The organism is Chromobacterium sp. FG22, assembly GCF_057809415.1.
On the sequence record NZ_JBMDJX010000008.1, the window covers coordinates 1 to 113,666 of the forward strand.

Below are 113,666 nucleotides of genomic sequence, written 5' to 3' on the forward strand. Positions count from 1 at the left end.
AGTTGGTTAGAATACCGGCCTGTCACGCCGGGGGTCGCGGGTTCGAGTCCCGTCCACTCCGCCAAGCATTGCAAAAAAGCAGCCTTTAGGCTGCTTTTTTGCATTTTGCGTCGCATATTTCAAGCAAGCATTCGCATATCGCCCAACTTAGGACAAACAACTACCATTCTATTGCTTATCAGCTTGCAATGCGTCTGGGCTGCGGTGATACTTTTGGTTGACTTTCTGCATTCCATATAAAGAGATTCAACTATGCGCAATTTAATCCTGGCGGCTGGCTGCTTCGCCAGCACACTGGCCCTGGCGGGCGATCCCGCCGACAAGGCCATCTGGGAATATACGGTCAAAAACGGCGACAATCTGTGGTCGCTGGCGGCCGAGCATCTGTCGTCTCCCGCTTATGTGCCGAAGCTGCAAGCCAGAAATCGCATCGCCAACCCCTATCGGCTGATCCCCGGCAGCATCCTGCGGGTCCCCTACCCCTGGATCCGACAGGCGCAATCCGACGCCACTCTGGAGGACATGGCCGGCGAATCCGCCGCGGCCGACGCCAAGGGCAAGCCGCTGGATCTGGCGGTGGGCAAGAAATACCCCAAAGGCACCCGCTTCACGACCGGCAACGACGCCATGATCAAATTGCGCTTCGTCGACGGCTCCTCGCTGGTGATCAACGCCAATACCGATCTGAGCCTGCAAACCCAGGTCTATTACCCCAGCACCGGGGCGATCCAGTCCCAGATCAAGCTGAACAACGGCAGCACCGGCAATTCGGTGATTCCCAACATCCTGATGCCCAGCCGCTACGAGATCCGCACCCCGTCGGCGGTCACCACCGTGCGCGGCACGGAGTTCCGCGTCAACGCCGCCGGCGGCGAAGACACCTTGGCGGAAGTGCTCAAAGGCAGCGTGGAGGTCAAGGGCCGTCGCAGCAAGGTGGACGTGCCCGCCGGTTTCGGCACCTTGTCCAGCCGTAAAAGCGGGCCAAGCAAGCCGGAAGAACTGCCGCCGCCGCCGGACCTGTCCACCGTGGCGGACAATAGCCAGTTCAACCCGCCGCCGCTGGAGTGGCAGCGCGACGAACGCGCCGCTTCCTACCGCGTGACCTTGAGCGGCAAGAAACGCCTGGCCGAGCGCCAGTTGCAGGCGCCGCGTTACTATCCGCGACTGCCGGGCAACGGCGACTACGTGCTGCACGTCCGCGCCAAGAACCGCTCCGGCCTGGAAGGTTACGACAGCACGCGCAGCTTCAAGCTGCAAGCCTACCCGCTGCCGCCGCTGTTGTTCACCCATGCGGACGGCGTCCAGCTGCGCGGCAAATCCCTGACCTTGCGGGTGGACGCCAGCGCGGAACGCCCGCTGCGGCTGCAGATTTCGCGCCAGCCGGATTTCGCCCAGCCGCTGCTGGAACAGAGCGTGGCCGAGACCGAGTTCAAAACCGAGTTGCCGGAATCCGGCATCTGGTACTGGAGGCTGGCGCGGCTGGACGCGCAAGGCCGGCCGGGCCCTTTCTCCGCCGCGCAAAAAGTGGAGACCAAGGGCTGGCTCAGCCGCCTGGACAAAACCACCCCGGTGCTGGCGGCCCGCCCCTATCCCGTCGCCCGCGCGCGCTACACCCTGACGCTGACCGCGGCCCAGGCCGCCAACGCGCAGCCGTTCTCGCTGAGCAGCGATAAGCCGCAATGGGAGCTGAAGGCGCTGGAAGCCTTGCCGGCCGGGCAATACAAGGCAAGCGTCAAGATCGAGGGAGAACACGGCTACTTGGCGACGGAAGAGCAAGAAATGCTCACTCTTCCCGGAAAACTTCCCTAGAATGGCAACATGCTAACTTACTATCGCGACAAGATTCTGCGCTTGTTGCCTTTTTTGCTGGCCTTGCTGGCGGCTCTGCTGACCCTCTCCGGCCTGTTGCTGCGGCTGGACTTCTGGCTGTACGACGGGCTGATCCGGATCAAGTCCAACCATAACCAGACCAGCGACATCGTCGTCGTCGCGGTGGACGAGCGCAGCCTGTCGGAGCTGGGCCGCTGGCCCTGGCCGCGCGAATTCCACGCCCAGCTGGTGGACAAGCTGGCGCAGGCCAAGGCCGTGGGCCTGGACATCGTGTTGGCCGAGCCCTCGCACAATATGCCGGAGTCGGATCAGGCGCTGGCGGACGCCATCCGCCGCAACGGCAAAGTCATTAGCCCGGTGTTTCCGGAAATGCAGGACAACCGCCTGACCGAGACCCGGCCCCTGCCCGCCATCGCCGCCGCCAGCGCCGGCCTGGGGCACACCGACTACGAATTGGACAGCGACGGCGTGATCCGCCGCGTCTATCTGAAAGCGGGCCTGGGCTCGCCCCACCACCCCAATTTCGCGCAGGCGGTGCTGGATCTGGCCAATGGCCAGCGCCAGTCCGAGCAGCAGAAAATGGCGATGCCGCACGGCAAGCCGGGCAGCTGGCTGCGCGAAGACCCGGTGATGGTGCCCTATCTGTCCGGCCCGCCGCCGTTCCAGCAAGTGTCCTATATCGACGCTCTCAATCAACTGCCTCCCGCCTTCTTCGCCGGCAAGATCGTGCTGGTGGGCGCCACCGCCACCGGCCTGGGCGATATCCACGCCACGCCGCTGTCGGCCAACAACCGCGGCATGCCCGGCGTGGAAATCAACGCCTTCCTGCTTCATGGGCTGCAACAGGACAACACGCCGGTGCCGCTGCCGCTGGGATGGAAAGCCGTCATCAACGCGCTGGCCATCTTGCTGCTGGACCTGCTGCTCAGCCGCTACAAGCACCGCCAGGGCATTCTGCCGGCCTATCTGCTGGCCTCCTGTGGCGTGCTGGTGCTCAGCGTCCTGCTGCTGACGCTGGCCTCGGTGTTCTGGAGCGGCGTCACCACCGCCATCCTGCTGTGGCTGGCCGGCAGCGTCCGCTTCGTGTCGCGGCAATCCAAGCTTTTGCTGCAGGCCAATACCGACGGCCTCACCGGGCTTTACAACCGCCGGCACTTCGACGAAATCCTGGCGCCGACGCTGGACAAGCACCGCGCCGCCGGCAAGACGCTGGCGCTGCTGATCCTGGACGTGGACAACTTCAAAGGCTACAACGACCACTACGGCCATTACGCCGGCGATCTGATCCTGCAAAGGCTGGCGCAAGAGCTGAACGCCTACTTCAGCCCCCGTCGCCACATCGTGGCGCGGCTGGGCGGCGAAGAGTTCGGCGTGCTGCTGGAAGAATGCGGGCAGGACCAGGCGGTGGCCGCGGCGGAAGGCTTCCGCGCCCGGCTGGAAGAACTGGAGCTGGCGCATTTGAAGAGCCCCTTGCGCAAAGTCACCTGCAGCATAGGCGTCGCCGCCAGGGTGCCGGAAACGGACGACAACGGCCGCACCTTCTACGAAGACGCCGACAGCGCGCTCTACATCGCCAAGCGCTCCGGCCGCAACGCGGTCAGCCCCGCCCCCGCCACCTTTACGCCTCAACACCAGCGCTGATCCCGCTCCGACGGCCTCGCCTCGCAATGCCTGGGCCTACCCGCCTTCCTAGAACGCGTAACGGCCGGACAGGTACAACATCCTTCCCCATAAGTCGGTGGCGGGACCGGAATAAGCGGCCGCCCCGCCGCTGAAGCCGGCCCCGGTGGCGTAGCTGGGCATCCGGTTGCCCAGATTGCGGATGCCGCCGCTGACGCTGAAGCCCTTGCTCGGCTTCAGGCCGACACTGAGATCCAGCGCGGTGTAGGATCCCACCCTCTCCTTCACGTCCCCGGCATTGCGGTACAGCTGGGAGTACAGGTTCTTGAAAGACGCGTAACTGCGCGCCGTCAGCCCCACAGAATAGCCGCCACGGCTGTAACTCACTTCAAAGACGTTTTTCCAGCGCGGCTGCGCGCCGTAGTCGGCGTACTCCAGCATCGGATCGGTCTCGGTCTGCGATTCCCGGTAGCTGAAGATGCGGCTTTGCGCGTTGCGGAACTTGAGCTTGCCGTAAGCGCCCAGCGACCAGTCGTACTGCACATCGATGTCGACGCCGGAAGTCCGGGTCTTGCCGATATTCATGTACGGCGCGGAAATGTAGTCGATATCCCCCCTTACGCCGGGAAGATCGGCGGGCTTGCGCACCACGAAGCCGGGAAAACGGTCCGGATTGTCCAGCACGTATTGCGGGTCCAGCGACTGCACGGTGTTGGACACCTCGATCCGGTACCAGTCCACGGTGGCCGACAGCGCCGGAGTCGGCTGCAGCACCAGGCCCAGCGCGTAGTTCCGCGACTCCTCCGGATTCAGCCCCGCGTTGCCGCCGCTGCGCAGCTGATTGCTGGCCAGGCCGCAGCGTTCGCGGGCGATGCCGCGGTCGGCGCACTGCGCGTAGTCGTACACCGAAGTGTAGGCCTGGCGCGACGCGTACAGCTGAGGCAGCGTCGGCGCCTTGAAACCGGTGGTGACGGAGCCGCGCAGCATCGCCGGCTCCCAGGGGCGGAAGGAAAAAGCCAGCTTGGGGTTGAAGGTGTCGCCGAAATCGTTGTAGCGGTCGGCGCGCACCGCCAGCTGGACCTCCAGATTCTTCAACACCGGCAAATTGACTTCGCTGAAAGCGGACAGCACCGAGCGGCTGGCCCGCAGACTTTGCTGGACGGCGAAATTCATGATCTTGCCGGTTTGCAGCAGCGGGTCCGGCTGCGCGTCTATCGATTCATGCGACCACTGCAGACCGGCGGCGAAGCCGGCGGGGCCGGCCGGCAGCCTGAACCACTCATCATTGCTGGCCTTGAATTCAAACGCCGACAAACGCGACGAGGACGTGTTGGCGATGGTGGCCAGATACGGCCGCAGCGCGGCGGCGTCGTTCTGCTGCGAAAACGGGTTATAGAGCGGCCCGCCGTCGGCGCCGTTCCGCAACATGGCGAGGAAAGCGTCGTTCAACACCACATTGTTCTGCCTCGCCTCCACTTTGTTCAAACCCAGGTTCAGCGAGCTCTCCAGATCCCAGTCGCGCCACAAGGCGCGTCCGCCCAGCACCGCGCGATACGTGTCGCTGGTGATCTCGTTGAGCCGCCGGCCGTTCTCCGACAGATTGCGGGTGATTTGCAGATTGTCGGTGGGTTTGAAGTCCGGATACACCGACGCCAGGCCGCCGTCCCGCGGATAAATCGCCCAATTGGGCGACACAATGGTCTGCACAAAGGAATAAGCGCCGTCCAGCGGCGTCTCGGTGCGGTTCAGCCCCAGTTCGGCGAAGAACTCCGCGTCGCCGCTCAAACGCCGGGTGTAATGGGCCATCAAGCCGTAGCGGCTGGTGCGCGGCGCCAACTGAGCGCCCATCTCATCCACGTCGGACACGCACAGCGCGGCTCCGCTGGGCCGGGTGGTCAGCCGCCACGGCGGGCAGCCGGGCAAGGGCTTGGCCAGCGCGTTGCTTCTGTCGGCGTTGGGCGTGCGGTCGTTCCAATAGCCCCATTGCGCGCCGCTGCGCAGATCCGGCCCGCCCTGAAAACGGTAATCGTTGCTGCGGGTGGCGTCGTGGTTGCGGCTAAACACCGGCTCGCGGTGGTAAACGTCGAAAGACAGCAGCAGGTTCTGGCCGTCCTGTTCCAGATCCCCGAAGCCGCCGCTCAGATTCAGCCCCTGCTCGATGCCGTCTCCATCCAGATTGCCGCCGCCGCGCAGCGCCGCCTCGGCGCCCCGGAAGTTGCGCCGGGTCTTGAAGTTGATCACGCCGGCCACCGCGTCGGAACCGTAAATGGCCGATGCGCCGTCCCGCAGAATCTCCACCGACTCAATCACCGACAGCGGCAAGGTGTTCAGATCGACAAAGGCGTCGGTGCCGCTGATGAACATCGCGTAATTGGGCAAGCGACGGCCGTTCAGCAAGACCAGCACGTACTTGGAGCTCATGCCGCGCAGGCCGGCGGTGGCCGCACCGGCGGCAAAGCTGTTGGAGTTGGTGCCGGCCAGCAGGCTGCCCACCGACGGCAGCCGGTCCAGCAACTGGATCACGGTGGACGCGCCGGTCTTGTCGATATCCTCTTTCTTGATCACCTCCACCGCCAAAGCCTTTTCCTTGCCGATGCGCTTGATATTGGAGCCGGTCACCGTCACCCGCTCCAGCGGGACGGCCTCCTCCGCCCAAGCGCCTATGCCCAAGCCCATGCCCGCCGCGGCAACCGCCAGATAGCTGCGTTTCATCTCCTTACCCCCTTGTAGTGCGCTCGCCGGTCGCGGCGCGCGCCCCTAAGCTGCCGCAGCGGGCGCTACAAAGAGATTGGCGGTAGTCGCCGGCCCCCTTCCCAAGGCCGGAAGACCACACATCCATTTAAAATCAACATCTTAAATAAATTTCAGCTGTGGCGATAAAAGCACAGGCGCGCCGGCCCGCCGCGCGGTTTCCGATGCCGGCATTATTATTTACATCTTAAGCATGCAATAAGATCATGGCCCAAAGAAAAAGGCCGCCCAAGGCGGCCTTCGCTGCGCGGCAATCCGGCGTCAGGCGGACTTGCGCGCCATCAACCAGCCGGCGAAGCCGATCACGCCGACGAAGAAGACCGCCACCCAGAACGGCATCGCCATTCCCAGGAAGGTCCACTCCACGGTGGCGCACTCGCCGCTGCCTTTGAACACCTTGGAAATCACCTCCGTCAACGGCGAGGACTCCATCAAGAACTCCAGGCCGGGACCGCAGGCCGGAACCTGGTCCGCCGGCAGATGTTGCAGCCACAATTGGCGCAGCGACACCGACAGGCCCGCCAAGGCGGCCAGAATCGTCAAACCGCCCCAGGCCCTGGCGCCGCAACGGCCTGGATTGACCAGCGCCGCCAGCAAGGCGATCACGCCCGCGGCGATCACGCCGATGCGCTGGAAAATGCACAGCGGGCACGGCTCCAGGCCCAGCTGGTATTGCGCGAACAATGCAAAACCCATCGCGCCGGCGCAGGCGGCGGCGATCAGCAGAAAACCTTGTCGGTTGCTCAAGCCCATATCTTCCTCAATGTTTGGCGGTATTACGTCATGGCGCATGATTGTGCCATACAACATGGAGGAGTCAGAACCGCCCCGCGGCTTAAAGTTCCAGAAAGCGGCGTATCGCCTCTTTCTGATGCAAGGCGTCCTTATAGCCCAGCGTGATCAGCTCGCGGGTGTAGCCCGGCTCGAACAATAGATAAGTGGCCAGGGCGGTGCCGCGGTGACGGGTGGCGCCGGTGCCCTTCAGCAGGAAGCGCAGCAAGGGCGGAAACAACCGGGTGTGCTTGTAGGCGATGCCCTCCAGCGATTTGCTGGGGTTGAGCATGAAGATGTCCACCTTGCGCAACTGGGTCTGCCGCGCCAGATCCTCATGGCTTTGCAGCAGCGACACGGTGTGATTGACCCGGGTCAGCCGTTCCATGTCCACCGACATGCTGTCTATGAACACGCTATTGAGCAGATGGCCGAAAATCTGCGCCGGCGACGGATAGAAACCGCTGTGGCGGCGTTCTATGGTGTCCGGCCGCTTGCTGGCCAGGCCGACGACAAACAGCTTTTCCGCGCCCAGGTGCAAGGCCGGCGACAAGGGGGACAGCTGCCGCACCGCGCCGTCGCAGTAAAACTTCTCGCCCAGGCAGACCGAGGGGAAAATCAGCGGAATGGCCGAGGTGGCCATCATGTGTTCGATATTGATGCGTTCGCGCAGCCCCAGCCGCTGATAGCGCTCCCACTCCTCCAGGCTGTCCGCCCCCTGGAAAAAAGTGACCGACATCCCGGTGGTGTAGCAAGAAGCCGTCAGCGCCAGCGCCTTGAGCGCGCCGTGACGCACGGAATGGTCTATGCCCTCGAACACCATCACCTTGGTCAGCAGCTCGCGCAGCGGGGCGTTGTCCAGAAAGCTCTTGGGATTGCGCCACAGACGGCCGCCGGACAGGATGGACAGGCCGAAGTGCAGAAAAGTCTTCAGAAAATAGCCGGAACTGGCGTCGTAGACATCCTGGATGTGCAATTGCTTCCACATCTGCGCCAGCGTGGATACCGCCAGATGGAAATTACCGGCGCCGGAGGCCAGCGCCACCGCATTGATCGCCCCGGCGGACGTGCCGCAAATAATGGGAAAGGGATTGACGCGCGCGTCCGGCAGCAGCCGGGCAATTCCCAGCAACACCCCCACCTGGTACGCCGCGCGCGCGCCGCCGCCCGACAAAACCAGCCCGATATCGGATTGCCTCCCCATCCCGCACCTCGCGTGGCTATATTGGCGGCGGATCGGCATGCCCGACGCCGCACGGCTTCTTGTTCTATTTAGACATAGTCAAACGCCGCGGCCAGCGCCAACTTCGCGCGGAGGAAATCGGCCGTACAGGCTCAATAAGCAGCCGCCGTCTGCATGGCCCATAAATGCGCGCCCACCAGCGCGCGCCACGGCGCGAAGCCTTGCAGCCATTGCTCGGTTTCGCGCGGCGACACCGCCTCGGCCCGCTCCAGCAAGCGCTGCAGGCCGCGCCGAACCGCCACGTCCCCGTGCAAGGAGCCGTCCAGCCAGCCATAGCCGCGCAACAGCGCGTAGCTGACCGTCCACGGGCCGATGCCGGGCAAGGCCAGCAAGCGCGCGGCGATCTCCTCCGGCGCGCAGCCGTCCAGCCAGCCCTGCAAGGGCAAGCCGCCGTCGGCCGTCTGCCGGCTCAGTTCCAGCAAGGTCCGGGTCTTGGCGCGGGAGAAACCGGCCTGGCCCAGTTGGTCCGCCTCCAGCTCCGCCAATTGCTCCGGCGACGGATGGCACAGCAGACCGCCGCTGTGGCGCTTGCCGACCAACTGCATCAGCCGACGCCGCAGCGAGATGGCGGCGTGCACGCTGATCTGCTGACCGGTGACGGCCCAGACCAGCGCCTCGAACGGCGTGGTGGTCTGCGGCACGCGCAAGCCGGGACGCGCGGCGATCAGGCCGGCCAGCTGCGGATGGCCGCGATGCGCGCGCTCGAAATCCGCCACCGGCTGCGCCAAGCCCAGCATGCGGCGCGCCATGGCGGTCAAGGCCGCCGCGTCGCCGGCCTGCGGCGAAACGTCCGCGCCCAGCCCCACCCGCACCGCGTCCGCGGCGAACGTCATGCTCAGACAGGCCGGCTCGCCGCGCCACAGCAAGCCCTTGCTCAGGCTCAGCGCCGTCACCCGCTCGGACAGCTCCTGAGCGTCGCGGCGGTGGAAGGCCATGAAGTCGTCCCGGCGAAAATCCGCGGGCAAAGACAGGGATAAAGACAGCGAAACGGAATCGGCCGGTTCAGCCATGGATCAGCGCGCCTTGCGAAAAGTCAGATTGATGCGGCGCCGCCCCAGCAAAGGATGTTCGCCCTCCGCCACCGGCAGCACCCCGTGGAAACGCATGCGGTCCGGCCCGCCCCACACCAGCACGTCGCCGTGGCGCAACTCGATGCGACCGGGACGCTCGGCGCGGCTAAGACCGCCGAACAGGAAGATCGCCGGCAAACCCAGCGACACGGACACGATGGGCGCGCCGAAATCGCGCTCGTCCTTGTCCTGGTGCAAGGACATCTTGGCGCCCGGCGCATAGCAATTGATCAGGCAGGCGTCCGGCGCAAAGCCGGGGAAGCCGGCCTCGGCGGCGGCCTGTTCGGCCAAGACGCGCAACAAGGCCGGCATCGCCGGCCACGGCTGGCCGCTGACGGGATCGCGCTCGGCGTAACGGTAGCCGCGCGCGTCGGACACCCAGCCGCAAGCGCCGCAGCTGGAAGTGGCCACCGACATCGCCCGCCCTCCCGGCGTCTGCATGCCGCGCGGCGGCGCTTGCCGCAGCACGGCTTCCACTTCCGCCAGCAGCGCCGCGTCTATATCGCTGGCGCGGCGGTGCAATAAGGCGGCGCCGGGCGACAGGCGCTCCAGCCAGCCGCCCTCTTCCGGCGCGAACAGATCCGCCATCGCCGGCCTCTGGCCTCAGGCTTCGCCTGCCACCATCATGCTACGCAACAGCACCGAGCCCATCTGCCGGCCGCCGCGCTCCAGCACGTCATTGCCCACCGCGTCGATCTGCATGAACATCTCGCGCAGATTGCCGGCGATGGTGATTTCCTCCACCGGGTGCACGATCACGCCGCGCTCCACCCAGAAGCCGGCCGCGCCGCGCGAATAATCGCCGGTGACGGTGTTGACGCCCTGGCCCAGCAGCTCGGTCACCAGCAGGCCGGTGCCCATGGCCTGCAGCAACTCCTCCAGGCTTTCGCCGGTGGAATGCACGACCAGGTTATGCGCGCCGCCGGCGTTGCCGGTGGTCTGCATGCCCAGCTTGCGCGCCGAATAGCTGCCCAGCATATAACCCTGCAGCACGCCCTTGTCCACCAGACGGCGCGCCACCGTGGCCACGCCCTCGTTGTCGAAGGCGCCGCTGGCCATGCCGCGCAGCAAGAAGGGATCTTCGTCCACGGTGATGTTGGCCGACATCACCGGCTTGCCCAGAGAATCCAGCAGGAAGGACGATTTGCGGTACAGGCTGCCGCCGCTGATGGCGGCCACCAGATGGCTGAGCAGCGAGGCGGCGATCGGCGCTTCGAACACCACCGGATACTGGCCGGTCTTCACCTTGCGCGCGCCCAGCCGCCGCGCCGCGCGCTGGCCGGCCTTGGCGCCGATGGCCTCCGGCGCGTCCAAGTCCTCGCGCCGCCGCGCCGACGAATACCAGTAATCGCGCTGCATCGCGCCGCCGTCCTCGGCCACCACCGCCGCGGAAATGCTGTGGCGGCTGCTGGCGTAGCCGCCGATGAAGCCGTGGCTGTTGGCGTAGGCGAAATGGCTGGACTGCGAGGACGCGGTGCCGCCCTCGGAATTGCGGATGCGCGGATCGGCCGCCAACGCGGCGGCCTCGCAGGCTTTGGCCAGCTCGATGGCCTCCTCCACCGGCAGCGCCCACGGGTGGTACAAGCTGAGATCGGGAAACTCGGTGGCCATCAATTGGGAATCGGCCAGGCCGGCGCAAGGGTCCTCGGCGGTGTAGCGCGCGATGTCCCGCGCCGCGCGCACGGTGTCCGCCAAAGCCTCTTCGGAAAAATCGGAGGTGCTGGCGTGGCCCTTCTTCTGCCCCAGGTAGACGGTCACGCCCACGCCCTTGTCCTGGTTGTACTCGATGGTTTCCACCTCGGACAGGCGCACGCTCACCGTCTGGCCCAGGCCTTCGGAAACGTCGGCCTCGGCGGCGCTGGCGCCCTCGGCCTTGGCCAGTTCGATCACGCGGGAGGCGATGTCCTCCAGCGCGGCTTGGCTGAAACTGAATGTTTTGTCTGCCATAGTGTCTTTCGCAATGGTCGAAACGGCCGGAGGCCTTTTCCGGTATCATACCAGCCTTGAGAAAACCGATTGAGAATTGCCAACGATGACCCATTACCAGAACGACAGCCCGGACGACGGCTACGTCAGCAAATCCCAGCGCAAGCGCGATATGGATGCGCTGCAGGACCTGGGCCGCGAACTGGTGGAGCTGTCCAAGGACACGCTGAAAAAAATGCAGCTGCCGGAAGACTTGCTCACCGCTATTCTGGACTATAAACGCTTTACCGCGCACGGCGCGCTTCGCCGCCAGCTGCAATACATCGGCAAGCTGATGCGCGACGTGGACCCGGAACCGATCCAGCAATACCTGCAAATTCTCAAGGGCGAATCGTCCGAGCACATCGCCTGGCAGCACCTGCTGGAGCGCTGGCGCGAACGGCTGATGGAAGACGACAAGATGCTGGCCAACTTCGTCACCGACTTCCCGGCCGCCGATCCGCAACAACTGCGCACGCTGATCCGCAACGCGCGCAAGGAAAAACAGGACAACAAACCGCCCAAGTCCTTCCGCCTGCTCTATCAGGCCGTCAAGGACGTGATCCCCGAACCGGGCAAGCCGCGCCTGCACCAGCAGGACCAAGAGGACGACGAGTGATGCTGAAAGTAGGCCTGGTCTCGATCTCCGACCGCGCCAGCAGCGGCGTGTACGAGGACAAGGGCATCCCGGCGCTGCGGGACTGGCTGGCCGCCGCGCTGGCCAGCCCCTTCGCCGTCGTCTCCCGGCTGATCCCGGACGAGCAGCCGCAAATCGAAGCCGCGCTCAAGGCGCTGGTGGACGAGGAAGGCTGCCAGCTGGTGCTGACCACCGGCGGCACCGGCCCGGCGGCGCGCGACGTCACCCCGGAAGCCACGCTGGCGGTGGCGGACCGCGAGATGCCCGGCTTCGGCGAGCAGATGCGCCAGATCAGCCTGCGCTTCGTGCCCACCGCCATCCTGTCCCGCCAGGTGGGCGCGATCCGCAAGCAGGCGCTGATCCTCAACCTGCCCGGCCAGCCCAAGGCGATCAAGGAAACGCTGGAAGGCCTGCGCGGCACCGACGGCCAGGTGGAAGTGCCCGGCATTTTCGCCGCCGTGCCCTATTGCATAGACTTGCTGGACGGCCCCTATATCGAAACCCATGAGACGGTGGTCAAGGCCTTCCGCCCCAAATCGGCGCAGAAAAAGCCAGACTGAGCCATGGCTTACCAGTCTCCCGCCTGGCTGCGCGGCGGCCACGCCCAAACCATCTGGCCGGCGCTGGCGATCAAGACCCGCCGCCCCGACTACCGCCGCGAACTGTGGGACACGCCGGACGGCGCGCGCATCGCGCTGGACTTCGTGCCCGGACGGCCCGGCGCGCCGCTGGTGGTGCTGTTTCACGGCCTGGAAGGCAGCAGCGACAGCCACTACGCGCGCGCGCTGATGCAAGCGGTGCAGCGGCGCGGCTGGAACGGCGTGGTGCCGCATTTTCGCGGCTGCGGCGGCGTGGACAATCCCTTGCCGCGCGCCTATCACGCCGGCGACGGTGCCGAGGTGCGCTGGATTCTGAGCCGGCTGGCGCAACGCTTCCCCGTTTTGGCCGCCGCCGCGGTGTCCCTGGGCGGCAGCATGCTGCTCAACTATCTGGCGGACGAAGGCGCGCAGGCGCTGCCGCGCGCGGCGGCGGCGGTGTCCGCGCCGCTGGACCTGGTGGCGGCCAGCACCCGGCTGGACCGCGGCCTGGGCAAACTGCTGTACACCCGCATGTTCATGGGCACGCTCAAACCCAAGGCCTTGGAATCGCTGCAGCGCCATCCCGGCCTGTTCGACGGCGGCAAGCTCAGCCGCGCGCGCACCTTCATCGAGTTCGACGACCTGGTCACCGCGCCCATCCACGGCTTCGGCACCGCGCTCAATTACTGGCGCAGCGCCAGCGCCAAACCGCGGCTGGGCCAGATCGCCCGCCCCACCCTGGTGCTGAACGCGCGCAACGACCCCTTCCTGCCGGAACAGGCGCTGCCGCGCCAGACCGACGTGGCCGCCAGCGTCACCTTGGAGTTCCCCCGCCACGGCGGCCACGTAGGCTTCGCCTCCGGCGCCTTCCCCGGCACGCTGGACTGGCTGCCGTCACGCTTGCTGGAATTCTTCGAACCGCATCTGGATTGACTGCGCGGCGCTTTCTGCGCATCTTGACGGCATCCCACCCTCAAGCGAAAGCGCCGCATGGCTTCCGACACCGTCAAGACTTCCGTCCTGCGCAAGGCTTATCTGCGCATTCTCGCTCCGCTGTTCATCGCCTCGGTTCTGGCCTTTCTTGACCGGGTCAACGTCAGTTACGCCGCCCTGACCATGAATGCCGACCTCGGCTTCAACGCCAAGGTCTACGGCCTGGCCGCCGGCATCTTCTTCGCCGGCTACGTCCTGTTCGAAGTGCCCGGCGCCATCCTGGCCGAGCGTTGGAGCCCCAGCCGCTGGATCGCCCGCATCCTGTTCTCCTGGGGCGCGGTCAGCATGCTGCTGGGCCTGGTGCAGAACGAGTGGCAGTTCTATGTCCTGCGCTTCTTGCTGGGCGTGTGCGAGGCCAGCTTCTACCCGGTGATCTACGCCTCGGTGATCCCGCGCTGGTTCGTCGCGGACACCCGCGCCCGCGCCATTTCCATCACCCTGTGTTCGCTGCTGGTCTCCGCCATCGTCGGCGCGCCGCTGGCCGGCTGGATGGTGGGCCTGCAGCCCTTCGGCCTCAAGGGCTGGCAAAGCCTGTTCCTGCTGGAAGGCGGCGTCACCGTGCTTTACGGCTTCGCCATACTGCTGTGGCTGCGGGACGACCCGGCCCAGGCCCGCTGGCTGAGCGCGGAGGAAAAGCGCTATCTGATCGATACGCTGAAGGCGGAAGCGGCCGCCACGCGTGAACAACAGCCGGCCACGCTGCGCCAGGCGCTGGCGCAGCCGGCGGTGTTGCGGCTGTGCCTGATCTATTTTCTATGGATTACCGGTTTCTGGGGCTTCAGTTTCTGGATGCCCACGGTGATCAAGAACGCCTCCGGCTGGTCGCCGCTGGCCATCGGCCTCGCCTCCGCCGTGCCCATGCTGGCGGCGCTGGCCGCCATGCTGTGGCTGGGCCATTCCTCGTCCCGCCGCGGGGAAAAGCGCTGGCATGTGGCGCTGCCGCTCTTGCTCGCCGCCGCCGGCTTCCTGATCGGCGCTTTGAGCGACAGTATCGCCGTGGCGCTGCTCTCGGTCACCGTCGTCGCCATCGGCGTCTACAGCCCGATGGGCGTGTGGTGGTCCATCCCCACCACGTTTCTGACCGGCACGCTGGCGGCGGGCGCCATCGGCCTGATCAACTCCGTGGGCAATGTCGGCGGCTTCATCGGCCCTTACGCGCTGGGCTTGATCGAGGCCGCCACCGGCAGCCACACCCTGGCTTACTTCTGGCTCAGCGGCTCGCTGCTGCTCAGCGCGCTCTTGGTGCTGGGCTTGAAGCCGCAAGCGCAAACAGCGGACAATTCCAGCCAAGCCGCCGCTTCCGGCGGACGATAGGAAGAACCATGCCGACACGAATCTTCGTCCTCGCTCTCTGCGCTTTTCTGCTCTCCGCTTGCGCCGGCATGGCCGAGCGCCTGCGCGGCTCCCTGGAACCGCCGGCCGAGCGCGGCTACGCCATCCTGTCGCTGACCGGCAAATCCGCCAATCCGGACAGCGCGACGCTGGGGCTGAACATCGCCAACGCCGCCGGCCGCGTCGTGGCGGCCGACAGCGCCAGCCTGCTGACCGACACCGTGTTCGGCGAGCAGGGCAAGTCCATGGCCGAGGGCAAACTGATGCTGTTCACGCTGGAGCCGGGCCAGTATCGGGTGGAGCAAGTCTGGGCCAACTGGCTGGAGGACGGGGCCTGGGGCGTCAGCCGCAAGATGCGCAGCTTCCGCCTGGCCGCGCCGTTTGAGCTGAAACGCGGCGAGACGGTTTATCTGGGCAATGTGGACGTGGAAATGAGCTTCTTGCCGGAAGCGCGGTTGCGCGACGAATCCGAGCGCGATCTCGCCCACATCCGCCGCATCTGGAAGATCAAGGACGTGTCCGGCGTTCAGCTGCGGCCGCTGGGGCAAGCACGGCTCTGAGCTTCCGTTCAAACCCTCGAAGCCAGCTCAAAACCCGGCATGGCCGCCGAGAAAGCGAAAAGCTCATACTATGTATGAGCCTTTCTTAAGCCACACTCTCCGTATTATGCCCGTCCGCGCACCGTAGATCGCGAGCCGATTCCGAACCCGCTCACTTCTGCCACAGCTTGGCCAGATAGGCCGGCTTCACCGTCGCCGCCGCGAGCGGTACGGCTTCCAGCACCCGGTAGGCGTTCTGTCGGGTGTCGCGCAGCAGCGCGTCCGCGTACGGCGCGCCGTCCAGCTTGCGCAAGGCCGCCACGCGCGGCGCATTGGCCTTGTCGCTGCGATGGGTGACCACGCCTATCTCGTTGCTGGCCAGTTTGACGAAGCTGCCGGGCGGATACACGCCCAGCTCCTTGATCAGCAAGGCCGCGTGCTGCGGATCGAAGTCGCCCAGCTCGCCGCGGTACAAACTGCCTATCACCAGCGCCGGCAAGGCCGGCTGAGGCTGATGGATGCAGGAACACAACACGTCCACCATGTGCAGTAGGGCCGCGTCCGGGTGGATGTCCTCGCCGCGCAGCCCCTGCGGGTAGCCGTCGCCGCCGCGCTGCTCCTGATGGGTCTGCACCAGAAGATGCCAGTGCTCGTCCACCACCCCGGCCTCGCGCAAAATGGCGGAGCCTACGATGGGATGGGCGTAGAGATCGTCGCGCTGCGCGGCGTCCGGCGGGGTCGGCTGCCGCGACAATTGATTGAGCAGGCCGGTGATCGCCAGATTCATGCTCAGCGCCGCGCCCACCACCGCCTGCAAGCGCGCCTCCTCCATGCCCAGCCGCCGGCCCAGCACCGCCATGATGGCCGCCACGTGCACGCTGTGGGCGCTGCCGATATCGCGATAGGGCGTCAGCAACACGCTGGCCAGCACCCCGTCCGGCTGTTTGCTGGCCAGCCGGATCAACGCGTCCGCCATGTCCGCCAGCCGCCCGGCCAGGCCCGGCACCGCCAAGCCGTGCAATAGCAGGCCCTCGGCGCGGCGGGTCTGGAAGCCCAGCTCCATGATGGGGTTGGGCTGCACCTGGGCCGCGGCCTCTTTTTCGCGCTGCGCCGCGCGCTCCAGCTGTTCGCGCTCCAAGCGCGCCGCCACCTCCTCGCTGTCGCCGTGCGCCAGCGTCACCAGCCGCTCGCGCTGCTCCGGCGTCAGCACGTAATGGCCTTTTTTCAGCAGCAGCAGGCCGTTCTTGGCGTACACGTCGACCGGCAATTGCTGGCCGATGCGCAAGAAGCTGGTGGGCAACTTCACTTTGGAGGAGTCCGGCATAATCTATTTACGTTTCGTTAAGTCATGCTTCAATGGCTGTGAATAATGCCGCATTCCATCGGCCTAAGGAAGCCCCCGCGGTCCCGCTCTCGCGCCGGCTTGCCATGCAATGCCGATGACATTAATCTAGTCGCTTCAATCCTCTTGCCTCGTTGGAGAATGCCGTTATGACAAGCAATCGACGCGTCGACGCTTCGCGCAGGGACTTCTTGAACAGCGCGGTGGGCGTGGGCTTCGCGCTGGCGGTGCAGCCCATCGCCGCCAGCGCCATTCTCACCGACGGCGACGGCCTCAGCGCCGGCGCGGTGGAAATCCCGACCGGGCCGGCCGTCATGCCGGGCTACATGGCCAAGCCCGCCGCAGCCGGCGGGCCCTTGCCGGTGGTGCTGGTGGTGCAGGAAATCTTCGGCGTGCACGAGCATATCCGCGATCTGTGCCGGCGGCTGGCCAAGGCCGGCTATCTGGCGGTGGCGCCGGAGCTCTATTTCCGCCAGGGCGATCCGAGCAAGGTCGCCAGCATCGGCGAACTGCTCAGCGGCCTGGTCAGCAAGGTGCCCGACAGCCAGGTGCTGGCCGATCTGGACGCCACGCTGGCCTGGGCCGGCGGCCACGGCGGCGACGTCAAGCGCGCGGCCGTCACCGGCTTTTGCTGGGGCGGACGCCAGGCGTGGCTGTACGCGGCGCACAATCCGGCGCTCAAGGCCGGCGCCGCCTGGTACGGCCGGCTGCAGGGCGAGGCCGGCGCCAACACCCCGCGCCAGCCGCTGGACGTCGTCGCCCAGCTGCATGCGCCGGTGCTCGGGCTTTACGGCGGCCTGGACAAGGGCATTCCGCTGGAATCGGTGGACAAGATGAAGGCCGCGCTGCGCGCCGCCGGCAAACCCTCCGAAATCGTGGTCTACCCGGAGGCCGACCACGGCTTCAACGCCGACTACCGCCCGACTTACAACGCCGCCGCCGCCGCCGACGCCTGGCGGCGCATGCTGCAATGGTTCAAACAACACGGCGTCTGACACCGGCTACTCTCCCGGCGGCCGTCTGGCGCAGGCCGCCAGCCGCATGCGGATCACCTGATTGAAGCGCGCCAGCCAGTAGGGATCGAACTGGCGCTCCGAGGCGTTGATCTCGGCGATGGCGCGCATCATCGAATGCCGCAAGCCCCGATGCGCGTGCTTCAAGGTCACCGCCTCGAACGCGTCCACCAGGGCCAGGATGCGCGCGCCGCTGCAAATTTCGTCGCCGCGCAAGCCCTGCGGATAACCGCGGCCGTCCGGCATCTCGTGATGCTGGGCCACCATGCGCGCCGCGTCGGCCCAGGCCGGCATCCTCTCCAAGAGGCCCGCCGCCCAACCCGGATGCTCCGCCATCTGGAGGCGCTCGGCCTCGCTCATCCGCCCCACTTTCAACCAGAACGACTCCGGCAACAGCATCATGCCGATATCGTGCATATACACCGCCGCTTCCAGCTGCCTGTCGTCCACCATCCCCGGCGCCTGACGGCTGGCCTCCAGCGCCAATTCCAGATTGCGCTCGGTGCGGCCCTGGAACTGCGGCAGACGCTGCTCGAACTGCAGCGCCAATAGCCGGAAAAAAGCCAGATCGCCCTGGCTCAGCTGCGCGGCGGCGTCCGCCGGCGCATCCGACTCGATCACGTGCAAGGGAATGCCGGTGATCTGCTCCACCAATTGCTGACAACGCTGCAGCAGCTCGCCTACCGGGCACTCCGCCACCTGGTTCAAGGCCCGCATCAGCAAAGGCAGCTGCAGATCGTCCAGCAGTTCGTGGTTATCCAGCGCCTCCAGCGCCAGACCCAAGCGGTCCATCACCAACAGCATCACATCGCCTATCGAGTCCTCGTAGACCACCTCGCCGCTGCGCAGCCGCTCCAACAGGCTTTCCAAGGCGTGGACGAAAGGCACCACGAAGCGCACCTGGCACATGCTGGCGTCGCCCTTGATGCTGTGCAGCAAGCGAAACAGCTGATCGATCTGAGCGGCGTCGGTGTCGCCGAAACCCAGCTGGCAAACCAAGTGCTCCACCTGCGGCGCGTAATCGCTCATCACCTCCATGAAATCGTGAAACGCCTCCGGCTCCACAATCTCCAGCGTCAGCTCCTGCTTACCCATGCCCCCTCCCATTTTCAATCGCCCTTCATTCCAGTATATGCAGCATGCGGCAAAGCGTGCGACAGCGGCCTTTCCAAACCGCCACGCGCCGCGCATAATTTGCGCCCCCGGCGCATCGTCCGCTCTTTATGTCCGATATTCCCATGCAAAACCCACTGCAAACGCTGCAACAACACATCGCCTTCATTATTGAAGTGGATAAACTCAAAACGGTGTTGCGCAAAACCAAAGCCGCCCATGTCGACCGCTACGAAAACTCCGCGGAACACAGCTGGCAAATCGCGCTGTTCGCCCTCAATCTGCGCGACTTCGCCGCCGAGCCGGTGGACATCGACAAGGTGGTGCGCATGTTGCTGATTCACGACCTGGGCGAAATCGACACCGGCGACACCATCGTCTACGCCGCGGACGGCGCCGCCGAGCGCGAAGCCGAGGAACTGGCCGCGATGCGCCGCATCCTGGGCCTGCTGCCCCAGCCCATGGCCGCGGAGCTGCTGGCCTTGTGGCAGGAGTTCGAGGCCCGCCAAAGCGCGGAAGCGCGTTTCGCCCGCGCGATAGACCGATTGATGCCCATCTTGCTCAATCTGCAATCCGGCGGCCAAAGCTGGCGCGAAAACGGCGTCGGCAAGCAACAAGTGCTGAGCATGGCGGTGGGCAAAGTAGAGGACGGCTGTCCGCTGGCGGCGGACTGGTTGCGCGTGGAATTGGACCGCGCGGAGCGGGACGGTTACTTCGGCGCCTGAGCCCAAATGGAGAAAACCCGGTAGAAATGCCAGGGGATACTGAAAAAACAGGATAAAAACCCTTTCGGCCATGCAGAAAACGCTTGCCATGTCCCGGAACTATAGGCACTATTCCTGCCGCAGGATGCTCAAGTTGTGGATGTGTTGTTGTCGTAGTGGCATTAAGTCCGTACCTCAGTCGCCATTTCCCTTGAACTTCGTGCCTTTTATTTCAACTGCTCGTTTTGAGGAATTAACAAAATGGCAACCGGTACCGTTAAGTGGTTCAACGACTCCAAAGGTTTTGGCTTTATCACCCCGGATGAAGGCGGCGACGACGTGTTCGCTCACTTCTCCCAGATCAATGCCAAAGGCTTCCGCACCCTGGCTGAAAACCAGCGCGTTAGCTTTGACGTCGTAGACGGCCCGAAAGGCAAACAAGCCTCCAACATCCAGCCCATCTAATCATCGCGATTAGTACAGCTTGATGAAAACCCGGCCTCGCGCCGGGTTTTTTGCATTTACGCTTCAACGCAAGGAATTCCCATGCCCGTCTCCGACGATCACGAACACATCATCGCCGCCACCCGCGACTGGCTGGAAAAAGCGGTGATAGGACTCAATCTCTGTCCGTTCGCCAAGAGCGTCTACGTGAAGAACCAGGTGCGCTACGTGGTCAGCGACGCCGCCCAGCCGGATCAGTTGGCGCAAGAGCTCGCCTCCGAACTGCGCCTGCTGGCCGACAGCAGCCCGGACGAGATCGACACCACCTTGCTGATCCACCCGCGCGCGCTGCAACGCTTCCTGGATTTCAACGACTTCCTCGACATCGCCGACGCCATCGTCGAAGACATGGGACTGGACGGCGAGCTGCAAGTGGCCAGCTTCCACCCCAGGTTCCAGTTCGATGGCACCGGCATCAACGATATCGAGAACTACACCAATCGCGCGCCCTACCCCACGCTGCACCTGCTGCGCGAAGCCAGCATCGGCCGCGCGGTGGAAGCCTTCCCGCAGGCGGAGGCCATCTATGAAAAGAATATCGAAACGCTGAAACAGCTGGGCCTGGACGACTGGAAAGCCCTGTTCGCCGGCAAAACGCCGTAAGCGCGGGCTCGCCGCGCATTGCCAAGCCCGTCGCGGGCATGGTACACCACGGGCATTCCACCTTCTTGGAGTTCAGCCCCCATGTCGCTCAGGCCCTTGCTGCCGCTCGTCGCGCTATTGTTGAGCGCTTGCGCTTTCACCCCGGTGCAGAAGCCCGTCGCCGGCGACGACTTTCGCGGCAACGAGCTGGGGCAGAGCAGCGCCAATCGCATGGCCAACCTGGCCATGCGCGACAATCTTGCCAGCTTGCAAACCCTGCTGGAAAAACTGTACAAGCGCAATCCCAGAGAATGGCGCAAGACCGGCGCGGCCGACTACCCGGCCGCGATGCGCCAGGTCATGAGCTCCATCCGCAACAACGCCCCGCTGCCGGCCTTGAGCGGCCAGCGCTCGATCGCGGCGATGAGCGCGGCCTTCGACCCCGGCTTTGGCGGCGACCGGGCCGGCGCCTTGATTTACGGCATGGGCTCCATGCTGGTGGACGCCTACGGCGGACGCACCGAGCTGTTCCTGGTGCATGGGCTGGATGCGCAGCAGCTGGCCAACGCCTCGCACAATCTGGAAGTGGCGGCCTGGATGCTGAACAACCGCCAGATCAGCGGCGCGCCGGTCTTGCTGTCCAATGAAATCGGCAGCGTGCGAAATCTGTCCTTCGAGCGGGAGTTCGGCAAAATGATGGCCAGGCTGGATTTGCTGGCGGAATTGTCGGACGAGAAACTGCGCCGCAGCGCCATAGACTTCGGTCAATCGCTGATCGCCGGCCCCTTCCTGCAGTTTCTGCCGGTCAGCGCCGTCGCCCAGGCCGCGGCGCCCTGAGAGCCCGTTCAAAGTCTCGCGAGCAAAAGCGAGACAAGGCGAAAGCCACTGAGAAAGCGGAATGGACTCATGGCGCATGAGCCTTTCGAAACGGTTTTCAAGGCCCCGTTCCATCCCTCCCGCTGCAGCGCGGCAGACATTGAAGCGGTTCCGGGAGTCGGACTCAGCTCCGACGCTTGCCCACCTTGTCGCGGTAAAAGGCGCGAATGCGCGGCATATCGGCGTCGATATCGCCGCTGGGCGTGAATATGGGGCCGAAACCGGCCTCCTTGCGGCTGTAATCCAGGTACGCCAAGGCCACCGGCACCTCCGCGCCGCAGGCGATGTGATAAAAGCCGGTCTTCCATTCGGACACCGCCTTGCGCGTGCCCTCGGGCGGAATCGCCACCACCAGCCGATCCGAACGCCGGTAAACTTCCACCATCTGCTGCACCAGGGAATTATTCTGATGCCGCTTGACCGGAATGCCACCCAGCCAGCGCATCACCGGCCCCATCGGCCCGGCGAACAGCGTGTGCTTGCCCATCCAGTAGATCTTGGCCCCCGCGGCGAAACACACGGCCAGCGTCAGCGGAAAGTCCCAATTGCTGGTATGCGGCGCGCCGATCAGCACGTATTTGTCCAGCTTGGGAAACTCTCCTCGCAGCTTCCAGCCGCTCAGCTTGAGCATGGCGATGGACAAGCAGCGGAACAGCGGCCGGATCACGGGCGTGTCGAAAATGGTGAAATGCATGACGGTCCTGAGCAAGGGCCTCGCCCAGGACGGGGAGCGACAACCGAACAGGCGCCGCCCAGCGTCGGGGCAAGCGCCAACCACGTGGAAAAACGCCGGAATGTACCTGATAAAACTATCCCGGTAAATCCGCATTGCGAAATACAATCAGATCTCGCAAGTCCATGAATTCAAAAAGCAAGCGCCGCGCCGCCTCACTCCGCCAAGGGATGGATGCGGTACACGCAGCGCCGCCCGCCGTCTTCCAGCGCGTGCTCCAGCCGCCGCACTTCCGCGCCCGGCCCCAATACCCGGGCAAACAGCGCCAGCTCGGAGCGGCACAGGCCCTGACATTGGCGCGCCGCCGCGCAGATCGGGCAATGGTTTTCCAGCAACAACCAGCCGTCGCCGTCCAGGCGCGCCTCCGCCATATAGCCTTCCTGGCTGCGTATCCGCGCCAACGCGGCCACCCGCTCCCCCAGCCCGTCCGCGCCGGACATCGCCAGCCGGTACTCCTCCTCCGACTGCGCCTCTCGCCGTTGAATCAAACTCTCTAGGCCGGACTCGCCAAACAGCTCCCTCACCTGCTCCAGCAACTGCAAGGTCAAATCCGCGTGCCGGTCCGGAAAACGGCCATGACCGCTCTCGGTCAAGCGCCAGAGCTGGGCCGGCCGGCCCACGCCCTGAGCCTGGGCCTCCATCCGCGCCAGCCCCTTCTCCTCCAGCGCGAGCAAATGCTTGCGCGCGCCCATGCTGGTCAGTCCCAATTCCGCCGCCAGCGTCTGCGCCGTCTGAGGCCCCCGCGTTTTCAGCAGATACAGCAGCCGATCCGCGCTATTCATCGCCGCGGTCACCGGACCTCCTCCACCTCGCGGATCACGCCTTGCAGCCAGGCGGCGGCCAGGCCGCACGTCAAAGCGCCCAGAACCAGCACCAGACGGGTGTCCAGAATGGTCAGCACGCTGCCCAGCAAGGCCACCAGCACATTGGCCACGCAGAAGATGGTGGTCAGCAGGCCCATCACGCTGCCCTGCCCCAGGCTGGCGAAGCGCTCCGAACACCAGCTGGGCAGGATGGCGTTGTAAATCGCCAGCGGCACGCCCAACAACACAATCAAGCCTATGCCCGGCCAAGGCAGATCCGCCAGCAAGCTCAAACCCAGCAGGCCCAAGGCCACCCAGGCCGCATTGATGCGCGCCAGCTCCAGCGGCGCCCGTTTATGCCCAAGTTTGCCCAGCAAGGCGCTGGCCGAGGTCATCAGCACGCACATCAGCGCCGTCACCACCGCGATGCCGCGGCTGTCCAGCTGCGCGTACTCCACCAGCCACAAGGGGTAGAACTCGTAAAAAGCGTTGACCCCGACGGCGAAGGCCAGCTGCATCCAGAACAGCCGCGCCAGCAAAGGGTCCGCCGACAGCAGACGAAAAGAGTGCTGGCCGCGCATCACCTGCAGCAAGGACTGCTCCTGGTGCATGCGCTCGCCGGTTTCCGGCAGGAAGACCAGCAGCACCCCCAGGCACAGCAGGATGGCGCCGGCCGCCAGCAGGAAAGGCACCGCCTCGCCCAGCGGCAAGGTCAAACCGCCGATCAGCGGCCCCACCAGCCAGCCGGTGTACAGCACCGCGTTGAGAATGGCGAAGGAACGCGCGCGGTCCAACTGCGGATGCAGATCCGCCACGATGGCGCGCGCCACCGCCACATTGCCCTCGGTCAGGCCGGTAACGAAACGCGCCAGCACGAACAATAGATACCAGCGGCTCCACAAGGCGTACGCCGTCAGCAAATAGCCCAGAAAGGTCAGCAACAAGGTTCCGGTCAGCACCCGCCGCCGTCCCAGCCGGTCCGACAACGCTCCAATCAAGGTGCTGCCCAGCAAAATGCCCAGCGGATTGGCGGCCAGGGCCACGCCCAACAGCAGCTTGGGCGGCAGCCCCAGGAAGTGGTTGAACGCATCCGGCGCGGAGTTCACGAAGATGGGCGCCAGGATGGGATAAGGCATGGCCACGCCGGCCGTGCTCATCAGCGCCACCAGACAGACAGTCAGCAAAATCAGTTTGGGATGGGAAACATTCATGACGCATACCAATGGGACGATGGCCCATGCTAATCTCGCCATCGCAATAAGTAAACAAATTAGTTTACTTAATATCGCGCCGCGTACTGGAAATCATCAATACAGCATATAGAATGCTGTACGTATGGTTACGAAAAGACGCGCAGAAACAGGAACCAGATGGCATTCCAAGCGTCTCAAACTACACAAGACCTACTTTATGTTTTTGGAGACTTCCATGACTTCGATGACCAGCAAATCCGCCGTTAAAGCCATTGCCGCCAGCCTGATCGCCGTCAGCCTGCTGTCCGGTTGCGCCAATATGTCCAAGCGTCAACAAAACACCGCCATCGGCGCGGCCGCCGGCGCCGTGCTCGGCTCCGTGCTCACCGGCGGCGACGCCATCGGCACCGTGGGCGGCGCCGCGGTGGGCGGCGTGGTCGGCAATCAGACCGGCAAACGCTAAACCCGCGACCCCATTCCAAGAGCCAGCCCCGCGCTGGCTCTTTTGTTTTGCCCGCCGCGCCCATATCATCAATACAACAGCACCACGGGCCACGCCATGACCTCCTCCGCACGCATGAATTGGGAACGACTCCTCTCCACCAAACGCTTCAAAGTCATTCAGGGCCACGTCAAGGAAACCCGCACCCCGGCCACCGAAGAAGGCAGCCCGGGCTTGCGCACCGACTTCCACATCGACCACGACCGCGTGGTGTTCTCCAGCGCCTTCCGCCGGCTGGGCCGCAAAACCCAGGTGCACCCGCTGGCGCGCCACGACCACACCCACAACCGCTTGACCCACAGCGTGGAAGTGGCCAGCGTCGGCCGCAGCCTGGGCAACCGCGTTGGCATGATGATGCAGCACGCCCATCTGCTGCCGGACAACTACACGCCGCACGATATCGGCGCCGTGGTGCAAGTGGCCTGCCTGGCTCACGACATCGGCAATCCGCCCTTCGGCCACACCGGCGAATACGCGTTGCGCGACTGGTTCCGCGCCGAACGCAACGCCCACTGGCTGCACGGCCTGGCGCCGGAGGAAATCCGCGACGTGCAGACCTACGAAGGCAACGCCCACGGCCTGCGCATGCTGGCCACGCTGGAAATGTACACCGGCGAAGGCGGCATGCGCCTGACCGCCGCCGCCCTGGGCGCGCTGATCAAATACCCGTGGACATCGGACGCCGAAGCCGCCCAGGCGCGCGACAAATTCAACATCTACCGCACCGAACTGCCCTATTTCCAGCGCGTGGCCTCGGAGCTGGGCCTGCTGCCCAAGGGCGTGATGCAATGGAGCCGCCACCCGCTGTCCTACCTGATGGAGGCCGCCGACGACATCTGCTACGCCATTCTGGATCTGGAAGACGCGGTGGAGATCGGCATCCTGGACTTCAAAGAGTTCGAAACCCTGTTCTCCGGCTTCACCGAATACGAACGCATCTGGGACATGCAGGACGTGCGTCAGAAATGCGGCACCCTGCGCGGCATCGCCATCGGCCGCTGCGTCAGCGAAGTGGCCGAGAAATTCATGCTGCACCACGACAGCCTGCTGCGCGGCGAATTCCCGGCCAAGGACTTGATCAACCTATGCGGCGCCCAAGTGCAGGACGCGCTGATCCACGCCAAGGAACTGGCCAGCACCCGGGTTTACCGCCACCGCACCAAGCTGGTGACCGAACTCGCCTCCTACCCGTGCATGGCCGGCATCCTGGACGCGCTGATCCCCGCCGCCCACGCCTACGTCAGCAAGGGCGCCGAGCGCCTGAGCCCGCGCGAGCACCTGGCCATGGGCTTGCTGGAACAGCACATCCGCAGTGACGACAGCCTGTATCAGGCCTATATGAAAGTATTGGACTTCGTCGGCGGCATGACCGACAACTACGCCGCCAACCTGGCGCGCGACATTTCCGGCGTGGGCATTCTATAACTCCGCCCCGCCGCAATTCGGCAGTTAAAAAATCAGAAAGACAGGAATGCAGCACACCACCCGTTTTTGCATCGTCCGCCATGGCGAAACCGACTGGAACCGCGAATATCGACTGCAAGGCCACACCGACATCCCCCTCAACCCCACCGGCCAGGAACAGGCGACAAGCCTCAGCCGCGCGCTATGGCCGGGACGCTACGCCTTCGACGCCCTCTACGTCAGCGACCTGACCCGCACCCGCCAGACCGCCGCGCCGCTGCAGGCGCGATTGAATCTGACGCCCACCTTCAGCGCCGAATTGCGCGAGCGCCACATGGGCGTGTTTCAGGGCCTGACCTACGCCGAGGCGGAACACAGCATCCGCGACGACTATCTGCAACTCAAATCCCGCGACCCGGACTACGATCTCAAGGGCGGGGAAAGCCTCAACGCCTTCATGGGCCGCATCCGCGACGGCTTCACCGGCATTGCCCGCCGCCATCTGGGCCAGACCCTGCTGGTGGTCACCCACGGCGGCGTGCTGGAAATGATGTACCGGCTGGCCACCGGCAAGCCGATGTCCGAAGCCCGCGACTTCCCCATTCCCAACGCGGCCTTGAACTGGCTGAGCTATTGCGACGGGCAATGGCGGCTTGAACAATGGGCCGACGAATCCCACCTGGCCACCGCGCTGGACGAAATTCAATAGCAAGACGGCCGCAGCCCCAAACGGGGCGCGGCCGGTCGCCAACTACGCCAAGGCCAGCAGAGTGCGCGCGATGGTTTCCGCCGACGGCAATTCCGTTGAGCGCCACACCAAGCGGCTCTTCGAATCCACCAGCAAGACCTCCGTGTGGTGCGCGCTCAAATCCGTCCGACGCTGATTGAACGTGGCCAGCATCAAATCCAGGTCGGCCAGCTCGGGGCGGGCCGCCCGCCAGCCTGGTTTAGGCCGAAACCGGGCCAGCCACCGCCGCAGCTGTTCCGGCGAATCGTTCAATGGGTCAAGACTCAACGACAATAACTGTATCCGCGCCCGCTTTGATTCCGGCAGCAAATCCTGCACTTGCCGAAACGTCGCTCCCTGGATCGGGCAGACATTGGAGCAGGCGGTGAAAATCAGCTGAACCGCCGTCGCGCGCCGCTGCGACAAGGCGTGAAAGCTGCGCCGTTGACCATCGCTGTCATTCAGCATGAAGTCCGGCAGCGGTAGTGGCGGAGAAATCTCTCCGTGCGCCAGGGCCAGATTTCCGGCCCACGCGGTTTTGGCCAATGCGGCCGGCCCCGCCAGCCATAAAGGCGCCAGGCCCGCCAAGCCCATCGCAAACCTCCGCCGTCCCGGATTCAACGGCGCGCCGTCCTTGCCTTGCATGCTAATGCCCCTGTAGAAAAAGCCATAAAGCCCGGCATTCCGCCGCGCTCAGCCGGTAGCGCGGCATATCCGTGCCGATCAGGATATCGGTCGGGTCTTTCCCGCTACGCAACATCTCGCAAAAGCTCGGTTCGGTATACGCCCGCTCCGGCCCCCCGCGCCTGGCGCTGACCTCCGTCAAGAAGCGCGCGCCCAAATCCGGCGCAAACCGGCCATCCGCCCGCGCCTGATCCTGCAGGCGATGACAGTTGGCGCAACGCGCGTACTCGCTGTCCAAGGGGCGGTTATGGACATACAGCTGGCCGACCAAGGCGGTCTGGCCGTAGAACAGCCGGCCGCCGTCCACAGCCTCCTCCCCGCCGGCCGCGCATGGCGTCCCCCACAGGGCAAGCCCGCAGGCGAGCGCGCCCAAGCCGCGTTTAATTGATGGCGATGATGCGAGCGACACTGGGCACCCCTTGCGGACTCATCGCGAACAACATGTAGTAGCCCGGCAAAACCGCGCCGCTATCCGCGGGAATCTGCAGGGAATAACGCATTTCCCCCGCCATCGGCGCGAGTTGCGACACCGACAAAGCGATCCGACGCTGATCGTTGTTGACCGAATGCGTCACCGCGGACAGCCTCATCAAGGCGAACTGGCTCGCCGCCTGCTGCGTTTTGACTTCGATCACGCTCCCCGGCCGCGCCTGCGCCGGCGCGGCGCTAATCACCGGCCGAGCCGCCGGGCTGCCGTCCGCGTTCAACAAATAAGGAGGGGTCAGGATCTCCGCGTTCAAGTGATTTTGCGGGCAGCCGGCGCCGCACAAGCCGCCGCCGCCGACAAACACCCGCCCATCCTGCAACAGGATCGCCGTGCTATGGTAGGTCCGCGGCACCTGCATGGGCTTCAAGGGCTGGAACACCTGTTTCGCCGAACTCCACAGCTCCGGCGTCAGCACCGCATAGGAGTCCGTGAACGGCTGCGGTATCGTCTGTCCGCCCACCACCACCACGTCGCCGTCGGGCAAGGCCACCGCATTGGCGAATGCGCGGCGATAGCTCATTCCGGGCAGCGACTTCACCTTCACCTGGGCCTTGGGTCCGCCGCGGATATCGATCAGATGGGCCGAGTTGCTCGCATAGGTGGTGCCCGTGTTCTGCTGATAAGCCGGCGCGCCGCCCAGCTTCAGAATCAGGCCGGCGTCAAACATCACCGCATTGCCGTTGATGCTGTAAGGATCATTGCCGCGCGTCCCCGCCGAAACGATGCTGCCGGCTCCGCTGGTGCCTATCCAGTTCATCTGAGCGCTGGGGCCGGCATGGAACACCGTCCCGCCGCTGCCGGCGAACAGCCATAAATGGTTGTCGCCGCGGTACACGCTGCCGTTGGCGTCCTGCGGATCGGGGCCGATCACATTGTTTTCCGGCACGCCGGAAAGCACGGTCCAATGACCGTTGCCCCACACCTCCCCGCTGCGGTTGGGCCGGCTCTTGCTGTTGTAGCCGCCGCTCCAGGAACCGCCCAAAGTCAGCACCCGGCCGTCCGACAACACGGTATTGGCCTCATAGCCCCGCGGGATGTTCATATTGCCGCTGGCGCTCCAGCGCTTGGCCGCCCAATCGTATATTTGCGTTTTGGGGCTGCTGGAGCCGCCGTTGATCAGCAGATTGCCGTTGGGCAACATCGACGTGCCGGGGCAGAACAGATTCGCGCCGGTGGTCACCACCGTCAACGGCAGCGGCGCGTTCTTCGCCGCGTCGAACAGCGCGGTATAGGTCTTGCTATTGCCGTTGCCGCTGTCCCCGCTGAAGGCGTCGGGAAAATCCGCGGACCACATCATCAACTTGTTGTCCGGCAGATTGGCGACGCCCACCGGGGTGACCGGCAGAGGAATCACACCGCTCCAGGCGGAGGGAAGCGCCGCGCTTTTGGCGCCGGGATAATCGAACATGAACTGGTCGTTCACCTGCGCCTTGCCCTGGCACGGCCATTGCACCACCTTGGTTCCCTGCGTCGCAACGCCGGAAAAGATGTTCACGCACTGGCCGCTGGAGGCCGACACGATATGGTAAGTGCCGACATCCACCGGCTGGATTTTCCACTGATCATTGGCCACCGCCACGCTTTGGCATGGCCACTGAATCAGCTGAACGCCCTGGTTTCGGCTTGAAGCCGGCACATTCAAGCACATCTGCGATTTCTGCGAGACGATGTGGTAAAAGCCGTTTGCCAAGGGCACGAAAGTCCATTGCTCATTGCTCCCCGCCGAGCAAGGCCATTGAATGATGCCGGCTCCGGAGCTGGTCGAACCGCCGCCGACATTCAAGCACTGCCCGCTATTCACCGCCACGATGCCGGTGGCGGCCGCCGCGCTCACTTCAGGACACAGCAGCCATGACACGCCGAGAACACCGCTCGCCAGCGTCATCAATCCGTTTCCAAGCTTCAACATGAAGTCCCCTTAATAGCCTGTTCAAAGTCCGCTGCGCCCCCTGGGCGCAACACGGCGAATCCATCTTCAGAGTGCCCCTCCAGCGCCTGTTTATTCCTCGTCTTCAGCCGCAAGACCTTGCCTCGTCTTGCTCGCAGGGCTTTGGACAGGCGCTTATAAATCGCTTGATCCACACACGTCACGGCATGCCAAGATGCCCTCCCGATCCTTTCCCACGGCCGGATCGGCCGGCGCCGGACACTGCCGCCACTCTGATGGCTCGCCCCAACAAAAACAACAAAAATTTACAACAGATAATGATTTTTGTATCAAATACAGTACACCGTCCTGGAGGAAAGACCCAAAATCGCCGGACGCTTGAAAACAGAGGCGCTATTCAGAAGTACTTTTCAATTAAATTAATATATTAACAATAAGACAGGACATGTTCTCCCGCCCTCCCCATGCGGTTGCTGTCATCCGCGGGGCGCCGGCACGACTAAAGGGCAGGACAGGGGTCCGTCACCGCCCTCGCCACCCGCGCCGCAGGCAAGCAAAACCTCAAGGCCGGATGTACCGCAGCCGCGCCCGGCCCTAAAATAGGCTTAAACCATCCGCAAAGGAGCACACCATGACCCTGCAAAAAACCGATCAGGAATGGCAAAGACAGCTGACGCCGGAGCAATACCGCGTCACCCGCCAGGCCGGCACCGAACACCCGTTCAGCGGCGAACACTATACCCGCACCGAAACCGGCGATTACCACTGCGTCTGCTGCGGCACCCTGCTATTCCACAGCGACGCCAAATACGACCCCGGCTGTGGCTGGCCCAGCTTCTGGGCCGAAGCCGCCGGCGCGCGCATCGCCCGCATCGTCGACACCTCGCACGGCATGGTTCGCACCGAGGTGCGCTGCTCCGAATGCGACGCCCACCTGGGCCATGTGTTTCCGGACGGCCCCGAGCCCAGCGGCGAGCGTTATTGCATCAACTCGGTGGCGCTGGGCTTCACGCCCAAGCCTTGAGGCCGCCCAGGTGTAGGGAGACAAAGTTATTGACAACTCAAGGCAAATAAATTGCGACTCGCTCAAAGTCGATAAAAAAGCATTCCATTAAAACCCCAAAGGCAAATTCAACGTCATACCGTATCAAAAATACAACACAGAATAGATTTCATCTGTTCTGTGTTTTTCATTTCAACTCAACAGCAGAATAAAAAGCAAAGCCTGCCGACTACCCCCGATATCCGATCTCCGAATTACTCCTCAGTAACCCATTGAAAATTACCTATTATCCCTTCGCAAATCCGGAATCACCTTCAGATAAAAATTCCGAAATCTAGAAAAGCATCCATGGCAAAAATTGGCTCAAGCTCATCCTGGAGCCATCTTTTTCACCCACTCACCAAAATTCCATAATCATAATTTTTCGTAGAATATAGTTTCTACGGAAAAACAGAAGCTTAGGAAGGATTTAAACTAAAAAATTGCTATCGCCTCGCTAGGTCGGAGGCTAGAATTTAGAGGACATGCAGAAAAAACATGAAAGGAGAACTTGCGTCTAAATAGCAAAAAGGACACCACCCATATAGAGAAGTGCCCCCTTAGCCAGTGCTGAGAAACCGCACGGTACTTTGAAAAACCTTGGCAGGTTCAGTATCGTCGAACACCTCACACTGGTCAAGATCCCCGCACGTCTTTTTCCCCTATCTCGAGCTTCGGGATGGAAACGTGCGCCCTAAAAATCTTAGGAGATCGACATGGCCAGTCAAATCTATGAAGTTTTAGTTGCCGCAGTTTGCAAACTACTTAATTCCACTCACCCTGTCCGTGATGCATTCCACAAGCACGGAAATGGCTCCTATCGCGGTATGTGCCCGTCAAACAAAGGGATTGACGGCTGCATACCCTATGAGTCCGGGCTAGCCCGCGACGCGATCAGGCTTTACAACTTAGCGCCCGAGGTCATGCTCATCATTCCGGAGCCGTTCGTTCTGGACTACGAGCTCGACGGTGAGGCCCGTAGCTATACACCAGATTTTTTGTTGCACCTACGCGACGGTAGACGCGCTGTTGTAGAGATCAAGTATCAGGCGGAAGCCAACACCCCTGAGAACCAACGCCGTTTCCAAGTGATCGCGTCACTGATCGAATCCGCAGGTGGACTTTTCGCAGTCTTGACCGAAAAAACGCTGCGAGACAAGGTCTTGCTGCACAACCTTGGATTGGTTGAAAGCCAGCGTCATCGACATATCCCACTAACAGCCAAGGCCGCAATGCTTCAAATCCTCAGAAAGGGACCCGCCTCACTGGAAGCCCTCAGTAGCGCAGCGGCAGATGTCCAACTGGTCTATGCCGCCATTGCTCAGGAATGGCTTGCAGTCAATCTCAGCAAACCGCTGCGTCCCAGCACCTTGATCCGGGGGATATGATCATGTCACTCCAGATCATTCTGAAAAGCCCGAAAGGGCTTTCCGACCAAGAACCACCGGTCAGTGCTCAACAGCGCCCATTCGACAGCCATTCCCCTCTTGCCCAAACCTCGGCTTTACGGCGGCAGGCCTATACTGATGCCTTCAATGCTCAGCGTAACCCTTGCTACACCAAACATAAGCTGGAAGCGTTCATCCAAGACATTGCCCAACACATCGGGGATCGCAACCCACCCTCTAGCAGCACGCTATATCGATGGCATACACGCCTGCAGAGCAGCGGAGGCAACCCCTTGGCGCTCGTGCCTAACTTTGACCGCCGCGGAGGAAAAGGCCCACGAATGGAAGGCGAGTTGCTCCTCTTGGCAGAGGCCACAATTCAAACAACCTATTTGACGTTGAAGCGCCCATCCATCCGCATCACCTATGAAAAGCTGCTTATCCAGATTGCTGCTCACAACGATCAAGCGCCTGCGGATAAACAACTCAAAGTCCCCTGCTACGACACCTTCCGACGGTTGGTTCGCAATCAACCCCAGTATGAGGTCGACCTTGCCCGCTACGGGCGCGAGTACGCCCGCAAAAAGTACCGGCATAGCAGCATCACACCCGCCACGATGTATCTGCTGGAACGCGTCGAAATTGACCATACGCCGTTCAACATCTTCGTCATCGATGAGGAGTCGATGCTGGTGCTGGGGTGCCCGTACATCACGGTGACCATCGATTGCCACACTCGCATGATCCTGGGCTTCTACTTGTCGTTCTCACCGCCCAGCATCGAGGCGGTGCTGCGTTGCTTGCAGCACGCCATCGGCAGCAAAGACTATGTGAAGGAGCGGTATCCCGACATCCAGCATGACTGGCCATGCCATGGCATACCCACCAGCGCTGTCGTCGACAACGGATTGGAGTTTCACTCCCAGGACCTGCTACGCGCTACTTTCGAACTTGGCATCAACTATCAGTTCTGCCCGCCTCGCACGCCCTGGTTCAAACCCATGGTCGAGCGATCGCTGCGGACGCTGGCGGAACAGTTCGCCCATCAGTTGCCTGGCACCAGCTTTGCCAACTGGTTCGACCGCTACGGCTATGACCCATTGAAGGAGTCCATCGTCACCTTGTCAGAGCTGGTCCACGCTCTGCACATCTGGATCATCGACATCTACTCCCAGACCTACCATCGAGGTCTGAAGCAGACCCCATACACCGCGTGGCAACGCGCAGCGGAAATCGTCACGCCTCGCACCATCGATTCAGATCGCTTACGACTGGTACTCTCCAAGCAGGCTGAACGGGTACTAGGTCATGCCGGCATTGAGCTGCACGGACTGCGCTACAACAGCAAAGATCTGCTCCCTTGGCGCAAACAACTCGGCGACCGCATCAAAGTGCAGGTCCGTTTCGATCCAGGCAACCTGGGCTCGATATTCGCCCTCCACCCGCAGACCAAAGAGGCCATGCTCGTTCCCTGCCTCACCCCGGACTACGCCGAGGGACTGCAACTGCACCAGCACAAGCTGATTCTGGCCGCGATGCGCAAGGAAGGCCTGGCATCCGCTGATCCGCTATCGCTGGCTCGGGCCAAGGTGCACATGCAGGAGGTGGTCGGCCAATTGCTACAAAGCCGTAAGCTGGCCGATCGCAAACGCGCCGCTCGGGCCAAAGGTGCGCACTCAAGCAAGGTGATGACCACCGGCAAGCTGCCTCCTACGATTTCAGAGGACGCGGAACTCCCCCCGACAGACAGCTGGTCACCGCCCAGTACGTTGCCCGTGCTCGCGCACGATCCGGAAGGAGATGACCATGAGTGAGCGTTATACGCTGGCAGACCTTCGACGGGCGGAGCGGATCCAGATCCTGCATCCACAATTCAGCACGGCGCTGGAAAGGCTGTCGCACAGCCATGCCCTGTCGCGCCAAGGCGCCGCTGCCAGGCATCTGCTGCTGATTGGCGCGTCCGGCACCGGCAAGACCTCGGTGCTGCACAGCTTTGCCAAACAGCACCTCAGCTACGAAACGGAGGAAGCAACGATACGCCCGGTGGTGTATGTCCAAGTGCCTGCCCACCCGACCATCCGAGGCCTGGCGGAGGCCATTCTGATCGCGCTAGGGGCCGGCGTTCAGCTCCGGGGCAGCACCGCGGAGAAAACCAACCAGATCGTGCAGCTGATCCGCGGCGGTAAAACCGAAGCCTTGCTGCTGGATGAGTTCCATCACTTCGTCGACGCCGGCCGTAGAACCTTCGAGGAGGTCACCGAGTGGCTGAAGACCCTGATCGATCAGATCGCCATTCCCACGGTACTGTCCGGCCTGCCAGAGTGCGAGTGGATCCTGCGCTCCAACGAGCAGTTGCGTCGTCGCTTCGCCGCCCGCGTGGCGCTGACGCCGATCGGTTTCTCCTGCAACGAGGACAAGTCCTTGTTCCGCGACGTCGTCCATGCCTGGGACACGCAGATCAACCAAGGACGCCCAACCTGGGGACTCGCCGAGTGGGAGTGCGTCAGGCGCCTGCACTATGCCAGCAATGGCCTGCTCGGCTATCTCTCCAAGGTGATTCTGGGGGGATTGGAATGCTTAATTGAACAGGATCAGCACAATCTCGACCAAAGCATTTTGGCCATGGCTTTCTCCAACTATGTCTGGCGAGACAGCCCGCCTGAGCTGAATCCCTTCGATACCAACTTTGTATTCCGACGCCTAAACCAGCCTGACGAGCCATTCGAGCCCACCCGGTTCTCCCGCCGGAACTCGCCCAAAGCCGCCATCCCCGCGTTGTAAACCCATGAGGATCGCCTTTATGGCGATCCTCCAACGGAACACATCATGACCTCCCCATTACTGCAGATCCGCCCCAAGCCGCTGGCGGGCGAAAGTCTGCTGGGCTATTGCCTGCGCCTCGGGCACGCCAACGGCTACCCGGGACAAACCTGGTTACCGCTATTCGTCAAAAAAACCAACGCCGCCAGGCAGAATCTAACCCTGCTCACAGGCCATGATCAGACCGGTTTGGAATGCCTGGCAGGCCCTGCGCCAGCCAGCCTGGGCCGTCACAGTCACCATCGGCTCGGGCTCAAGGTGACGTACTGGAACCACCATCATCGCCGCTGGTGCCCCGTCTGCCTGGCCGAGCACGGCATCTGGCAAACGGAATGGCTGCTGACCCTGCAAATAGCCTGCCCAACCCATCGCCTATTGCTGCGAGAAAAATGCCCCGGTTGCAACCAACTCATCCGTTGGCATCAGGGCACCATGTTTACCTGCAGCTGCGGCGCCGACTTGCGCCATGCCGCCACACGCCCAGGCACCGCTGCCGAGTTGGCTCTCGCCAAACTGATTGCCCAAGCCATCCGGCCGCTGATCGATTTGCCCGACCTCGCTGTCAGCAACATCCCCACGCCGCCAGAATTAGATAATTTACATCCGGCCCAACTATGCGACCTGCTTTGGTTCTTTGGCGCCTATGCATCGCACCGTCCCAACACCCGGCCGCAGAAAATAGCCGATCATGGCCGGATCGAAATCATTCAGCCCTATCTGCAGTTGGCCATGCAGATCGCCCAGCACTGGCCGCAACGCTTCCATCAACTGTTGGAGGAGTACACGCTGCCCATATCCGGCAACACGGCATCGTTGCGGGTCTACTTGCGAGAAATACATCAGGCCCTCTACCGACTGCTGATCCATCCAGAGTTGCTATTTGTACGGGAAGAATTCGAGCGTTATGTCCATGAGCGATGGCCGGACAAACTGATCCTGCAGCAGGATCTGCGTCAGGCCCATCCCATCATTAGCTTGGCCAAGGCAGCGGAACAGCTCAATCTCTCAAGAGGCGCGGTACACAAGCTGATAGAAAACGGCACGATCAAAGGCTGCCAGTCCTCATCAGCGAAAGGGAAAACCATTTGGCTGGTAGAACGCAGCTCGCTGGATGCCTACGTCCGCAATGAGCATGGCACTCTGTCGATCTCGGAAGTGGAACGTATTCTGCGCATCACCCCAAAACGGATCCGTTTGCTGATTGAAAGTGGTCTGCTGCAGCCATTGCCTCACGACAAGAAACGTACTCGATGGTGCTTTCAGTTGGAAACCATCAACGCCTTCCTGGAGCAATTGAACCATGGCCAGATCAGCCCAGAACCGGACAATCCAGAACTGCTATCAGTGTGGGAAATCACCAAACGGTGGATGCAAGGCAGCCAGCCCTTCTTGGCGGTTATCCACGCCTTGCAGAATGGCTCGTTGGAGGTCATAGGCCGGCACCCGGCCGATCATGGCCTCCGCGCGTTGCTGGTTTCCCGACAGCAATTCACGCTCTGGCATAAGCAATACCGCCGCTCCCGCGGTTTCTTCACGGTCAGGGAGGCGGCAACTGCCATCCAGATGGACGTCAACCTGCTCTATCACCTGATTGGGACTGGGCATGCCCACGCCAGCCAGCAACAGTATGGTTATGAGAAGCGGATGCTGCTGGGTCTGGAAGCCAAAGAGCTGGAACGGCTGACCAACGACTACATCTGGGGCGAACGCTTGGCGGAACAGATCGTTAAACCTGTACACAAGGCCGCCGGGCACTTGATCAAACAAGGACTACATCCTCTCTGCGGGCCAACAGTAGACGACGGGAAAGAGTATGTGTTCAGGCGTACCGATGTGGCAGCAAAAATGACTTGATTACCCGCTTTCGTCGGATTGCTATATTTCCAATTGGCACAGTGTCTAAAGTCCTACCCTCTTGTTTGACACAGAGTTTTTGCCGTGCAGACCAGCTATGATGTTTTTTTATCAATAGCTTTTGTTAAAAATCCGATTTTGCTAAGGAAATCATGATGCCTGACTACCCGGTAATAGAAATCTCTGTTCATGTTCCGGCTCAAATGGCGGATAGAATTGCCCAAATGGCAAGTCGACTGGGACGCTCTCAAGACTGGATCATGCAACAGGCGCTATCTGCCTGGATAGAACGAGAGGAAGAACGCGAACGTCTTACTCAAGAAGCACTTACCGATGTCGATCTTGGTCAGGTGGTCAGCGACGAAGCTATAAATACCTGGGCGGAAAGTCTAGGAACAGAAAGTTCAATTCCATTACCAAGGAAAGTGGGTCAGTAGAACCCCTTCCAAATTTATTGGGTAATACAAGCTGTGTGCACAGGTACATGGAAGGTCGATCACTTGAGCCGGACTGACCTTTACTCTTTATGAAAGCTGCACCTAACCTTCCAGTCTCCGTAGCCATACAACGGTCGATCACTCTGTCTACAAGGATACAAATCATGCAAAAATCTGAGCCAACCGTCTCCTTGGAGGAGGCCTCCCCAGAGGCCTATGACGCTTATGTACACCAAGCAGTCCAAGCAGCCATAGATGATCCTTCTCCCGGCGTACCGCATGAAGAGGCAAAAATTTATTTTGCCAAAAAGCGCGCAGAGCTACTGAGTCGTTTGGCTGGTTGAACGGTACTGTCCGTAAATTACCAAAACTCAATGCTGGGGGAACGTCGCTGCGGTTAGTCTGCTTTGCACACAAATCGAACATACCATTCAAAATCAAAAATCTGTATAAGATCCCCGACGTCCCCCCCCCCCTCTACTGAAAACGGGGAGTGTCGGTCTCGCACCAAATCAGCTGGCAGCACCTGCTAGACTCGCCCGCCAGCGAAAAGCTGCTTCGCATCATGAGGATCGGCCGCACTGCTGAAAGCATTCTGGGAAACAAGAAGCTGGCGGGAGCCTGGCTCCAGCAACACAACATCACGCTGAACGCATCCCCGCTCTCGCTGATGGATACGGAATTAGGAGGCGGACTGGCTCAGCGAGTACTCGCGTCCATTGAGCATGACTTGCCGGTCTAAGGCAGCCAAGTAGGGCACAGCCGTCGCGCTGGAAATGGGTCAGGCTGGCAAGAGCTTTTCGACATGTGAGCGTGGTTTCAGCTTAGCCTGCCAAAGCTCCCAGGCAGTCTGCATGCCGAGCCACAACTCTGGACTCGTACCCAAGGCCTCGGCAAGTCGCAACGCCATATCTGCGCTAATGCCAGCGTGACCGTGCAGAATCCGCGACAAGGCCGCTCTGGTCACTCGCAGCTTACGGGCAGCTTCCGTCACGCTGATGCCTTCCAACCATTCTTGCAACACCTCGCCTGGGTATGCAGGGTTGTACATGCTGCTCATGCTGAAAACTCTTAGCAATAACCTTGACTGCTCCGAGCCTAGTAAAGCATGCGAGCTCCCGCCTGGTTAGACCGTGCTTGAGGGTTTCGTGCTTGGAAAATATTTTGCTTTCTGGCGCAGCAAATCGCTTCATATTGGCAGACGACAACCATTCATGACAAAATCCTAAAAAGACTATCATCTATCAAGACTCACCCCTAACAATTGCAAGACCAGCTAGAAGTTGCAGGAGATACCGCTTTTAGTTCCCACCATAGAAACCCGACTTCCTAGCAAAAATTCAGAACCTAGCATCCACACCAAGCCCAATCGGGTACCCTGAGGAGGCTCAATGGCCGTCGTGAATCGTTCCAAGCTAGTGCGCATCACAGTACGCAATATTGGCTGTATCGGCAATGACGGGGTCGAAATCGAACTAGACAACGTGGTCTGCTTAGTCGGCAAAAATAATGCCGGCAAATCCACCATCTTGCGCGCGTATGAGCTAGCCAAAGGCTCAGCCGCCTTCGACCTAGCGAAGGATCGCTGCCAATACGCTCCTGAAGACCAGCCATCTGAAGTATTGCTCGAGGTGCATATCCCAGAAGGCATTGGAAATGTCGATGCCAAATGGAAGACTGAGAAAAATGGCCTGCTGATCGTCAAAAGCCGATGGCAGTGGACAGGCCCAAGCTACCAGAAGGTACGCACGACTTGGGACCCAATAGGTGGACCCGATGGTGACGGAGCATGGGCCGATGAAGGGAAAGCCGGAGGCGCAGATCCCGTTTTCAACTCCAGGCTGCCACGTCCGCTACGAATTGGCTCGCTAGATGATGCCGCGAAGACCGAGGAGATGCTACTAGCCCTCGCTCTAGGGCCACTTCTTGCAGACCTCGAGAAGGAGCGCATCAACCCGGAATCCGATCTCTTCAAGGCGATCTCCAGCGTATCTGATCACCTTAACATTCTTAGCGACGCACACGAAGAGCATTTCAATACCATCGCTAGCCGTGTCGCCACTGGCTTCAAGGGCGTGTTCCCTCAACTGGACGTCAGACTAAAGATTGGTGCGTCCCCATTGGTCCCGAAGCTTGGTGATCTGATTAAAGGAGGATCAAGCCTCAAAGTCCAAGATGGTGCCGCCGAAACAGCGCTTGTCCAGCAGGGTACGGGTGCCCGACGCGCACTCTTCTGGTCAATGCTTCAGGTTCACAACGAGTTGTCGCGAGACAAAGAAGTCCGACAGGACTACCGGAAGCGACTCGAGAAAGAGATTGGCGAGGCTGAGAAAAAACAAGGGAAAGCGAAGGAAGCAGACAAGCCCGCTCTGGACAAAATTATCGCCACACTCAAAGCTCAGCTTGACTCCCTCGATGGGGGAGCGCCAATTCCAGACAGCCCTGATGATCCAGCTTTTCCTGGCTACCTACTACTGATCGACGAGCCAGAGAATGCGCTACATCCAATGGCAGCACGAGCAGCACAGCGCCATCTGTATGAGTTAGCAGAAAGCCCCGATTGGCAGGTCATTATGACAACCCATTCTCCCCACTTCATCAATCCGTTCCTGGATCACACCACCATCGTACGTCTCGAACGTGTTGGGGATAACGAAGCGGCCCCCATCACACCCAAGACGTACCGGTCCGATTTGATTGAGTTTGAAGCTGACGACAAGGAACGCCTCCAAGCTCTACAGCACATCGACCCCAGCTTCTCAGAAGTGTTCTTCGGGTCTTATCCAGTGTTGGTCGAAGGCGATACAGAGCACGCAGTTTTCATGTCATCAATCCTTGAGCGTCAGCATGGGCTGATGGATCGAGTCACGGTCATTCGCTCACGGGGAAAGGCAACTCTGGTACCACTCATCAAAGTGATGACGCACTTCAAGATCGACTTCGGTATCGTTCACGATATCGACTCGCCATTCAAGAGGAACGGAGACAAGAACAGCACGTGGACCGAGAACGAAAAGATCCGCAATGCAATCCTGAATGCCCGCGCAGTCGATCTTGCAGCTCGCCACAGGATCAGCATCCCAGACTTTGAAAGGTTCCTTGGCGGAGAAGAAGAGTCCAAAAACAAACCTTTAAATGCTTACCTTACCGTGGCAAAAGATGATGCACTGGCTCTGCGTGTGCAAGAGCTGATAACTGCCCTCCTAACATCAGAACAGCATGAACCTTTTCCCGATGGAACCCTAGGGGAAGGAGGCTACTTACACTGGCTCAACACAGTCATTCAAGCGTGGGCTATGGAAACTGGGAGAGCTGAGGAAATACGATTTAAGGGGCCATAAACGCCTGAGAAAGAGTTCCATATGGCAATTACCAAAGAGTTTCTGAGTCAAAATTGGAAGGCTTTACACTGCTGGCCCAACGAAAACCATGAGGGTAGGTCAGTTTGGCCAGAATCATCCCAAAACGACTTGGTCATTAAAATCATGACCACACTGAAAGACTGGCTGCTTGAGATAAAAAGATTACCCATTGGCAAAAACTTGATGACCAGAAAGCCGAAAAAAGCTGCCAACCTACTGGTGATCCTAACATCGGCGTGCTCGCCCTACATTTACTCATCAATAAAATCTGAATTTGAATTTGGACATCACAATAACAAGACACCGCTCGACTAGCGGAAGAATTTGGGTATAACGGAACAGGTATTGGATCAGCTACTCAACCATCTTGATTCACTTGCAGCCATGCCTTACGACAACATTGCCATTGGTTGTGACGGCCGACATTTCCAGCCTACCGATCTAATCTGATCTATTTTTAGTCATTAAGCGAGAAAAACATGACCCCCAACATGACAAATGAGTTTCAACAAAAAACAAACGAAGCATTCTCCATTATCGAAAAAATCATGGAGAAAAATCCACCACAACCGCCCATGAACAAGCATGAGGCATTTCTAGAAGGCCTTAGAAAAAAGATTCTCTCCCATGCTATTTCCGGCTTTATCGTCATGCTAATCTTTGCTGTAGCATCATACCTTTTCCCCATCAGTGAGCTACTCAATACTACCTTCACGCTTAGTTTGTTAGTACAGCTAACGGGCCTAGTCCTCCAACTAATAATAATTGGCTCAACAATACCATTTGCTTGGGAAATGATAAAAAAACCGCACGCACAATTTTTACGTCTAGTAAAGAGAACATACAACTTCGATATAGAACATGTAGAGCTGCTATCAAAATGCGACCCTGCCACTTTAAGCTACCTCCTTATTCATTACAAAAACCAACGTACAGCACTTGAAAAACGAAGCTCACTTATTTCAGGATCAGTTGAGAAAATTGGCTTCATGCCGGCCATATCCAGCTTAGTTGTTTTATATCTTAGCCTAACAAAATTCCCCATTATTCAAAACTGGATAAATTCTTTAGTGTTTTTATTACTTGCATTCTATTGCTTAAATATTTCAATTTTTGCAATGCTACAAAAACAAGACAGAGTTATTTCCCTCCTTGAATACAGCATAAGCTCTCGCTCCTAGCCTATTAATTAATGCAACTGAACAGGCCGCATCGACCCGAAGCGGGCGTCCACGCCCGTAACTGACTCCCCTGAAAGCAGTCGTTATTGCCTCCACTGCGCCGTCAGAGCCAGAATTCGCCAGCAGCTGAGTTTTCACAAGGAGGTCTTGTGGGTAGAAAGTCCAGAGAGAAGCGCGAGCGTCGACTTGCCAAGAGTGTAGAGAATTCTGATTTGCTACTTCGCCAGATGATCAGCTTACACAACCATTTTGGCGAACGCACACAGGTGAAAGACAGCTTCCTCGCCCAAGTAAGGGAAGCCCGTGCACTCCTCCGCCAGTACGACGCCGCAGACGTAGCGCTTGCGATTGGCGTGTCCGAACTCTGGCCGGCGAATGCAGGCAGTCAGGTCAAACATGCATTCGTCTGGTGCGTACTCCTGGAGACCCCGCTCGAGGACCGAGGCGGTAGAAGAATCGAGAGCTATACCGACTTCCAACAGTTTATTGAAGCTCTTTATGCTACCTTACCCCACTTCCCAACACTTGAAGACTTCTCTCCTGAAGCGGATTGGGGACAGATCAGGGCGGACCTCGGCGGCCGGTTCGTACCAGTTTTCTATGGCAGTAGCATCGAGCGAGTGCCGGACTTCATTGAGGCCTTTCGAATCACATATTCTGATGTGCCCGACGCCCTGGCTCAGATGGACTTGGTCGTCGCACTGCAGGCACTGATCATTGAAGCTATTCCACACCTCGCGCAGTCCGCTGTTGTCGATGCGGAATGTGGCCACGTGGAGCTTCCCCCAGAAAATTTCTGGCTCCCGTGCACGGATGTTCTGCAAAACATCGATCAACAGAGTGCTGCCTGGCGCCAACGCGCGGGAAGCTCTCTCGACGGGCAGGTCGGTGGCTATAAAGCGCCGCTGACGTGGGACTCGTTCGGCAACGCAGCATTCACTGGCGATGCAGTTCCCTTCTTGGGCGTCAACATCGCCGGGACCTGGTATCCGATGGCGGTACGAAGTGCTCCGGGAACGGTCGTCGACCATTGGGCAAAGAAGAACGCATCTGGTGTTAGTGCGGAGGTGCACCGAAGGCTGGGCAGGTATGTCTTCGAGCGCTTTGACGACACGCTGCCAGGCCCGGTGATGTTGGTTCTCGACAGCGAGGTGTGCAGAGAGCTTCCCATCAGCAGCGTGACTTCCACGGCGACAGGTGTGTATCTTATTTGCGCTTGTGATCATGAACTACTCGACAAGCAGTCAGTGATCGCAGCCACCGTTCTTGCTAAGGCCCAGCAGGTAAAAAACATTCGCTTTAAGATTGTTGAAGGTCCAGAGGTCCTGCTCTCGAAGGATGGCATCAATGGCCCGTCAACCGATGAGCTTCACATCATCCTAGTGCCTACTTTGGCGGCTACCTCGGCGGGGCTCCTCAACCTTCCTGACGAACCGTTGCGACTCCTGCCGCTTGCGGATTTCATCACCATATTCGACGGCCTTCAGACTCTGGAGGATCTACAGCGCTATTGGACTTTTTGCGATCGACACCAGTCGACCCTGACTCCCTTCTCCCGCGGTCCTGCCGATCTGTTCGCCTCATTCAACGACGCGGACGAGGTTCTGGTTGATGGCGCCGTCGAACCAACGATGATCAGCCTTGACCCGAGTTGGGGAACCTCATCGAGATTCAAAACACTCGCTGAGTTCTGGTCGAGGGCCCCTCGCGTCTTTCCTGATCATACATCTGCATGGCGATTGAGCGAAGGGACCGAAGGCGTCATCGTAATGAGCTCGCGCGGCGGCAAGGTCATCGCCTACTCCACTCTCGTCGGCAATTGCACCGTTCAAGCCTTGCTGGAAATCAAGGACGATCTGGGCCTAGAAGACGGGCACATGGTCAACCTGTTCATCCAGATCCTCGCCGACAGCTCTTTCCGATGCCGTGGGCTGCTGGCTGCCGCGCCACTATTCCAGCAGGACCATGTTCTGTTCGTCTGCAAACGCGGCGCGTCCAACACCATCATCGGAGATGATGAAGCGAACTCTGGCGGGCCTCAGAATGCAGGCCCGGTCGTAACTGCCGCCAAAGGAAGCTTCGGCAGAACTGCAGTTGTTCATTTTGATATCAATGTTCGTGCGGTGCTCGCAGGTTTGACCGACGCTCCCGATGGGAGTTTCGAGGTGCAGTGCCTTGTGGAGGCGATTCGCAAAAGCCACGACGCCCTTGACATGTCGCTGCCAGAGGGGCTGGAGGGAGCGGTTCTTTCAACGTCGGGTGAGCTTGCGCGATACACGCTGCGGGTTGCCAATCGGCGCGTCGACGTTCCCGACCACCCATCAGTGGTCATTCCGAGGATGTCGGACTACAAACTGGCTCGTAAGCAACTCGCTGAAGTGATTCGAGACCAGGGTTTGGTACCAGGCCAATACACGCTGTCGGAGGCCAAAGAGAAGATTGACCTAGCCAGCACCCAGTTCAGGCTTCGCATCGAAGGGCGACTCGCTCAGCTTGACCGCCTTCAGCTGATTCGAACTTGCATCGAACAGCACGATGCGCTTCTAGCGACCGAGCGAGAGCGGATTGAAAGAGCCCGCCAGAGCCTGTCGCACGAGGTGGACTACGACCGAGTCGACGCTATTGAAGAGGCGCGCCAGCAGTACGGCACAGTAGCTCGTCACTATCGATATCTGCTGGAGAAGGCCATTAGCAGCAAGGTATCTGGACCCAGCGAGGTTACTCCCGATGTGCTGCGCGAACTGGTAGGCAGAGTTGACTGGCTCATGTCGCTTGCCGGAGCGAGCGACGTCCTCCACAACGGGGTCGATGTTGCAGGTATCACCATCGACGATTCGTTTATCCCAGAGATCTTCTACTCCGACGGTTCCAACGACCGGGAAGCTCGGTTCGCGCGTGAGTACGCCAAGACACGTCTAGGTCTGGGTGAAAACCGCAAGGACGTGGTTGAGGGAGAATCGGAGGCCTTGTTAGAGTCAGCCGATTTCAATAACGCTTTTGAGACCGACCTTGGGTTCAACCCGTCGGACCTGTTCACGTCTATATCCGTGCTGGCCCAAGCTCAGCGCCGCGGTTTCGCCAAGGAGCTTTCGCTTTCCTACGGCGCCAGCCCAGACAAGCTGGCAGAGAAGCTTGCTTCCGATATCAAGGACCTTGGAAAAGAGAAGGCCGAGCGCATCGTTGCATTCCTGACCCTCTCAGAGACCGGGCTTCTACACCTCGTCGGCCGGGACGTTCAAGAGGTGGAGGTGCCCTACTGGGAACACAACAAGCGAGCTCACCGATACGCCATCCGGCCACTTGTGCGGGTCGGTGATGAGTTGCGCTGGGGAGCGGAGGCGGCGAGTCGCTGCATGTTCAATTGGATGTCGTCGGTACGCGATGGCTACCTGCCTGCCGATTTCGGTTGGCCCAACATCGAACAGGCTGTTCGGCGAGTAAAGGCTAGCATCGAGAAGCGGCTGGAGTTCCACAGTGAAGAAATATTTTCTCGGCATGCTCCATTTGTCGCGCGGGGCATCGACTTCTACCGGAGGTTTCAAGCCGAAGGATTCGAAGATGTTGGCGATTTCGACGTCCTCGCGTATTGGCCTGACCACAACCTCTTGGTCGCGGTCGAGTGCAAGTACAACCAGCCGGCATACACAATGAAGGACAGTCGCCGGATGCGCGAAAAGATATTTGGGCGCAAGGAGGACGACAAGGGGCAGATCGGAAAGGTGCTCCGCAGAGGTGCCTTTTTGGAGCGGCACCGAACCCGGATGCTGGAGCTTCTCGGATGGCCAAAGCCCGCCAGCGTTCCAGAACGCTATGTCGAGCTCTATGTCAGCAGGGACATCTACTACTGGATGGTTCACCCGCCCTACCCTGTGCAGACCCACTTTGTAAGAATTTCAACTTTGGATTCATGGCTGAAGACCGAGCTCTTCATGATTGCTGACATGCCTTGAGCCTTTCGAATCAGGTAGAGCGGTAGCCATAGGTTTCCTTTAACAAGATGCAGCCATTCCAGACATCAGTCATATACGGTAACTTTTTGCGGCCACTTCAGAGTTCGGGACATCTTGACCAACAGATTTGGTCAACAACTGCGTAGAAAAGTTAGTTTTTTGCAGGAACTCTGCACCTGATCAGTCTTGCTACACCGACAAGAAAGTGCAAAAAGTCTTACCAGACAAGGGAGGCTTTTTTCACTAACTTTGCTTCCCTACACCAGGTCTGCCGCTGAACTGAACCCCAAACCAAAAAGGCAGCGCCGCCACGATCCATGGCGACACTGCCTTTTATGACTTTCCCGACTGAGGGCGGGCCTGCCGCCGTTTAACGCTTGCCGGCCGCCTCTTCGCGTCGGCGCTTGGCTTCTTCCAACAGATAGACCTGATAATCGTCCAGATCGCCGTCAAAATCGCTGACGCCGCCGCGCGACACCATCCAGAACTCGTCGCAAACCGCGCGCAGCAGCGCGCGGTCGTGGCTGACCAGCATCACCGAACCCTCGAACTCGTTCAGCGCCACGCTCAAGGCCTCGCGCGTGGCCAGGTCCAGATGGTTGGTCGGCTCGTCCAGCAGCAATAGATTGGGGCGCAGCCAGACTATCATGCACAGCACCAGCCGCGCTTTCTCTCCGCCGCTCATGCTGCCCACCGCCTGCTTGACCATGTCGCCGCTGAAATTGAAGGTGCCGAGGAAATTGCGCAGACCCTGCTCGCGGCAGTCGTTGGACGGCGGTCGCAGCTGCGCCGGCGTTTCTCGCGCCAAGCGCAGCATATGCTGCAGCGGATCGTCTTCCGGCCGCAACACGTCCAGCTCTTGCTGCGAGAAGTAGCCGATGTTCAAGCCTTTGCCGCGTATGATCTCGCCGCCGGTAGCCGTCAGCGCTTCGGCCACCGTCTTCACCAGCGTGGACTTGCCCTGGCCGTTGGCGCCCAGTATGCCGATGCGCTGCCCGGCCAGCACGGAGCGGTTCACCCCGTTGACGATCACGACGGGCGGCGCGCCTTCCTCCGCTCCCTCCGCCGCCGGATAACCGAACGAGGCCTGAGACATGGTCAGCATCGGGTTGGGCAGGCTGCTCGGCTCCTTGAACTCGAACTGGAAGTCGGCCTCGGTCAGCACCGGCGCAATCTTCTCCATCCGTTCCAGCGCCTTGACGCGGCTTTGCGCCTGCTTGGCCTTGCTGGCCTTGGCCTTGAAGCGGTCGATGAACTTCTGCAGATGCGCCATCTTCTCCTGCTGCTTGGCCAGCACGGCCTGCTGCAAAATCATCTGCTCCGCCCGCATGTCCTCGAACTTGCTGTAGTTGCCGCCATAGCGCACCAGCTTGCCGTGGTCGATGTGCAGGGTGACATTGGTCACCGCGTCCAGGAATTCGCGGTCATGGCTGATCACCACCATGGTGCCGGCGTACTGTTTGAGCCAGGCCTCCAGCCAGACCAAGGCGTCCAGGTCGAGGTGGTTGGTCGGTTCGTCCAAGAGCAATAGATCGGACGGGCACATCAGCGCGCGCGCCAGCTGCAAACGCATGCGCCAGCCGCCGGAAAAACTGTTCACCGGCCGCTGCAACTCGGCCACGCTAAAGCCCAGACCCAGGATCAGCGCCTGCGCCCGCGCGGGAGCGTCATGCTCGCCGGCGTCGTTCAGCGCGGTGTAGGCATGCGCCATGCGCATATAGTCCTCGCCCGCCTCGGCTTCGGCCACTTCGCGCCGCGCCGCCAGCAAGGCGGTATCGCCTTCCACCACGAACTCGGTGGCGGTCTGCGAGGTTTCCGGCATGTCCTGCGCCACCTGCGCCATCCGCCACTGGCTGGGGATGGAGAAATCGCCGCTGTCTTCGTGCAGGCTGCCGTTCAAGACCGCAAACAGCGAAGACTTGCCCGCGCCGTTGCGCCCTACCAGGCCGACCTTTTCACCGGGGTTGATATTGACTGTCGCGCCGTCCAGCAAAACTTTGGTGCCGCGACGCAAAGCCACGTTTTTCAGAATAATCATTGGGAATAGCAGTGTTGCAGAATTTTAGGAAGCAAGAAAACAGCAGCCCGGCGACCACTTGCGTCCCGGCGGAATGCCATGAATAAGCATGCCCGCGGACAAAAGCCGGGGCACGAGGGAGGGATTATACGCAGATGCGCGCTCACGGAGGATAAGCGTCTGCGCCATCTCGGCGAAACGCGGGGCGGCGGGCGCGTTCCAGGAGTGCATGCGAGCCGCCCTAAGCCATAAAACCTCGAACTCTCTCGCCTCCTAGGCCTTGGAAGCTCTCCACGCGTTGCAACAGCCCTGAACATAGACGGCAGCCCTATCAAGCCGTCTAAGTGTAAGTACTTATCCTCTTCGGAGCATCCTCGTCAAAACCTTGTGTGGCAAGTCTTTCACGGGGGCAATCCCACGCGCCCCCTCTCCTTTTGACGCATTTGGCATAACATCGACTTGCCCCCTCCGGCGACAGGAACTAATTTTTGAGTATCCCCAGCCCCGGAGAGTACCCGCCACATGCGCGCAGGCCTGAACCGCATTCTGTCCTTCGTCAGCGGACTGGGCTTGCGCGCTCAGTTGCTGCTGTTCGCGCTGGCCTGCCTGCTGCCCGCCGCGGCGCTGATCGGCATCGGCGCCTTCGAATCGGCCCGCGACATGCGCGACGCCGCTCAGGATCAGACCCGCGTGCTGGCCGACCAGGTGGACCAGGCGCTGGCGAGCAAGATCACGGAACTGGAACGCGTGCTGGCGCAGTTGAGCAGGCGGACGCCGATACGTCGCTTCGACTTCGATGAATGCGCCGTCGCGTTCCGCGACATCGCGCTGAGCTTTCCCTCCGCCACCCAGCTGACGCTCAGCAGCGCCACCGGCCTGCAAGTCTGCAGCCACGCGTCCAATCCCGCGGTCAGAACGCCGCCGACCAAGGCCGACTGGTTCCAGCGCGCGCTGGCGGCGCCCGGACTGATGCTCAGCGAGCCCTTGCTGGAGCCCGCCACCCAGCGCTGGGTGATAATGCCCAGCTATCCGGTGCGCGACGAGCAAGGCCGGCCCATTGGTCTGCTGACCGTGCAAATGGACTTGCTGACGCTGCAGGCCCAGGTCTTGCCCTCAACGCTGGACCGCAAGCTGACCATCGCGGTGCTGAGCTCGCAAGCGGCTTTTCTGTTGCGTTACCCCGATCCCGCGCTGTGGCACGGCAAAACCTCGATCAACGTCGCCCGCACCATCGCTCGCATCCGCGGCAACGCCTCCGGTTTCGAACTGGGTGTCGGCCGCGACGGGGTGTCGCGGCTTTACTCCTACCGCAAATTCTCCCAGGCCAACTGGCTGATCATCGCCGCGCTGCCGGAACAAGTGGTGCTCGCGCCCTACTACAGCCGCCTGCGCTGGAGCGCGGCCAGCGGCATCGTCACCTTGCTGCTCTGCGGCTTGCTGGCGCAAAGCTTCAGCCGCGCGCTGACGCGGCCGGCGCGCCGCTTGGCCGAAACCGCGCAAGCGGTGGCCGACGGCGACGCGCAGGCGCGCGCCCCGGAACTGGGGCCGCAAGAATTGCGCGCGGTGTCGCGCCAGTTCAACTTGATGCTGGACCAGTTGCAAACGCATGTCACGGCGATCCGCCTCAGCGAGATGCAACGCGCCGGCATCATCAACACCGCGATGGACGCCATCGTCACCATCGACGCCGATCTGAACATTATCCTGTTCAACCCCGCGGCGGAACAGGCTTTCGGCTATCGCGCCGAGCAGGTGCTGGGCCGGCAGATAGACATGCTGGTGCCGGAAGCGCTCCGGCCCGGCCACGCTCAGTTGATCCACGGCTTCGGTCAGAACGGCCCGGTCAGCCGCAGCCTGGCGCCGGCCGGCGGCGTGCGCGGGCTGCGCGCCGACGGCAGCGAGTTCTACGCAGAAGCCTCGGTGTCCCAGCTGGAGGTGGAAGGCCAGAAGTATTACACCGCCATCATGCGCGACATCACCCTGCGGCTGAAAACCGAACAGGAGCTCAAACGCCACAGCCAGCAACTGGAGTCGCTGCGAGACATGGGCCTGACCCTGCTGTCCGCCGCCAGCCCGCAGCAAACCGCGCAGGAGGCCTTGCGCATGCTGGCGCAACTGGTGCCGTTCTGGGGCGCGTCGGCCACGGTGTTCGACTGGAGGCACGAGGAAACCATCTTCCTGGCGCTGGAGTGCGACGCCAAGGACGAGATCCCGATCGACAGCCGCTTCCCCTTCTCCAGCTATGGCTTGAGCGATCTGGAACAGCTCAAGCGCGGACAGCCCAGCTTCATGCACGACATCACCACGCTGGCGCAGCCGCCGGCGCTGGTCAAATGGCTGCGCAGCCACGGCGTGCGCGCCTATCTGCGGCTGCCGCTGATGGCGGAAGGGCAGTTGCTGGGCTCCTTGAACCTGGCCTTCCAGGAGGTTGCCCAGCATGGCTTCGAGCATCTGGAGATCGCCCGGGCCTTCGCCCAGCAACTGGCCATCACCTTGCAACACTCCATGCTGCGGCTGCGCATAGAACGGCTCAACCGCGTTTACGCCATCCTCAGCGGCATCAATATGTTGATCGTGCGCTGCCACGACCGCCAGGAACTGTTTCGCGAAGCCTGCCGCATCGCCACCCAGAGCGGCGCGTTCAAACTGGTCTGGATCAGCATGCTGGACCGGAGCGACGGCGAACACCGCATCGCCGCGCTGCAAGGACAAACCGAGCCGCCTCCCAACGCCGACGCGCTGCTGCAACTGTCCGCCGCCGCCATCGCCAGCGGCGGCAACATCGTCTGCAATCAGCTTGGCTCGCCGCTGCCCTACGCGGCGCGCGAGCAATTGCTGGCGCAAGGCATCCGCTCGCTGGCCTGCCTGCCGCTGCCGCTGCCCGGACAACGCGCCGCCTCGCTGACGCTGTGCTCCAACGAAGCCAACGCCTTCGACCACGAGGAAATGCAGCTGCTGGCCGAACTGGCCGGCGACATCGCTTTTGCGCTGGATCACATCGAAAAAGAGGAAAGGCTGCACTTCCTGTCCTACTACGATGAGCTGACCGGCCTCGCTAACCGCAGCCTGTTCCACGAGCGCCTGGCGCAGCAAATCAGCTCCAGCCACCATGAACAGCGCCGCCTGGCGGTGATCTTCCTCGACATCGAGCACTTCAAATCCATCAACGACGTCTACGGCCGCTGGGCCGGCGACCAGGTGCTGCGCCTGCTGGCGGCGCGGCTGGAGTCGTTTACCGAAGAGGCCCGGCTGCTGGCCTGCGTCAAGATAGACCGCTTCGCGCTGATCATCCCCGAGGTCAAAAGCGAGGAGGACATCGCGCGTCAGGTGATGCAGTTGCAGGAACACTGCGTCGCCCAGCCCATCGCCATCCTGGACAAGCAGTTGCGCGTGTCGGCCAAATTCGGCATCGCCATCTTCCCGGAAGACGGCGCCGACGCGGAAAGCCTGCTGGAGAACGCGGAAGCCGCGCTCAAGCTGGCGCAAAGCACCAATGAGCGCTATTTGTTCTACCGTCAGGAAATGAGCGAACGCGCCGCGGTGACGCTGGAGCTGGAAAACCGGCTGCGTCTGGCGCTGGAGCGCCAGGAGTTCGTGCTGCACTACCAGCCCAAAGTGGACGCGGTGTCGCGGCAGATCGTCGGCGTGGAGGCGCTGCTGCGCTGGCAGAGCCCGGAGCGCGGCCTGGTGTCGCCGGCGCAATTCATCCCCTTGCTGGAGGAAACCGGCCTGATCCTGGAGGTGGGCGTCTGGGCCTTGCGTCAGGCCGCGCGCGACCATCTGCGCTGGCTGGAGGCCGGCTATCCGGCGCCGCGCATCGCGGTCAACGTCTCCCCGCTGCAACTGCGCCAGGCCGATTTCTCCGAACAGTTGCAACAGGCCTTGAGCGAAGGCGCCGCCGTGCCGGGCATAGACATCGAAATCACCGAGACCGTGGTGCTGGACAATCTGAACACCTGCGGCGAAACGCTGCGCCGCATCCGCGACATGCAAGTGGGCATTTCCATCGACGATTTCGGCACCGGTTATTCCTCGCTGTCCTATCTGGCCAAGCTGCCCACCCAGGAGCTGAAAATCGACCAGTCCTTCGTCCGCGCGATGCTGAACGATCAGGACGCGATGACGCTGACCGGCGCCATCATCGCGCTGGCCCATTCGCTGCAGCTTCGCGTGGTGGCGGAAGGCGTGGAAACCGACGAACAAGCCACCGCGTTGACGTATATGTTCTGCGACACCCTGCAAGGGTATCTATTCAGCAAACCGCTGCCGGCGGCGGAGCTGGAACGCCGCTTCTGGCGCGAGCGGCCCGATCCCTGCGCCCCGCTGCTCAACACCGTGCAGCCCCCCGCCACCGCGCCGGCGGGCTGATTCCGCCCCGCCGGACGGCGCCCGATCCACGCCGCGAACATGCAAAAAGGGAGGCTGAGCCTCCCTTCGTCCCCGTTCGGGCCGCGCTGAGCGCGGCCTCTTTCAGCTTACTTGGCTGCGGAAGCCGCGGCTTTCTTGTGGGTCTTTTTGGCGGCGTGCTTCTTGTGCTGCGCCGGTTTCTTGGCGGCCTTGGCCGGAGCGGAAGCTTCCGCCTTGGCCGCTTGCGCTTTCTGAGCCGGAGCGGAGGCCGCTTGTTTGTGGGCTTTCTTGGCGGCGTGCTTCTTGTGCTGCGCCGGCTTCTTGGCGGCCTTGGCCGGGGCGGAGGCTTCAGCCTTGGCCGCCTGGGCTTTCTGCGCCGGAGCGGAAGCGTGCTTCTTCACCGCCTTGTGCTGCGCTTTCTTGGCAGCGGGCGCGGCTTTGGCGGCCGGGGCGGAAGCCGGCTTGGCGGCTTCGGCGGCGAAACCGGCGGCGGAGCTCAGGGCGAAAGCGGCGGACAGTACGATCAGGCTCAGTTTTTTCATGATGACATTCTCCAGTCGGGTCAGGGGGGCGTCCGTCTGCTCAGTGCGGCCGCGACGCCAGGCTTTGGTGTTTCCTTGCTGCTCATCCTAGGCGTCCCGGCCCGCCCCGTCTGTTAGTCAGTTGTAAAGGCATGTAACGCCAAGTAGCCTCCCTACTGAGTCTGCACCTCAAGCTCGCTGATCCGATACTCGCCATCCAGCCAGGCCACCACTTCGCGCGCGCAGGGGTGCTCCACCGCCGCATAACGCGCGCGCAGTTCCGCCGCACGCTCGCCCAGTTGATCCAGCCCCACGTCCTGCAGCAGCAGCAGATCCCGCCACAGCATATCGGCCAGTTCCTCGCCGGCCACCACCTGGGCCGCCCGGCGCATCGAGGCGCCGTATTGATAGCGCGGCCCCAAGCGGTAGCTGTCCGCCAGCGTCAGCGCGGGAATCAGGCTGAGCGCGGCTTGTTGCGCCGGATTGATCCCATGCGCCGCCAGCAGCTCGGCGTTGGCCGCGGACCGCCCGGTGAAGCCGCGCAGGTGCAGGTATTGCGACATCCGCGCGCCGTCGTTCACCGGGTAGTTGTCCCACAACACCGGCTTGCGGCCCAGCCATTTGCCCACTTGCAGCAGGTGTCCGGGCGAGATTTCGCACGAGCACACCTCCTCGCCGGTCCAGAAAATATCGATGTCCGGCGCCAGCCACTGGCCCAGTTGCTGCAGATAGCCGGCCGGGCGCTGGCCGAACACCCGGTCCAGCACCGGATCGCTGGAATAATAGCTGGGGCAGACCAACAAGCGCTCCACCGCGCAGCGCTGCCGCACCCAGGCGACGATCTCCGCCTGGCGCTCCGCCAGATCGGGCAGATCGCCGCGCATATCGTCGAACAGGATGGCCAGTTGGCTGACGCCGATGCGCTGCAGTTGCTCCAGCTTGCGCGCCAGCGCCTGGCGGGCCTCGTCGTTGAAATCCAGATACGCTTCGTACGGGCTCAGCCCCATGCCGAAACCGACTTCCTGCCGCCGGCAATGAGCGGCGAACGCCGCCAGCCTAGCCTCCTGCTCAGCCGGGTAGTCCAGCTGCCACTGGCGGCGCAGATACGCGTCCGCTTTCGGCGCGTACAGATAGAAACGGTAGCCGTGCGCCGCCAGCGTGGTGACCAGCAGCTCCCGCTGCGCCCAATTCCACGGCTTGCCGTAGAAGCCTTCGATAGTGCCTAAAGGGATATTCATGTAGAGAAACCTTCCGCGTCCTCGGCGCATCGGCGCCAGCCTGCCTCGCGTCCAACGCCAGGTCGGATCTTCGCGCCCGGCCGGCGACCGGAATGGCCGCCGGCCATCGGAAAAAATGACTTCATCCTATTGATTGACTCAATAAGCTGCGCCAAGTTGCATGAAAAGGCCAGAATCTGGCGCGCTTATGCCATTGCCGGCAAGGCGTCCAGGGCCGCGCACAAGGCCGCCAGCTCCAGGCCCAGCGCCTGCATGCCGGGCATAGCCTCCTCAAGCCGCCCTTGCCGCAAGACGGCTTCCAGCGCGGCCGCCTCGGTCTGGATGCGGACCAGCCCCAAGGAGCCGGCGGCGCCTTTCAGCGAATGGGCGATACGGCATGCCTCCTCGCCCTCCTCGGCCCGCGCCAGGCCCTGCAGCCTGGCCAAGTCGTCGCGGTGCATGCCCGCGAATTTGCGCAGCAAGCGCTCAAAACGCTCCAGGTCGTCCCCGACGATGCGCAGGCCCGCCTCCAGGTCCACGCCGGGCAGCCTCATCAACTGTTCCCGGCGCCCGCTTTCCGGCGTCGGATCGACGCGGATCCTCTCGGGCGGAATCATCGACGGCAGCCATTTCAGCAGCAAGCCGAACAGCTGTTCCGGGTCCACCGGCTTGGCCACGAAGTCGTTCATGCCGACCTCCAGGCAACGCTGGCGATCCTCGTCGAAGGCGTTGGCGGTCATGCCCAGAATCGGGACCCGCTCCCAGCTCGGCATGGCCCGGATCCGGCGCGTCGCCTCCAAGCCGTCCAGCTCCGGCATCTGCACGTCCATCAGCACCAGATCGTATTCGCCCGCGGCGGCGCACTCCACGGCCTCGCGGCCGTTCCTCGCCAGCTCGGCCCTCAGGCCGACGCTGCCCAATAGCCAGAGCGCCACTTCCTGATTGATGACGTCGTCCTCCACCACCAGCACCCGCGCGTCCGCGCGCAAGCGCAGTTCGGCCTCCACCTCGTCCGGCTCCACGCCGGCGGGCTCGGCCGCCACGCTCCGCCCCAGGGTCAGCCAGGCGGTCAGCCAAAACACGCTGCCCTGTCCTTCCCGGCTTTCCACCCCCACTTCGCCGCCCATCAAGGCCGCCAGCCGCTGGGTGATCGCCAACCCCAGGCCGGTGCCGCCGTATTTGCGGGTGGTGGAATCGTCCGCCTGCTGAAACGCCTGGAACAGGCCGGCCAGCTTGTCGGCGGGAATGCCTATGCCGGTGTCGCGCACCTCGAAGCGCAGCAGCAGGCGCTCGCCCTCGCTCCTCAGCAGCCGGGCGCGCAGGGCTATCGTGCCCCGCTCGGTGAATTTGACCGCGTTGCCGGCGTAGTTGAGCAAGGCCTGGCGCAGGCGGGTGGGATCGCCGCGCAGACACGGCGGCACGCCGGCGTAATCGATCTCCACGCGCAAGCCCTTGGCCTGCGCCGCTTCGTCGATCAGCGACCGCGCATGGTCGAACAACGCCCCGACGGAGAAGTCGGTCCGCTCCAGCGACAACTTGCCGGCTTCGATCTTGGACAGGTCCAGAATGTCGTTAATGATGGAGAGCAGATGCCCGCTGGCCACCAGCACCTTTTCCAGCTTGGCCTGCTGCTCCGGCCGCGGCTGGGTGCGCATCAGCAAGTGGGTGAAGCCGATGATGGCGTTCAAGGGCGTGCGGATTTCATGGCTCATATTGGCGACGAAGGCGCTCTTGGCCAGATTGGCCGCTTCCGCGTCCTCCTTGGCGCGCACCAGGGCCTGCTCGGTTTCCTTGCGCCGGGTGATGTCGGTGACGAAACCGATGATGGTGTCCGAGGCGCCCGGCGTGTCCGGCAAGTAGTACAAAATCATCTCCACCGCCACCAGCCGCCCGTCCCGCGTTCTTTGCCAGGTTTCGAACTGCGCCCGGCTCTGTTGCCGCAGGCGCTCCACGGTGCGCGCGTAAAGGTCGGGCGTGGTGTCGGGCACGATGTCGGACACGTTCAGGCGCAGCATGTCTTCGATGTCGTAGCCCAGCAATTGCGCCGCGTAGCGGTTGACGTAGATCAGCCGCCCGCTGGCCGCGTCCACCCAATGTATGCCTATGCCCACGCTGTCCATGGCGAACTGGGTGGTTTGCAGTTTGGCGCTGGTGGCGCGCACCTCGGCGGTGCGCATCGCCACCAACTCTTCCAGATGATGACGATGCTGGTCCAGTTCCAGGCCCAGGCGCTTTTTCTCGCTGATATCTTCCTGCAAGGACAGATAATGGCTGATTCTGCCGTCCGGCTGACGGATAGGCGAGATATGGGCGAAGTCCACATAGTCGCTGCCGTCCTTGCGCCGGTTGAACAGCTCGCCTTTCCACGGCTTGCCGGCCCGCAGAGCCTCCCAAAGTTCGGCATAGGTTTCCGCCGGGGTCAGCCCGGACTTGAGCAGATTGGGCGTTCGCCCCATCACTTCTTCCCGGCTGTAGCCGGTATTGCGGACAAAGGCTTCGTTGACGTATTCGATCCGCGTTTCCAGATCGGTGATGACGACGCTCTCCGGGCTCTGTTCCACCGCCATCGACAGCTGACGGATCCGTTCCGCCGCCTGCCGTCTCAGAGAGATGTCGCGGAAAGCGCCGTAAACCCCGCCGTCCGGCAGGCGGATCGCGTTCACTTCCACCGGCACCTCGGCGCCGTCCTTGCGCCGCAACAGCATCTCGGCGCTCAGCTGCTCGTCGGACAGCAGGCGCCGGAACAAGGACTGCGCGTCGCCCGCCGCGGAGTCGACGCTGAAATCGCCCACCCGCATCGCCAGGATTTCCGCTTCCTCATAGCCCAATAGCTGACAGGCTTGCAGATTGGCGTACTGATAACGCCCTTCCGCGTCCGCCACCAAGACCGCGTCGGCCGCATGATCCAGCACGCTGCGATACCGCGCTTCGGCGCTGGCCAGCGCCTGGGTTTTTTCACGCAACGGCCGTAAATCGTTATAGGTGCCGAAAAAGCCGCAAAACGCGCCGGACAGATCGTGCATGGCGGTGACGGAAGCGTAAACCGGGATGATTTCGCCGTTGCGGGCGACGCGGGCCAGTTCGCCGCTCCAGCGCCCTTGTTCCACCACCTGCCGTTCCAGCGCCGCCCGTTCCGCCCTCCTCGCCGGGTCGTCCGGGATGAAGCGGGAGATCGACGAGCCCAGCAAATCGCCCATCGGATACCCCATCAGTTCGCCGAACGCTGCGTTGACGTACAAGATGTTCTTGGCCGCGTCGGTCATTACCACCGGCTGCGCCGATTGATCCAGCGCTTCCGCCAGCCGGTGGCGCTCTTCTTCCATGGATTTGCGGACGGTGATGTCCTCGGTGAAGATCACGATGCCGCCGATGGATCCGTCGCGCGCATGCCATGGCCGCACTTCCCAGCACAGCCACTGCGCCGCGCCGTCCAGGCGCAGAAAGCGGTCCTCCTCCTCGCGTATCACCTCCCCGGCCAGCGCCCGCCGATGCACCTCCCGCCAGACGGCGGGGACTTCCGGAAACACCTCATAGTGGGATCGGCCGATGAGCGTCTCGCCGTCCAAACGGTAATCGTCGAGCCAGCGGCGGCTGGCGGCCAGATAACGCATGTCGCGATCGAACATCGCCAGCGCCGCCGGCGCGTGCTCGATGAACAGCGACAGCCTTTCCTCGCTCTCCAGCAAGGCGTTTTCCATGGCCTTGCGCTCGGACACATCCTGCATCGCGCCGCGTACCGACACCACCTTGCCGTCCGCCAGCACCGGTCTGCCGGACACGCGCACCCATTTGCGCCGGCCGCTTGCGCTCAGCAGTTGCAACTCCAGATCATAGGGTTCGGCTTCCGCCACCACCCGGCGCACGGCCTCCTCGATGCGCTGTCGGTCTTCGCCGTGGAAAAAACTCAGTCCAATGCGGGTGTTGATCGGCTCGTCGGCCGGCAGATCGTGAATGCGGGCCACTTCCGAGGTCCAGCCGCCGTCCCCGCTGGCGGGATCGAACCACCACCCACCCACCCGGGCGATGGCGCTCATTTCCCGCAGCCACTCCTCCCGCTGCCTCTGTTCCGCCTCGGCGCGCTTGCGCGCGCTGATGTCGGAGGCGATGCCGCACACCGCGTAGGCTCGCCCCTTGGCGTCGCGCAGGGGAAACTTGTACACCAGATAGGTGTGCGGGCCATCGTCCTGCGGCACCGTCTCCTCGTATTCGCGCGCCTGCCCGCTGCTCAACACCTCCAAGTCGGCGCTGCGCAAACTGGCCACCACCTCCGGCGGGAACAGATCCTCGTCGCGCAGGCCGCGCATAGCCTCCGCGCTGATATGGAACAACTCGGGATAGCGCTGGTTGACCAATAGATAGCGGCCGTCCACGTCCTTGACGAAAATCACCGCGGTGGAGTTGTCGATGATGGCGTGCAACAAGGCCTGCTGACGCGTCAGTTCGCTCTCCGCCCAGCGCGAGCGGCGGCTGATCAGGCGCTGGCTGAACAGGCTCAACATCAAGCCGCACAGCGCGAACAGGACAATGGAGGCGGCATCCGCCGGCCGGGCGATGGCGAAGCTCCATTGCGGGGGGATGAACAGATACCAGACCAGCGGCACCGACAAGGCGGTGGCGACCAGGCCGCCGGCCAGCCCGCCCAGCATGGCGGAGAGGAAGACGGCGGGATAAAACAGGAACCAGGCGTAAGGGCGGACCCAGTCCCACAACAGCCATTGCGCGGACAGGGCCAGCAAGGGCACCAGAACCCCCATCCCGCACGCGCGCCATGGAAAGACAGCGAGAAAGGCCCGGAAACGCCACCCCCGCGCCCCTTGTTTAAAGTCCGTCAATTCTCGGCCTCGACTCGAAAGCTGGCTTGGTTTTGTCTGTTCTCACGATAGACCACGCCATCCCGCCGGACAAACCGCCTACTGCCGCCGCAGACGCCTGGTCACCCCCTCCGCGTCGCACCATTGCAAGGTCCCTTCCTCTATCAACAAGGTCTCCGGCAGCACGGCGGCGCGCGCCAGTTGCGGCGTCTGCGCCGTCACCGTCAACGGGTAGGCGATGGGCAGGTCGTAACGGCGCGGACTGCGCGCATAGCAGCCGTGCTCGTTGTAAAACAACTCCAGCCACGCCCCTTCCCCGTTCTCATAGCGACCGGGGACGAACAACTGCTCGTCCGGCTGCTGCCGTCCCGGCGGCGGCAGCGCTTCCAGCGTTTCTCCGCTGGCGATGCGCGCCAAATCCCTGCCCAAACGCTCCACCGGCGAGCCGAAGGCGTTGGTCAGCGCCACCACGCCGCCGCCGCCGGGCAAGACGCTCATGAAGGCGAAGAAGCCGTTGACGTCGCCAAAATGCTGGGCCAGACGCTGCCGGCGGCCGGCCAGCGTCCAGTCCTCGCCGTAAAACCCGTAGGCGTACTCCAAGGCCCCCACGTCCAGCATCAAGGCCGCCAGCCGGGCCGGCAACGCCTCTCCCCGCTGCAGGGCCTCCAGCCAGCGGCACAGATCGCCGGCGCTGGAGGCCAGATCGTAAACGCCCCAGGCCACCGACATGTCCATAGGTTCCGCGTAGCGCCATGGCGCTCCCGGATGCAGGCCGCGCGCGGCTTGCGGCAGGATGACGCGGCCGTCGTCGACATAGGTGCGCTCCAGGCCCAGCGGCCGGAACAGGTACTGCTGCCGATAGCTGGCGAAGTCCTGATCCGCGACCCGCTCCACAATGGCCGCCAGCAACAAATAGCCGGTATTGCTGTAAGCGTGGGCGATGCCGGGCGGGCAGGCCGGCGGCAAGGCGTGCGCCCAGTCCAGCAGTTCCTGCGGCCGGTGCGCCAGCCGCATCCGCGTCGGCCAATACTCGGCCGCGCTGGTGAAATTGGCGGTGCCGGCGCTGTGATTCAGCAATTGATGCAGGCTGATGCCCGCCGCATTGGGGAAATCGGGGAAGAAGCGCTCCAGGCTGTCGCTCAGCTCCAGCCGCCCCTGGGCCACCTGCTGCAGCAAGGCGGCCGCGGTGAAGCTCTTGCTCAGCGAGCCGATGCGAAACACGGTGTCCTTCTCGTTGGCCACGCCCAGGCCGGGATCGGCCATGCCGCCGGCCACCGCCACCCGTTCGCCGTCGGCCAGCGAGACGGCGGCCACGCCGTGCAGGCAGCCCGCCGTATTCCAGGAACGCAGATACGTTTGCAAAGCGGCCGCCGTATTCATGCCCATGCCCGTCCCCCTCCGTCAGGATCCTATCGACGCCTAGCGACATCGCGTCGCCCACACATCACTATGGTTGCTTTCCCCGCCGCTCGCCATGCCTTCCCGCGGCGCGGCGGTCATCACGCGCGCCGACTCAGGGCTGTCCGCGCGGTCGCGAGCCGGGACGAGACAGGGCGCTGCGGCGGAGAAAATGGAATAGCCGTACGAAGCACGGGAATTTCGAAGGGGTTTGCAAGGCTTCGCCGCAGCGAGGCGGATCGTGAACAGGCGCTCAGAAGAAATAGTCGAACAGCACTTGCCAGACCCGCCGCGCCGGGCTGGCGCCGTAACGGCTGTCCGGCGCGCCGTCGAAGCGTTGCCACTGCAAGGCCAGATCCGCCGGCCCCAGGTGATAGCGGGCCTCCGCCCAATTCATGCCGCTGTGGTCCACCAGGTCGAAGCTGCGCATCGCGGTCACGTCCAGATCGTCCACCAGCGCATCCTGCCAATGCGCGCGCAGCAAGGCGGCGCGCCGGGTAGGCAGGCCGCCGCCGGCGCCCACCCCCGCCCGATAAGCGCCGTAGAGCGCGGGCCTCGCGCGCAACGCGCGCCATTCGTCCCGGTCCGGCGCCGCCCCGTCCTGCTGTCCCTCCAGCGTCAGGCTCAGCTTGTTGGCGCCGGTCCAGCTCAAGCCGCCGGACAGGCGATTGCGCCAGGCAGAGTCCGGCCGTCCCAGGCTTTGCCTCCAATCGGTCCGCTGCCGGCCGCCGGCCCATTCCAGATAAACCACGGTGGCGTCGCCGAGCACGCGCGACAGATTGAAGCCCAGCTGAGGCGAACGGCCTTGCTCCTGCAACAGCAGCCATTGCGGATTGAGGTTCTCCGCAAAGCGATAACTGCCGGCCAACAGCAGCCGCTGCCGGGGATTGCTGGCGCCCCAGTCCAGGCTGGCGCCGTCCGGATTCGGCCCCGACCCCAGCTTGGGCGACCAGATCGCGGTCAAGGAGCCGCGGTCCCACAGCTTCTGCCAGCGCAACATGGCGTTGCCCAAGCGGTTTTGCCGCAGGCTGTCCGGGTCCGCGGACACCACCGAGCGCACGGTGCCCGCGCCGAGAAAATCGGTGGGGTTGTAGCCGACGGCCACGCCGTAGCGGGTATTGATACGCCCCAGGTCCATCATCGTCTCGACGCCGAACTCGCGGCTCAGATACGCTTCCTTCAAGGTGTTGACGCCGTGGTCCCGCCGCGGCGAGCCGGCGAAGCGCCAATCCAGCCGGTTGGCCAGCACGCCGCGCCAGGCCGGGCTCAGCCGGCCGTCCCAGCGCAGATCGAAGGACAGCCGCTGGCCGTCCTCCCCCGGCCACGGCGACAAGGCGGCGGCCTCCAGCTGAAGCTTCAGATCCCGCGGCTTGTCATCCTCCATCCGGGTCTGATCGGCCAGCCGCAGCGCGTCCTCCTCCAGCGACGCGTCTGCGCCCCGCGCGGCGGCGCAGACCAGCGCCAGCCCAAACGCCAGCCGCCGCATCGTCATTCGGCCCGGAAGCGCGGCAGATAATCGCGCTGCAGCCAGGCTTCCGGCACCTCGCGCCAGGCGAACTGGCTGTTGCGCAGCACGGTGATCCAGCGCGGATTGAGGCCGTCTATGATCACGGTCTCGGTTGGGCGCTCGCGTCCCAGCACCGGCTGGTAAGCGCGGTAATACGCGGTCTTCAGCAAACCGCCGCTTTCGGCGTAGAACTGCGCCTTGCGACTGCGGTAGCCGTCGCGGTCCACCCACAGATCGATGGCGTGGTAGGTGACGCCGGGATTGCGCGCGCTCAGCCGCAACTTGTAGCAAAGCCGCGCCTGGCGGTCCCCGTCCTGTATCGTTTCCTCGCCGGCCAGCGCCGCCTGATAGTCCAGCGCCAGATTGACGGTGACCACGTCGCCGTTGGCCGCCTGGCCCAAGAGCCGCTGCTGCGGCGAAATCGGCACGCTGGCCTTGCTCGCCGGATCGAAAAACCACAGATCGTTGCCGCTCTTGAGCATCAGCTTGCCGGCGTCCCGCTTGGGATTGATGAAACGCAGCAGGCTGCGGAACTGGCCGCTTTTCTGATCGGCGCGCGAATACACCGCCAGCGCGCTGGCCTCGTTCTGCTTGCCGTCCTTATAGCTGACCAGGGACACCACCAGCCCGAAAGAGCGTTCCGGATTGCGCACCGCGTCGCTATTGGCCAGGATGGTCTGCGCGTCCGGCGCCGCCAGCGCCGACGCCGCCCACAGGGCAACGCTCAACGCGGCCCAGCGTGTCGTCTTCATGCCGGTAGAGATTCCAAACGTTTCACGCATGACGCAAAGCCTCCACGATATTGGCCGCCGCCGCCCGCCGCGCCGGCCACCACGACGACAGCAGCGCCATCGCCATCAAACCACCGGCGGTCACCGCCATCATCCGCCACTCCCCCCATACCCGCACCAGGATGGGGCTGGGGTCCACCTGCCCCGGCGGCAGCCAGGTCAGCCCGGCGTGATTGATCAGCCAGGCCAGCAACAGCGCCAGCGCGATGCCCAGCACCCCGCCGCCCAGGCCCAGCAGCCAGCCTTCGCACAGGAACAGCCGCTGGATGCCGCGGCGGCGCAGGCCCATCGCCCGCAGCGTGCCGATCTCCACCGTGCGCTCCAGCACCACCATATTCATGGTGTTGCCTATGGTGAACAGCGCCACGCAGGCGATCAACACCGCCAGGAAGCCGAAAATGGTGCCGAACATGCCGGTGATCTGGCCGTATTGCGGCTGCAGCGTGGCGAAGTCGTGCGCCGCCAGCGGCTGGCCGCGCAAGCTGGTGGCGAACAGCTGACGCAAACGCGCCTCGGCCTCCGGAATCTGCGCGGTGTGCCGCAGCTGCAACACGATGGCGGTGGCCATCGGCTCGCCCTGGCCGTACACCAGCTGTTGCGCCTGGCGCAGATGCAGGCCGACATACATATCGTCCAGTTCCTTGATGCCCTGGCTCTCCACCTTGGCCACTTGCAGACGGGCCACATTGGGCGCGCCGGCGGCGGTGGCGGCCAGCAGTTCGATCTGATCGTCGCGGACGCTGGCCGGCGGCGCCGCCGCGGCCAAGGCCTCCAGATCGGCCGGCAGGTCCTTGCCGCCCGGCGGAGCCGGCGGCGGCGCGCAATCCTTGAGCTTGAAAGCCGCGCACAGTTGCAGCACCCGCGCCACCCCGGTGCCTATCACCGCCGCGTTCGGCGCGGTGCCGGTCAGCGCCACCGGCTTGCGCTTGTCGTTGAAGCCGTAATCGTCCCAGCGCCGCAAGCGGTTCTGCGCGTCCACCTCGCTGCCGCGCGCAATCACCGTGCGCGAGGCGCCGGCGGAATAATGACCGGCGATGCCGCCCAGGCTCAGCGTGGGCGTGACCACGGTCAGCATGGGCCGCAGCACCGGATCGTTCTCGATCAGCCGCATCGCCGCGCGGTAGTCGCGGATGCCGTAAGCGGCCGGATTGCCGCTGCCGTACAGGAAGTAATCCCGGTGCTGCACCTGCAGATGGCCGCCGGCGCGCACCATGCCGGTTTGCAAGCCGTATTGCACCGTGCGGTTGTAACCGCCGAAGAGCAGCACCGCCACCAGGCCTATGATCATGGTGGACAAGGTCGCCAAGGTGCGGCGACGGTTGCGCAGCAGATTGCGCCAAGCCAGTTTCAAGGTGTTCACGCCAAGGCCTCCCCCGCGTTCAAGACGCCGACCCGGCCGTCGCTGACCAAGTAACGCTCGTCCGCCGCCGCGATCACCTGCGGGTCATGCGAGGAGAACACCACCGCCACTCGGCGTTCTCGCTGCAATTGGCGCAACAGGGCCAGGATGGACGCTCCGGTCTGGCTGTCCAGATTGGCGGTGGGTTCGTCGGCCAGCACCAAGGCCGGCTCGTGCACCAGCGCGCGCGCAATCGCCACCCGCTGGCGCTGCCCGCCGGACAGCTGGCCGGGCCGGTGCGCCGCCTTGTCCGCCAAGCCCACCGCCGCCAGCATCTCCAGCGCCCGCTCGCGCCGCTGCCGCGCCGGCACGCCTTGCAATTGCAGCGGGTATTCGACGTTCTCGAAAGCCGACAATACCGGCATCAGATTGAAGTTCTGGAAGATGAAGCCGATGTGGCGCGCGCGAAAATCGCTGAGCGCGTCATCGCTCAAACGGTTCAGCGCCTGTCCCGCCACCTCGATTTCTCCGACGTCGGCGCGGTCTATGCCGCCGATCAGATTCAGCAGCGTGGTCTTGCCGCTGCCGGACTGGCCGGACAGCACGGTGAAGCGCGCCGCGGCGATCTTGAGGCTGACATCGGCCAGCGCCGGCACCCTCACCTGCTCCATCCAGTAGCTTTTAGACACCCCGTTCACCTCAACCGCCCACATAGTCCGCTCCGCCGTCAAAACACAATGGCATGAATATGCATGAAATCGGCATGAAAAGCTTTGCCTTGTGACAAAACGCCCATTGCGGACTCCAACGGTGTTCCGGCCGCGCCAAAGCGCGCGCATCGACACCGGTTTTCCATGGGAGTAGCATGGTTTTATCCCTCGCAAAGGAGCTTGCATGACACAAAACACAAACCCGCCCCAAGCCCCCCTGCCCGCGGAAGCGGACGCCGACGCCCAGCCGCCGGCCGTCAAGCCGCCGCGCCGAACCGCCTCCCACCGCCGCAACAATGTGGAGCGCGCGCACCAGGAATCGGTGCAAGCCATCGAAACCGTCAGTCAGCAGCCGGTGGCCTTGCAAGTGGCCGCCGCGCCGCAAGGCAGCGCGGAGGACAGCGTCAGCGCCGAACTGCCGGCCAGCTACCCCTACCGCACGCGGATGCGCCGCCCGGAGTACGAGTTGCAGAAGCAGGCGCTGCAGATCGAACTGTTGAAAGTGCAGAACTGGGTCAAGGAAAGCGGCCAGAAGATCGTGATCCTGTTCGAAGGCCGCGACGCCGCCGGCAAGGGCGGCACCATCAAACGCTATATGGAACACCTGAACCCGCGCGGCGCGCGCGTGGTGGCGCTGGAAAAGCCGTCGGACCGCGAGCGCGGCCAATGGTACTTCCAGCGTTACATCGAACACCTGCCCACCGCCGGCGAGATCGTCTTCTTCGACCGCTCCTGGTACAACCGCGCCGGCGTGGAGCGCGTGATGGGCTTTTGCCATCCGCACGAATATCTGGAGTTCATGCGCCAGACGCCGCAACTGGAGCGCATGCTGGTCAACAGCGGCATCCGTCTGTTCAAGTTCTGGTTCTCGGTCAGCCGCGAGGAACAGCTGCGCCGCTTCATCTCGCGCCGCGACGATCCCTTGAAGCACTGGAAACTGTCGCCCATAGACATACAGTCGCTGGACAAATGGGACGACTACACCGCGGCCAAGGAAGCGACCTTCTTCCACACCCATACCGGCGACGCGCCGTGGACGGTGGTGAAATCCGACGACAAGAAGCGGGCCCGCCTCAACTGCATCCGCTACTTCCTGTCCCGGCTGGACTACCCGGACAAGGACGCGCGCGTCGCCCGAGCGGCCGATCCGCTGCTGGTGGGCGAGCCGCACACCATGGACGCGGAGGACAGCGACGCCTTGTTGCGGATTTGAGCGTACCGCAGCCACTCACTCCACCCGGAACCGCGGCAGATAATCCCGCTGCAGCCAGGCCTCGGGCACCTCGCGCCAAGCGAAGCCACTCTTGCGCATCACGGTTACCCACTGCGGATTGAGGCCGTCGATGATGACGGTCTCAGTGGGGCGGTCCCGGCCCAGGGCCTGGCGGTAGCCGCGGTAATAAGCCGTTTTCAGCAACTCGCCGCTGGCGGCGTAGAACTGCGCCTTGCGGCTGCGGTAACCGTCGCGATCCACCCACAGCTCAATGGCGTGATAAGTCACGTCCGGCCGCCTCGCGCTCAGCCGCAGCTTGTAGCTGGCGCGCGGCTGGCGGTCGCCGTCCATCACCGTTTCCTCCGCCGCGAGGGTGGCCCGATAGTCCAGGGTCCAGTTCACCGTCACCACGTCGCCGTTGGCCGCCTGGCCCAGCAGCCGTTGCTGCGGCGAAATCGGCACGCTGGCCTGGCTCGCCGGGTCGAACACCCATAAATCCTTGCCGCTTTTCAAGGTCAGCTTGCCCGCGTCGCGGCTGGGGCTGACAAAGCGCAACAGGCTGCGGAACTGGCCGCGCCGCGGATCGGCCCGCGAATACAACACCAGCGAGCTGGCTTCGCTAGGCTTGCCTTGCTTATAGCTGAGCAGATCGACCTTCAGGCTGAAAGACTTGCCCGGATTGCGCACCTCGTCGCTCCAGGCCAGTATCTGCTGCGCGTCCGGCGCGGACCAGGCCAAACCCGGCCAGCCCAGCAAAACCAAGCCCAATATGCGCGCGCGCTTCATTTTCCGCTCCCTTCCCTCATCCGCCATGCCGATTCAGGCCTGCCTCAAGGCGTCGACGATGTTCCAGCGCGCCGCCCGGCGCGACGGCCACCACGACGACAACAGCGCCACCGCCATCAAACCGCCCATGCACGAAGCCAGCAGCGGCGTCTCGCCCCAGACCCGGATCAGGATGGGGCTGGGATCCACCACGCCCGGAGGCAGCCAGCTCAGGCCGGCTCGGTTGATCAGCCAGGCCAGGCCCAGCGACAGCAGCAGGCCGCCCAAACCGCCGATGACGCCCAGCAGGGCGCCCTCGCACAAGAACAGCCGCTGGACGCCGCCGCGTCTCAGGCCGATGGAGCGCAGCGCGCCGATTTCACGGGTGCGCTCCATCACCGCCATATTCATGGTGTTGCCAGTGGTGAACAGCGTCACGCTGGCGATCAGCGCCGCCATGAAGCCGAAAATGGCGCCGAACATGTCGACGATGCGCTCGTACAGCGGCTGCAGCGCGGCGAAATCGTGGGCCGCCAGCGGTTGCGCGCTCAAACCGGCTTGAAACAGCTGCTGCAGCCGCCGGCGCGCGGCCTCGATCTGCCCGCTGCTCTTCAGCTGCAGCAAGATCGCCGTCGCCATCGGCTCTCCCTCGCCGTACAGAAGCCGTTGCGCCTGCGACAGATGCAGGCCCACATAGACGTCGTCCCATTCACGGGCGCCTTGCCGCTCCACGCCCAACACCCGCAAGCGGGCGACGTTGGGCGCGCCGGCGGCGGTGGCCGTCAACAGTTCGATCCGCTTGCCGTCCACCGCGCGCGCCGGCCCGGTCAAGGCCGCCAGGTCCGGCGGCAGCCCCTCGCCTTCCGCCGCCGCCGCCGCGCAAGCCCGGTCGCCGTCGGACAGGCACAGCCCCAGAGTCTTGGCGACGCCGCCGCCCAGCACCGCGGCGTTGGCGTCGCTGCCGGTCAAGGCCATCGGCTTGGCCGCCTGGCGCAAACCGCGCGCGTCCCAGCGCAGCAAGCGGTTCTGGCCTTCCGGCTCGCTGCCTTGCGCCAGCACCGTGCGCGACGTGCCGCTGGCGTAATGGCCGGCGATGGCGCCCAGCGTCAAGGTCGGCGTGACGGCCGCCAACATGTCCTTCAGTTCCGGGTCCGACTCGATCTCGCGCTGGATGCGCCGGTAGTCGCGGATGCCGTAAGCGGCCGGGTTGCCGCTGCCGTATTGCAGATAATCGCGATGCTGCACCTGCAAATGGCCAAGCTTGCGGACAAAAGCCGTTTCCAGCCCGTACTGGACCGCGCGCTGATAGCCGCCGAACAACAGCACGCCCGCCATGCCCACCGCCATGGTCAAAGCGCTTGCCCAGGTGCGGCGGCGATTGCGCAATAGATTGCGCCAGGCCAGTTGCAGAACATTCATGCCGGCGCCTCCCCGGCGGCCAGCGCGCGGACCCGGCCGTCGCTGACCCGATAACGCTCGTCCGCCGCCGCGATCACCAGCGGATCGTGCGAGGAGAACACCACCGCCACGCCGCGCTCGCGCTGCAACTGCCTGAGCAGCGCCAGGATGGCGGCGCCGGTGCCGCTGTCCAGATTGGCGGTGGGCTCGTCGGCCAACACCAGCGCCGGCTCGTGCACCAGCGCGCGCGCAATCGCCACCCGCTGGCGCTGGCCGCCGGACAGCTGGCCGGGCCGGTGCGCCGCCTTGTCCGCCAAGCCCACCGCCGCCAACATCTCCAGCGCCCGCGCTTTGCGCCGCGCCGCCGGCGTGCCTTGCAGCCGCAGCGGATATTCCACGTTTTCCAGCGCGGACAGCACCGGCAGCAAATTGAAGCTTTGAAACACAAAGCCCAGGTGGCGAGCGCGAAAATCGCTAAGCGCGTCGTCGCTCAAGGCCGCCATGCTCTGCCCGGCGACGACGACCTCGCCGCGGTCGGGCCGGTCCACGCCCCCCAGCAAATGCAAGATCGTGCTTTTCCCGCTGCCGGACGGCCCGGCCAAAACAGTGAATCGGGCGGCGGCCACTTTCAATTCCACATTGTGCAAAGCCGGCACTTCCACTTGGTCCATCCGGTATGTTTTAAATACGCCGCGCATTTCCGCCGCCATCGCCCGCTCCTTGAAAATCGGCGCCGCCCAAATTTCGCGAAGCGTTTCAATATCTGCCGCGCTGCGCAAAGCTTTGAACAGGTTCCACCACTGACACCGCTTGAATATACCTGAAAACCCGCTCTAAATTTTCAATTGAAAAACAAAGCAATAAACCAACAAAACGCCCTATGAATTAAAAAATTAAATTCTTAAATAAAACTCTAATTAATATTAAAAATCAAACCAAATATAGCCAGGCCACGCACTCCATGCAGTCCCGGCTTCAAATCAGACAGCGCCCCACTCGATATAAAAACAAAATGCCTCGATGAATATCGAGGCATGGCGTGCGCTAGTGTTATGGGAAAGAGAATCAGGAGCGTTGTCGCTTCCACACCCGCCTGGCGTCGCAAGCGGCGCGCAAGGGCGTGGACGACAGGCTGGTGGCGGCGAAATGTCCCACTTGGCGGGAAACCTTGGACAAGGCGGTGCCGGACAGGCTGCCCACCTGCCAGGCGCGACACAGCGGGTGCAGCGAGGGCGCGTCGTCGCTGGCGGCGTCCAGCCTGGCCTGCACGTCGCGGTTCATCTCGGACAGCCAACGCTCGGTCAGCAACATCCAATCGCGCTGAGTATCCGCTTGCGCCTGCACCAGATTGGCGCCCACCAACAGGGTGTCGTCCAGCCTGCGCTCCAAATCGCCCTGGGACATCGGATACGCCGGCGCAAAAGCCGACCACCAGACGATACAGGCCTCGTGCTGGGCGTCCAGCATGCGCTGCTGGCCGCGCTCCACTGCGCTGCGGTAACTCTCCATCGCGCCGATCAACCAACTACGGGTCATTGCCACTCCTCGATCAAACCCGGCGGGCCGCCTCGTCTCGCGGCAGCCGCCCTAAGCGCCTGCTTGCAAGGAAGGCGCCGCGGCCCTGAAGACGCGCAGCGGATCACAAGCAGGTTCTAAGCCGCAACGGCGGGCAAACGCCACACCTGCAGCAATTCTTGCAACAAAGTTTCCAACACGGGATCGCCCGCCCGGTCCGCCGGGTAGACGAATTGCAACTCGGCCAATTTGCGCACATCCGGCAGCACTGTCAACCTGCCGGCGTCTTGCCAGGCCTGCGCCGCCTCTTCCCGCGCCAGCGCCACCCCCACCCCGGAGGCCACCAATTCAAGGATGGCGTCGAGATGATCGCACTCCGCTACCTTCTTAGGCGAAATGTTGAGTTCTCGCCACAACTCCGCGGTGATTTTGGAAAGACTGGAAAACTGCGAAATGCCTATCCACGGCAATTTGCCCAATTCCCTCAAGCCGCCGCCGGCCAAACGCGACGCCCAGCCGGCGGGCAGGACGATGCGGAACGGCAATTCCGCCAGCTTGACGGTGGAGACGTTCACATAGGGGTTTTTGCCCAGATAGAAGCCGGCGTCCAGTTCTTTCTTGCGCACCAGGTTCAGCACGTCCACGGTGACGCCGTGGCGCAATTGGATGTCCAGCAAGGGATAACGCTCCACCAGGCCCGCCACCCAGGGTCCGATCTTCAAGGTGTCCGGCGTCAAGGTGACGCCTATCCGCGCCTTGCCTGACAACTGGCCCTTCAATTGCCGCGCGTGGTTGATGATGCCGCTGGCCGCGCCCAGTATCGCCTGCGCCTGCGGCAGCAATTCCTGGCCGGTCCGGGTCAGCGACACCCCGCCCGCGCTGCGTTCGAACAATTGCATGCCCACTTCTTCTTCCAGGGCCTTGATTTGCGCGGTGACCGCCGGCTGCGACAGGTGCAGCAATTCGGCGGCCTGTGTCAGGTGCCCTTGCTGGGCGACGGTGACAAAGGTGCGCAACTGATAGATTTCCATGTTCTCCCCTGACTTGGATGCTTGGCGGCGGGCCGGATCGCCGTACGCGGCAGGCATGGGCGGCATGATGGCGGGTCTGCGACGGATGCGGCGGCCTGAGCTAAGCCCGGCCGATGATGGTTTTCTCTTGTGCGAGCCATTTTCGGCGCAATGCCGGCTAAATAACAAGCGCTTTATGCCCCGCCGCCGGCCCCGCCAAGCATTTGCGGCAAGGCGCGACGCGGCGGCGACGCCCGGTCCGGGCCTGGATTTTTTGGTTCGATCAGCCCTATTTCGCCGCCGAATTAAGAGCAAAAATTCCAATTTAAGTTATTGATTTTATTTGTTTTTTGCACCGCATCATCGGCCTGAATAATTTTCCGCATCAAAAAAAGCGATTAGATTCGCCTCCGTCACCTCCCTTATGTTTTCAGCAGCGACAACCCAAGTCGCGACCACAAAGGAGGATGCAATGAACGAGGACATACTCAAGAAAGTGCAGTCCAACCCCAAATTCAAGGAACTGGTGCACAAGAAAACCAGCCTGGGTTGGCAGCTCACCCTAGTCATGCTGGTCATCTACTACGGCTTCATCCTGGTGCTGGCGTTCTCGCCGGCCACGCTGGGCCATCCCGTCAGCGCGGGCGCCACCATGACGGTGGGCATTCCCATCGGCGTGCTGATCATCGTCTCGGCCTTCGCGCTGACCGGCATCTATGTGCGCCGCGCCAACACCGAGTTCGATCTGCTCAACCAGCAAATCGTCGAGGAGTCCAAACAATGAAGCAACGCGTCTTGCAACTGGCCTGCGTCTCCGGCCTTCTGCTGCCCTCCTTGGCCATGGCGGCCGGGGCCATTGAGGGCGATGTCAAGCAACAGGCCACCAACTGGCACGCCATCATCATGTTCCTGCTCTTCGTGGCCTTCACTCTGGGCGTCACGTATTGGGCCGCGCGCCGCACCAAGTCCGCCAGCGACTTTTACGCGGCCGGCGGCGGCATCACCGGTTTCCAGAATGGTCTCGCCATCGCCGGCGACTATATGTCCGCCGCCTCCTTCCTCGGCATTTCCGCGATGGTGTTCGAAAAAGGCTACGACGGCCTGATCTATTCGATGGGCTTCCTGGTGGGCTGGCCCGTCATCCTGTTCCTGGTGGCGGAACGCCTGCGCAATCTGGGCAAATACACTTTCGCCGACGTCGCCTCCTACCGCTTGCAACAGACGCCGGTGCGCAGCTTCGCCGCCACCTCCACCCTGGTGGTGGTCGCCATCTACCTGATTGCGCAGATGGTGGGCGCCGGCAAGCTGATCCAGCTCTTGTTCGGCATGAGCTATAGCTCGGCGGTGTTGATGGTGGGCGTGCTGATGGTGTGCTACGTGCTGTTCGGCGGCATGCTGGCCACCACCTGGGTGCAAATCATCAAGGCGGTGCTGCTGCTCTCCGGCGCCACCTTCATGGCCATCATGGTGCTGGCCACCGTGGGTTTCAGCCCGGAAGTCATGTTTGAAAAAGCGGTGGCCGCGCATAGCAAGGGCGTCGCCATCATGGCGCCGGGCAAGGCCGATCCGATCGACTCCATTTCCCTGGGCCTGGCGCTGATGTTCGGCACCGCCGGCCTGCCGCACATCCTGATGCGCTTCTTCACCGTGTCCGACGCCAAGGAAGCGCGCAAATCGGTGTTCTTCGCCACCGGCTTCATCGGCTATTTCTACATCCTCACCTTCATCATCGGCTTCGGCGCCATCATGCTGGTGCTGAACCAGCCGGGCATGATGGAAACCGTGGTCAAGAACGGCAAATCCGTCACCCAGCTGATCGGCGGCAACAATATGGCGGCGGTGCACCTGGCCGAGGCCGTGGGCGGCGACATGTTCCTGGGCTTCATCTCCGCGGTGGCCTTCGCCACCATCCTGGCGGTGGTGGCCGGCCTGGCGCTGTCCGGCGCGTCGGCGGTGTCGCACGATCTGTACGCCAGCGTGATCAAGAAGGGCAAGGCCAACGAGGCCGACGAGATCCGCGTGTCCAAGATCACCACCGTGGTGTTGGGCGTGGTGGCCATCGTGCTGGGCCTGGTGTTCGAAAAACAGAACATCGCCTTCATGGTGGGCCTGGCCTTCTCCATCGCCGCCTCGGCCAACTTCCCGGTGCTGTTCCTCTCCATGTTCTGGAAGGGGCTGACCACGCGCGGCGCGGTGATCGGCGGCTTCATCGGCCTGTTGTCGGCGGTGGTGCTGATCGTGCTGGGCCCGACGGTCTGGGTGGAGGTGCTCAAGCACGAGCACGCGGTGTTCCCGTACAAGAACCCGGCCATCTTCTCGATGACTCTGGCCTTCGTTTCCACCTGGCTGATCTCGGTGCTGGACAAGTCCCGCCAGGCCGACGAGGAAAAAGCCAAGTTCGAAGCCCAGTTCGTGCGCGCGATGACCGGCATCGGCGCGTCCGGGGCCTCCAAACATTGACAATGACATAAGGCCGGGCCGAGGATGTCGGCCTGCCTTTACAACCCACCGCGCCGCTCCAGCGGTTCCGGAGCGGCGGCATCGCTACACCGTTAATCCAGGAGAAGTTTATGTCCACGCTAGAATCCGTCCTCAAGGAAACCCGCAGCTTTCCGCCTTCCGACGATTTCCGCCAAAAGGCGACGATCTCCGGCATCGAGGCGTACCACACGCTGTGCGAGCAGGCGGACGCCGATTACCTGTCGTTCTGGGGCGATCTGGCGCGCGATCAGATCTCCTGGAAAAAACCGTTCACCCGCGTGCTGGACGATAGCCAGGCGCCGTTCTTCAAGTGGTTCGACGACGGCGTGCTCAATGTTTCCTACAACTGCCTGGACCGCCACCTGGCGGTCAACGCCAACCGCATCGCGCTGATTTTCGAAGCCGACGACGGCGCGGTCACCCGCGTCACTTACGCCGAGCTGCACCGCCGCGTCTGCCAGTTCGCCAACGGCCTGAAGAGCCTGGGCGTGAGCAAGGGCGACCGCGTGGTGATTTACATGCCGATGGTGATCGAGGCCGTCGTGGCGATGCAGGCCTGCGCCCGCATCGGCGCCATCCACTCCGTGGTGTTCGGCGGCTTTTCCGCCGGCGCGGTGCGCGACCGCGTCCAGGACGCCGGCGCCAAGCTGGTGATCACCGCCAACGAAGGCCTGCGCGGCGGCAAGAGCGTGCCGCTGAAGGCCACGGTGGACGAAGCGCTGGCGATGGACGGCTGCGACAGCGTCAAACACGTGGTCGCCTACCAGCGCACCCAGAACGAGGTGGCCTGGAGCGAGGGCCGCGACGTGTGGTGGCATCAATTGGTCAGCGGCCAGCCGGAACAATGCGAACCGGAGTGGATGAACGCCGAGGACCCGCTGTTCATCCTCTACACCTCCGGCTCCACCGGCAAACCCAAGGGCATCCAGCACAGCAGCGCCGGCTATCTGCTGGGCGCGGCCAACAGCTTCCGCTGGGTGTTCGACTACAAGCCCAACGACGTGTTCTGGTGCACCGCCGACGTGGGCTGGATCACCGGCCACAGCTATATCTGCTACGGCCCGCTGGCCAACGGCGCCACCCAGGTCATCTTCGAGGGCGTGCCCACTTATCCGGACGCCTCCCGCTTCTGGCGCATGATAGAACAGCACAAGGTCAGCATTTTCTACACCGCGCCCACCGCCATCCGCTCGCTGATCAAGCTGGGCGCGGACCTGCCCAAGCAGCACGATCTGTCCAGCCTGCGCCTGCTCGGCACCGTGGGCGAGCCGATCAACCCCGAGGCCTGGATCTGGTATCACGAAACCGTGGGCGGCGGCCGCTGCCCGATTGTCGACACCTGGTGGCAGACCGAGACCGGCTCCATCCAGATCTCGCCGCTGCCGGGCGCGGTGGCCACCAAACCCGGCTCGTGCACGCTGCCGCTGCCGGGCATCATGGCCGACATCGTCGATGAGTCCGGCGCTCAGGTGGACCCGGGCCGCGGCGGCTTCCTGGTGATCAAGAAGCCCTTCCCCAGCCTGGTGCGCACCATCTGGAACGATCCGGAACGCTTCAAGAAAACCTATTTCCCGGAAGAGTTCAACGGCCAATACTATCTGGCCGGCGACTCCGCCAACCGCGACGAGAACGGCTATTTCTGGATCATGGGCCGCATCGACGACGTGCTGAACGTGTCCGGCCACCGCCTGGGCACCATGGAGATAGAATCCGCGCTGGTGGCCAATCCGCTGGTGGCGGAGGCCGCCGTGGTCGGCAAGCCGCACGAGGTCAAGGGCGAGGCGGTGGTGGCCTTCGTGGTGCTCAAGGGCGCTCGCCCTCAGGGCGAGGAAGCCAAGAAAGTGGCGGCCGAACTGAAAAACTGGGTGGCGCACGAAATCGGCAAGATCGCCCAGCCGGACGATATCCGTTTCGGCGAGAACCTGCCCAAGACCCGCTCCGGCAAGATCATGCGCCGCCTGCTGCGTTCCATCGCCAAGGGCGAGGAAATCACCCAGGACGTGTCCACGCTGGAAAACCCGCAAATCCTGCAACAGCTGCAACAGCCGCTATAAACGCCGGATTCGCCGCGCCGGAGCCGCCATGCGGCTCCGGCTTTTTCATGCCTCCCGCCTATCCGTCCCAGCGCTACTCCAGCCGGAAACGCGAGATCATCTCATCCTGTTCAGCCACGTCGGCGGCGGTGCCCTGGCAATGCCGCAACTGCACTTGCGCCGCGTCGCTGACGCGCTGGCCGATGTGCTGAATGCTGCCCGCGCTGTCGTTGATGTCCCTCGTCATCTGACTTTGGCGGCTCACCGCGCCGGCGATGTCGCTGTTCTTGGCGTTGATGTCGGAGATCACGTCCCGGATGCGCGTCAGCATCTCGCTGATCTGCTCGGCGTCCTTCACCGTGTTGCTGGCGCAATCGCGGCTTTCGTCCATCTTGTCCCGGGCCTCGTTCACGCCGCGCTGCAGTTGCTCAATCATGCTGCGGATTTCCTGCGTCGCCTCCTGGGTTTGCGAAGCCAGCTTGCGCACCTCGTCCGCCACCACGGCGAAGCCGCGTCCCATTTCCCCCGCCCGCGCCGCTTCGATCGCGGCGTTCAGCGCCAGCAGATTGGTCTGCTCGGCCACGCCGGTGATCACTCTGACGATGGATTCGATGTTCTTGCTGAATTCGGCCAGTTCGTTCATGGACAGCGAGGTCTGCTCCAGGGTGTCGGCCAAACGCCGTATCGCCTGGCTGGACTGCGTCACCAGCGCCATCCGGCTGCCGGTTTCCTCGTGCGCCTGCCGCGCGGCCTCGGCCACCGCGCCGGCGTTGGACGTCATTTCGCCGGACGCCTCCGCCATCTGGCCGATGGACGACACCAGTTGCTCCAGCTCTCTTTGCAGACGGCTGGCCTCGCCGCTGCTCTGTTGCGCCTCTTCCGCGCTTTGCTCGGCGCCGTGGTGGACGCGCGTGGAAATCTGGCGGATATCGCCGATCAGCCGCTGCAGATAAGCGATGAAGCGGTTCAACTCCTTCGCCACCTCCCCGAATTCGTCGCGGGAGCTTTCGTCTATGCGCCGCGTCAGATCGCCGTTGCCGCTGTTGAGCTCGGTCAGCGACTGCTTGAGCTGCTGCAAGGGGCGCCGCAGGATCTGCTGCATCAGGGTGCTGAGGATGACCATGCTCAGCAGCACGCCTATCACCGCGCCCCAAAAGCCGCGCCAGCCTATCTGCTTGGCCTCGGCCATCACCTTACCCTCGTCCAGCACCACGCCCACCAGCCACTTGGCCGGCTGTAGATGCGACAGCGGTTGAAACGCCACCATCAGGCGCTGCTCGTTGACCTCCACCTCCTGCACCTTGCCGTCCAGGGCCGGCGCTTTGCCGCCGAACAACTCCGCAACGCTCTTGCCGTTCAGTTTGGCGTCCGGGTGGCTGATGATTTTGCCGTCGGCGGACAACAGGAAGGCGTAGCCCGCGCCGTTGAAGGTGGCGGTGTTCAGCGCGTCCGAAACCGACTTCAGGCTGAGGTCGCCGCCGAAAGCGCCCTTGAACGCGCCCTTGTCGGTCAGCTTGGCCACCGCCGAAATCAGGATCTCGCCGGACGCGGCGTCGGGATAGGGATCGGTCAGGCCGACGCCGGCGGCCGCCTTGGCCACCGGATACCATGGCCGCTTGCGGGCGTCCCAGGTGGGCGGGGGATTCCAGGACGGATCGTTGGAGATTCTCTTGCCGTCGCTGTCCAAGCCGCCAAACACCAGCTTGAACTCGTTCTTGAGCATGGGCCGCTGGAAAACCTCCAAAATGCGCTCGTTGCTGAAACCGGCGTCTATGGTCTCCGACATCAGCTGGATCTGAGCCAGCTTGCCGTTCAACCAATTGGCGATCTGCTCGGCCAGCACCTGGCTGGTCTGGGTCACTTCCTGCTCTTTGCCCGCGCGTATGCTGTCCGCAACGCTCAGGTATTGCATCCAGGACAGGGTCGACAAGGTCACGGCCAGCACCAGCGCGGAAATCAGGCCGGCTTTGTGAGCGATTTTCATGGCGGGCGGTCCGGAAAAGTGAGTATTTTCACCATAGCGCACCCGCGCGCCGCTCCAAGCCCCGCCGCTTTGTTTTTTACGAAAATCGCGCGCCGCGCCCCCGGCGACGCCGGATTCCCCGCTTCAAGCACGCGCGCCGGCAAGGACCTCCCGAAGCCTAGTCCGCGCCGGGAGTTGAAGCCGCGGCCCCTAGCGTCGATAATTAGCGGTTTTTGAAGCGGAATCCCACAGCATGCCCGTGATCACACTCGTCGAAAGGATAGACGCCCTACTGCCCCAGACCCAGTGCGGACAATGCAGCCACGCCGGCTGCCGCCCGTATGCGGAGGCGCTGGCGGAAGGCCGCGATCCGATCAACCGCTGCCCGCCGGGCGGCGACGACGGCATCCGGGCGCTGGCGGAACTGCTGGGCCGGGACATCATTCCCTTCGCCGCCGACGGCCCGCAGCCCAAGCCGCGCGCGCTGGCCGTGATACGCGAAGACAGCTGCATCGGCTGTACCCTGTGCATCCAGGCCTGTCCGGTGGACGCCATCGTCGGCGCCGCCAAGCAGATGCACACCGTCATCGCCGCCGAATGCACCGGCTGCGAACTGTGCCTGGCGCCCTGTCCGGTGGACTGCATCGACCTGGAGCCGGTGGCCGACCCGGCCGACGGCGAGCGCGAGCGACTCATGGCCCGCGCCGCCCAAGCCCGCGTCCGTTATGAACGGCGGCAGGCGCGCAAGGCGCGCGATCAGGCGGACAAGGCCAAACGCCTGGCCGAGCGCGCGGCGGTGAACGCGGCGCCGGCCTCCCCCGCCGCCGCGCCGGCCGTTTCCGCCGCGCCCGCGCCGGCGGCCGACAAGAACGAATTGATCCGCAAGGCAATGGAGCGCGCCGCCGCCATGCGCGCCGCCCGCGAACAAGCAGACAAGGACAAGCCGTGAACGCCGTCAAACGCAAAGAAATCTTCACCCGCCTGCGCGACGCCAATCCGCACCCCACCACCGAGCTGGAATACAGCAGCCCGTTCGAACTGCTGATCTCGGTGCTGTTGTCGGCGCAGACCACCGACGTCGGCGTCAACAAGGCCACGCGCCGGCTCTATCCGGTGGCCAATACTCCGGCGGCCATGCTGGCGCTGGGCGAGGAATCGCTGGCCAACTTCATCAAGACCATAGGCTTGTACAAGACCAAGGCCAGGAACGTGATCGCCACCTGTCACCTGCTGCTGGAAAAGCACGGCGGCGAGGTGCCGCAAACCCGCGAGGCGCTGGAGGCGCTGCCCGGCGTCGGCCGCAAAACGGCCAATGTGGTGCTGAACACCGCCTTCGGCCAGCCCACCATCGCGGTGGACACCCATATTTTCCGGGTGTCCAACCGCACCCGGATCGCGCCCGGCAAAGACGTGCGAGAAGTCGAGGATAAACTGGTAAAATACATCCCCGACGAATTCAAAGTCGATGCGCATCACTGGCTGATCCTGCTCGGACGCTATGTCTGCAAAGCCAGAAAACCGGAATGCGAGCGCTGCGTCATTGCCGACCTCTGCGAATATCCGGCAAAAACCGTTATGATTAAAGACAACTGAATCAAATACTGGAAAAACTCCGGTTCCGCCCTTATTTTCCGCATAGACATCAACCTAAAAGGATAGCCTGTGACAACGTATCTGCGCACCCTGGTTGGCGCCTTGCTCGCAGCCTCGTTGCTGTCCGGCTGCGACAAGGTCGAGCGCTTCTTCAAAGGCAACTCCCAGCCCGCGCCGGTCGCCATTCCCGCGCAACAGGATGGCCGCGTCGCCATGTTGCTGCCGGACTTCACTCAATTGGTCAGCCGCGACGGACCGGCGGTGGTGAATATCCAGGCCAGCCGCGAAGACAGCGGGGCCTCCCAACCCAGCAATCTGCCGATTCCGGTGCCGGAAGACGATCCGCTGTACGACTTCTTCCGCCGCTTCATCCCCAATCATCCGCCTCAGCGCGAACAGCCGCAGGAAGAAAGCGTCTCCTTCGGCTCCGGCTTCATCATCAGCGCCGACGGCTACATCCTGACCAACGCCCATGTGGTGGCGGACAGCCAGCAGGTCAAGGTGATGCTGACCGACAAGCGCGAACTGCGCGCCAAGCTGGTCGGCGTGGACAAGCGCACCGACGTGGCGCTGCTGAAAGTGGCAGCGGCGGACCTGCCGGTGGTCAAGATCGGCAGCCCGGCGGACTTGAAAGTCGGAGAATGGGTGGCCGCCATCGGCGCGCCCTTCGGCTTCGACAACACCGTCACCGCCGGCATCGTCTCGGCCAAAGGCCGCAGCCTGCCGGACGAAAACTTCGTCCCCTTCATCCAGACCGACGTGGCGATCAACCCCGGCAACTCCGGCGGTCCGCTGTTCAATCTGCGCGGCGAAGTGGTGGGCATCAACTCGCAGATTTACAGCCGTTCCGGCGGCTTCATGGGCATCTCCTTCGCCATCCCCATCGATTTGGCGATGAGCGTGGTCGACCAGCTCAAGGCCAAGGGCAAGGTCAGCCGCGGCCAGCTGGGCATCAATATCCAGGAAGTGACTCAGGAGCTGGCGCAGTCCTTCGGTCTGCAGCGCCCCAGCGGCGCGCTGGTGGTGCGCGTCGATCCCAAGGGACCGGCCGCTCGCGCCGGCCTGCAGGCCGGCGACATCATCCTGAAACTGGACGGCAAGTCCATAGAAAGCTCCAAGGATCTGCCGGTGCTGGTCGGATCGCTGCAGCCGGGCACCAAGATCAAGCTGACGGTGTGGCGCAAGGGCGTGGAAAAGGATCTGGAAGCCACGCTGGCGGAACTGGCGCAGGAAGCGCCGAGCGCGCAGCAGTCTCAGGAAGAAAGCTCGCCGCAAGGCTTCCAGTTCGGCAAACTGGGTCTGACGCTCAGCGAGCTGACGCCGAACCAGCGCTCGGAGCTGGGCGTGCGCGGCGGCCTGCTGATCCAGAAGGCGCAAGGTCCGGCCGCTCGTTCCGGCCTGCAGGCCGGCGACGTGATCCTGGGCTTGAACCAGGTGGAAGTCTCCACCATCGCCAACTTCGAAAAAGCGCTGGCCAGCGCCAAGGGCCATATCGCCTTGTTGGTGCGCCGCAACGAGGCCGTGTTGTTCGTGCCCTTGCGGCTGGAATAAGCGTCGTCTCGACCCGCATTGCCCAAAGCCGCCGTCAGGCGGCTTTTTCATTTTGATGGCATACCGCCCGCGCTGTTAGGATTGAGCTTTCGCGTCCGCCACAGGAGAGCCGTCATGGACTTTCACACCGCCGATCTATGCGATCAGTTCGACGAACAATTGCAGGTATTGACGCCCTCGCTGCAACGCTACGGCGGCCAGGCCCGATTTTTCGGCCGCATCGAAACCCTGAAGCTGTTCGAGGACAACAGCCTGGTGCGGGAGGCGCTGAGTCAGCACGGCGCCGGCAAGGTCTTGGTGGTGGACGGCGGCGGCTCGCTGCGCGTCGCGCTGCTGGGCGACCAATTGGGCGTGCTGGCGGTGGCCAACGGCTGGGCCGGCGTGGTGATCAACGGCTGCATCCGCGACTCCGCCGCCCTGAACAAGCTGGCGCTGGGCATACGCGCGCTGGGCACCCACCCGCGCAAATCGGTGAAGCGCGGCGAAGGCCAGCGCAATCTGAGCGTGGAGTTCGGCCAGACGCGTTTCAGCCCCGGGCACTGGCTGTACGCCGACGAAGACGGCGTGGTGGTCTCCCCCGGCGCGCTGCATCAAACCAAGTGACCGCGCCTCAGGCCTCGCTGCGTTGATAGACGGGCAGTTCCTGTTGCGCGGCGGGGCTGCCCCAGGGCAGGTGCTGCTCCCACCAGATATGGCCGGCCGGCGCCACCCGCTCCGGGTGGTCCAGCGAGGACACGGTGATGTCGAGCTCCTCCGGGTCCGACTCATGGCGATACGTCAGGGTGGAGCCGCAATGCGGGCAGAAACCGCGGCTGACCGCGGCCGAGGAGTGATACAGCACCGGCTTTTCCCCGCGCCAGTCCAGATCGGCCACGCGTACGGTGAACCAGGTGACGAAGGCCGCGCCGCTGGCGCGACGACAGCTTTTGCAATGGCAATGCACCACATCGTAAGGCTCGGCGCGCAAACGGTAACGCACTGCGCCGCATAAGCAGCCCCCGGTCAGATTCTGGCCTGCGCTCATGATGCCTCCCTCGCTGCTGGATTGACGATGGATCAGGAAGCGGTTGCCGGGCCGGCTCAAGCCGGCAGCCAGACAACGCCGCTTTTTAAATATGATTCACCGCCCGCGCCAGCGCCAAGCGCCAAGCCGAAATAAACCGGCTCCGGCCCCGGAATCGATGCTGTGCTGCAACAAAAAAACAACGGCCGCCCTAAGGCGGCCGCTGGCTGGCGAAACCGGAAACGGATCAGGCCGCCTGCGTCGGGGTCGCGCCCTTGACCTCGGTCATCTGGTTGCCGGCGTCCACGAACACCAGCTTGGGCTGGTGATCCTTCAGCTCGGCGGCCTCGTACTGGGCGAAAGACGCGATGATCAGCAAATCCCCCGGCGCGGCGCGGCGCGCGGCGGAGCCGTTGACCGAGATGGTGCCGGAGCCGCGCTCGGCCTTGATCGCGTAAGTGGCGAAGCGCTCGCCGTTGGTGACGTTCCAGATCTGCACTTCTTCGTATTCCAGAATGTCGGCCGCTTCCAGCAGGTTCTCGTCGATGGCGCAGGAGCCGATATAGTGCAACTCGCTGTGCGTGGTGGTTACCCGGTGAAGCTTGGATTTGAGCATATTGCGCTGCATGATTGCATCCTTCGTCCGCTGATCAGCGGAACACTTCGATGTTGTCGATCAGGCGGGTGCGCCCCAGTCGGGCGGCCGCCAGCACCACCAGGCGTTTTTCGCCGGCGTGCGCCACCGCCAGGGTGTCGGCCTGGCGAATTTCCACGTAATCCACGGTCCAGCCGGCTTGGGCCAGATCGTCGCGCGCGCCCTGCTCCAGCGCCGCGTAATCATTGTCGCCGTCCTGCAGCCGCTGTCGCACCTGCGTCAGATTGCGATACAGGCGCGGCGCCTCGGCGCGCTCTTCCGCGCTCAGATAGCCGTTGCGCGAGGACAGCGCCAGGCCGTCGTCGGCGCGGCCGGTGTCCACCGGCACAATCTCGATCGGCGAGTTCAAATCCTCCACCATCGCGCGGATCACGTGCAGCTGCTGGAAATCCTTCTTGCCGAAACAGGCCAGGTCCGGCTGCACGATGTTGAACAACTTGGTCACCACGGTGGCGACGCCGCGGAAGTGGCCGGGACGGAAGGCGCCGCACAGCTCGTTCTGGATATTCGGCGGCTCCACGTTGAAGTCCTGGCGCACGCGCGGATACAGCTCCTGTTCCTCGGGGAAGAACAAGGCGTCCACGCCGGCGGCGCGCAGCTTGTCGCAATCGGCGTCGAAGGTGCGCGGATAGGCGCCGAAGTCTTCGCCCTGGCCGAACTGCAGCCGATTGACGAAGATGCTGACCGCCACTTTGTCGGCGCGCTCGCGCGCCGCCTTGACCAGGGCCAGATGGCCGGCATGCAGATTGCCCATAGTGGGCACGAAGGCGAGCTTGCCCGCCTGGCGACGCCAGGCGCGCATCTGCGCCACGGTACGAATGATTTCCATTGCTTGATGTCCTGGACCGGGCCGATCAGAAAGTATGTTCCGCCGCCGGGAAGGACTTGTCCTTCACCGCCTGCACATAGGCCTGCACCGCGCCCTGGATGCTGCCCGCCTGGTTCATGAAGTCCTTGACGAAGCGCGCCTTCTTGCCCGGATACACGCCCAGCATGTCGTGCAGCACCAGCACCTGGCCGGACACGTCGACGCCGGCGCCTATGCCTATGGTGGGCACGGAAATCGACTCGGTGATCTCGCGCGCCAGCTCGGCCGGCACGCACTCCATCAGCACCAGGCTGGCGCCGGCCTCGGCGTGCGCCTTGGCGTCGTTGACGATGCGGCGCGCGTCTTCCTCGCTCTTGCCCTGCACCCGATAGCCGCCGAAGGTGTTGACGAACTGCGGCGTCAGGCCGATGTGGGCGCACACCGGCACGCCGCGCTCCACCAGGAAGCGGGTGGTGTCGGCCATATAGGCGCCGCCCTCCAGCTTCACCATGTGCGCGCCGGCCTGGATGATGCGGGCGGCGTGGGCGAACGCCTGCTGCGGACTTTCCTGATAGGCGCCGAACGTCATGTCGCCCAGCACCATCGCCTGCTTGGCGCCCCGCGCCACGCAACGCACGTGATAGAGCATTTCCTCCTCGGCCACCGGCAGCGTGGAGTCTATGCCCTGCACCACCATGCCCAACGAATCCCCCACCAGCAGAATTTCCACGCCGGCCTGTTCCAGCAAGGCGGCGAAGCTGGCGTCGTAACAGGTCAGCATGGCGATCTTCTGCCCTTCCTGCGCCATTTTCTGCAGGGTGTTGACGGTAATTTTCATGCCCGTTCTTCCTCGTTTCAGTCGTCCGTATCGACCGGCGGGACGCCTAGAACCCGCTTACGATCTGCTGCGCCTCAGGAAGGTCGCGCGGCGAGCGCGGCGTCGAAACGCGCGGACGGGGCTGGGCCCTTCCGCCGTCTCGGCCGCAAGGCCGTCACCCGTCCTGGCTCGCATCATCGCAAACCGGCTCTGAGCGCTCGGCGGCTCAGACGCTCTTGTTGAAATAGTTGCGCTGGCCTCGCGCCTCGCTGATGCAGCGGATCAGCAGTTCGAAGTCCTCGTCGCCGTCGACCAGATTCAGATGATCGGTATTGACGATCAGCAACGGCGCGGCCTCGTACTGATGGAAAAACTCGCTATAGGCCTGATGCACGCGCTTCAGATAGCCTTCCGGGAAATTGACTTCGTACTCCGCCGCCCGCGCGGCCACCCGGCTCAGCAGGTTCTCTTCGGAAGCCTGCAGATAAATCACCAGATCCGGCACCGGGTGCTCGGGCATCGCCAGCCCCGCCAGGCGCTTGTACAGCGCCAGCTCGGCCTCGTCCAGATTGATCTTGGCGAACAGCGCGTCTTTTTCGAACAGGAAGTCCGACACCAACGGGCTGGCCAGCAGTTCGCCGTCCAGCATGCTCTTGGCCATCTCGGCGCGTTGCAGCATGAAGGACAGCTGGGTGGATAGGCCGTGGGCCGGCAAGTTGCGGTAGAAGCGCGGCAGGAAGGGGTTGGCGGCGGGATCTTCCGCCAGCAGGCGCACGCCCCAGTATTCCGACAGTCGGCGCGCCAGAGAGGATTTGCCCGCGCCGATCGGCCCTTCGACCACGACATAACGCAATTGACTCATCGCTCGCTTCCTTATTAGCTAGTTGTTTTGAGGCGCTCCACGCCCTGATCGGCCAGCCCTGCGGCCAGTTCGCCGACCGTGCCCAGCGCCGGCAGCGCCAGATCGGGAGCGATCTCCGCCAGCGGGATCATGACGAAGCCGCGCAGATGCATGCGCGGATGCGGCAGGGTCAGGTCTTGGTCGCTCAGGGCGACGCCGCTGTAATACAGCAGATCCAGATCCAGCACCCGCGGCGCGTTGCGGAAGGTGCGCACCCGGCCGAACTCGGCCTCTATCGCCAGCAGCCGGCGCAATAATTCGCGCGGCGCCAGCGCGGTGTCCACTTCCGCCACGGCATTGATGAAGTCCGGCTGATCGGCATAGCCCACCGGCGCGGTGCGGTACAGGGCGGACTGCCGGGTCAGCGCGGTGTCGGGCAAGGCGGCGATCGCGGCCAGCGCGGCGCGGATCTGCGCCGCCGGCTGCTCGAGATTGCTGCCCAGCGCGATGAAGGCCTGCGCCACTTAGGCCTCTCCGCCCGGCTCGTCCGCGGCTTTGCGGCGATTGGCGGGACGGCGGCGGCGGCGTTTCTTGGCCGGGTCCGGCTCGCCGCTGGCTTTGGCGATGTCCAGCAGCTGCTCGCGTTCTTCCTCGTCGGCGCGCTGGAAGTCATTCCACCAGGACACCAGCTTCATGTCCACCTCGCCGGCTTCTCCGCGCAGGGCGAAGAAATCGTAAGCGGCGCGGAAGCGCGGCTGCTCCAGGAAGCGATAAGCGCGCTGACCGCTGCGGCTGTCGAAACGCGACTGCAGCATCCAGATTTCGCGCATGGTCACGCTGAAACGGCGCGGAATGGCGAAATCGTTGTCCTGCTCGGACTCCACATCGGCAATCGCCTGCGCCAGCGCGTACACCGCGCGGTCGCCGGCGTTCAGGCGCTTCTGCCAGCGCTGATGCACCTGCTTCCACAACAGGGTGGCCAGCAGGAAGCCCACCGACACCGGCTTGTCGGCGCGGATGCGCTGATCGGTGCTTTCCAGGCCCAGCTTCAAGAACAGGTCGTCGCCCTTATCGTCCAGCACCGCGTCCAGCAGCGGGAACACGCCGCGCGCCATGCCTTCCTCGCGCAGCTTTTTCAGGCAGCCGTAGGCTTGGCCGGACATCAGCAGCTTGAGCATTTCGTCGAACAGGCGCGCCGGCGGCTCTTTCTTCAGCAGATGGGCGTGGGTGCGGATCGGCTTGCGGGTGGCCTCGTCGATATCGAAGCCCAGCTTGGCCGCCAGGCGCACCGCGCGCAGCATGCGCACCGGGTCTTCCTGATAACGGCGCGCCGGCTGGCCTATCATCACCAGCTTGCGGGCGCGCAAGTCCTTGACGCCGTGGTGATAGTCGATGACGGTTTCGTCGGACGGATCGTAGAACAACGCGTTGACGGTGAAGTCGCGGCGGTGCGCGTCCTCTTCCTGGCTGCCGAAGCTGTTGTCGGCCATGATGCGGCCGGTTTCATTGGTGTCGTCCACCGAACCGCCGCGGAAAGTGGTCACCTCGATGGTTTCCGGTCCCATCATCACGTGGACGATGCGGAAACGCCGGCCGATGATGCGGGAGCGGCGGAACACCCGGTGCACTTCCTCAGGCGTCGCGTTGGTGGCGACGTCGAAATCCTTCGGCGACACGCCCAACATCAAGTCGCGCACGGCTCCGCCCACCACATAGGCGGCGAAACCGGCCTCCTGCAGTCGGGTGGTGACTTTCAGCGCAGCGGAGCTGAGCTGGTCTCGGCGGATGCCGTGTTGCGGCAGAGGAATCACGCGCGCCTTGGTGCGGCGCTTGCCCATGCCGGCGGGCAGGTCCAGTACTTTACGGATAAACTTGCGGATCATTATGAGAAGATAGTCGACTTGGAATGCCAGGATTCGCAAGACTAGTAGGTAGTCAAGCCGGCGATTATATCCCTATTCTTTGCAGAAAATACAATTCGCCGCCATAACCCGCCGCATCGCAGCGCCCATGGCCGCCAATTGCCCCCCATCGGCGATAGGCATACAATCGCTGCCGATTCGCCGACTCCGACAAGACCCCTCCCGTGCGCCCTACTCTCAGCTTTCATCTCCAGACCATTCCCAACGTGCCCGCCATCCGCCAGCTCTACCAGCTGGACGGCGAAATCGGGGAGGCCGACGTCGCCGATTTCGTGTTGCAGCGCTGCCGCGCCCAGAGCGGCACCGACTTCATCCCCTTCCACTTGCACCGCGTCGTCGCCATCGCCGGCGTGCTGCAACAGGATGGGCAAACCCGTCTCGTCCAAGGGCTCGCCGCCGACGCAGGCGACGAGGCCGCGATGCTGGCGGACTGGCTGAGCTTGCTGCGCGACAGCCGGGCGCGGCTGGTCAGCTGGGACGGCGCGCGGCTGGAACTGCCGGTGCTGCGCCACCGCGCGCTGGCGCTGGGCCTGCCGCTGGCGGAACAGCTGCGCGCCGGAGCGGACTGCTCGTCCCAGGTCTCGCTGAGCGAGATTCTGAGCGGCGGCCACGCGGAGCTGGCCACCCCGCAGGGCGAACTGGCCCGGCTGTGCGGCCTGCCCGGCGAGGCTGAGCTCAACGGCCCGCGGCGCTGGGAACTGTACCGCGCCGGCGACGTCGGCGCGCTCGCGGAACACAATGCGCGCCAGGCCGCCAGCTGCCATCTGCTGTGGCTGCGCCAGCAATGGGTGGAGGGCGCGCTGGATTCAGGCGCCCACCAGGCCTGTAGGCAAGGCCTGCGCGCCGCCGTCGTCGCGCAGCCGGAGCCGCACTGGCGCGGCTGGCTGGCCGACTGGCCCGCGGACGCCCCGCAAGGGGATTGACAGCCAAAAGCCAAAGGCATAGGCTGACGTTCATGCGCCGATTTGACACAGCTTGCGGGCGCTTAACAAATGCCAGCTAAAGCGTTAAAACGGTCAACCCGCTTGCGCTCTTAGTCGTAGGCGGGTTTTGTTTTACCCGTACAGGCAGTTAAGCGGACCCGTCGCTTCGGATCGATGCATGAGCCGCGCCCCGTTTCCATTTCGGGCATGCGCGGCTGGCGCCGAGTTAATGACAACTTGCAGGGCGCCCAAAAATCCTGCTAAAGCGTCGCCGGCGATACCCAGGACCGGCGCGCGAACCGCGACCGAACCGACTGGAGAACCGCCATGTACGACTGCCTGCAAGACAGCTATACCGATTTTTCTTTTGCCAATTTCGACGCCGTGGGAAGACCTCGCCCCCTTTGCGGCAGCCTGAGCGCCTCTCCGCTCACGCCGGCCGACGCCCCCGCCCTGCAGCAGCTGGCGGATTTCGCCCGTGAACTGGGCTATGACCTGGACCGCAACGGCGAACAACTGACCGTGCGGGACATTTCCCTGCTGGACGCGCTCAGCATCAACGCCCGCTTCGGCGGCGAGCTGCTGATCAGCTGCGATCTGCGCCGCGACCCGCCCGCGCGCTTCTGATTCCATATCCCGCGCCGCCGGGAGCGCCTTGCGTTCCCGGCGCACGCCATGTCGCCCCATTGTCATGGCGCGACAAAGACAAGCCCGCCCCGCAGCCGGTATAATGGCCAGTTCTCCGTGCCATCCCGCCCTACTCCCATGCTGTTTGAAATCAATCGCGCCCCGCGCGGGGCCGTGCTGCTGGAAGCCCGTCAAATCAGCCGGCTGGCCTTGCCGATGATGATCGCCCAGATCGCCCAGGTGGCCACCGCCTTCGTCGATACGGTGATGGCCGGCCGCGTCAGCACCGACGACCTGGCCGCCGTCTCTCTGGGCGCCAGCGTCTTCATCACCTTCTACGTCACGCTGATGGGCATCGTCACCGCGCTCAATCCCATCCTGGCCCACCAGTTGGGCGCCGGCGAGCACGACAAATTCAAGGACACCGCGCGCCAGGGCCTGTGGTTCGGCCTGCTGATCGGCCTCTTGGGTGCGGCGATGATGATGGCGCTGGAGCCGGCGCTGCGGCTGTGGCTGCACCTGCCGCCGGAAGTGACCGACAAGGTGATGCTCTTCATCACCGGCGCCGCCGTGGGCATGCCGGCGGCGATGACCCACCGCGCGCTGCACGCTTACGCGTCCAGTCTGGGCCGCCCCAAGGCCATCATGGTGGTCAGCCTGCTGGCGCTGGCGCTGAACGTTCCGCTCAACTACATCCTGATCCACGGCCTGTTCGGCCTGCCCAAGCTGGGCGGCGCCGGCTGCGGCTGGGCCACCGGCATCGTGTTCTGGTTCAATTGCCTGGCCCTGCTCGCCTATGTCAGCTGGCACCGCAACTTCCGCCAGTTCCGGCTGCTGGAGCGGCTGCGCGGCCCGGACTGGCGCATGTACCGCGGCTTCCTCAAGCTGGGCGTGCCCATCGGCCTGTCCTTTTTCGTGGAAGTCAGCCTGTTCTCCTTCATCGCGCTGCTGATCGCCGAACTGGGCACCGTGGTGGTGGCCACTCACCAGTCCGTGCTCAATTTTTCCAGCATCATCTACATGCTGCCGCAGAGCGTGGCCACCGCGATGTCGGTTCGCGTCGGCCACCACGTCGGCGCCGGCGACTACCGCGCCGCGCGCTTCAGCTCCGGCGTCGGCCTGCTGCTGGGCCTGAGCATGGCCTTCTGCGCGATGCTGGTGGTGCTGCTGTTCCGCGAGCCCATCATGCGCATGTACACGCCGGACCCGCGCGTGATCGCGATGGGCTCCACCCTGCTGCTGTTCGCCGCCGTCTACCAGCTGACCGACGCCGCCCAGACCATCGCCTCCGGCGCCCTGCGCGGCTACAAGCTGACCACGGTGCCGATGATCATTCACATCCTGTCGTTCTGGTGCGTCGGCCTGGGCCTGGGCATCACCCTGGGCCTGACCGACTGGCTGAGCAAGAAGCCCATGGGCGTGTTCGGCTTCTGGACCGCGCTGGTGATCAGCCTGAGCGTGGCCGCGCTATTCCTGACCCGCTACCTGGCCGGCGAAAGCCGCCGACGCCTGCATCGACAACTTCAAACGGAACCGGCGCCATGAGCCTGAGCTTCAGCCACCATCATCCGCTCAAATCGCTGAACACCTTCGGCATGGACGCGCGCGCGCGCGACTTCTGCCGGCTGGACGCGCTCTCGGAGCTGCCGGCGCTGCTGGACAGCCCGGCCTACCGGGCCGGGCCGGTGCTGTGGCTGGGCGGCGGCAGCAATCTGCTGTTCACCCGCGACTACCCCGGCCTGGTGGTCAAATTGGAATTGCGCGGCGTCCGTCTGCTGGAGGAGAGCGGCGAGGACGTGATCGTCGAGGCCGCCGCCGGCGAAAACTGGCACGATTTCGTGCTCCACACCCTGGAGCAAGGCTGGTACGGCCTGGAAAACCTCAGCCTGATTCCCGGCACCGTCGGCGCCAGCCCGATCCAGAACATCGGCGCCTACGGCGTCGAGGCCAAGGACCACATCCACCAAGTCGTCTGCGCCGATCTAGAGCGCGGCGGCGCCGAACTGACGCTAAGCAAGGCCGACTGCCGCTTCGGCTATCGCGACAGCGTGTTCAAGCACGAGGCCGCCGGCCGCCTGCTGGTCACCGCCGTGCGTTTCCGCCTGTCGCGCGCGCCGCGGCTGCGCACCGGCTACGGCGACATCCAGCAAGAACTGGACGCCACCGGCATTGCCGCGCCCACGCCGCAAGACGTCAGCGACGCGGTGATCCGCATCCGCTCGAGCAAACTGCCCAACCCGGCCGAGCTGGGCAACGCCGGCAGCTTCTTCAAAAATCCGGTACTGCCGGCGGAACAGGCGCAGGCGCTGCTGGCGCGCCATCCGACGCTGCCGCACTACCCGGCCGCCGACGGCAAGGTCAAGCTGGCCGCCGGCTGGCTGATCGATCAGTGCGGGCTGAAAGGCCATCGCGACGGCGACGCCGGCGTGCACGCGCGCCAGGCCCTGGTGCTGGTCAACTACGGCGCCGCCAGCGGCGAGCAGATGCGCGCGCTGGCCGACAAGGTGCGCGCGGAAGTCCGTCAACGCTTCGGCGTGGAACTGGAGCCGGAACCCATCGTTCTCTAAACTGCAGGCGCGAGCCGTTCGCGCCCTAGACAAAAGGCTAAGCAATGCATTCAAGCGTAGATGTGCTGGTATTCGATCTGGGCGGAGTATTGGTGGACTGGAACGGCATCGATCCGCTGGTGCGGCTCTCCCAGGGCAAGCTGGACCCGGAACAGGCCCGGCGCTTCTGGATGGAAACGCCGTGGATCGCCGAACTGGACACCGGCGCCTGCACGCCGGAGGCCTTCAGCGCGGCGATGGCCGAGCACTTGGGACTGGACATCGGCGCGGCGGACATGACCGCGCAACTGGACAGCTGGCTGCGCGGCGCCTACCCCGGCGCGGCGGAGATGCTGGCCCGGCTAGGCGAACGCCACCGCCTGGCCGTGCTCAGCAACAATAATGCGCTGCACTGGGGCAAGATCGAACGCGAATTCGATCTGCTGCACCGCTTCGACCGGCTGTTCGCCTCCCACCTGATCGGCCTGCGCAAGCCGGACGACGCGGTTTACCGCCATGTGCAGGACGAGCTGGGCGCGGCCCCGCAGCGCATCGCCTTTTTCGACGACAATATAGAATGCGTGGACGCCGCCCGCCGCGCCGGCTGGCAGGCCTTCCACACCAAGGGCCTGGACCAGGTGCAGGCCGCGCTGCGCGCCAACGGCTGGCTGGATTAGGCCTAACCGCGCTAGAACACCCCGCCGGCCTTGCAGAAAATCGCCACCACCGTCAGCAGGCCGATCAACCAGGACAGGGAACGCAGCGCCGCCCGGTCGGCCAGATACAGCAAGCCGTGCGCGATCCGCGCCGCGATGAAAACCGCGGCGGCGGCGTCCAGAAACGCCGGCGGCACATGCATCCCCCAAGCCACCAACACCGCCGCGGCGAAAGTCGGGAACGCCTCCCAGGCGTTCTGCTGCGCCCAATTGGCGCGCAGCCGGTAACCGCTGGCCTGGGCCATCGCCTCCCGAGGCTTGTGGTTGTCCACTCGCGAACCGGCCTTGGCCACCCCGGCCCAGATCAAGGGCAGCAAGGCCGCCAGCAAAATGCTCCATAAAGCGAAGGGCATGGTTTCTCCTTTAGCGTGTAAAAGGCCGCCCGCTCACGGCGAGCGGCGCCTGTGTCCCAGATAGCGCCCGTCGTCGAAGGTCGCCACCCATTCCGGCCGGTAAACCACCAGCACCGCCGCCAACAAGCCGGTGGTGAAGGCCTCCGACCACGACAGTAAAAAATAGAACGGCAGCGTCTCCTCCAACAACTGGTCCCAGGGATAGGCGCCGGCCAGGCCCAAGGCCAGCAAACCCGACAAGCCGGCGGCGAACATGCCGGCCCCGCCGGCGAGGAAGCCGTTGACGAAGACATAGACGAACAGATTGCTGGGCAGGACGCGCTGGCTCAAACGCAGCGCCGCGGCCGACAGCGCCACCGGCGGCACAATCATGCTCAGATAGTTCAGGCCCAGCGCCTGCGGATCGGCCTGTCCGCTCACAGCCAATACCAGCAAGGGAAGCGCCAGCGCCAGCAAGGCCAGCCACGGCCCCATCATCAAGGTGAACAGGCCGGCGCCCAGCAAATGGAAGGACAGGCCGGGGGCCACGCCGCCGCGCAGCAGCCACAAGGCCAGCGCCAGCACGCAGGCGCCCATCCAGGCGTTGCAGGCCGGCAAGGGCAGGCCGCGCCAGGCCACCCGCCGCGCCGCCAGCGCCAACAAGGACAAAGCCGCGCCGTTGCTCAGCCAAAGCGCGGCGTCGGGGAAAAACGATGCGGGTAAATCCATGGCCTACCTATCGGCTTATATATCCATTTCGAATGATACCAGAGCGCGCGCACCAATCCGCCGCCATTGGGTACAATGACGTTTTCTTGGAGAGTCCCGCATGCCCGCCTTGCCCGCCCCTCACCTGATCGCCCAACAGGTCGCCGCCGCCCTGGCCGAAGACATCGGCCGTTGCGACTGGACCGCCCTGCTGATTCCCGAACACAGCGCCGGCGCGGCGCGGGTGACGGCGCGCGAAGCGGCCACGCTGTGCGGCCAGGCCTGGTTCGACGAATGCTTCCGCCAGGTCGATCCCCGCTGCCGGGTGGAATGGCTGGCCGCCGAAGGCGAGCAGGTCGCCGCCGGCGCCGTGCTGTGCCAAATCGACGGCCCGGCCCGCGCGCTGCTGACCGCGGAGCGCTCCGCGCTGAACTTCCTGCAAACCCTGTCCGCGGTCGCCAGCGAAACCCGCCGCTACGTAGACGCCGTGGCCGGCACCCGCGCCCGGATACTGGACACCCGCAAAACCATGCCCGGCCTGCGGCTGGCGCAGAAATACGCGGTGACCGCGGGCGGCGGCGACAATCAGCGCGTCGGCTTGTTCGACGGCATCCTGATCAAGGAAAACCACATCATGGCCGCCGGCGGCATCGCCGCCGCGCTGCGGGCCGCGCAACAGCTGGCCCCGGCCGAGGTCAGCCTGCAAATCGAAGTGGAAACGCTGGAGCAACTGGAAGAAGCGCTGCTCCACGGCGCCAAGCTGGCCCTGCTGGACAATATGTCGCTGGAGCAAATGCGCGAAGCGGTGCGGCTGACCGCCGGCCGCGCCCAGCTGGAAGCCTCCGGCGGCGTGGACTTCGACACCGTCCGCGCGATTGCGGAAACCGGGGTCGACCGCATTTCGGTGGGCAAATTGACCAAGGACGTCCGCGCCGTCGACCTTTCCATGCGCTTCACCGCGGCCTGAGGCGCCGTCCGGGCCCGGCGGCGGGCCCCTGTCATACTCCGCCGCCTAGCGCTATAACTGGTTCATAACCCCCAATAACGAGCGTCATGGACTTCAACCTCCGCAAACGGAACAAACGCCCGGCACGCTATGCGATCTGGGGTTCCATCCTCTTCCTGCTCGGCACGCTGGCGCTGGTGGCCCTGGAACTGCTCAACACCTATCACCAGGAAGAGGAAAACGCGCTGCGCCAGGCCAACGGCCTCAGCCAATTGCTGGCGGAACGGCTGGCCGCCGGCATCAGCGAAGCCGGCCTGATCCTGCAAAGCAGCAGCCAGCTGCCGCAGGTCCAGACCCTGCTTCACACCGGCACAAGCGGCGAGGAAGGACAGCAGAAGCTGTATCAGCAGCTGCAGCAGCAACTGCAGCTGGCGCCCTATCTGAGCCGGATCGAAATCATAGACAGCGCCTGCCAGGCCATCTTCACCAGCCGCCAGGCCGCCATCGTGCGCCAGCCCCACAATGAATTCTGCCGCTGGCTGCATCGCAACGAAGACCCGGAAAACAATTACACCGCCGCTCAGCACAATCCCGAACAACACGGCATCGTCCTGGCCAGCAAGCTGCGCGACGAAGGCGGCAACGTCATCGGCATGGCCGCCGGCGTCATCGCCAATAACTTCTTCCAGGACGAGGTCTCGCGCGTCACCGTGGGCGAGCACGGGGAAATCCTGGTGCTGGACCAACGCCAGCTGATGGTGGCGCGCTGGCCCAAGCCCCCCAAGGGACTGGAGCGGCAATTCCGACCGCTGCAGCCGGCCAAGCTGCTCAGCCGCGACGGCAATCAGGCGCAATTCAGCGCGCCGTCCAATATCGACGGCGTCACCCGCCTGTACAGCCAGAGCCAGACCGGCCGCTATCCCTTCCAAGTGGCCGTGGGCCTCGCCCGCAAGGATTTCACCCGCTCGGTGCAGGAGAAGGCGATGCTGGCCCTGCTGGGCTGGCTGTTCATCGCCGGCATGACGCTGCTGGCCCTGCGCAACTATCTGTCCAATCTGCGCCAGCACACCCTGCTGAGCCGCAGCACCGATCTGATCCGGCAAAGCGAGGGAGAGGCGAAGCTGATCCTGGACACCGCGCCGCTGGCGCTGTTGCTGGTCAACCCCAAAACCCGCCGCATCCAGCGGGCCAACGCGCTGGCGCGCGCCATGTTGCAACTGCCGCCGCGCGCGCCGGGCACCAAGGAGGATTCGGACATCCTCAACCTGCCTTTTCGACTACAGCCGCTGGAGCAGTGGCTGGAAGCCGGCCAGGAGATAGAGAATCAGGAAATGGAACTGGAGCTGGAGGACCACAGCCGGCTCTGGGTCATCGTCTCGTTGCGGCCCCTGGGCGAACGCACCCCGCCGTCCACGCTGGTGGCGCTCTACGATATTTCCAGCCGCAAGCAGTTGGAGCAGCAATTGCAGGAAAGCAATCAGCAACTGAGCGAAATGGCGGCCACCGATCCGCTGACCCATTTGTACAACCGGCGCTACGCCGACATGATGCTGAAAGACGAAATCAGCCGCTGCGAGCGTTACGGCCAGTCGATGACCATCGCGGTGTTCGACATCGACCACTTCAAGCAATTCAACGACCGCCACGGCCACCAGGCCGGCGACAATGTGCTGGTGGCGGTGGCCAACGCGCTGACCGACACCACGCGCAACACCGATATCAGCGCGCGGGTGGGCGGCGAGGAATTCCTGGTGATTTTCCCCTGCACGCGTCTGCGCGACGCGCAAAAGGTGATGGAACGGGTCCAGGTGGTGCTGAGCCAGACTCGCTTCCCGCTGGTGGACCAGAGCGTGACCTTCAGCGGCGGGCTGACCGACTGGCGGCCGCACGACACGCCGGAACTGATGCTGGCGCGCGCCGACCGCCTGCTCTACGAAGCCAAGGTCGCCGGCCGCAACATCCTCTTCAACGATCTGGACATGATCTGAACGGCGGCGGCTCCTGCCCGGCCACGCCCAAGGCGTCGGACAGCAGCCACAACATCGCCGCGGTGGCGCCCCAGATGCGGTGGCGCTGCCAATCCAGCGACAGATAGGCCCGCAGCTGGCCGTCGTCGCCCTGATGGCTGTGGCGCTGGTAAGCGCCGGTATCCATCAGCAGCGGCAGCGGCGCCTCGAACACCTCGGCCACCTCGCCCGGCTCCGGGCTGAGTTCGAACGGCGGCAACACCAGACCCACCACCGGCGTCACCACAAAGCCGGTAATCGTCACATAATCCGGCAAGCGACCCAGCAGCCGGACATGGCTTTCCGCCAGCCCGGTCTCCTCCCGCGTTTCGCGCAGCGCGGCGCGCTCGGCCGAACCGTCGTCCCGCTCCAGCTTGCCGCCCGGAAAGCTGACCTGGCCGGCGTGCGCCGGCAGGTTCTCCGCGCGACGGGTCAACATCACCGTCGGCCCCTCGTGCCGCCACACCAGCGGCACCAGCACCGCCGCCGGCCGCAGCCCGCCGTCGGCCGGCCGGAAGCTGAAATCGCCCACCCTGCCGGTAAAGTCATAAGCCGACAGCCGACCGGCAATCCAGTCGGCCGCTTCTCCCGCCTCCATCGACCACATTTTATTGTCCCCTGCCGTCATCCGCTCGCCGGGCCAACGCGCCGGCGATGTTCTTGCTCCATCTTAGGCCAAATCGCGGCCCCGCTGTCGACGCCGCCATCGGTATTAACAAAAAACCCGCGCGCCGGCGCCTGAACGACGCCGGCCGACGCGGGCAAAAAAAATGCCAGGCTGACAGCCTGGCATTCTTGCGAGCATTTCCGCTCAGCGGCGCATCGAGTCGAAGAACTGCTGGTTCGACTTGGTGGCCTTGATCTTGTCCTGCAGGAATTCCATCGCCTCCAGATCGTCCATCGGGTAGAGCAGCTTGCGCAGCACCCAGATGCGCTGCAATTGGTCCTGCGGAATCAGCAGCTCTTCGCGACGGGTGCCGGAACGGTTGATGTTCAGCGCCGGGAAAATGCGCTTCTCGGCCATGCGGCGTTCCAGATGGATTTCGCTGTTGCCGGTGCCCTTGAATTCTTCGTAGATCACATCGTCCATGCGGCTGCCGGTATCGATCAGCGCGGTGGCGATGATGGTCAGGCTGCCGCCCTCTTCCACATTGCGCGCGGCGCCGAAAAAGCGCTTCGGGCGCTGCAGCGCGTTGGCGTCCACGCCGCCTGTCAGCACCTTGCCGGAGGCCGGCACCACGGTGTTGTAGGCGCGCGCCAGACGGGTGATGGAGTCCAGCAGGATCACCACGTCCTTTTTGTGTTCCACCAGGCGCTTGGCCTTCTCGATCACCATCTCGGCCACTTGCACGTGGCGGGTGGCCGGCTCGTCGAAGGTGGAAGACACCACTTCGCCCTTGACCGAACGCTGCATCTCGGTCACTTCCTCCGGACGCTCGTCGATCAGCAACACGATCAGCACCGCTTCCGGATGGTTGGCGGTGATGGCGTGGGCGATGTGCTGCAGCATCACGGTCTTGCCGGACTTCGGCGGCGCCACCAGCAGGCCGCGCTGGCCTTTGCCTATCGGCGAGATCAGGTCGATGATGCGGCCGGTGATGTTCTCTTCGGCGCGGATGTCGCGTTCCAGCTTGAACTGCTCGGTGGGGAACAGCGGCGTCAGGTTCTCGAACAGAATCTTGTGCTTGGAGTTCTCCGGCGCTTCGCCGTTGACCTTGTCCACCTTGACCAGCGCGAAGTAACGCTCGCCGTCTTTCGGGGTGCGGATCTCGCCTTCGATCGAATCGCCGGTATGCAGGTTGAAGCGACGAATCTGCGACGGGCTGACATAGATGTCGTCCGGGCCGGCCAGATAGGAGGTGTCCGGGCTGCGCAGGAAACCGAAACCGTCCGGCAGCACTTCCAGGGTACCTTCACCGAAAATGCTCTCGCCTTTTTTGGCCTGGTTTTTCAGCAAGGCGAAGATCAAGTCCTGCTTGCGCAGTCGGTTGGCCCCGTCGATCTCGTTGGAAATGGCCATTTCAACGAGTTCGGAAACATGAAGATGTTTTAGATCAGATAAGTGCATAGCAGCCGTAGGTCGACTCGGTAACGATTTAGCGGAACGCTGAATTCGGAGGGTGGCGTAAAAATGGAACGGGCAACGCGTCAATCGCTACCCGTTTTGAGATTTTGCTGGAGAATAGACGCTTTACAGTTGGCTGTCAATGAAGGCGGTCAACTGGCTCTTGGCCAGCGCGCCCACCTTGGTGGCGGCAACCTGGCCGTCCTTGAAAATCATCAGCGTCGGGATGCCGCGGATGCCGAATTTCGGCGGCGTCAGCTCGTTCTGGTCGATGTTCAGCTTGACCACTTTCAGGCGGCCTTCGTATTCCTTGGCCACTTCGTCCAGGATGGGAGCGATCATCTTGCACGGACCACACCACTCGGCCCAGTAATCGACCAGCACCGGCAGGTCGGCTTTCAGAACATCGGTATCGAAACTGTCATCGCTTACGTGGTGGATCAGATCGCTCATGGTTTCCTCGCTATTTATATGGTGGCGCAACTACTGCAATTGATGTGTGATGGTAGCAAGCGCGGAGTGCCGGGGCAACCGGAAATCCGGCGTGCGCGGCGCGCTCCGCGCTTCGCTCTTTCCTTATATACCACCGGAAAGCGTCCGACCTGGCCGACAATGCCGCTGCTGAAACGCCCCGGCTTCGGTATAATGCGCAGCTGTTTATTCCGAGAAGGACTCCAAATGGGCTTTCTGCAAGGCAAAAAGATTCTGATTACCGGCATGATCTCCAACCGCTCCATCGCTTACGGCATTGCCCAGGCCTGTCATCGCGAAGGCGCGGAACTGGCGTTCACCTATGTGGTGGACAAACTGGAAGACCGCGTGCGTGAAATGGCCGCGGATTTCGGCTCCAAGCTGGTTTTCCGCTGCGACGTGCAGAACGACGAAGAAATCAATAAATTGTTCGCCGATCTCGGCAAGGAATGGGACGGCCTGGACGGCCTGGTCCACGCCATCGCCTTCGCCCCGCGCGAATCGCTGGAAGGCGACTTCCTGGACGCGTTAAGCCGCGAAGCCTTCCAGACCGCCCACGATGTGTCCGCCTACAGCTTCCCGGCGCTGGCCAAGGCCGCGCGCCCGATGATGCAGGGCCGCAACGCCGCCTTGCTGACCCTGTCCTACCTGGGCGCGGTGCGCGCAATCCCCAACTACAATGTGATGGGCCTGGCCAAGGCCAGCCTGGAAGCCTCGGTGCGCTTCATGGCCGCCAGCCTGGGCAAGGACGGCATCCGCGTCAACGGCATTTCCGCCGGCCCGATCAAGACCCTGGCCGCCGCCGGCATTTCCGGCTTCTCCAAGCTGCTGGCCATGGCCGCCGGACAATCCTGTCTGCGCCGCAACGTCACCACCGAGGAAGTGGGCAATACCGCCGCCTTCCTGCTGTCCAATCTGTCCTCGGGCATCACCGGCGAAATCACTTATGTCGACGCCGGCTTCAGCATCAACTCGCTGAATGTGCCGGACGCCTGATTCGATCGCCTCCAAATGAAAATGGACCCGCCGGGTCCATTTTTTTTGCCCTCGCCGCTGCGCCGCCATCCGCTCCGGGATGATGAAGCCCCAATAAGCGGCACTCACTGCGCCGCGGACTTCAACGGCCTCCAGGACGACGATCCGCCCCGGCAGGCCGCCGGGCGCTTGCGAACCCGGTCAAGCCCGCATCAGTGACGGGACCCCAGATCCCGGTCCTCGGTCGTTCCGCTCAGCATATGCGTCAGTTCGTCGCAGGCGCGCACCATGCCGTCTCGCACGCGGAATTCGGCGATGACCAGCATGCTCACCCGGCCGCCGTCCCGCTTGTCCGCGGCGACGCGATGGCGAGTGAACACACGCTCGCCCTGCTCCGCCCAGCTCAGGATTTCAAGATCGACCCGGCTGCACGTCTGCTTCAGATGGCGCAAATGCTTGATGAAATCGGCGTAATCCAAGCTGCGGCCGTCCGCCTGCTGGCGGTAATCAGGATGGACCAGCTTCGCCAAACGGTTTTCGTCCAGTTCCGGGCGCAGCAATGCGCATTCGAATAATTCGCGCACCACGGCGATAGCGCTGTCTTGCATGGTTTGACTCCTTATAGAGGGGTGGTATCGACGATGGGCGGCGCGGCCGAAGCCCGTCCCGCCACAATGGCCAGTATCCGTCCCGGCGCTGATGGCGCGTTATCGCTACAATGTCATTCAATATCTCAAACAGGCCAAACCATGCTGCTCGCCGCCGCCCGCATCCGTCACGACGACGCCGACCCCGAAGCCTGGCACAGCCATGACAGCGGCCAGCTCAGCTTGCTGCGCCGCGGCGTGCTGAACATCGCCACCGACGGCGGCCGGCTCTGGCTGCCGCCCGGCCACCTGGCCTGGATTCCTCCCGGCGTGCGCCACGCCTCGCACCGCCACGGCCTGATAGACGGCATCAGCCTGCACTTCGCCGCCGCGGCCTGCGCGCGGCTGCCGGCCGACGCGCAAGCCATCTCCTGCGACGCGCTGCCGCCCGCCATCATGCGGCGCGCGCTGGATTTTTCCGCTCCGCCTCTTCCCAGAGAACAGCGGCTGCTGGAGGTCTTGCTGGATGAATTGGAACACTGCCCGCCCTTGCGCCTGAGCCTGCCCTTGCCGCAAGACCGGCGCGCGCGCCGGGTCACCGACGCGCTGACGGAGGCCCCCGAAGACCCGCGCTCGCGCGACGACTGGGCGCAATGGGCCGGCCTCAGCGGACGCAGCCTGAGCCGTCTGTTTCCGGAGCAGACCGGTCTCAGCTTCCAGGCCTGGCGCCGTCGGCTGCGGCTGTTGAAATCGCTGGAATATCTATCGGCCGGCCAGCCCGTCGGCGCCGCCGCCTGGCGCTGCGGCTACGACAGTCCCAGCGCCTTCATCGCCGCCTTCCGACAGACTTTCGGCCGCACGCCGGCCCAATTGCTGGGCCGGCCCTCGGAGCGCTTCAGCGATAGCTATTGTTCTTGAACTGATTGAACAGCCTCACCCGCTCCCTTTGCAGCGCCGGCGGCACCCGTCCCTGGCCGCGCAGCTTGCTCATGCCGGCCGCGTCCGGATAGAGGTTGCGGTCCGCCGTCAGCGCGCCATCCAGCAAAGGCCGCGACGCCGGCAAGGCGTTGGGATAGAACAATTCATTGCTGATTTCCGCCATCACCTCCGGCCGCATCATGAAATCGAGGAAGCGATGCGCGTTGTCCGGATGCGGCGCGTCCTTGGGGATGGCGAAAGTGTCCACCCACAACTCCGCGCCCTTGGGCGACAGCAGGTAGCGGATCTTGCGCGGACTCTTGGCCTCGCCCGCGCGACGCGCGGCGATGTAGGCGTCGCCGGAATAGATCATCGCCGCGCAAAGCTCGCCGTTGACCAGATCATTGATGGGCGTGGAGGTGAACACCCGCACATAGGGCCGGACCGCGCGCAGCAGGCCGGCGACGGCGGGCAGATCCTCCGGCCGGTTCCGGCCAGGGTCCTTGCCCAGGTAGATCAAGGCCTGCACCGCCACCTGGCTGGGGGACATCATCATGGAAACGCCGCAGCCGCGCAGCTTGGACGCGTAAGCCGGGTCGAACAACAAGGCCAGCGCGTCGGCCGGCGGTGGCGCGCCGCCCAGCGCCCGCCTCACCCGGTCTTCGTCGATGGCCACCGAGGTGGTGCCCCACAGATAGGGCAGCGCGTAACGGTTGCCGGGATCGGCCGCGGCCAGCTGCCGCAGCAGCGCCGGGTCCAGTTGGCGGTAATTGGGCAGCTTGCCCTTGTCCAGCGGCCGGAAGGCGCCCGCCGCCAGCTGATTGGCCAGGAAGCTCATCGACGGTCCCACCACATCGTAGCCGCTGCGGCCGGTCAGCAATTTGCCTTGCAGGATTTCATTGCTGTCGTATACGTCGTAACGCACCTTGATGCCGGTCTCGCTCTCGAAACGCCGCAAGGTCTGTTTGCCGATGTAATGACTCCAGTTGTAGACGTTCAGCACCTTCTCTTCGGCCGCCTGCGCCGGAACGGCCAGGCAGCAGACCCAGATCCCCACCCCAATGCGTCGCCACATGAATGCTCTCCCGATATCGCGCGCCGGCCATCAGGCCAGCAAAGCCTCCAGGGCCGCCGCCAGCTTGCCCGCGCCGCGCCGGGCCCAGGCCGGCGCGCTCCCGTCGGCGCACAGTTTCTCTTCCAGCCCGTAAGCGCTGCGCACCAGGTGGTAACCCAGCCACGGAACCGGCTCCGGCGCCCAGCGGCGCACCCGCTCCAAACGCCCTTCCGGCATGACCCAGGGCATGGAAGCCAGATCGCCGTCGCGCTCCAGAATCAATTCCGCCAGCGTGCGCCCCATCAGATTGGCGGCTCCCACGCCCTCGCCGCCGTAGCCGCCGGCCATGGCGATGCCGGCGCGCCGGTCGAACAAGGCGTAGGGCGTGAAAGCGCGCGCCACGCCCAGCGTGCCGCCCCAGCGGTAGGGCGCCGCCGTCACGCCCAAGGCCGGGAACAGCCGACGCAGCAAGCGCTCGCGCCAGGCGAACTCGGCGCCGTTAGGGTCGAAGTCCCACTGCGCGCGGCCGCCCAGCCGGTAACCGCCGCGCGCGCCGAACACCAGGCGACCGTCCGCGCTGCGTTGGCCGTAAGTCACCATCCGGCTCAAATCGCCGAAAGCCTGGCGGCGCCCCAGTCCGATCTCGTCCCACTGCGCCGCCGACAGCGGTTCGGTGGCCAGCAGCAGGCTCTGCACCGGCAGCAGGCAACGGCCCAAACGCGAAAACTGCCCGGCCGCGCCCTCCAGCGCCGGCACGATGACGTCCGCGCTCAAGTCGCAGCCGTCCAGCCCCGCCACTCCGGGAGCCAGCCGGCGCACCGGGCTATGCTCGTGAATGCGCACGCCCAGCCGCGCCGCGGCCCGCGCCAGGCCTTGCGCCAGCCGGGCCGGCTGAACCACCGCGCAATGTGGGGAGAACACCCCGCCGCGCACGTCTCTCGCGCCCAGCTGCGCCCGGGCTTCCTCGCGGTCCAGCCAACGGAAGTCGGCCTCGCCGTGGCCCGCCCGCCGCAGTTCGCGCAGCCAGTTCCGCCCCATCGCTTCCTGCTCCGGATAGCGCGCCGCCGCGTACAGCACTCCGCCATGGGCGAAATCGCATTCGACGCCTTCGCGCGCCAACACCGCGGCCACTTCGTCGACGATGCCGAACAGCCGCCGCCGCGCGCGTTCGCGCCGCTCGCCGTCCAGACTGAGCAAATGGACGTCCTGATTGGCCAACCCGCCTATCAGCCAGCCGCCGTTGCGTCCGGACGCGCCGTAGCCGCAGGTTTCCGCCTCCAACACCGCCACGTCCAGCTCCGGCGCCATGCGCTTGAGGTAGTAAGCCGTCCAAAGGCCGGTGTAGCCGCCGCCGATCACCGCCACGTCGCAGCGGGCCGACTGCGTCAACGGCGGCCAGGACCGCGCCGCGGGACTTTGATCCAGCCACAGACAGGCTTGGGACTCGATCCCCATGAATGCTCCTTGGCGATAGCCCCGAACCTGGGGCGGACCCGAACAGACTAAGCCGGCGCCCGCGCCGCGTCGTGCGCGCGGGACCGCTAGGAATCGGCGGAAAAGTAGCGCTGCGGCGTGGTGCCGGTTTCCAGACGGAAAGCCTTGTAGAACGTGGAGGCGGACTTGAAGCCCACGGCGAAGGCCATGTCCAGCGGAGCGGCCGGCGGCCGCGGCAGCGCCAGCAGATGACGGACGCGTTGCTGATTGAGCCAGGCGTAGAAGCTCAGGCCCAGCGCCTGGTTCAAGACGTGGGAGATCTGATTGCGGGTGTAGCCGGTGGCCTGCGCCACCTGGCCCAGGCTCAGCTCGCAGTCCAGATAGGGCCGCTGTTCGGCGAAATAGGCTTGCAGGTCCGCCAGCAGCCGCGCCAGCCGCTGCGGATTCAAACCGATGCGATCGCCGGTCCGCTCCCCGCTCAAACGCACCGGCGTACAGTACTCATGCACGGAGACGATCAGGCCGTCCCGCACCCGGATCGCCTCGCCGCCTTGAAAACTGGCCAGTTTGCCGCTGGAGGCCAGCCGGATCACATAGCGGTATTGGATGAAGGCGGTGTCGCCGTCGACGCGGATGCGGTCGGTGTGCTGCAAACTCTCCTTGCCGCCGTCCGGCATGCTCTCGGCCAGATAGGCCGGCAAATCGGCGTAAGTCAGCGTCAGATTGCGGTAGAAATCGCAGTATTCGACTTCCGGATGAAACAAGGCCAGCGCCGCCCTCGCGTCGCGCGCGCGCCAACATTCGTGGTAGCGCCGGGCCACCTCCCAGGTGGCCCGGCTCTCGGCATCCCAAGCCGCCCGCGGGCCGGCCGTCGTTTCCGCCATGACTGTCTCTCTCCCGCGCCCTTGGCGGCTGTTATCATATAGCTCGACCATACCCGTCCATTGCGAGGAGAGCCAGCCGATGGAGATACTGATCTTCCCCGAAGCGGAAGTGCCCGCGGAACTGCGCATGCAAGTGCTGGCGCTGCAAAATCTGGCCTGGCCCGGGGAGCCGCCGGCCGGTCCCGAGCCCATCCACGACCCGGCGCTCGCGCCCTTGTCGTTGCTGCTGGTGGAGAACCGCCGGGTGCTGTCGGCGCTGGACATCCTCAGCAAAACGCTGCGCCACGCCGGCGAGGACTTCCAGGCCAGCGGCATCAGCTGCATGGTCACCCAGCCCGAGGACCGCAGCCGCGGCCTGGGCCGGCTGCTGGCCGCCTCCGCGCGCGAAACCATGCAGGCCAACGGCGCCGATCTCGGCATCTTCACTTGCGACCGCCCCCTGCGGCGCTTTTACCAAAGCTGCGGCTGGAGCGAACTGCCGGGCGCCGTCTTGATCGGCGGCACGCCGGCCGCGCCCTTCCCCAGCAGCCAGTTCGACAAGGCGACCATGGCCTGCTTTTTCAGCGACAAGGCCAGGCGGCTGGCGTCGCGTTTCGAAGATTGCGAGATCGCGCTCCATCCGGGGGACATCGACCGGCTGTGGTAAGCGCCCCGCGGCGACATCGCCCCTCGCCGGCAAGCGCTCCCCGCCTTGCCGGCCTCCTGCTCAGCCCCCATTCCAACCATGACAGAAGCTCCCGACCTCATCGAAATCGAATTGTCCGCCCCCTACCGCGTCAAGGGCGAGGCCGCCCGCGGCCAATCCGTCTGGCTGCTGGCCCGGCTCTGGCACGCTCAGCAGTTCGGCGACGGCGCGGTGTCCGCCGCCGCCCTGCGGCTAGGCTTTCCCGGCCAGAACAATATCCGCATGCTGATCTCGCGCGCGTTCGCCGACTTCGCCCGCTGGGGCGTGCAGGCCGGCTGGGGCGCCGCGCGCGGCCGGCCCATCGCCACCCTGCCGCTGAACGGACGCAGCCGCGGTCCGTTCTGGCTGACGGCCGACATGGCCTCACGGCTGCGTTTCCGCGCCGCCGGCGTCGAGGTGGAGCGGGATTGGCTGGAGCACTTCCTCGGTCTTCGACGGGAAAAACCGGAAAGCCCGGCCGGCGATCTGTCCTATCTGATGCGCGACATGCGCTTTTGGCAACAGATGGCGCAGGCCATCCGCGACGAATACGACGGCTTCGGACGCCGCCCCAGCCGCCAGGTAGCGGAATCCTTCCACGTCGCGCGTCAATTCGCCGGAGACGATTTTCAGCAAGCGCTGGCCTTGATGAAAGAAAGCCTGGCCCTGCGCCGCAGCGCTCAACTGGACGGCAGCCGCAGCGCGTTGAAGCGGCTGGACCGAGTGCTGGACGCCGGCAGCGTCCATCACGCCCATCCCACCTTCGCCGCAATGGCCTGCATCGTCAAAGCCTGGGAGCGTTACTCCCAAGGCGACGCCGACGCGGCGCGGACCGCGCTGGAACACCTGCAAACCTCGCCGGAACTGCAGCCGGTTTTCCGCTACAACCCGCGCGTGCGCTTCGAATGCCTGAACCTGCTGGCCCTGCTGCACAAACACGCCGCCACCAGCGGCGCCGGCGCCGCGCGCCAACGGGACGAGGCCGGCGCGGCGCTGCAAGCCTTGAGCGGCGCACTGGAAGCGGCTTACGAGGCGGACTCCATCGACGCCGCCCAACATGTGGCCGCCAATATCGGCTGGTGCTTGTGGCTGTTCTGGCAGCAGGGGCTGGTCGACCCGGAACGCGAGCAGCGCGTGGGCGCGGTGCAGTTGCAGGCGATGCGCTGGCTTGGGCTGTCCGAATGGATTTGCGACCGCTTCGGCTACGGCAGCGGCTCAGCCTGGAATCTGATCTTCATCCTGCGCATCGCCCGCGGTAACTGCCCGCCGCCGCGTTCGCGCAGCCTCTCGGCCTTCCGCGCCCAGCAACCGCTGGCGCTGGAAGACGCCATCGCGGCCTTGCAGCCCTTGCACGCCTCCTTGTCTCCGGCCAAGGGCTTCAGCCGCTGGTCCTCGGCGGCGGTCCTGGCGCTGGACGAGCAACTCACCGGCAACGCCGCCTTCCCTCCTCTGCAACAAGCCAATCTATTGCTGGAAGCCGCTTGGTTCCTGCTGCATGAGCAGGGCGCCGGCCGGGAGGCCGCGGACGCGCTGTCCCGCCTCCAGGCCTTGCTGCCGTCGCTGCGGCGCGGCGAGCGCAGCTTTTTCAACAGCGAGCTGCAACGGCTGCCCATCGAAGCGCCTCTGACCGACATCCGCCCAGAAAAATAGCCGGCAAGGCCGGCGGGGAACGCTAAGCAGCGTTTGGGTCTGTTCAGCGTCTCGCGAGCGAGGGCGAGACAAGGCGAAAACCGCTGAGAAAGCGGAATGCACTCGTGGTGCATGAGCATTTCTAGGCGGTTTTCAACGCCGCATCGCCGACGCGTAGCAGGTCGTAAACAGGTTCTTAGGCCGGGTTCAGCACATGCACGGCCAGGCCGGCCACCGCGCCCTCGGTCGCGGCGACGAAGGCGCGCAGCGGCGGCGCGTCCAGGTGGCGGTCCAAGGCCGCCTTGCTGGTCCACTTCTCTATCACCACCAGGCTGTCCGCGCCATATGGCTGCGGCGAATCCGCGTGGTCCAGCGCCGGGCCGTACTCGATGCAGCCCTCTTCCTCTCGCACCAGGGGCACGATCGCATTCAACTCGCGCAAAATCACGGCGCGCTGGCCCGGCTTGGCGGTAATCACGGCTACTACATGCAACATGGCAATCCTCACAAAAGTCGGCGATACGCCGCCGCGCATCTCCGCGGCGGCCACAGGAATACGGCAGGCGCAGAAACAAATGGTTCGCCGCCGTCTATCGGGCAATAAAAATCGCCCGCCGAATTCGACTCATTGAAGGGGATTGAATTAGAAGGATTTCTAATATTTGGAGGGGAAAATAAAAAAAGCTCTGCAAACGCAGAGCTTTTAAATATTTGATACTTTTGGAATTCTTTGGTCGGGGCGAGAAGATTCGAACTTCCGACCCCCTGCACCCCATGCAGGTGCGCTACCAGGCTGCGCTACGCCCCGACTCGAGAGAAACGTATTCTAAACTGCTTTTTGATTTTTGCCAAGCCCTGAATCAAGCCATTCCAAAATCGCCTCCAACTCGGTCCTGACCTCCTGGGCCGTTGCCGGGCGCACTTCTTGGCCGTCCGCGCCCAGACGCTGGCGGGCGCCGTGGATGGTAAACCCGTCGTCATATAACAGACCGCGAATGCGCCTGACCAATAACACTTCGTGATGTTGGTAATAACGGCGGTTGCCGCGGCGCTTCACCTGGCGCAATTGGGAAAATTCCTGCTCCCAATAGCGCAGCACATGCGGTTTGACGCCGGTGAGCTCGCTCACCTCGCTAATGGTGAAGTAGCGCTTGGACGGTATCGGCGGCAGATCAGCCTTGCTTGTTGGCATGGAATTGCTCGACCATTCCCTTGAGTTTCTGACTAGCGTGGAACGTTACCACACGTCGCGCGGTGATGGGAATCTCTTCCCCGGTCTTGGGGTTGCGACCCGGACGCTGCGGCTTGTCGCGCAATTGGAAATTGCCGAAACCGGACAATTTGACGGAATCGCCGGACTCCAGGGCCTGGCGAATTTCCTCAAAGAACGATTCAACCATGTCCTTGGCTTCACGCTTGTTCAAACCCACTTGATCGAACAGCATGTCGGCCAGCTCAGCCTTGGTCAAAGTCATGTCACCCTCTCACACATCAATATTTCTAATCATTCAAAAGCCCGCCGACTCCGCGGCGGGCTCCACGCCTTGGGCTCAGCGCAACTGAGCGCCCAGCTCGGCGGCAACGCCGTCCAGCAGGGCCTTGAGCGCCGGCTCCACGTCTTCGTCGGTCAGCGTGCGGCTATTGTCCTGCAACATCACGCGGAAGGCCAGACTCTTCTTGCCCTCTTCCACGCCTTTGCCGCGATAAACGTCGAACAAAGCCACTTCGCTGACGATGGCGGCGCCGTGTTTGGCGAAGCAGGCCAGCAATTGGGCCGTTTCCACCGCCTCGTCCACCACCAGCGCCAGATCGCGGCGCACCGCCTGGAACTTGCTCACCGGCTGCGCCTTGATGGGCTGCCGCGCTTCCGCCGCCGCCAGGTCAAGTTCGAACAGCACCGGCGCGCTGGGCAGATCGTATTGCTGCGCCCACTTGGGATGCAGTTCGCCGATCACGCCGACAACCACGCCGTCCACCAGCACTTCGGCGCAACGGCCCGGATGGAAGGCCGGATGCGCGGCCTTGCAGAAATCCGCGCGCCGCGGGTGCAACAGGGCTTCGACATCGGCTTTGACGTCGAAGAAATCGACGCGTTCGGCCTTGACGCCCCATTGCTCCGGCAAGCGCGGACCCCAGGCGAGGCCGGCCACTTTTTCCGGCTGATCGAACCAGTCGGCGGATTTCTTGAACACGCGCGCCACTTCGAACACGCGCACGCGCGGCTGCTTGCGGTTGAGGTTGCCCACCAGCACGTCCACCAGGCCGCCGATCAGCGTGGAGCGCATCACGCTCATCTGCGAAGCGATCGGGTTGATCAGGCGCACCGGCTGCTCGTTGGCGGCGAAATCGCGCTCCCAGGCCTCGTCGACGAAGGCGTAGCTGACGATTTCCTGATAGTCGCGCGCCGCCAGCAGATGGCGGATCTGATCGCGCGGCCGCAGCTCTTCCCGCTGCGCCAGCATGCGCATGCCGGAACGCGGCGCGTCGGCGGGGATCGCGTCGTAGCCGTATACCCGCGCCACTTCCTCGATCAGGTCTTCCTCGATCGCGATGTCGAAGCGGAAGGACGGCGCCTCCACGGTGAAGACTTCGCCGTCCAGACGGTGCGCCAGGCCCAGCCGGCCCAGAATTTCACCGATCTGCGCACCGCTCAAGCTCACGCCCAACAACTTGGCGCAACGCGGCACGCGCAGCTTGACCTCGCCGCGCCGCGGCAGTTCGGCCACGGTTTCCACCACCGGACCCGGCTGACCGCCGCAGATGTCCAGCACCAGGCGGGTGGCGCGTTCCATCGCTTCGCGCTGCAGCTGGAAGTCCACGCCGCGCTCGTAACGGAAGGAAGAATCGGAACCGAAGCCGAGCTCGCGCGCCTTGCCGGCGATCGCTTCCGGCGCGAAGAAGGCGCTTTCCAGGAAAATATCCGTGCTGGCGGCGGTGACGCCGCTGTGCTCGCCGCCCATGATGCCGGCGATGGCCAGCGCCTTGGTCTGGTCCGCGATCACCATGTAATCGGACTTGAGCTTGACGGTTTTCTCGTTCAGGCACAGCAGTTCTTCGCCGTCCTTGGCCATGCGCACGACGATGCCGCCGTCCAGCTTGGCCAGGTCGAAGGCGTGCATCGGCTGGCCTTGTTCCAACAATACGTAGTTGGTGATGTCGACCACGGCGGAAATCGAACGCAGGCCGGCGCGCTCCAGGCGGCGGCGCATCCATTCCGGCGTGGCGGCGGCGGCGTTGACGCCCTTGAGCGCGCGGCCCAGGTAGCGGCCGCAGCCAGCGGCGGCGTCTATGCTCACCGACAGCGCGTCGTCGATGACCGGGGCCACCGCGGGAATGGCCACCGGCGCCAGTTCTGCGCCGGTCAGCGCCGCCACTTCGCGCGCGATGCCGCGGATGGACAGGCAGTCGGCGCGGTTGGGGGTGATTTTCAGCGTGAACAGCTGGTCGTCCAGGCCCAGGTAGTCGCGTATGCTCTGCCCCGCCGGCGCGTCGGCCGGCAGCACCAGCAGGCCGTCGACCTCGTCCGGCACGCCCAGCTCCTTGCCGGAGCACAGCATGCCGTTGGATTCGACGCCGCGCATCTTGGTCGGCTTGATCTTGAAATCGCCGGGCAGCGCGGCGCCGGGCAAAGCGCACGGCACTTTCAGGCCGACGGCGACATTGGGCGCGCCGCAGACGATCTGCACCAGTTCACCCGTGCCTACATCTACCTTGGTCACGCGCAGGCGGTCGGCGTTTTCGTGCTTGGCCACTTCCTTGACTTCGGCCACCACCACGCCGCTGAAGGCCGGCGCGGCGGCGTTGACTTCTTCCACTTCCAGACCCGCCATGGTCAGCAGGTAGGACAGCTCGTCGGTGCTCAGCGACGGATTAACCCAGCTTCTCAGCCATTGTTCGGAAAATTGCATAGTATTCGGCTCCGTACGCGATCAGTTGAACTGTCTCAGGAAGTTGAGGTCGTTCTCGAAGAACAGCCGCAGGTCGTTGACGCCATAGCGCAGCATGGCGAAACGATCGAGACCGATGCCGAAGGCGAAGCCGGTGTAACGCTCCGGGTCGATGTTGACATTGCGCAACACATTGGGGTGCACCATGCCGCAGCCGCCCACTTCCAGCCAGCCGCGCTCGCCCAGCACGTCGATTTCCGCCGAGGGCTCGGTGAAGGGGAAGAAGGACGGACGGAAGCGCACTTGCAGATCGTCGCGCTCGAAGAAACGGCGCAGGAAGTCGGTCACCACCGCCTTGAGGTCGGCGAAGGACACGCCCTCTTCCACCCACAGGCCTTCCATCTGGTGGAACATCGGCGAATGGGTGGCGTCGGAGTCCACGCGGTATACGCGGCCCGGGGCCACGATCTTGATAGGCGGCTGATTGTTCATCATGAAGCGCGCCTGGATCGGGCTGGTATGCGTGCGCAGCACGTCGCCGCCTTCCACGTAGAAGGTGTCGGCCATCGCGCGCGCGGGATGGTTTTCCGGGATGTTCAGCGCCTGGAAATTGTAGAAATCGGTTTCGATCTCCGGGCCGTCCGCCACTTCAAAACCCATGGTGCGGAACAGGCCGGCGATGCGTTCCAGCGTCAGCGCCACCGGGTGCAGGCCGCCGCCGTTGCTGCCGCGCCCCGGCAGGGTCACGTCCAGCGCCTCGGCGGCCAGTTGCGCCTCCAGCTTGGCGGCGTTCAATTGATCGAGGCGCTGCTTGTGCGCGGCCTCAAAAGCCTGCTTGGCCACATTGATGGTGGCGCCGGCGGCCTTGCGCTCTTCGGCGGGCAGCTTGCCCAGCTGTTTCAGGAGTTCGGTCAACTCGCCGCTCTTGCCCAGATAGCGGGCCTTGACCTGCTCCAGTTCAAGAAGATCGGCCGCCGCGGCTACCGCGGCCAGACCGGATTGGAGAATCGCGTCAACGTTGTTCATCGTGTTCCACACCGTATGCGAAAGAAAGCTGGCCACACGCGCCCCAGCACTCGGGCGAGTCTGGCCAACCGTCTTGATCTTGAATCATGCCTGCGGCCGGGCCGCATCAAAAAAAAGGGAGGCAAGATTGCCTCCCTTTTGATCCGTCCGGGCGATTAAGCAGCGAGGCTTGCTTTCGCCTTTTCGACGATCTGTGCAAAAGCCGGCTTGTCGAACACGGCCAGGTCGGCCAGGACCTTGCGGTCGATTTCGATAGAGGCTTTTTTCAGGCCGTTCATGAATTTGCTGTACGGCAGGCCGTTTTCACGAGCAGCTGCGTTGATACGAGCAATCCACAGTTGACGGAACTGACGCTTTTTCTGACGACGGTCACGGTAGGCGTACTGACCGGCTTTCATCACCGCCTGTTTGGCGATGCGATAGACGTTCTTCCGGCGGCCGCGATAGCCTTTCGCCAGTGCGAGGATTTTCTTGTGACGAGCACGAGCGGTTACACCGCGTTTTACGCGTGGCATATCTTAGTCTCCTTAAGCGTAGGGCATCATTGCGCGAACAGAGGCCATATTGGTGCTATCTACCATGGTAGTACCACGCAGTTGGCGCTTGTTCTTGGTGGTTTTCTTGGTCAGGATGTGACGCTTGAACGCGTAAGAGCGCTTTACACCACCATTGCCCAGTACTTTGAGACGCTTTTTCGCGCTCGACTTGGTTTTCATTTTCGGCATGGACTGCTCCTGCTGAATTTTGATTAGATTAGACGCGAGGTGGCTGCCGGACGAATCCGGAAACGCTTGAAAAACCATCGTGTCACGCTTTTGGGCAGATCGTTGCCGACCTACAAAATCAACACGGCAGAGCGAACCCTGCCGTGTCAGTTTGATGATTATACCGATTATTTCTTCTTCGGCGCAATCATCATGACCATCTGGCGGCCTTCCAGCTTGGGAAACTGCTCAACCACCGCAATTTCGGACAAATCGGCTTCGACACGCTTAAGCAACTCCAAACCGATGTTCTGGTGGGCCATCTCACGACCGCGGAAGCGCAGGGTGACCTTGGCTTTGTCGCCGTCAGCCAGGAATCGGGTCAAGTTGCGCAACTTGACGTTGTAGTCGCCGTCGTCGGTGCCCGGACGGAACTTGATTTCCTTGATCTGAACCTGTTTCTGCTTCTGCTTGGCTTCGTGACGCTTCTTGGACTGCTCGTACTTGTACTTGCCGTAGTCCATCAGCTTGCATACCGGAGGCTGCGCGGTCGGGGAAATCTCCACCAGATCCACATCGCCTTCCTCCGCCAGCGCCATTGCCTCACGCAGACTGACAACACCAATCTGCTCACCTTCTTTACCTACCAGACGAATTTCACGGGCGGTAATCTCGCCGTTGATCCGTGCTTCGCGTTCCTGAGCTATAGCCAAATCTCCTATTAATCTAAACTCAATGCCTGCCGTCGCCGGAATCAGGCCCCAGGCATCTCAGCCTTGAGGCGCGCAATCAGCGCATCCAGCGTAAGCTGCCCCAGGTCTTCCCCGCGGGAGCGTACGGCAACCAACTCGCCAGCCTTCTCCTTGTCGCCGACGATGATCTGATACGGCAACTTTTGCAGACTGTGCTCGCGAATTTTATAGCCGATCTTCTCGTTTCTCAAGTCAAGATCAACGCGGAAGCCATGTTCGCGCAGTTTGGCGGCCACATTGGCCGCGTATTCGGCCTGCGCTTCGGTGATATTCATCACCACCATCTGCACCGGAGCCAGCCACAAGGGGAAGGCGCCGGCGTGGTTTTCGATCAGGATGCCGAGGAAGCGCTCCAGCGAACCCAGCGCCGCGCGGTGCAGCATCACCGGGCGCTTGCGGCTGTTGTCGTCGGCCACGTATTCGGCGTCCAGACGCTCCGGCAGCATGAAGTCCAGCTGCAGGGTGCCGCACTGCCAGGAACGGCCCAGCGCGTCCTTGATGTGGTATTCGATCTTGGGGCCGTAGAACGCGCCCTCGCCCGGCAGCTCTTCCCACTCCACGCCGCAGGCGCGCAGCGCTTCGCGCATGCCTTCTTCCGCCTTGTCCCAGGTGGATTCTTCGCCGATGCGTTTTTCCGGACGCAACGCCAGCTTGATCGCCACCTTATCGAAGCCGAAGCGCTCGTACACTTCCATCACCAGGCGATGGAAATCCTTGGCCTCCTGGTTGATCTGGTCTTCGGTACAGAAGATGTGGCCGTCGTCCTGCACGAAGCCGCGCACGCGCATGATGCCGTGCAGCGCGCCGGACGGCTCGTTGCGGTGGCAGGAGCCGAACTCGGCGTAGCGCAGCGGCAGATCGCGATAAGAGCGCAGGCCGCTATTGAACACCTGCACATGGCCCGGGCAGTTCATCGGCTTGACCGCGTAGTCGCGCTTTTCCGATTCGGTGATGAACATGTTCTCGCGGTAGTTGGCGGCGTGGCCGGAACGCTCCCACAGATGGGCGTCCATCATCATCGGGGTGCGGATTTCCTTATAGCCTTCGCGGTTCAGCTTCTCGCGCATGTATTGCTCGACGCTCTGCCACAGCTGCCAGCCCTTGGGATGCCAGAACACCATGCCCGGCGCCTCGTCCTGCAGGTGGAACAGGTCCAGTTGCACGCCCAGCTTGCGATGGTCGCGCTTTTCCGCCTCTTCCAACATATAGAGATAGGCGTCCAGGTCTTCTTTCTTGGCCCAGGCGGTACCGTAAACGCGCTGCAGCATTTCATTCTTGCTGTCGCCGCGCCAGTAAGCGCCGGCCACCTTCATCAGCTTGAACACCTTGAGCTTGCCGGTGGACGGCACGTGGGGACCGCGGCACAGGTCGGTGAATTCGCCCTCGCGGTACAGGCTCAGCACTTCGCCCTGCGGGATGGATTCGATGATCTCGGCCTTATAGGCCTCGCCTATGCTCTTGAAGTAGGCGATGGCTTCGTCGCGCGGCAGCTCGTAACGCTCCACCGGGATGTCTTTCTTCGCCAGCTCGGCCATTTTCTTTTCAATGGCGGCCAGGTCTTCCGGCGTGAACGGGCGCTTGTAGGCGAAATCGTAGTAGAAGCCGTTTTCGATCTCCGGCCCGATGGTGACCTGGGCTTCCGGGAACAGCTCCTTCACCGCATAGGCC

The 113,666-nt window shown here is 63.5% G+C and carries 102 protein-coding genes and 1 tRNA gene (1 of these 103 running past the window's edge); 47 read left to right on the plus strand and 56 right to left on the minus strand.

Annotation, left to right across the window (positions count from 1 at the left end; translation table 11 throughout):
• Positions 1-252: 252 nt before the first annotated feature.
• Positions 253-1,809, plus strand: coding sequence for a FecR family protein (locus ACODSD_RS09765; RefSeq protein WP_488877274.1), 1,557 nt, complete (start codon positions 253-255; stop codon positions 1,807-1,809).
• 9 nt (positions 1,810-1,818) lie between these two features.
• A complete protein-coding gene (locus tag ACODSD_RS09770) occupies positions 1,819-3,471 on the plus strand; it encodes a CHASE2 domain-containing protein (RefSeq protein WP_488877275.1) in 1,653 nt (550 codons plus the stop codon).
• Between the two features lie 48 nt (positions 3,472-3,519).
• Here ACODSD_RS09770 and ACODSD_RS09775 read toward each other — a convergent pair whose 3' ends face one another.
• From ACODSD_RS09775 to pmbA, 6 genes are all read right to left on the minus strand, one after another.
• Positions 3,520-6,162: a TonB-dependent receptor plug domain-containing protein gene (locus tag ACODSD_RS09775; RefSeq protein ID WP_488877276.1), complete on the minus strand. Its 2,643-nt coding sequence runs from the start codon at positions 6,160-6,162 to the stop codon at positions 3,520-3,522.
• A 300-nt stretch (positions 6,163-6,462) separates the two neighbouring features.
• Positions 6,463-6,954 carry a disulfide bond formation protein B gene (locus tag ACODSD_RS09780; RefSeq protein WP_107799692.1) on the minus strand — a complete coding sequence of 164 codons (492 nt, stop codon included), beginning with the start codon at positions 6,952-6,954 and terminating at the stop codon, positions 6,463-6,465.
• An 82-nt stretch (positions 6,955-7,036) separates the two neighbouring features.
• Complete coding sequence (locus ACODSD_RS09785; protein WP_107799693.1) at positions 7,037-8,176, minus strand: patatin-like phospholipase family protein; 1,140 nt, start codon at positions 8,174-8,176, stop codon at positions 7,037-7,039.
• 131 nt (positions 8,177-8,307) lie between these two features.
• Positions 8,308-9,225 carry a DNA-3-methyladenine glycosylase family protein gene (locus tag ACODSD_RS09790; protein ID WP_488877277.1) on the minus strand — a complete coding sequence of 306 codons (918 nt, stop codon included), beginning with the start codon at positions 9,223-9,225 and terminating at the stop codon, positions 8,308-8,310.
• Between the two features lie 3 nt (positions 9,226-9,228).
• Positions 9,229-9,873: a DNA oxidative demethylase AlkB gene (alkB, locus tag ACODSD_RS09795; protein WP_474453884.1), complete on the minus strand. Its 645-nt coding sequence runs from the start codon at positions 9,871-9,873 to the stop codon at positions 9,229-9,231.
• 15 nt (positions 9,874-9,888) lie between these two features.
• A complete protein-coding gene (gene pmbA, locus ACODSD_RS09800) occupies positions 9,889-11,232 on the minus strand; it encodes a metalloprotease PmbA (RefSeq protein WP_107799696.1) in 1,344 nt (447 codons plus the stop codon).
• Positions 11,233-11,317: 85 nt separating this feature from the next.
• On the opposite strand from pmbA, the gene yjgA reads away from it, so the two are divergent.
• The 5 genes from yjgA to ACODSD_RS09825 are packed head-to-tail and all read left to right on the plus strand — an operon-like array spanning position 11,318 to position 15,350.
• Positions 11,318-11,869: a ribosome biogenesis factor YjgA gene (gene yjgA, locus ACODSD_RS09805; protein ID WP_081545106.1), complete on the plus strand. Its 552-nt coding sequence runs from the start codon at positions 11,318-11,320 to the stop codon at positions 11,867-11,869.
• Positions 11,869-12,447 carry a molybdopterin adenylyltransferase gene (mog, locus tag ACODSD_RS09810; RefSeq protein WP_488877278.1) on the plus strand — a complete coding sequence of 193 codons (579 nt, stop codon included), beginning with the start codon at positions 11,869-11,871 and terminating at the stop codon, positions 12,445-12,447. The genes yjgA and mog overlap by 1 nt, the downstream gene beginning before the upstream one ends.
• Positions 12,448-12,450: 3 nt before the next feature.
• On the plus strand, positions 12,451-13,398 hold the full coding sequence (locus ACODSD_RS09815; RefSeq protein WP_107799698.1) for a YheT family hydrolase: 948 nt from the start codon (positions 12,451-12,453) through the stop codon (positions 13,396-13,398).
• A gap of 57 nt (positions 13,399-13,455) precedes the next feature.
• Positions 13,456-14,772 (plus strand): MFS transporter, encoded by a 1,317-nt coding sequence (locus ACODSD_RS09820; RefSeq protein ID WP_488877279.1) that lies wholly within the window; start codon positions 13,456-13,458, stop codon positions 14,770-14,772.
• A gap of 8 nt (positions 14,773-14,780) precedes the next feature.
• Entirely contained in the window at positions 14,781-15,350 is a 570-nt protein-coding gene (locus tag ACODSD_RS09825) for a hypothetical protein (protein WP_227107678.1), read from the plus strand.
• A gap of 151 nt (positions 15,351-15,501) precedes the next feature.
• On the opposite strand, the gene ACODSD_RS09830 is transcribed toward ACODSD_RS09825, so the two are convergent.
• Positions 15,502-16,653 (minus strand): HD-GYP domain-containing protein, encoded by a 1,152-nt coding sequence (locus ACODSD_RS09830; RefSeq protein WP_107799701.1) that lies wholly within the window; start codon positions 16,651-16,653, stop codon positions 15,502-15,504.
• Positions 16,654-16,820: 167 nt separating this feature from the next.
• On the opposite strand from ACODSD_RS09830, the gene ACODSD_RS09835 reads away from it, so the two are divergent.
• Entirely contained in the window at positions 16,821-17,666 is an 846-nt protein-coding gene (locus tag ACODSD_RS09835) for a dienelactone hydrolase family protein (protein WP_227107677.1), read from the plus strand.
• A gap of 6 nt (positions 17,667-17,672) precedes the next feature.
• Here the strand turns inward: ACODSD_RS09835 and ACODSD_RS09840 are convergent, their stop codons facing one another.
• On the minus strand, positions 17,673-18,779 hold the full coding sequence (locus ACODSD_RS09840) for an HD-GYP domain-containing protein (RefSeq protein WP_158274297.1): 1,107 nt from the start codon (positions 18,777-18,779) through the stop codon (positions 17,673-17,675).
• 143 nt (positions 18,780-18,922) lie between these two features.
• On the opposite strand from ACODSD_RS09840, the gene ACODSD_RS09845 reads away from it, so the two are divergent.
• The 4 genes from ACODSD_RS09845 (at position 18,923) to ACODSD_RS09860 (ending at position 21,424) form a co-directional block, all read left to right on the plus strand.
• Positions 18,923-19,522: an HD domain-containing protein gene (locus ACODSD_RS09845; protein WP_235087776.1), complete on the plus strand. Its 600-nt coding sequence runs from the start codon at positions 18,923-18,925 to the stop codon at positions 19,520-19,522.
• 240 nt (positions 19,523-19,762) lie between these two features.
• On the plus strand, positions 19,763-19,966 hold the full coding sequence (locus ACODSD_RS09850) for a cold-shock protein (RefSeq protein ID WP_019101682.1): 204 nt from the start codon (positions 19,763-19,765) through the stop codon (positions 19,964-19,966).
• Positions 19,967-20,047: 81 nt separating this feature from the next.
• Complete coding sequence (locus ACODSD_RS09855; protein WP_488877280.1) at positions 20,048-20,608, plus strand: DUF1415 domain-containing protein; 561 nt, start codon at positions 20,048-20,050, stop codon at positions 20,606-20,608.
• An 81-nt stretch (positions 20,609-20,689) separates the two neighbouring features.
• Positions 20,690-21,424, plus strand: coding sequence for a hypothetical protein (locus ACODSD_RS09860; RefSeq protein WP_235087771.1), 735 nt, complete (start codon positions 20,690-20,692; stop codon positions 21,422-21,424).
• 163 nt (positions 21,425-21,587) lie between these two features.
• Here the strand turns inward: ACODSD_RS09860 and ACODSD_RS09865 are convergent, their stop codons facing one another.
• The 3 genes from ACODSD_RS09865 to ACODSD_RS09875 all read right to left on the minus strand — a co-directional run bounded on the left by ACODSD_RS09865 (position 21,588) and on the right by ACODSD_RS09875 (position 24,210).
• Entirely contained in the window at positions 21,588-22,157 is a 570-nt protein-coding gene (locus ACODSD_RS09865; RefSeq protein WP_488877281.1) for a lysophospholipid acyltransferase family protein, read from the minus strand.
• 194 nt (positions 22,158-22,351) lie between these two features.
• Positions 22,352-22,978: a helix-turn-helix transcriptional regulator gene (locus tag ACODSD_RS09870; RefSeq protein WP_107799708.1), complete on the minus strand. Its 627-nt coding sequence runs from the start codon at positions 22,976-22,978 to the stop codon at positions 22,352-22,354.
• Positions 22,979-22,986: 8 nt separating this feature from the next.
• Positions 22,987-24,210, minus strand: coding sequence for an MFS transporter (locus ACODSD_RS09875; protein WP_488877282.1), 1,224 nt, complete (start codon positions 24,208-24,210; stop codon positions 22,987-22,989).
• A 217-nt stretch (positions 24,211-24,427) separates the two neighbouring features.
• Between ACODSD_RS09875 and ACODSD_RS09880 the strand changes: the two genes are divergently transcribed.
• From ACODSD_RS09880 to ACODSD_RS09890, 3 genes are all read left to right on the plus strand, one after another.
• A complete protein-coding gene (locus tag ACODSD_RS09880; protein WP_081545093.1) occupies positions 24,428-24,655 on the plus strand; it encodes a YMGG-like glycine zipper-containing protein in 228 nt (75 codons plus the stop codon).
• A 96-nt stretch (positions 24,656-24,751) separates the two neighbouring features.
• Entirely contained in the window at positions 24,752-26,119 is a 1,368-nt protein-coding gene (locus ACODSD_RS09885; RefSeq protein WP_227107673.1) for a deoxyguanosinetriphosphate triphosphohydrolase, read from the plus strand.
• A 46-nt stretch (positions 26,120-26,165) separates the two neighbouring features.
• Positions 26,166-26,807 carry a histidine phosphatase family protein gene (locus tag ACODSD_RS09890; RefSeq protein ID WP_488877283.1) on the plus strand — a complete coding sequence of 214 codons (642 nt, stop codon included), beginning with the start codon at positions 26,166-26,168 and terminating at the stop codon, positions 26,805-26,807.
• 42 nt (positions 26,808-26,849) lie between these two features.
• On the opposite strand, the gene ACODSD_RS09895 is transcribed toward ACODSD_RS09890, so the two are convergent.
• The 3 genes from ACODSD_RS09895 to ACODSD_RS09905 are packed head-to-tail and all read right to left on the minus strand — an operon-like array spanning position 26,850 to position 29,905.
• Positions 26,850-27,470, minus strand: coding sequence for an SCO family protein (locus ACODSD_RS09895; protein ID WP_488877284.1), 621 nt, complete (start codon positions 27,468-27,470; stop codon positions 26,850-26,852).
• A gap of 1 nt (position 27,471) precedes the next feature.
• Positions 27,472-27,882, minus strand: a complete 411-nt coding sequence (locus ACODSD_RS09900; RefSeq protein ID WP_488877285.1) for a hypothetical protein — start codon at positions 27,880-27,882, stop codon at positions 27,472-27,474.
• A 7-nt stretch (positions 27,883-27,889) separates the two neighbouring features.
• A complete protein-coding gene (locus tag ACODSD_RS09905; protein ID WP_253314144.1) occupies positions 27,890-29,905 on the minus strand; it encodes an RICIN domain-containing protein in 2,016 nt (671 codons plus the stop codon).
• 610 nt (positions 29,906-30,515) lie between these two features.
• Here ACODSD_RS09905 and msrB point away from each other — a divergent pair.
• The 8 genes from msrB (at position 30,516) to ACODSD_RS09945 (ending at position 38,167) form a co-directional block, all read left to right on the plus strand.
• Complete coding sequence (gene msrB / locus ACODSD_RS09910; RefSeq protein ID WP_488877286.1) at positions 30,516-30,908, plus strand: peptide-methionine (R)-S-oxide reductase MsrB; 393 nt, start codon at positions 30,516-30,518, stop codon at positions 30,906-30,908.
• Positions 30,909-31,642: 734 nt separating this feature from the next.
• On the plus strand, positions 31,643-32,314 hold the full coding sequence (locus ACODSD_RS09915) for a TnsA endonuclease N-terminal domain-containing protein (RefSeq protein ID WP_445989453.1): 672 nt from the start codon (positions 31,643-31,645) through the stop codon (positions 32,312-32,314).
• A gap of 2 nt (positions 32,315-32,316) precedes the next feature.
• Positions 32,317-34,128 carry a transposase gene (locus ACODSD_RS09920; RefSeq protein ID WP_488877287.1) on the plus strand — a complete coding sequence of 604 codons (1,812 nt, stop codon included), beginning with the start codon at positions 32,317-32,319 and terminating at the stop codon, positions 34,126-34,128.
• Positions 34,121-35,095 carry a TniB family NTP-binding protein gene (locus ACODSD_RS09925; protein ID WP_488877288.1) on the plus strand — a complete coding sequence of 325 codons (975 nt, stop codon included), beginning with the start codon at positions 34,121-34,123 and terminating at the stop codon, positions 35,093-35,095. The genes ACODSD_RS09920 and ACODSD_RS09925 overlap by 8 nt, the downstream gene beginning before the upstream one ends.
• 45 nt (positions 35,096-35,140) lie before the next feature.
• Entirely contained in the window at positions 35,141-36,988 is a 1,848-nt protein-coding gene (locus tag ACODSD_RS09930) for a helix-turn-helix domain-containing protein (RefSeq protein WP_488877289.1), read from the plus strand.
• Positions 36,989-37,143: 155 nt separating this feature from the next.
• A complete protein-coding gene (locus ACODSD_RS09935) occupies positions 37,144-37,425 on the plus strand; it encodes a CopG family ribbon-helix-helix protein (protein WP_488877290.1) in 282 nt (93 codons plus the stop codon).
• A gap of 164 nt (positions 37,426-37,589) precedes the next feature.
• Entirely contained in the window at positions 37,590-37,769 is a 180-nt protein-coding gene (locus tag ACODSD_RS09940) for an antitoxin PaaA2 family protein (protein WP_231464321.1), read from the plus strand.
• 149 nt (positions 37,770-37,918) lie between these two features.
• A complete protein-coding gene (locus tag ACODSD_RS09945; protein ID WP_488877291.1) occupies positions 37,919-38,167 on the plus strand; it encodes an antitoxin Xre/MbcA/ParS toxin-binding domain-containing protein in 249 nt (82 codons plus the stop codon).
• 39 nt (positions 38,168-38,206) lie between these two features.
• Here the strand turns inward: ACODSD_RS09945 and ACODSD_RS09950 are convergent, their stop codons facing one another.
• Complete coding sequence (locus ACODSD_RS09950) at positions 38,207-38,485, minus strand: HigA family addiction module antitoxin (protein WP_488877292.1); 279 nt, start codon at positions 38,483-38,485, stop codon at positions 38,207-38,209.
• 331 nt (positions 38,486-38,816) lie between these two features.
• On the opposite strand from ACODSD_RS09950, the gene ACODSD_RS09955 reads away from it, so the two are divergent.
• The 4 genes from ACODSD_RS09955 (at position 38,817) to ACODSD_RS09970 (ending at position 45,918) form a co-directional block, all read left to right on the plus strand.
• Entirely contained in the window at positions 38,817-40,766 is a 1,950-nt protein-coding gene (locus ACODSD_RS09955; protein WP_488877293.1) for an ATP-dependent nuclease, read from the plus strand.
• 21 nt (positions 40,767-40,787) lie between these two features.
• Positions 40,788-41,102, plus strand: coding sequence for a hypothetical protein (locus tag ACODSD_RS09960; protein WP_488877294.1), 315 nt, complete (start codon positions 40,788-40,790; stop codon positions 41,100-41,102).
• A gap of 164 nt (positions 41,103-41,266) precedes the next feature.
• On the plus strand, positions 41,267-41,968 hold the full coding sequence (locus ACODSD_RS09965; RefSeq protein WP_488877295.1) for a hypothetical protein: 702 nt from the start codon (positions 41,267-41,269) through the stop codon (positions 41,966-41,968).
• A gap of 149 nt (positions 41,969-42,117) precedes the next feature.
• Entirely contained in the window at positions 42,118-45,918 is a 3,801-nt protein-coding gene (locus ACODSD_RS09970) for a hypothetical protein (RefSeq protein ID WP_488877296.1), read from the plus strand.
• 370 nt (positions 45,919-46,288) lie between these two features.
• On the opposite strand, the gene ACODSD_RS09975 is transcribed toward ACODSD_RS09970, so the two are convergent.
• Positions 46,289-47,956 carry an ABC-F family ATP-binding cassette domain-containing protein gene (locus tag ACODSD_RS09975; protein WP_107799716.1) on the minus strand — a complete coding sequence of 556 codons (1,668 nt, stop codon included), beginning with the start codon at positions 47,954-47,956 and terminating at the stop codon, positions 46,289-46,291.
• Positions 47,957-48,457: 501 nt separating this feature from the next.
• Between ACODSD_RS09975 and ACODSD_RS09980 the strand changes: the two genes are divergently transcribed.
• Entirely contained in the window at positions 48,458-52,303 is a 3,846-nt protein-coding gene (locus ACODSD_RS09980; protein ID WP_227107662.1) for an EAL domain-containing protein, read from the plus strand.
• A gap of 107 nt (positions 52,304-52,410) precedes the next feature.
• Here the strand turns inward: ACODSD_RS09980 and ACODSD_RS09985 are convergent, their stop codons facing one another.
• The 8 genes from ACODSD_RS09985 to ACODSD_RS10020 all read right to left on the minus strand — a co-directional run bounded on the left by ACODSD_RS09985 (position 52,411) and on the right by ACODSD_RS10020 (position 64,555).
• On the minus strand, positions 52,411-52,824 hold the full coding sequence (locus ACODSD_RS09985; RefSeq protein ID WP_488877297.1) for a hypothetical protein: 414 nt from the start codon (positions 52,822-52,824) through the stop codon (positions 52,411-52,413).
• Positions 52,825-52,976: 152 nt separating this feature from the next.
• Complete coding sequence (locus ACODSD_RS09990; protein WP_488877298.1) at positions 52,977-54,041, minus strand: beta-N-acetylglucosaminidase domain-containing protein; 1,065 nt, start codon at positions 54,039-54,041, stop codon at positions 52,977-52,979.
• A gap of 185 nt (positions 54,042-54,226) precedes the next feature.
• Entirely contained in the window at positions 54,227-58,774 is a 4,548-nt protein-coding gene (locus tag ACODSD_RS09995) for a PAS domain S-box protein (RefSeq protein ID WP_488877299.1), read from the minus strand.
• 156 nt (positions 58,775-58,930) lie between these two features.
• Entirely contained in the window at positions 58,931-60,217 is a 1,287-nt protein-coding gene (locus tag ACODSD_RS10000) for a serine hydrolase domain-containing protein (RefSeq protein ID WP_107800205.1), read from the minus strand.
• Positions 60,218-60,482: 265 nt separating this feature from the next.
• The gene (locus tag ACODSD_RS10005) at positions 60,483-61,715 is read right to left on the minus strand and encodes a hypothetical protein (protein ID WP_488877300.1); all 1,233 of its coding nucleotides are present in this window, start codon (positions 61,713-61,715) and stop codon (positions 60,483-60,485) included.
• A 2-nt stretch (positions 61,716-61,717) separates the two neighbouring features.
• On the minus strand, positions 61,718-62,488 hold the full coding sequence (locus ACODSD_RS10010; protein ID WP_227107654.1) for an outer membrane lipoprotein-sorting protein: 771 nt from the start codon (positions 62,486-62,488) through the stop codon (positions 61,718-61,720).
• A gap of 22 nt (positions 62,489-62,510) precedes the next feature.
• Positions 62,511-63,887: an ABC transporter permease gene (locus ACODSD_RS10015; RefSeq protein WP_235089388.1), complete on the minus strand. Its 1,377-nt coding sequence runs from the start codon at positions 63,885-63,887 to the stop codon at positions 62,511-62,513.
• A complete protein-coding gene (locus tag ACODSD_RS10020; protein WP_488877301.1) occupies positions 63,884-64,555 on the minus strand; it encodes an ABC transporter ATP-binding protein in 672 nt (223 codons plus the stop codon). Before ACODSD_RS10020 ends, ACODSD_RS10015 begins: the two co-directional genes overlap by 4 nt.
• Positions 64,556-64,937: 382 nt before the next feature.
• Between ACODSD_RS10020 and ppk2 the strand changes: the two genes are divergently transcribed.
• Complete coding sequence (gene ppk2 / locus ACODSD_RS10025) at positions 64,938-65,789, plus strand: polyphosphate kinase 2 (RefSeq protein ID WP_199226031.1); 852 nt, start codon at positions 64,938-64,940, stop codon at positions 65,787-65,789.
• Between the two features lie 15 nt (positions 65,790-65,804).
• Here the strand turns inward: ppk2 and ACODSD_RS10030 are convergent, their stop codons facing one another.
• From ACODSD_RS10030 to ACODSD_RS10050, 5 genes are all read right to left on the minus strand, one after another.
• The gene (locus ACODSD_RS10030; protein WP_253314137.1) at positions 65,805-66,575 is read right to left on the minus strand and encodes an outer membrane lipoprotein-sorting protein; all 771 of its coding nucleotides are present in this window, start codon (positions 66,573-66,575) and stop codon (positions 65,805-65,807) included.
• 33 nt (positions 66,576-66,608) lie between these two features.
• Positions 66,609-67,973 (minus strand): ABC transporter permease, encoded by a 1,365-nt coding sequence (locus ACODSD_RS10035; protein WP_488877302.1) that lies wholly within the window; start codon positions 67,971-67,973, stop codon positions 66,609-66,611.
• Positions 67,970-68,662, minus strand: a complete 693-nt coding sequence (locus ACODSD_RS10040; RefSeq protein ID WP_488877303.1) for an ABC transporter ATP-binding protein — start codon at positions 68,660-68,662, stop codon at positions 67,970-67,972. The genes ACODSD_RS10035 and ACODSD_RS10040 overlap by 4 nt, the downstream gene beginning before the upstream one ends.
• A 355-nt stretch (positions 68,663-69,017) precedes the next feature.
• A complete protein-coding gene (locus ACODSD_RS10045) occupies positions 69,018-69,488 on the minus strand; it encodes a hypothetical protein (RefSeq protein ID WP_146176693.1) in 471 nt (156 codons plus the stop codon).
• Between the two features lie 116 nt (positions 69,489-69,604).
• Positions 69,605-70,498: a LysR family transcriptional regulator gene (locus ACODSD_RS10050; RefSeq protein ID WP_107800214.1), complete on the minus strand. Its 894-nt coding sequence runs from the start codon at positions 70,496-70,498 to the stop codon at positions 69,605-69,607.
• A gap of 451 nt (positions 70,499-70,949) precedes the next feature.
• On the opposite strand from ACODSD_RS10050, the gene ACODSD_RS10055 reads away from it, so the two are divergent.
• From ACODSD_RS10055 to acs, 3 genes are all read left to right on the plus strand, one after another.
• Entirely contained in the window at positions 70,950-71,261 is a 312-nt protein-coding gene (locus ACODSD_RS10055) for a DUF485 domain-containing protein (RefSeq protein ID WP_107800215.1), read from the plus strand.
• On the plus strand, positions 71,258-72,937 hold the full coding sequence (locus ACODSD_RS10060; RefSeq protein ID WP_107800216.1) for a cation acetate symporter: 1,680 nt from the start codon (positions 71,258-71,260) through the stop codon (positions 72,935-72,937). Before ACODSD_RS10055 ends, ACODSD_RS10060 begins: the two co-directional genes overlap by 4 nt.
• A gap of 110 nt (positions 72,938-73,047) precedes the next feature.
• Positions 73,048-75,012 carry an acetate--CoA ligase gene (gene acs / locus ACODSD_RS10065; RefSeq protein WP_107800217.1) on the plus strand — a complete coding sequence of 655 codons (1,965 nt, stop codon included), beginning with the start codon at positions 73,048-73,050 and terminating at the stop codon, positions 75,010-75,012.
• Between the two features lie 73 nt (positions 75,013-75,085).
• Here acs and ACODSD_RS10070 read toward each other — a convergent pair whose 3' ends face one another.
• Positions 75,086-76,975, minus strand: coding sequence for a methyl-accepting chemotaxis protein (locus tag ACODSD_RS10070; protein ID WP_488877304.1), 1,890 nt, complete (start codon positions 76,973-76,975; stop codon positions 75,086-75,088).
• Positions 76,976-77,207: 232 nt separating this feature from the next.
• On the opposite strand from ACODSD_RS10070, the gene rsxB reads away from it, so the two are divergent.
• The 4 genes from rsxB (at position 77,208) to rraA (ending at position 80,701) form a co-directional block, all read left to right on the plus strand.
• Positions 77,208-77,903, plus strand: coding sequence for an electron transport complex subunit RsxB (gene rsxB / locus ACODSD_RS10075; RefSeq protein ID WP_488877305.1), 696 nt, complete (start codon positions 77,208-77,210; stop codon positions 77,901-77,903).
• Positions 77,900-78,547 carry an endonuclease III gene (nth, locus tag ACODSD_RS10080; RefSeq protein ID WP_488877306.1) on the plus strand — a complete coding sequence of 216 codons (648 nt, stop codon included), beginning with the start codon at positions 77,900-77,902 and terminating at the stop codon, positions 78,545-78,547. The genes rsxB and nth overlap by 4 nt, the downstream gene beginning before the upstream one ends.
• 69 nt (positions 78,548-78,616) lie before the next feature.
• Positions 78,617-80,098, plus strand: coding sequence for a DegQ family serine endoprotease (locus ACODSD_RS10085; protein WP_227107641.1), 1,482 nt, complete (start codon positions 78,617-78,619; stop codon positions 80,096-80,098).
• A 114-nt stretch (positions 80,099-80,212) separates the two neighbouring features.
• On the plus strand, positions 80,213-80,701 hold the full coding sequence (gene rraA, locus ACODSD_RS10090) for a ribonuclease E activity regulator RraA (protein ID WP_488877307.1): 489 nt from the start codon (positions 80,213-80,215) through the stop codon (positions 80,699-80,701).
• Between the two features lie 7 nt (positions 80,702-80,708).
• Here rraA and ACODSD_RS10095 read toward each other — a convergent pair whose 3' ends face one another.
• From ACODSD_RS10095 to pcnB, 7 genes are all read right to left on the minus strand, one after another.
• A complete protein-coding gene (locus tag ACODSD_RS10095; protein ID WP_107801915.1) occupies positions 80,709-81,122 on the minus strand; it encodes a GFA family protein in 414 nt (137 codons plus the stop codon).
• Positions 81,123-81,348: 226 nt separating this feature from the next.
• Positions 81,349-81,729 (minus strand): aspartate 1-decarboxylase, encoded by a 381-nt coding sequence (gene panD / locus ACODSD_RS10100; RefSeq protein WP_107800221.1) that lies wholly within the window; start codon positions 81,727-81,729, stop codon positions 81,349-81,351.
• 22 nt (positions 81,730-81,751) lie between these two features.
• Positions 81,752-82,585, minus strand: coding sequence for a pantoate--beta-alanine ligase (gene panC, locus ACODSD_RS10105; protein ID WP_227107637.1), 834 nt, complete (start codon positions 82,583-82,585; stop codon positions 81,752-81,754).
• 25 nt (positions 82,586-82,610) lie between these two features.
• Positions 82,611-83,402, minus strand: coding sequence for a 3-methyl-2-oxobutanoate hydroxymethyltransferase (gene panB / locus ACODSD_RS10110; RefSeq protein ID WP_107800223.1), 792 nt, complete (start codon positions 83,400-83,402; stop codon positions 82,611-82,613).
• A 205-nt stretch (positions 83,403-83,607) separates the two neighbouring features.
• The gene (locus tag ACODSD_RS10115) at positions 83,608-84,243 is read right to left on the minus strand and encodes a deoxynucleoside kinase (RefSeq protein ID WP_081545536.1); all 636 of its coding nucleotides are present in this window, start codon (positions 84,241-84,243) and stop codon (positions 83,608-83,610) included.
• 14 nt (positions 84,244-84,257) lie between these two features.
• A complete protein-coding gene (gene folK, locus ACODSD_RS10120) occupies positions 84,258-84,746 on the minus strand; it encodes a 2-amino-4-hydroxy-6-hydroxymethyldihydropteridine diphosphokinase (RefSeq protein ID WP_235089404.1) in 489 nt (162 codons plus the stop codon).
• Positions 84,747-86,105: a polynucleotide adenylyltransferase PcnB gene (gene pcnB, locus ACODSD_RS10125; RefSeq protein WP_474456096.1), complete on the minus strand. Its 1,359-nt coding sequence runs from the start codon at positions 86,103-86,105 to the stop codon at positions 84,747-84,749.
• Between the two features lie 203 nt (positions 86,106-86,308).
• Here pcnB and ACODSD_RS10130 point away from each other — a divergent pair, with 203 nt between their 5' ends.
• From ACODSD_RS10130 to ACODSD_RS10150, 5 genes are all read left to right on the plus strand, one after another.
• Positions 86,309-87,067: a hypothetical protein gene (locus ACODSD_RS10130; protein WP_488877308.1), complete on the plus strand. Its 759-nt coding sequence runs from the start codon at positions 86,309-86,311 to the stop codon at positions 87,065-87,067.
• Between the two features lie 327 nt (positions 87,068-87,394).
• Positions 87,395-87,694: a hypothetical protein gene (locus tag ACODSD_RS10135; protein ID WP_227107631.1), complete on the plus strand. Its 300-nt coding sequence runs from the start codon at positions 87,395-87,397 to the stop codon at positions 87,692-87,694.
• A 138-nt stretch (positions 87,695-87,832) separates the two neighbouring features.
• Positions 87,833-89,239: an MATE family efflux transporter gene (locus ACODSD_RS10140; protein ID WP_235089406.1), complete on the plus strand. Its 1,407-nt coding sequence runs from the start codon at positions 87,833-87,835 to the stop codon at positions 89,237-89,239.
• Positions 89,236-90,261 carry a UDP-N-acetylmuramate dehydrogenase gene (gene murB, locus ACODSD_RS10145; protein ID WP_488877309.1) on the plus strand — a complete coding sequence of 342 codons (1,026 nt, stop codon included), beginning with the start codon at positions 89,236-89,238 and terminating at the stop codon, positions 90,259-90,261. Before ACODSD_RS10140 ends, murB begins: the two co-directional genes overlap by 4 nt.
• Positions 90,262-90,305: 44 nt before the next feature.
• The gene (locus ACODSD_RS10150; RefSeq protein ID WP_107800230.1) at positions 90,306-90,917 is read left to right on the plus strand and encodes an HAD family hydrolase; all 612 of its coding nucleotides are present in this window, start codon (positions 90,306-90,308) and stop codon (positions 90,915-90,917) included.
• 11 nt (positions 90,918-90,928) lie between these two features.
• Here ACODSD_RS10150 and ACODSD_RS10155 read toward each other — a convergent pair whose 3' ends face one another.
• Together ACODSD_RS10155 and ACODSD_RS10160 are read right to left on the minus strand one after the other, a co-directional pair.
• The gene (locus ACODSD_RS10155; RefSeq protein WP_107800231.1) at positions 90,929-91,309 is read right to left on the minus strand and encodes an MAPEG family protein; all 381 of its coding nucleotides are present in this window, start codon (positions 91,307-91,309) and stop codon (positions 90,929-90,931) included.
• A 33-nt stretch (positions 91,310-91,342) separates the two neighbouring features.
• Positions 91,343-92,017 carry an energy-coupling factor ABC transporter permease gene (locus ACODSD_RS10160; RefSeq protein WP_488877310.1) on the minus strand — a complete coding sequence of 225 codons (675 nt, stop codon included), beginning with the start codon at positions 92,015-92,017 and terminating at the stop codon, positions 91,343-91,345.
• Positions 92,018-92,117: 100 nt separating this feature from the next.
• Between ACODSD_RS10160 and nadC the strand changes: the two genes are divergently transcribed.
• Together nadC and ACODSD_RS10170 are read left to right on the plus strand one after the other, a co-directional pair.
• Positions 92,118-92,963 carry a carboxylating nicotinate-nucleotide diphosphorylase gene (gene nadC, locus ACODSD_RS10165; protein WP_235089409.1) on the plus strand — a complete coding sequence of 282 codons (846 nt, stop codon included), beginning with the start codon at positions 92,118-92,120 and terminating at the stop codon, positions 92,961-92,963.
• Positions 92,964-93,049: 86 nt separating this feature from the next.
• A complete protein-coding gene (locus tag ACODSD_RS10170; RefSeq protein ID WP_107800234.1) occupies positions 93,050-94,930 on the plus strand; it encodes a sensor domain-containing diguanylate cyclase in 1,881 nt (626 codons plus the stop codon).
• On the opposite strand, the gene ACODSD_RS10175 is transcribed toward ACODSD_RS10170, so the two are convergent.
• From ACODSD_RS10175 to trxA, 3 genes are all read right to left on the minus strand, one after another.
• On the minus strand, positions 94,908-95,555 hold the full coding sequence (locus ACODSD_RS10175; protein ID WP_107800235.1) for a CoA pyrophosphatase: 648 nt from the start codon (positions 95,553-95,555) through the stop codon (positions 94,908-94,910). The genes ACODSD_RS10170 and ACODSD_RS10175 overlap by 23 nt on opposite strands.
• Positions 95,556-95,759: 204 nt before the next feature.
• Entirely contained in the window at positions 95,760-97,016 is a 1,257-nt protein-coding gene (gene rho / locus ACODSD_RS10180; RefSeq protein ID WP_043591613.1) for a transcription termination factor Rho, read from the minus strand.
• A 123-nt stretch (positions 97,017-97,139) separates the two neighbouring features.
• Complete coding sequence (gene trxA / locus ACODSD_RS10185; RefSeq protein ID WP_039755088.1) at positions 97,140-97,466, minus strand: thioredoxin TrxA; 327 nt, start codon at positions 97,464-97,466, stop codon at positions 97,140-97,142.
• A 225-nt stretch (positions 97,467-97,691) separates the two neighbouring features.
• Here trxA and fabI point away from each other — a divergent pair, with 225 nt between their 5' ends.
• Complete coding sequence (fabI, locus tag ACODSD_RS10190) at positions 97,692-98,480, plus strand: enoyl-ACP reductase FabI (protein ID WP_488877311.1); 789 nt, start codon at positions 97,692-97,694, stop codon at positions 98,478-98,480.
• 191 nt (positions 98,481-98,671) lie between these two features.
• On the opposite strand, the gene ACODSD_RS10195 is transcribed toward fabI, so the two are convergent.
• Complete coding sequence (locus tag ACODSD_RS10195) at positions 98,672-99,067, minus strand: nuclear transport factor 2 family protein (RefSeq protein ID WP_107800236.1); 396 nt, start codon at positions 99,065-99,067, stop codon at positions 98,672-98,674.
• A gap of 141 nt (positions 99,068-99,208) precedes the next feature.
• Between ACODSD_RS10195 and ACODSD_RS10200 the strand changes: the two genes are divergently transcribed.
• Entirely contained in the window at positions 99,209-99,964 is a 756-nt protein-coding gene (locus tag ACODSD_RS10200) for an AraC family transcriptional regulator (RefSeq protein ID WP_488877312.1), read from the plus strand.
• Here ACODSD_RS10200 and ACODSD_RS10205 read toward each other — a convergent pair.
• The 3 genes from ACODSD_RS10205 to ACODSD_RS10215 all read right to left on the minus strand — a co-directional run bounded on the left by ACODSD_RS10205 (position 99,942) and on the right by ACODSD_RS10215 (position 103,336).
• Positions 99,942-101,039, minus strand: a complete 1,098-nt coding sequence (locus ACODSD_RS10205; RefSeq protein WP_227107621.1) for a polyamine ABC transporter substrate-binding protein — start codon at positions 101,037-101,039, stop codon at positions 99,942-99,944. The two genes, ACODSD_RS10200 and ACODSD_RS10205, sit on opposite strands and share 23 nt — an antisense overlap.
• Positions 101,040-101,069: 30 nt before the next feature.
• Positions 101,070-102,473 carry an NAD(P)/FAD-dependent oxidoreductase gene (locus ACODSD_RS10210; RefSeq protein WP_488877313.1) on the minus strand — a complete coding sequence of 468 codons (1,404 nt, stop codon included), beginning with the start codon at positions 102,471-102,473 and terminating at the stop codon, positions 101,070-101,072.
• Between the two features lie 86 nt (positions 102,474-102,559).
• Positions 102,560-103,336 carry a helix-turn-helix domain-containing protein gene (locus tag ACODSD_RS10215; protein ID WP_107800240.1) on the minus strand — a complete coding sequence of 259 codons (777 nt, stop codon included), beginning with the start codon at positions 103,334-103,336 and terminating at the stop codon, positions 102,560-102,562.
• Positions 103,337-103,415: 79 nt separating this feature from the next.
• On the opposite strand from ACODSD_RS10215, the gene ACODSD_RS10220 reads away from it, so the two are divergent.
• Both ACODSD_RS10220 and ACODSD_RS10225 read left to right on the plus strand, forming a co-directional pair.
• On the plus strand, positions 103,416-103,982 hold the full coding sequence (locus ACODSD_RS10220) for a GNAT family N-acetyltransferase (RefSeq protein ID WP_107800241.1): 567 nt from the start codon (positions 103,416-103,418) through the stop codon (positions 103,980-103,982).
• Positions 103,983-104,060: 78 nt separating this feature from the next.
• A complete protein-coding gene (locus ACODSD_RS10225) occupies positions 104,061-105,650 on the plus strand; it encodes a hypothetical protein (RefSeq protein ID WP_488877314.1) in 1,590 nt (529 codons plus the stop codon).
• 175 nt (positions 105,651-105,825) lie between these two features.
• Here the strand turns inward: ACODSD_RS10225 and ACODSD_RS10230 are convergent, their stop codons facing one another.
• From ACODSD_RS10230 to thrS, 10 genes are all read right to left on the minus strand, one after another.
• Positions 105,826-106,125 (minus strand): putative quinol monooxygenase, encoded by a 300-nt coding sequence (locus ACODSD_RS10230; RefSeq protein ID WP_227107613.1) that lies wholly within the window; start codon positions 106,123-106,125, stop codon positions 105,826-105,828.
• A 235-nt stretch (positions 106,126-106,360) separates the two neighbouring features.
• Positions 106,361-106,437: transfer RNA gene (locus ACODSD_RS10235), tRNA-Pro, on the minus strand.
• An 18-nt stretch (positions 106,438-106,455) separates the two neighbouring features.
• Positions 106,456-106,821, minus strand: a complete 366-nt coding sequence (locus ACODSD_RS10240) for a MerR family transcriptional regulator (RefSeq protein WP_107800244.1) — start codon at positions 106,819-106,821, stop codon at positions 106,456-106,458.
• A complete protein-coding gene (locus ACODSD_RS10245; RefSeq protein WP_019103243.1) occupies positions 106,802-107,104 on the minus strand; it encodes an integration host factor subunit alpha in 303 nt (100 codons plus the stop codon). Before ACODSD_RS10245 ends, ACODSD_RS10240 begins: the two co-directional genes overlap by 20 nt.
• A 75-nt stretch (positions 107,105-107,179) precedes the next feature.
• Positions 107,180-109,537: a phenylalanine--tRNA ligase subunit beta gene (gene pheT / locus ACODSD_RS10250; RefSeq protein ID WP_488877315.1), complete on the minus strand. Its 2,358-nt coding sequence runs from the start codon at positions 109,535-109,537 to the stop codon at positions 107,180-107,182.
• A 21-nt stretch (positions 109,538-109,558) separates the two neighbouring features.
• Positions 109,559-110,542, minus strand: a complete 984-nt coding sequence (gene pheS / locus ACODSD_RS10255) for a phenylalanine--tRNA ligase subunit alpha (RefSeq protein WP_107800246.1) — start codon at positions 110,540-110,542, stop codon at positions 109,559-109,561.
• 155 nt (positions 110,543-110,697) lie between these two features.
• The gene (rplT, locus tag ACODSD_RS10260; RefSeq protein WP_019103240.1) at positions 110,698-111,057 is read right to left on the minus strand and encodes a 50S ribosomal protein L20; all 360 of its coding nucleotides are present in this window, start codon (positions 111,055-111,057) and stop codon (positions 110,698-110,700) included.
• A gap of 12 nt (positions 111,058-111,069) precedes the next feature.
• Positions 111,070-111,267: a 50S ribosomal protein L35 gene (gene rpmI / locus ACODSD_RS10265; protein ID WP_019103239.1), complete on the minus strand. Its 198-nt coding sequence runs from the start codon at positions 111,265-111,267 to the stop codon at positions 111,070-111,072.
• Positions 111,268-111,434: 167 nt separating this feature from the next.
• Positions 111,435-111,959, minus strand: a complete 525-nt coding sequence (infC, locus tag ACODSD_RS10270; RefSeq protein ID WP_081556240.1) for a translation initiation factor IF-3 — start codon at positions 111,957-111,959, stop codon at positions 111,435-111,437.
• 41 nt (positions 111,960-112,000) lie between these two features.
• Positions 112,001-113,666, minus strand: the 3' portion of a protein-coding gene (gene thrS / locus ACODSD_RS10275) for a threonine--tRNA ligase (protein WP_488877316.1). The gene runs 236 nt beyond the window's last position; the window shows 1,666 of its 1,902 coding nt (coding positions 237-1,902); the start codon falls outside the window, past its right edge; the stop codon is at positions 112,001-112,003.

Excerpts from the sequence above, each read along its gene's own strand:
- ACODSD_RS10135 (WP_227107631.1), top strand. The coding sequence starts at position 87,395 with ATGTACGACTGCCTGCAAGACAGCTATACCGATTTTTCTTTTGCCAAT.
- ACODSD_RS09780 (WP_107799692.1), bottom strand. The coding sequence starts at position 6,954 with ATGGGCTTGAGCAACCGACAAGGTTTTCTGCTGATCGCCGCCGCCTGC.
- ACODSD_RS09835 (WP_227107677.1), top strand. The coding sequence starts at position 16,821 with ATGACAAGCAATCGACGCGTCGACGCTTCGCGCAGGGACTTCTTGAAC.
- ACODSD_RS09850 (WP_019101682.1), top strand. The coding sequence starts at position 19,763 with ATGGCAACCGGTACCGTTAAGTGGTTCAACGACTCCAAAGGTTTTGGC.
- ACODSD_RS10220 (WP_107800241.1), top strand. The coding sequence starts at position 103,416 with ATGGAGATACTGATCTTCCCCGAAGCGGAAGTGCCCGCGGAACTGCGC.
- ACODSD_RS09845 (WP_235087776.1), top strand. The coding sequence starts at position 18,923 with ATGCAAAACCCACTGCAAACGCTGCAACAACACATCGCCTTCATTATT.
- yjgA (WP_081545106.1), top strand. The coding sequence starts at position 11,318 with ATGACCCATTACCAGAACGACAGCCCGGACGACGGCTACGTCAGCAAA.
- ACODSD_RS09860 (WP_235087771.1), top strand. The coding sequence starts at position 20,690 with ATGTCGCTCAGGCCCTTGCTGCCGCTCGTCGCGCTATTGTTGAGCGCT.
- ACODSD_RS09985 (WP_488877297.1), bottom strand. The coding sequence starts at position 52,824 with ATGAAAAAACTGAGCCTGATCGTACTGTCCGCCGCTTTCGCCCTGAGC.
- ACODSD_RS10005 (WP_488877300.1), bottom strand. The coding sequence starts at position 61,715 with ATGCGGCGGCTGGCGTTTGGGCTGGCGCTGGTCTGCGCCGCCGCGCGG.
- ACODSD_RS09770 (WP_488877275.1), top strand. The coding sequence starts at position 1,819 with ATGCTAACTTACTATCGCGACAAGATTCTGCGCTTGTTGCCTTTTTTG.
- ACODSD_RS09870 (WP_107799708.1), bottom strand. The coding sequence starts at position 22,978 with ATGAATAGCGCGGATCGGCTGCTGTATCTGCTGAAAACGCGGGGGCCT.
- ACODSD_RS10225 (WP_488877314.1), top strand. The coding sequence starts at position 104,061 with ATGACAGAAGCTCCCGACCTCATCGAAATCGAATTGTCCGCCCCCTAC.
- ACODSD_RS10040 (WP_488877303.1), bottom strand. The coding sequence starts at position 68,662 with ATGGCGGCGGAAATGCGCGGCGTATTTAAAACATACCGGATGGACCAA.
- ACODSD_RS09905 (WP_253314144.1), bottom strand. The coding sequence starts at position 29,905 with ATGTTGAAGCTTGGAAACGGATTGATGACGCTGGCGAGCGGTGTTCTC.
- ACODSD_RS09830 (WP_107799701.1), bottom strand. The coding sequence starts at position 16,653 with ATGCCGGACTCCTCCAAAGTGAAGTTGCCCACCAGCTTCTTGCGCATC.
- rraA (WP_488877307.1), top strand. The coding sequence starts at position 80,213 with ATGGACTTTCACACCGCCGATCTATGCGATCAGTTCGACGAACAATTG.
- rsxB (WP_488877305.1), top strand. The coding sequence starts at position 77,208 with ATGCCCGTGATCACACTCGTCGAAAGGATAGACGCCCTACTGCCCCAG.
- alkB (WP_474453884.1), bottom strand. The coding sequence starts at position 9,873 with ATGGCGGATCTGTTCGCGCCGGAAGAGGGCGGCTGGCTGGAGCGCCTG.
- ACODSD_RS10160 (WP_488877310.1), bottom strand. The coding sequence starts at position 92,017 with ATGGATTTACCCGCATCGTTTTTCCCCGACGCCGCGCTTTGGCTGAGC.
- ACODSD_RS10055 (WP_107800215.1), top strand. The coding sequence starts at position 70,950 with ATGAACGAGGACATACTCAAGAAAGTGCAGTCCAACCCCAAATTCAAG.
- ACODSD_RS09960 (WP_488877294.1), top strand. The coding sequence starts at position 40,788 with ATGGCAATTACCAAAGAGTTTCTGAGTCAAAATTGGAAGGCTTTACAC.
- fabI (WP_488877311.1), top strand. The coding sequence starts at position 97,692 with ATGGGCTTTCTGCAAGGCAAAAAGATTCTGATTACCGGCATGATCTCC.
- ACODSD_RS10170 (WP_107800234.1), top strand. The coding sequence starts at position 93,050 with ATGGACTTCAACCTCCGCAAACGGAACAAACGCCCGGCACGCTATGCG.
- pheS (WP_107800246.1), bottom strand. The coding sequence starts at position 110,542 with ATGAACAACGTTGACGCGATTCTCCAATCCGGTCTGGCCGCGGTAGCC.
- ACODSD_RS09825 (WP_227107678.1), top strand. The coding sequence starts at position 14,781 with ATGCCGACACGAATCTTCGTCCTCGCTCTCTGCGCTTTTCTGCTCTCC.
- ACODSD_RS10115 (WP_081545536.1), bottom strand. The coding sequence starts at position 84,243 with ATGAGTCAATTGCGTTATGTCGTGGTCGAAGGGCCGATCGGCGCGGGC.
- ACODSD_RS10210 (WP_488877313.1), bottom strand. The coding sequence starts at position 102,473 with ATGGGGATCGAGTCCCAAGCCTGTCTGTGGCTGGATCAAAGTCCCGCG.
- panC (WP_227107637.1), bottom strand. The coding sequence starts at position 82,585 with ATGGAAATCATTCGTACCGTGGCGCAGATGCGCGCCTGGCGTCGCCAG.
- rpmI (WP_019103239.1), bottom strand. The coding sequence starts at position 111,267 with ATGCCGAAAATGAAAACCAAGTCGAGCGCGAAAAAGCGTCTCAAAGTA.
- ACODSD_RS10205 (WP_227107621.1), bottom strand. The coding sequence starts at position 101,039 with ATGTGGCGACGCATTGGGGTGGGGATCTGGGTCTGCTGCCTGGCCGTT.
- ACODSD_RS09790 (WP_488877277.1), bottom strand. The coding sequence starts at position 9,225 with ATGGCTGAACCGGCCGATTCCGTTTCGCTGTCTTTATCCCTGTCTTTG.
- ACODSD_RS09875 (WP_488877282.1), bottom strand. The coding sequence starts at position 24,210 with ATGAATGTTTCCCATCCCAAACTGATTTTGCTGACTGTCTGTCTGGTG.
- panB (WP_107800223.1), bottom strand. The coding sequence starts at position 83,402 with ATGAAAATTACCGTCAACACCCTGCAGAAAATGGCGCAGGAAGGGCAG.
- ACODSD_RS09785 (WP_107799693.1), bottom strand. The coding sequence starts at position 8,176 with ATGGGGAGGCAATCCGATATCGGGCTGGTTTTGTCGGGCGGCGGCGCG.
- ACODSD_RS09855 (WP_488877280.1), top strand. The coding sequence starts at position 20,048 with ATGCCCGTCTCCGACGATCACGAACACATCATCGCCGCCACCCGCGAC.
- ACODSD_RS10195 (WP_107800236.1), bottom strand. The coding sequence starts at position 99,067 with ATGCAAGACAGCGCTATCGCCGTGGTGCGCGAATTATTCGAATGCGCA.
- ACODSD_RS09820 (WP_488877279.1), top strand. The coding sequence starts at position 13,456 with ATGGCTTCCGACACCGTCAAGACTTCCGTCCTGCGCAAGGCTTATCTG.
- rho (WP_043591613.1), bottom strand. The coding sequence starts at position 97,016 with ATGCACTTATCTGATCTAAAACATCTTCATGTTTCCGAACTCGTTGAA.
- ACODSD_RS10175 (WP_107800235.1), bottom strand. The coding sequence starts at position 95,555 with ATGTGGTCGATGGAGGCGGGAGAAGCGGCCGACTGGATTGCCGGTCGG.
- ACODSD_RS09925 (WP_488877288.1), top strand. The coding sequence starts at position 34,121 with ATGAGTGAGCGTTATACGCTGGCAGACCTTCGACGGGCGGAGCGGATC.
- ACODSD_RS10050 (WP_107800214.1), bottom strand. The coding sequence starts at position 70,498 with ATGGAAATCTATCAGTTGCGCACCTTTGTCACCGTCGCCCAGCAAGGG.
- ACODSD_RS10030 (WP_253314137.1), bottom strand. The coding sequence starts at position 66,575 with ATGAAGCGCGCGCGCATATTGGGCTTGGTTTTGCTGGGCTGGCCGGGT.
- ACODSD_RS09895 (WP_488877284.1), bottom strand. The coding sequence starts at position 27,470 with ATGCAAGGCAAGGACGGCGCGCCGTTGAATCCGGGACGGCGGAGGTTT.
- ACODSD_RS10230 (WP_227107613.1), bottom strand. The coding sequence starts at position 106,125 with ATGTTGCATGTAGTAGCCGTGATTACCGCCAAGCCGGGCCAGCGCGCC.
- trxA (WP_039755088.1), bottom strand. The coding sequence starts at position 97,466 with ATGAGCGATCTGATCCACCACGTAAGCGATGACAGTTTCGATACCGAT.
- ACODSD_RS09920 (WP_488877287.1), top strand. The coding sequence starts at position 32,317 with ATGTCACTCCAGATCATTCTGAAAAGCCCGAAAGGGCTTTCCGACCAA.
- pcnB (WP_474456096.1), bottom strand. The coding sequence starts at position 86,105 with ATGATCCGCAAGTTTATCCGTAAAGTACTGGACCTGCCCGCCGGCATG.
- ACODSD_RS09915 (WP_445989453.1), top strand. The coding sequence starts at position 31,643 with ATGGCCAGTCAAATCTATGAAGTTTTAGTTGCCGCAGTTTGCAAACTA.
- ACODSD_RS09930 (WP_488877289.1), top strand. The coding sequence starts at position 35,141 with ATGACCTCCCCATTACTGCAGATCCGCCCCAAGCCGCTGGCGGGCGAA.
- ACODSD_RS09880 (WP_081545093.1), top strand. The coding sequence starts at position 24,428 with ATGACTTCGATGACCAGCAAATCCGCCGTTAAAGCCATTGCCGCCAGC.
- ACODSD_RS09940 (WP_231464321.1), top strand. The coding sequence starts at position 37,590 with ATGCAAAAATCTGAGCCAACCGTCTCCTTGGAGGAGGCCTCCCCAGAG.
- msrB (WP_488877286.1), top strand. The coding sequence starts at position 30,516 with ATGACCCTGCAAAAAACCGATCAGGAATGGCAAAGACAGCTGACGCCG.
- pmbA (WP_107799696.1), bottom strand. The coding sequence starts at position 11,232 with ATGGCAGACAAAACATTCAGTTTCAGCCAAGCCGCGCTGGAGGACATC.
- ACODSD_RS10070 (WP_488877304.1), bottom strand. The coding sequence starts at position 76,975 with ATGAAAATCGCTCACAAAGCCGGCCTGATTTCCGCGCTGGTGCTGGCC.
- pheT (WP_488877315.1), bottom strand. The coding sequence starts at position 109,537 with ATGCAATTTTCCGAACAATGGCTGAGAAGCTGGGTTAATCCGTCGCTG.
- ACODSD_RS10045 (WP_146176693.1), bottom strand. The coding sequence starts at position 69,488 with ATGACCCGTAGTTGGTTGATCGGCGCGATGGAGAGTTACCGCAGCGCA.
- ACODSD_RS10155 (WP_107800231.1), bottom strand. The coding sequence starts at position 91,309 with ATGCCCTTCGCTTTATGGAGCATTTTGCTGGCGGCCTTGCTGCCCTTG.
- ACODSD_RS10140 (WP_235089406.1), top strand. The coding sequence starts at position 87,833 with ATGCTGTTTGAAATCAATCGCGCCCCGCGCGGGGCCGTGCTGCTGGAA.
- murB (WP_488877309.1), top strand. The coding sequence starts at position 89,236 with ATGAGCCTGAGCTTCAGCCACCATCATCCGCTCAAATCGCTGAACACC.
- ACODSD_RS10200 (WP_488877312.1), top strand. The coding sequence starts at position 99,209 with ATGCTGCTCGCCGCCGCCCGCATCCGTCACGACGACGCCGACCCCGAA.
- ACODSD_RS10215 (WP_107800240.1), bottom strand. The coding sequence starts at position 103,336 with ATGGCGGAAACGACGGCCGGCCCGCGGGCGGCTTGGGATGCCGAGAGC.
- ACODSD_RS10000 (WP_107800205.1), bottom strand. The coding sequence starts at position 60,217 with ATGGGCATGAATACGGCGGCCGCTTTGCAAACGTATCTGCGTTCCTGG.
- ACODSD_RS09975 (WP_107799716.1), bottom strand. The coding sequence starts at position 47,956 with ATGATTATTCTGAAAAACGTGGCTTTGCGTCGCGGCACCAAAGTTTTG.
- ACODSD_RS09990 (WP_488877298.1), bottom strand. The coding sequence starts at position 54,041 with ATGAATATCCCTTTAGGCACTATCGAAGGCTTCTACGGCAAGCCGTGG.
- ACODSD_RS09935 (WP_488877290.1), top strand. The coding sequence starts at position 37,144 with ATGCCTGACTACCCGGTAATAGAAATCTCTGTTCATGTTCCGGCTCAA.
- ACODSD_RS09765 (WP_488877274.1), top strand. The coding sequence starts at position 253 with ATGCGCAATTTAATCCTGGCGGCTGGCTGCTTCGCCAGCACACTGGCC.
- ACODSD_RS10245 (WP_019103243.1), bottom strand. The coding sequence starts at position 107,104 with ATGACTTTGACCAAGGCTGAGCTGGCCGACATGCTGTTCGATCAAGTG.
- ACODSD_RS10010 (WP_227107654.1), bottom strand. The coding sequence starts at position 62,488 with ATGAAGACGACACGCTGGGCCGCGTTGAGCGTTGCCCTGTGGGCGGCG.
- ACODSD_RS09950 (WP_488877292.1), bottom strand. The coding sequence starts at position 38,485 with ATGAGCAGCATGTACAACCCTGCATACCCAGGCGAGGTGTTGCAAGAA.
- ACODSD_RS09965 (WP_488877295.1), top strand. The coding sequence starts at position 41,267 with ATGACCCCCAACATGACAAATGAGTTTCAACAAAAAACAAACGAAGCA.
- ACODSD_RS10060 (WP_107800216.1), top strand. The coding sequence starts at position 71,258 with ATGAAGCAACGCGTCTTGCAACTGGCCTGCGTCTCCGGCCTTCTGCTG.
- ACODSD_RS09980 (WP_227107662.1), top strand. The coding sequence starts at position 48,458 with ATGCGCGCAGGCCTGAACCGCATTCTGTCCTTCGTCAGCGGACTGGGC.
- ACODSD_RS10095 (WP_107801915.1), bottom strand. The coding sequence starts at position 81,122 with ATGAGCGCAGGCCAGAATCTGACCGGGGGCTGCTTATGCGGCGCAGTG.
- mog (WP_488877278.1), top strand. The coding sequence starts at position 11,869 with ATGCTGAAAGTAGGCCTGGTCTCGATCTCCGACCGCGCCAGCAGCGGC.
- ACODSD_RS09995 (WP_488877299.1), bottom strand. The coding sequence starts at position 58,774 with ATGGGGGTTCTGGTGCCCTTGCTGGCCCTGTCCGCGCAATGGCTGTTG.
- ACODSD_RS09885 (WP_227107673.1), top strand. The coding sequence starts at position 24,752 with ATGACCTCCTCCGCACGCATGAATTGGGAACGACTCCTCTCCACCAAA.
- ACODSD_RS09865 (WP_488877281.1), bottom strand. The coding sequence starts at position 22,157 with ATGCATTTCACCATTTTCGACACGCCCGTGATCCGGCCGCTGTTCCGC.
- panD (WP_107800221.1), bottom strand. The coding sequence starts at position 81,729 with ATGCAGCGCAATATGCTCAAATCCAAGCTTCACCGGGTAACCACCACG.
- rplT (WP_019103240.1), bottom strand. The coding sequence starts at position 111,057 with ATGCCACGCGTAAAACGCGGTGTAACCGCTCGTGCTCGTCACAAGAAA.
- acs (WP_107800217.1), top strand. The coding sequence starts at position 73,048 with ATGTCCACGCTAGAATCCGTCCTCAAGGAAACCCGCAGCTTTCCGCCT.
- ACODSD_RS09775 (WP_488877276.1), bottom strand. The coding sequence starts at position 6,162 with ATGAAACGCAGCTATCTGGCGGTTGCCGCGGCGGGCATGGGCTTGGGC.
- ACODSD_RS09890 (WP_488877283.1), top strand. The coding sequence starts at position 26,166 with ATGCAGCACACCACCCGTTTTTGCATCGTCCGCCATGGCGAAACCGAC.
- ACODSD_RS10150 (WP_107800230.1), top strand. The coding sequence starts at position 90,306 with ATGCATTCAAGCGTAGATGTGCTGGTATTCGATCTGGGCGGAGTATTG.
- ACODSD_RS09955 (WP_488877293.1), top strand. The coding sequence starts at position 38,817 with ATGGCCGTCGTGAATCGTTCCAAGCTAGTGCGCATCACAGTACGCAAT.
- ACODSD_RS10240 (WP_107800244.1), bottom strand. The coding sequence starts at position 106,821 with ATGCCAACAAGCAAGGCTGATCTGCCGCCGATACCGTCCAAGCGCTAC.
- ACODSD_RS09840 (WP_158274297.1), bottom strand. The coding sequence starts at position 18,779 with ATGGGTAAGCAGGAGCTGACGCTGGAGATTGTGGAGCCGGAGGCGTTT.
- ACODSD_RS09815 (WP_107799698.1), top strand. The coding sequence starts at position 12,451 with ATGGCTTACCAGTCTCCCGCCTGGCTGCGCGGCGGCCACGCCCAAACC.
- nadC (WP_235089409.1), top strand. The coding sequence starts at position 92,118 with ATGCCCGCCTTGCCCGCCCCTCACCTGATCGCCCAACAGGTCGCCGCC.
- ACODSD_RS10035 (WP_488877302.1), bottom strand. The coding sequence starts at position 67,973 with ATGAATGTTCTGCAACTGGCCTGGCGCAATCTATTGCGCAATCGCCGC.